Genomic DNA, 115,343 nt, shown 5'->3' on the forward strand with positions numbered 1-115,343 from the left:
GAACACCCTCCCGGATGTTCTCAACCTGCCGCCGGACATCGCCTTCCCGCTCGTCACGGCGGGCAAATTACTCGACCTCGAGAAGGCCGACCCGAGCCTGGCGGACAAGTACAACGAAGGCGGCTGGGAGGCATACAGCAAGTTCAGCGGTGTCGAGGGAACCTACGGTCTGCCATGGTACCTCGGCAGTGACGAGTCCTGGTGGAACATGCAGCAGCTTGAGCCCTACGGCGTCGCTGAGGAGAGACTGCCCACCACCACTGACGGGTGGCTGGATCTGGCCAAGCAGGTCGCCGCCGACTCCGCCGGGAAGGTCAAGATCGTCTCGTCGATGCCGGGTGTGGACACCTTCGTGTCCGCCGGCATCAAGATCCTGGATGATGACGGCACGTTCGTCTTTAATACGCCCGAGGCCGTCGAGATCGTGCAGAAGTATGCCGACGCGTACAAGGCGGGCGCCATGCCAGCCGAGTCGCTGACCGGCAGCTACGGCGGCAACGCTGAAATGTACCTGCAGGGCAAGGTTGCCTACGCCACTGGCGGATCCGGTTTCGCCGGCGACTTGCGCACCAAGGCTCCGACGCTGCTCGAGCATACCGTCGCCACGCCACGCCCCGGCACCCCGCCGCTGTTCGTGCAGGGCCTCAACGTCTCCGCCGATTCGAAGAACAAGGCCGCCGCTCTCGCCTTCGCCGAGTTCGCCACCAACCAGGAGAATCAGGTCGCATTCACCAAGCTCGCCGTAGGTTTCGCGCCCGGTACCGCCGAGGGCACCGATGAGGTTATGGACGCCGTCTCCAGCGACCTCGACCCCGCTCAGGCGAAGGCCATGCAGGTCATGTTCGGCGCACTGAAGGACGCCAAGGCCGCGCCGATCCAGTGGACTGGCGCGATGACCGACTACCTGAACCAGCAGATGGCACTCGCCATCCGCGGTGACGCCACCGCCGAAGAGACGCTCGACAAGATCGTCCGGTACGCGAACGACAACCGTATCGACAAGTGACGGTCCACGCCGTCTGAACAAACACCAGCACCCGGAGAAAGCAGGACTTAATGAAATCGCACCGGTGGTACACGCCCTGGCTACTCTTGGCGCCCCCCGTGATCTGGGTGCTGGTGTTCTCCCTCTGGCCGTTCATAAACACCGTGGTGCTCAGCTTCACGGATGCACGGCCCCTGCGGCCGGTCAGCCCGGTCGGCTTCGCGCAATACGAGCGACTCCTGACGGACGAGCAGTTCCGCTACGCGCTCATCACCTGCCTGATCTATGTGGTGGTATGCGTGCCGCTGCTGACCATCGTGCCGTTGCTGCTCGCCCTGCTCGTCGAGAAGAACATCCCTGGCATCGCGCTGTTCCGTACCACCTACTACTTCCCTGTGATCGCCTCGGTCGTGGTCGTCGCCCTCATCTGGGGTTGGCTGTTCGACAGTCGCGGCATCATCAACCAGGCGCTCGAGTGGATGGGCGTGGTCGATCAGCCGGTCGCCTTCCTCGTCGACCGCTGGTGGCTCTTGGCCACAGCCATCCTGCTGACCGTATGGAAGGGCATCGGCTACTACATGGTCGTCTACCTCGCGGCGCTCGGAAACGTGGGCAAGGAACTCCACGAGGCCGCGATGCTCGACGGAGCGGGCGCGGTGCGCCGCTTCATGAGCGTCACCATCCCGAGCGTGCGCGGCGCGATGCTGCTGATTTCGGTGCTCGTCGCTGTGTCGGCGATGCGCGTGTTCACCGAGCTCGACATCCTCTCCAACGGCACCGGCGGCCCCGGCGGCTACGACATGTCGATCGTCATGCTCATCCGCCAGGTCGGCTCCGGCCTCAACGGAAACCTCGGCTACGCGGCCGCGATCAGCGTCGCACTGTTCCTGCTGACGCTCGTCCCGCTCGTCGCCATCGCACTACTGAACCGCGAGAAGAAGGCCAAGGTGCCGGCATGAGCCTCAAGACCGAACGTCCCGTCGAAGAGCATCGGGAGCAGCAGGAGCAGCAGGAGATCCGCAAGGACCACAGCTACCGCCGCAAGGGCTCCGGAGACTTCAGCAAACCCAGCCTAGCGGGGCTCATCGGCCGCTACGTTCTGCTCACCGTCGTGCTGCTGCTCGTCATCGGCCCGTTCGTGTGGCAGCTTTCGACCTCGTTCAAGGGACCGGCTGACGACCTCTACTCGTTCCCGCCGAACCTGATCCCCACGGATCCCACCATCGAGAATTACATCAAAGTCACCGACCTTATCCCGGTGTACACGTACGCGTGGCACTCGCTGCTCGTGGCGGTCGGGGCCGTGGTCAGCAATGTCGCCCTGTCCCTGTTCGGAGGTTATGCGCTGGCCTGCATGAAGTTCAAGGGCAAGTTCATCGCCCTCGGCATCCTCGTGTCGACCATGCTGCTGCCCGGCGAAGTGACGATCACCGCTAACCTGCTGACGATCAACTCCCTAGGTCTGGCAAACACCCTGTGGGGCGTATTCCTACCCGGCGCCATCGCCGCGATGAACGTGCTGCTCATCGCCACCGCCTGCCGCATGATCCCCACCGACGTGCTCGACGCGGCGACAGTTGACGGTGCCACCACCTGGCAGCGCATCCGGCACATCGTCTGGCCGAACGTGCGCGGCATGGCGAGCGTGGTCGCGATCTTCACATTCATCGGCCAGTGGGATGACTACCTGTGGCCATTGATGGTGCTCACCGATCCGAACAACTACACGCTGACGGTGGGCATGGCCTACCTGAACGGCAACTTCTCACCCGACCCGCGCATGATCGCGGCGGGTACCATGGTCGCACTCGTGCCGATTATCGTGCTGTTCTCGGTGATGCAGCGCTTCTTCTTCAGCGGAGTGCAAGAGGGAGCGGTCAAGGGATGATCCAGGCTGAGCTACGACAAGGGATGATCCAGGCTGAGCTGCGATGGGCCGCAGGACCAGTGGACCCGCCCTCTTCCCGCCCGCATGCCGGCATCCTTGGCGGACAGGTGCACGCGTTCCGCTTCGACCCCGCGGGCGGGGAGCAGCGAATGCCGCTGCCCGATCTCTCCGGTCTGCCGGTCGCGGCCGACACCGTCGTGCACTGGGCCTTTTACGCCGATGGCCCGGACGCCGTGCACGCGCCGCACGCCTCGCTCGCCGTCACCATCGACGTGGCGTTCGACGACGGAACACGACTGAGCGAGGACTCCCGGGTGCGCGACCGCTACGAAGTGCCAATGACGGCATCCGCACAGTTCGAAGCCGCCTGGTCGATGCCCGAGCAGTGGAACGCCGACAGCGTGTCACTCGAGCCGTGGGCCGGGCGGACCGCGAGCTTCGAGGTAGTGCTGGGCGCTCCCAGTCTCGCCGACGCCTGCCCCGCCGGCGGCCTCGTCGAGGGATTCATCGAGGTAATCGTCGGCAGCCGTACGGACGCCGACGGCTCCACCTCTGCCGAGCCGACGCCCGCCGAACGGGTCGACACGCGTCGTGGCAGCCACTCCGGTGACCGCTTCTCACGCGGCAACACCATTCCCATCACGGCCGTGCCGCACGGCTTCTGTTTCCTGACCCCGGCAACGGATGCCGTCAACACCCGCTGGCCGTACCGCTGGTCGGTGCACGATAACGAGCAGGGCCGCCCGCTCGCGGCGCTGCAGTTCTCACATCAGCCGAGCCCCTGGATCGGCGACCGCGGGGTGCTGCAGGTGCGACCCTTCCTGGGTGCGCCCGGAGGTACCGTGCCGCACATCGTGCCCAAAACCGAGTACGCGCGTCCCCACCTGTACGCGGCGCGGCTGCACGGCGGCGCCAGCGTCCAGATGACAGCGACCTCGCACGGCGGCGTTTTCCGGATCGCGGCGGATACGGCATCCGACGTCGTGGGCTTCGCGATCGGCGCGCCCGACGGCGGAGGACGGGTGACCTTCCACGGGGACGGCACCTTCGACGGCTGGACGCCCGAGGGCACCGAGGACTGGGGCAACCCGCCTCGCGCCTACTTCGCCGGCGTCGTCCTGGGTGCGGGCGACGTGGTCGACGGCGACGTGAGCGCCTCGGGTTCTCTCGAGGTGCGCATCGCGCAGTCCTTCCTCTCCGTCGAGCAGGCCCGCCGTTCGCTGGCGCAGGAACTGCCCGCGTCCCGCAGCTTCGATGACCTGCGCGACACGCTGCACGCGAAATGGAACGACCTGCTCGGCGCCGTGGAGCTGCCGCAAACCGACCCCGCCGAGCGGCCCTGGCGCGGCCTCGCCGACAACGAGGCGCGGGCGCAGATCGCCAGCGCCCTGTACCGACTGCACCTGTACCCCAACACCACGGCCGAGAACACCGGCACAGTCGAGGCACCGCAGCTGCGCTTCGCCGACCCGATGGTGCCCTCCGATCCCCACGGTGACGACACCACGGGCGCCCCCGTGGTCGACGGTGACCTGTACGTCAACAACGGATACTGGGACACCTACCGCACCGCTTGGCCGGCGCTGGCCCTGTTCGACGCCGAGGGCACCGGACGGATGCTTGACGGCCTCCTGCAGCAGGCCCGCCGCGGTGGATGGATGGCGCGGTGGAGTGCCCCCGGCTATGTCGACTCCATGGTGGGGACCTCGAGCGACCAGATCTTCGCCGACGCGGAGCGCTGGGGCATCCTCTTCGACGAGCAGGCGGCCTTCGAGACCGCCTGGCGCAACGCCTGCGACCCGAGCGCCGACCCGCGCCAGGGACGCAAGGGCGTCGCCCGCGGCCGCTTCACCGGATACATCTCCTCCGACGTCCCCGAAGGCATGAGTTGGAGCATTGAGAACGGTATCGCTGATGCCGGCATCGCCCGCTTCGCTTCCCGGCTTGCCGCGCGGGGAGGAGACGGCACCGCCCGCTGGGCGGCCTACGCGCGGTACTTCGGCAACCGGGCACTCTCCTACCGAACGCTGTTCGATCCCGAGCACGGGTTCTTCCGCGGAAAGGATGCCGCCGGACGGTTCTGGGAGACCTTCGACCCCCGCGACTGGGGCGGCGATAACGTCGAGACCAACGGCTGGGGCATGTCGGTCAGTCCGGTGCACGACGGCGCCGGACTCGCCGAGCTCTATGGAGGTCGCGACGGGCTGCGTGCTCACCTCGACCGGCTCTTCGCAGAGCCGGAGACCGGGGATGTCGCCTTCGCCGGGGGCTACGGCGTGGTCATCCACGAGCAGCGCGAGGCGCGCGCACAGCGCAGCGGCATGTGCGCCCTCTCGAACCAGCCTGCGCACCACATCCCGTGGATGCACGTGCACGGTGACCGTCCCTGGCAGGCAGGTGCCCTGGTGCACGGCCTCGCGAACCGACTGTTCGCCGGCGGCATGATTGGGCAAGGGTTCCCGGGCGACGAGGACAACGGCGAGATGAGCATGTGGTGGCTGTGGGCCGCGCTCGGGCTCTACCCGCTCGAGCTCGGCTCCGGTGAGCTGCGTATCGGATCGCCGCTGTTCGACGACATCCGCGTGAGACGCGCGAACGGCGGAGGCGTGCGCGTGCATGCCGACCGCTCGCATCCTGATGCCCGCTACCTCGTCTCGGCGACGCTCGACGGCGTCCCCCTCGAGCGTGCGGTGCTTTCGGTCGATGCGCTCAACGGCGACGCCGAGCTGAAGCTCGTCTTCACCTCCGACTCCGGCGAGGCCGCCGCCAGTCCACTCTGGGCCGTCCAGGAGGAAGCCGCACGGTGGCATCCGGACCTCACCTGCGACAGCGGCCGACCCCTCGATCCCGCGCATGCCTCACTGTTCGATGACGGGGTTTCGCCCGATACGGCGCTGACGACGGCATCCGCGGGCTGGGTTTTCGACCAGCCCCGCACGGTGACCGATGTGACGCTCACCGCCGCCGCGGATGCGCCTGCCGAGGCGTACGTGTGGCAAGCCAGCGACGACGGGGAAAACTGGCGCGACATCGCCACCACTCACCGCGAACCGCTGATCGCCGGCCGCACCACGCCGTTCGCCTTCGCAGAGCCGGTGACGGCGCGCATGCTGCGTGTACGCGCGCTGAACGATCCGGTCGCCCTGCGGCAGCTCGAGCTCTTCGACCTCGAAGACCCGACCCACTGATTCTCACGCTCTCCCCCCGGATGCGATGAAGCACGAAAGGAAGAAACGACATGAACAAGTTCATCTCACGACGTCGACGGAGGGCGGGGCTCGCCGCTGCCGCGATGCTCGGTCTCGCGCTGACCGGAATGGCGGTGCCGTCCGCGGCATCCGCATCCGTTGAGGACGCGTCGGCGGATAAGGACCCGAAGCGGGCCGTCTACGTCGAGGTCAACAACAACGACATGGCGAACGTCGCCGACTACACGCTCGAGGGAACGAACCGTCCCGCGTTCGACATGGCCATGATCTTCGCGGCAAACATCCACTACGACGTCGACCGCGGCGCGGCCTACCTGCACCTCAATGACCGCGTCACCGAGACGTTGCAGGACGCGGACACCCAGATCCGCCCGCTGCAGGAGCGCGGCACCAAGGTGCTGCTGTCGGTCCTCGGCAACCACCAGGGCGCCGGCATGGCGAACTTCCCGTCCCGTGAGGCGGCCGCCGCCTTCGCCGAGGAACTCGCCGACACCGTTGATGAGTACGACCTCGACGGCATCGACTTCGATGACGAATGGTCGAGGTACGGCGAGAACGGCACCGGACAGCCCAACAACAGCTCGTTCGTCTACCTGGTCGACGAGCTGCGCGACCGACTCGACCCGGACAAGCTGATCACGTTCTACAACATCGGCCCCGCCGCAGAGGCCACCGAATACGACGGCATCCGCGCCGGCGAACTCATCGACTACGCCTGGAATCCTTGGTACGGCTCGTGGCAGCCGCCGCAGATCCCCGGCATGGATGCCTCTCAGCTCGCGCCCGGCGCGATCGACCTCACGCAGACGTCGCAGGAGAAAGCCGCCGCGTTCGCGCAGCGCACCGCAGACGAGGGGTACGGCGCGATCGTCACGTACAACCTCACCGCCGGCGACCACTCCGAATACATCTCGTCGATCACCAAGCCGCTCACCGGGCTGGCGACGGCCTACCGTGCGGCGCCCGTTCCGGACTACGACGTCGCCGCGACCTGCGCAGGCGATGCCGTGAAGCTCAAGGTGACGGTCGTGAACAACGACGCCGAGAACGTCAACATCGACGTCATCACGTCGGTGGCTACGCGCACGTTCTCGGACGTCGGCGCCGGCGAGTCCCGCACGGTCGTGCAGCACGCCACGCGCGGCACCGTCGCTGACGGCGAGGTCACGGTGCGGGTGACCGGCGCGGTCGGCACGGCCGACTACAGCGCGTCGTACGCGGTGCCCGGCTGCCGCTGATCGGCCACAGGACGCCTCGTCGGGCGCGGCACCCGTTCCGGGGGGAGCTGCCGCGCCCGGCGAGGCCTATCGTCCGGGGGCGCGATGCCGAGATCCGCGCGGACGGCGTTGATCTGGTGTGCATTCTTGGCTTTACTTTCGGTCCGAACGTCACAAATGTGATGGAATCCGCTGGTGTGACCGTCGAGGCGCCCAAGCACGGCGAGGTGCACAAAGGCGCCCACGTCCTGGCTGGCCTCGATGAGGTCGACGGCGGTGACCAGGGGAAGGCCGGTGGCCTCTGCCAGGTGCTGGCAGGCCGCCTCGGCGTAACCGGCGGGGGCGTTCAGGCCGGTGGCGCCGAGGTCGATTTCGTGGATGACCAGTTCCGCCTAGGCCAGGCGCAGCCGGTCCTCGCCGATGGTGATGGCGTAGGTGCCGAACTCCTGGCCCAGCGTCATGGGGACGGCGTCCTGCAGCTGGGGCGGCCCCTCTTCACTACCGTGCGGAGTTCCAGTGCTTTGGCGGTGAACGCCTCTTCGAGTTCGGTCAGTGCGTCCAGCAGTTCCCGGCCGGCGAAGATGGTGCCCAGTTTCACGGCGGTGGGGTAGACGTCGTTGGTGGACTGGCTGAGGTTCACATGGTCGTTGGGGTGCAGACGGCTGTAGTCGCCCTTGGGGTGGCCGAGGATTTCCAGCGCGTGGTTGGCGATGACCTCGACGCGCCGGCGCCGCCCTCAATGACGTCTACGACGAACTGGTCGGCCAGTCGGCCGTCCAGAATGTCCGGGTACGCCTGCCCAGCTCCCGGTCGCTGCGGGCCGCGCCAAGCTTGACTGCTGCCGAGCTCCGGACCAGATGCATGTTGGACGACAGCTGCTGGCCGGCAATGGGGAAGTTCTCTACGGCCCGCAGGGTGTGCACGCCCGAGTAGGCGTCCCCCCGGGACGTCGCGATCACCCAGCAGATCGTGCTCGAAGCGAAAGATCGTCATTGAATTCCTGTGCTTCCCTGTAGTACTCGAGGGAGCTCAACTGAGCAGCAGCCTGTGGGTCAAGAATGATAATTGCGTGCCGGTGCATTTGGAGGACGGAAGCCGGACAATTCGCGCTGACTGGTCCTTCGACCATCAACCTCACCGCTTCGGCTTTGTTCTCTCCCATCGCGACGAGTACGGCTAGTTTGGCGTCGCGTATTGTCCCTAATCCTTCTGTGAGGCAGAGCCGGGGAACCTGGCCATCCGCGAAGAAGCGGGCGTTGTCCTCCCGTGTGGTGCGCGTCAGCGTTTTTACCCTGGTGCGGGAATCCAGCGAGGACGTCGGTTCATTGAACCCAATATGGCCATTGGCCCCGATTCCCAGAACTTGTACGTCTACTCCCCCAGCTGCGGAGATCGCTGAGTCATAGCGGTTTGCTTCGGCAACCAGATCAGGAGCGTCTCCATTTGGGGTGATCAACCGTTCGAGGGGAAGGTCCACATGGTCGACGAATTCGCGGCGGATCGTTGAGTAGTATGACTGCTCATGGCTGGGCGGCAGCCCTGCATACTCGTCCAAGGTGAAGGCAGTAGCCTGCGCGAAGCTGAGCTGTTCCTCCTGATGACGACGAATGAGCTCTTTGTAGGTTGTCCTTGGCGATCCCCCCGTTGCAAGCCCCAGCACTGCTGGTCCTTGCCGTAGCCTGGCTTCGATAACATCGGCTGCGCGCCTTCCTACATGGTCTGGTGAATCACACAAAAGTATCTGCACGGATCAGTTCCTTTCATGTATTTCCACGGGTCGCAGCTTCAAGAATCTCAACTATGTCCCGGCCGAACCGAACATCACATGCATGCGCACGTTGTCCGCTTTCGACCAGGTCGCACAACTCAGTGAGAGCGATTCCAAGGGATTCCTGCGGGCCAGTTACAACGGGGGGCATATGGAAGACCCCGTTTTCTCCCCAAAAGGACAATTCTTCCCGGCATGCCGCAGACGGGGCACACAAAGTAAAGCTAGTAGAACTTGTTCGTTGGTCATCATGTTCGAGAAGCAAATGCATCAAGTCGCTTCTTCCCTGAAGTGAACAACCATTTCTGGCCTTACCCAGAATGGGAATCAAGATAGATAACGCATGCGGGCCGAGATCCCACAGCCCGCCATTCTCCCGGCGCCATGCCGAGCCCGACCACGGGCTCTGGGCTCCGGAAATTGCCTGTGTAAACCATTGGCCGGACGCGCCTGTCCAGTTTCCACCGGACATCTCCGTAATCCAGCGCTCTGTTTCAGGGCGGAAGCGAGCTGGCAGAAATACAAGTGCGGCTACACCGCTTTGTTCAACCGCGATTCTGAGACTTTCAGCATCAGCGGTGCTTAGTGCCAAAGGCTTTTCCAGCAGCAGATGCTTACCGGCATGTGCTGCATGCACCGCAAGTGGAGCCTGGACCGCAGGAGGCACGGCGAACTGCACAATGTCGACGGACTGAACCAACTGCTCAAACGATTGGAAGGCTTGAACACCGAATTTGTGAGCCAGTTCCGCGGTTGCGGCCGGGCTTCGCCCCCACAGTCCTTCGAAGACCAGGCCCTCCTTCTCAGCTATGACTGGAGCGTGGTTAATTGCTGCCCAGTGGCCCGTACCGACTAAACCGACTCTCATGTTCCACCATCCTTTCCAAACGATGTATGCTCGACAACTCGATTTTTCGGACGTGAGGCATTGCGCGCTTATGTGCCGGCGTTGGGCACGATACGTGCGCTGAGGTCGGGGTCCTTCGCGAAGTCGTCGAACGGGAACATGGGTCGCCGAATCCTGCTGTAGCTCAACCTTCGGAGGTCTTGATCAACTCCGCCGGGAGTGAGTGCCAACCGCCATTCTGCTGCCATGTCGAACAGCTCCGGTTCGAGGTAGCCGATCTTGACCACGACCACGTGCGCGAGGCGAGGCGAAAGTCCGAGGTTCAAAAAATCCTGCTCATAGTGGAAAGGCTTACGGTTCTCCGTAACGATCACGGCTACCCGCCCCACTTGAATGACTGCTTCGATTCCACCGATCGAGTCCAGATGTAGTTCATGGACTGTCCCGTCAAGCAGCACGGGGCCCTGGTGATTTTTGTCTACCTTGGCACCGACGGGAAACCGGAATCGGCCGCCTACGCCTAGGCGTTGGGCTTCCTGGGCTGCTGAAGGATCTGGAATGGATGCGTAGATGATGTTGGAAACACCGATCTTGGATTGGTTCTCGAGGAGGTGAGCTAATGTGTGAGTTACGTCACCGGATCCACCAGCCGTGGGGTTGTCACCGCTGTCACTTATGAAGAAGGGACGACTTGTGGTCGGGTCCGCCGCCAGGGCAAGAGCATCTTCGAGTGAACATGCCGGGGCGACGAAATCGAACCTGTCTCGCACCTCCCACAGTTCTTTGGCCAAAGATTCGGCCCCGCGTGTCACCGCCTCCGAGTCATCGCCCACTACAACCACAGCCGCCTGGGCCCGGCGCTCGTCGGCCCACGCGTACCCGATCCACAGCCCAGCGTCCAGGATGCCGTCTGATGCCTCCACAGCTGCGACTTTGGCATAGAGAGACTTAGCTGGTTCCACCCTTGTGCTGGTTTGTTCGCCCGGAAGCAGTACCGGGACGGGAACCCATGCCTTTAGGGGCCTGCCTTTACCCGAGGACAAGCGGTCCAACAGATTTGTTATTGCCCTCTGTTTTGTTTCCATCTCGTCTTCATGGGGGGCCATACGGAAACATGTGAGGAGATCTACTGCCTGCACCAGACGGGAGGACACATTCCCGTGGAGGTCCATGGAAGCCGAGATGAGAACGTCAGGGCCCACTACTGCTCTCACAGCTTCCAGTAGATCCGCTTCTGCGTCCTCTCTGCCCGTAACGTGCATGGCGCCGTGAATGTCCATATAAAGGCCATCAAGGTGGCCGATGTCGCTGAGTCGCTCAAGGATTTCCCGTTCCAATTCCTCGTAAGCTTCCGGACTGACAGCAGGGCCGGGTATAGCCCTGCCGGTCAACGCCGGCAGCCATTCCGCCTGATTCCAGAGAGGGGATCCCGCGTTGAAGAAGTCGTACTGTGCGTAAACTTCCTGTCCCCTGCGGGGTCGAAAATCAGGGGTTGTTGTGCTTCCGGGCGAGAACATACTGGACTCGGTTGCCAAGCCGGCGATACCGACACGGGGTTTATGCATTTTGGGTGCTTCTCCTAGTCGCCTCGGACGGGATTGCTGTAGGAACATCTGGCTGCAACGTGCTTGTCAACGCTGCTTCAAGTGCGAGGTGGCCGATACCGAGGACTCCTGAATCCCTAATGAATTCGGTAGCTTCGATGACCAGCTTTCGCGTCGCCAGCGGGTGGCAGCTCTGGTACAGCTGGCTCCTAACGGCCGCCAAAAAGGGCTCGACGGACGACAACATGCCTCCCAGATATATCGCGTCCGGGTTAGTGAAGTTCACGATCGGCGCTAGGACCTGGCCTAAAAGATCTCCTCCGTGCCGCACCGCATTAGTAACCTCCGGGTGGTTATCCTTCGCAAGACGAACGACGTCGGAGCTGCTCCCTACCGGGATACCCATGTCATTGAGGATCCGGACAAGGGCTGCGCCGGAAGCGACCGTCTCCAGGCAGCCTTCCTTTCCGCAGCTACACGGTGAGTTGCCCCCGGCCGCGACTCTGACGTGGGTTATGTCGCCAGCCGCTCCGGTGGCTCCGCGATAGAGGTTCCCGTCCACTATGAATCCGGCACCGATGGCCGATCCGGCTTTTACTGCCAGAAGTGTGCGGTACTCCGGGTGGCCGATCAGCTCGCCGTAGGCCATGGCATTCGCGTCGTTATCAACGATTACAGGCACGCGAAACTTTTCTTCAAAGTAACTGCGCACCGGATAGTGATGCCATCCCGGCATCCTTGAAGGGGAGTCAAGCATCCCCTTGTCGAAATCAACCGGCCCCGGCAGCGCTATACCGATCGCAGTAAGGCCAGCCACACCGTGCCGCTCGATCAGCGCCTCAAAGGCGGCCACGAGGCTCGCCAAACCCAACTCAGGTCCTTCAACTGCAGTGAAGGCTATGTCCTGCACTTCCCGGATTTCACCGGAAGCAGTCATCACTCCCACTCGGGCATGGGAACCGCCGAGGTCCGCCGCCAGGACGTATCCTGCACGCGCCGTCATAGCGAGCCGCTTTTGCGGCCGCCCGCCCGTGGAGGGCACCGATCCCTTTTCAACCAGGAGCTCACGCTCAAGCAGAGAATGAACGACCATGGACACGCTGGAAGCCGGAGCGCCCATCACTTGCGCAAGTTCAGTGCGCGTCTGAGCTCGTCCGGATGCTACAAGCGCCAGAACCTCACGTCTGATTCTGTCTGTGCCCGACATGAAAAAACCTTTCTAACAAGTCTGAAAAAAGTTCGGAATAGCCGGGAGACCCGGGTCTGGCGCCGCAAGAATAGGTTGGTTGATGTGTTCCTACCCCCATGATAGCCCTCTGCCTAGGCCAAAGCACTTCTTTCAGAAGTTTTTCCAAACTGCACTTACTTTTTTCAGAGAGAGGGGTTAGAGTTCATTTACTCCCCCAAGATATGAGGTTTATCACGATGACTGTTGACGCTCCTGTCACACCGAAACCCGCTCTGGCGACGCCCCTCGTGTCCATGAGGAATGTCAACAAGCACTTCGGGCCTCTTCATGTTCTCCAGGACATCAATCTCAGTGTTTCCGCTGGGGAGGTCGTCGCGGTGATCGGTCCATCGGGATCCGGAAAATCCACGTTGTGCCGCACCATCAATCGGCTGGAAACAATCGATTCGGGTTCCATCGAAGTGGATGGACGAGCTCTGCCGACCGAGGGCCGGGCTCTGGCATCATTGCGGGCAGAGGTAGGCATGGTCTTCCAGTCCTTCAACCTGTTTGCTCACAAGTCCATCCTCGACAACATCACAATGGCCCCGGTCCATGTCTCAAAGACGAAGAAGAAGGCGGCAGAATCCGAGGCGCGAGAACTGCTCTCCAAGGTCGGTATCGCTGATAAGGCCGACCGGCATCCCGCCCAGCTTTCCGGGGGACAGCAACAACGGGCCGCAATAGCGAGAGCTCTCGCAATGAAGCCCAAAGTGATGCTCTTTGACGAACCCACTTCGGCTTTGGACCCCGAAATGGTGAACGAAGTTCTGGAAGTCATGGGATCCCTGGCAGAGCAGGGAATGACCATGGTGGTAGTGACCCATGAAATGGGTTTCGCCCGCAAGGTCGCCAACCGGGTGATCTTCATGGACGCCGGCCAGATTGTCGAGGAGGCGCACCCGGAAGCCTTCTTCGCAGCGCCCAAAACAGAACGGGCACGGGCCTTCCTCTCATCCGTTCTCAACCACTGACCTTCCTGCTGTATCCGGGAAGCAGGTCAACACACCAGCACTGCTGCTGGACTCTCCGTCGAAAATCACTGCATAAGGACGCACATGTTTAATTCACTTTCCAAACCACCGCTAGCCGCACTCGGAGCACTCGTGGGCGTCGCTGCACTTGCACTGACAGGATGCAGCGGTGCCGGTGCCGGAGCAGTACCTGGCGCCGCCACCACCAACAGCGCCTCAGACACAAGCAGCATCGTTGAGCACGCGCCGGTCGCCGCCGACGACCTCATCGTGCCCGATTCGACGATGAAGAAAATTAAGAACCGCGGAGTTCTGCGGGTCGGAGCGGCCCTCGATGCGCCCCTGCTGTCCCAGCAGGATCCAACCAACCCTGACAACATTTCCGGCTTCGACATCACGATGGCCAAAATGCTCGCCAAGTACATCCTGGGCGAACCGAAGATCGAAGTTATTCCGCCTGCTTCAGAAACACGAGAAGCTCTCCTGGCCAACGGCACCGTCGACGTAGTTTTCAACACGTACACCATCAACGAAAAGCGGGCAACGCAAATCTCATTCGCCGGCCCCTACTTCAGTTCCGGCCTCGCAGTTGCCGTAAAAGCCGACAGGACGGACATTAAGAGCATTGATGATCTGGGGGGCAAGACGGTCATCGTCGGTGCAAACACTCCGGCGGTACAGGCAGTACCCGGGAAGCAGCCGACCGCAAAGCTCGTGGACTTCGCCACCGATCCCCAGGCTGTACAGGCACTCCTGCAAGGCCGCGGCGACGCCTACGTGCAGGACTACACGCTCCTCGCCAGCAACGCTGCCAAGGAAAAGGGAATGAAGATCGTAGGTGAGCCCTTTACTGTCGAGTCTTATGGCATTGGGCTCAAACTAAATGACCAGCAGTTCAAGACCTTCATTAACAACTGGCTCACGACCATCCAGGAAAACGGCCAGTGGGGCGAGGTTTGGGAGAAGACCCTCGGCACGGTGACCGAATCCAACACTCCAACCCCGCCGAAAATCGGTTCGGTTCCAGGGTCCTAACCATTCGCAGCAGCGCCAGGAGTCGAATACATGGACATCATCAGCACTAACGCCGGTCCCATTCTTGAAGCAATAGGAACCACTCTATTGATGGTCGTACTGGCCGGAATAGGTTCTGTATTTCTCGGGATACTAATCACCATCGCACGGATCAGCCCGATACCAGTGCTGCGGGGTGCAGCGTTCCTTTACGTCCAGTTCTTCATCAACGTTCCACTCCTGGCGTTGCTGCTACTAGCCGTTTTTGCGCTCCCTAATGCAGGGATCATCATGCCGCTGCTGCCCACCGCCATCATCGTACTCATCGTCTACGAAGCGGCCTATGTTGCTGAAGCGGTACGAAGTGGAGTCAACACTGTTCCGAAGGGTCAAATTGAAGCAACCAGAGCCCTAGGCATGAACCTGTGGCAATCACTGCGGTTGGTAGTCGTGCCGCAGTCCCTCCGGTCCGTCGTGCAGCCAGTCGGCAACGTCATGATCGCCCTAGCCATGAATACGGCGCTGGCCGCAGTAGTAGGCGTTGTCGAACTCTCGTCTCGAGCCAACAAAATCAATCTCACTTACGCCCAACCGATTGAAATTTTCACTGGCGCCGGACTCGTCTACATGGCCATAGCCGTGATCATTGGACTCGCTGCCGGACAAATTGAACGCAAGGTGGCGATTCTTCGATGAAAAGCAATAACGCAAGTACGGTCAGCTACCTCTATGAGGAACCCGGGCCCCGGGGGCGCCTCAAGATTCTCCTTGGCTCAGCGGCCAGCATTCTCCTGATCTTGGCCGGTCTTACTGCCGTCGTTCTGCAGTTTGGTACCACGGGCCAGCTCGCCCCGGAAAAGTGGCTTCCTTTCCTGGACGCGTCTGTGTGGGCATATCTTCTCGTCGGGTTACTTGGAACTCTCCAAGCTGCCGCAATTGTGGCGGTCCTAGGCGGAAGCCTGGGCGTTCTGCTCGCGTTGGGGCGCACGAGCAAGACCAAGCCAATCAGGTGGGCAGCTGCGACCTATATTGAAATCGCACGTACCCTCCCGGTCCTACTCCTGATCTACCTGATGCTCTTTGGACTGCCCCAGATAGGCATCAACTTCCCCACCCTGTGGAAGCTGGTCATACCACTGACAATTGCCAACGCTGCTGTATTCGCCGAGATCGTTCGCGCGGGAATTCTCAGCCTGCCGAAGGGGCAAAGCGAAGCAGCGTTGAGCTTGGGAATGGCACCCCATCAAATCAGTCGCCTCGTGGTCCTTCCCCAGGCATTGCGGAACGTAACTCCCTCACTTGTGAGTCAGCTCGTGAGTCTCCTGAAAGACACGTCCCTTGGTTACATCGTCGCGTTCACGGAATTGCTCTACCGCGCTCAGGTCTTGTCTTCGTTCAACCAGCTCCTCATCCAAACTTTCCTTGTCGTAACCCTCATTTTCTTGGTCGTCAACGGATCTCTCTCGGCTGTTGCCTCTCGGCTCGGTCGGCGCACTGAAGCGCCGAAGATCGAGTTGCCGCTACCAGTTCCCGCCGCAGCATCAACTCCCAAGTAGAAGGACCCCGTGGTACGTAAATCAAGCAGCATGGTTTTGCCCTCAGGTTGCCCCGGCCGGCCGATAGCCCGAGGCGAACTCAGGGCCATGGGTTTCCAGGCATGAGTCTCCTTGAGGTCTGCGTCGATGACATTGCAGGGGCTATCGCTTCTGATAATGCCGGCGCCGGACGAATAGAGCTGTGCGGGGGGCTGGACGCAGGCGGTACCACCCCAAGCTTAGGGACCGTCAAGGTAGTCCTGGAAGCTATGTCCCATGCCTCAGTGCAGGTTCTCGTACGCCAACGTTCAGGGGACTTTGTTTACTCAGCGGTCGAAGTTGACGCGATGATCGCGGACATTATGGCCATACGAACGGCTGCATCTTCAGCGCGAACCACGGTGGGTTTCGTGCTGGGGGCGCTTACCGCCGAGGGCACTGTTGACGTGCCGACGGCCAGAGCCCTACTCGAAGCGTGTGAAGGCCACCCGGTCACTTTCCACAAGGCATTCGACCTGACTGTTGACATCTTCGACGCACTCGATGAACTCATTCAGCTTGATGTAACAACCGTCCTCACCTCCGGCGGCGCTCCAACCGTTCTTCAGGGCGCTGAGGTCATAAGTGAGCTCAGACGACGTGCTGCAGGTCGCATCCAGCTCTTGGCGGGCGGTGGAGTGCGACCCCATAACGTACAGCAGGTTCTGGAACTAACAGGAGTCGATCAAGTCCATTTCAGACCAGCCGAGTCCATCAAGTCCAAGGGCCATGTAGGCCCAATGACACCGCTGTACGACAGCGGCACACGCGACGTAACTTCCGCGGGAATGATCCTCCAAATGTTAGAAGCCCTGGGAAGGGGCACCCAAACTTCATGAATGATTCGATCGCAGTAGTCGCTGTAGACGTCGGTGGCACCGACATCAAGGGGGGAATCGTCACCCTCTCGGGAAGGATGCTAAACATCACCAGCATCCCGACACCCAAATCAGACAACGTGTCGGCCATCGTCAGTTTCATTCAGGGAATGCAAACTGAAGCTACAGTTCGTGGCATTCAACTCGTCGCGGCCGGGGTAGTAACACCGGGCCTCGTAGATGACGCCACGGGCATAGTTGCGTTTGCCTCAAACTTGGGATGGCGCAACCTGTCCCTGGCAGGAATCGTTGAGCGGGAAACAGGAATGCCTGCGTTCGTCAGCCACGACGTACGTTCAGCTGGGCGAGCAGAGCAGGCACTCGGGGGCGCAAAAGATGCTGGTGATCTGTTCTTCCTGACAATAGGCACCGGGATCGCCGCCGCTATTCTGACAGACAATCATCCTGTCCGCGGTGCCATAAGCGCAGCCGGCGAACTCGGCCACATTCCCATCGTTCCGGGTGGGGAACTGTGCACTTGCGGGCAGCGCGGGTGCCTTGAGGTCTATGTCTCAGGAGCCGGTATCGCACGCCGATACGCAGCCCGGGGAGGTCAAGAGCTCACTACCCAACAAATTGTGGAAAACCTCGGCGAGGACTCATTGGCAGACGAAGTATGGGATGAGGGCATGCAGGCCCTCGCCCAGGGTCTCACAATAGTGACATTGCTCCTTGATCCAGCCCAGATTGTGATCGGAGGAGGTTTTTCTCGTGCAGGAAAAGCGATGCTCGAACCACTGGAGTCGTACCTTAAGTCGTCGTTGACCTGGAGAAGTGCACCCCCCATCTCAATCTCACAAATTGGAACAAACGCCGGAACTCTGGGAGCGGCCATTCTTGCCTTAACACGCTCAGGATATCCAGATGCAGCACGGGGCTGGACAATAGAGCGGTGAGTTGCCCGGGATCTATACCTGATCAATCCCCCGGCGGCGTAGCCTCGGCTGTTGATGGTCCCCACAATAGGGACTCTTCCTCGATGCCTTCCGCTCCTTGTGCAGAGCTACTGTAAAAAGCGCCTCACGCCCCATATCACAACGAAATCAGCAGTTTCCATACTTTCGAGGGATCAGAAATGCAAGAAAACCAGCATCGCCTAATTGTGTCCGTCGAAACGCGAAATGAACTGGATGCAGCCCTTAACAGCGCGGAGAACCTCCTTCGACCCGTAGCAACCGAACAGAGAGTGGGCATTTCGATTACACGCCTCGCCCCAAACCGCTACGAAGCGTCCCTAGATCACTATGTCCCCGCGGGCACCACGGTGGAGAACAGGGCAAAGTAGCCCCCCGCAGGGATTAGCGAGTGACGTGTTGTCCCCGAGCCTGCGGGTGGTCCTGTACGTGATACTTGCCAATGTAGAGTCCTTCTTCTGCACCCTTCCCGGCAAGCCGTTTCACAGCGCGCTACCCGGCGAAAAGTTGTTATCCCAGTTAGCCGAGTGGAGCGGCCTCGACGGTAGTTCCATCGAGGTCTGGCACTCCGGACAGCTCATCGCTATCGGTGGACGCGGCAATGCCGGACTCATCTGCGTTAGGGCTGGCACCGGACAGAGTTAGGCAACGTTGACATTGACCACGACAGCGTCAACGAAAAGCACCGGATAGATCGGATCCAACTGTGGGGGCGACCATTCTGCCAGTTCCCCGGCGACCTTCTCCGTGATGCGGCTGATGGCGTCTTTGGAGACCTTGGCCCCATAAACCTCCTCGAAGTGCGCGGCGATTTCCCCGGTGGTCAGCCCCCAGGCCGACGGCGAGAGGACGACCTGGTCGATCCCGTCCGGCCGCCGTTTCCGCTTGGGCACGATCACCGGCTCGAACGAGCCGTCCCGATCTCGGTCAGCACGGTCTTCGACCTGGTGCCATTGCGCATGTTGGATGCGGTCGGCGTCTGGCCATGCTCGTGCCCGCGGTGCTCGGTCAGTTCCGCTTCCAGCGCGGTCTCCAGCAGTTCCTCGTGAGCTGGTTCAGCAGCCCGCCCGGGCCCACCAGGCTCTCGCCCTGCTCCTTGGCCTGGGCGAGCAACCGCTCCGCAAGATCCTTCTGATCGATGATCTCTCCCGTCACAGGATCGATCATCCCCCCTGTCATCTCGGTCGTGGGCCCTGACACGGCCGACTCCTTTCGGATCAGGCCGGACCCTCACACACCGTTTTTCTTACAGTCCCAGACCAGACCATTGATCAAGTTCCTGAGTCATTCCGAATGGAACGGTTTCGGACACGGCCACCGTGTAGTGATCGTGCCGATGCCTTGTGACAAGGATTCCGTGCGTCTTTGTGCGCCAAGCGAGTTGCTGTAGTTGCCGGACGACTTCTTCAAGCTGCTCTTCAAGGCGGTGCCGGTTGGTGGCTCGGATTTCCCATTCAGTGAAAGCCGACATTATGACCTTTCATTTGGCTCCTTCGAGTCTTGGCTTTCGCGCCAGTTAGCCTGCCGCACACAATTGGTACGTCAGGCACGCATAACACCGGATTCTTGCAATTTGGAGGGGCGCTAGGAGGACTGCGTCGCTGATGGCCCCCGTGCCGGGCACAGCAGCCACTACCTGTGACCGGCACGGTCACCCGGTCGCTCATAACTGCAGAGCGGTCGGGAGCCTGGAAAGTGTTGGTGCATGCGCGAACGGAGAAACCATTCTGGCTATTGGCGCCAGACGTGCACTCAGCGTTTTAGCCCTGTTGGAGTACACCCACGGTCAGAAGCGCGTTCGCGAACCGCCGTGAATCGCCCGTCACGACGCACAAGGCAAGATTCTGTGACCTGGCGAGGTCATAGAATTCGAACCGGTCAACGAGCTCCGTTTCAGTGCCTTCGGGCACAAGGTCATCAATTTCGGTGTGAACGAGGCATGGAGTTGCGTCCGCGGAGGGCCTGATCCGCGTTAGTTTTTCGACACGGACGGTGCTTAGGACGACGGCCAGGACTTGGGGCACTGTCGGAAAGTCGGCCTGCAGGTTCAGGTATACGGTTTGTGCGTTTGGGCCGACTGCGGTCGCCGCTGAGTAGTGTCCGTCGGTGATGAGGACTGTGGCACCGTGGCCGGCGGCAGCCAACGCGGAGATTATGAGTGGATGTGTCAGTTGTCCGGTGATCATGCGAAGTACTGTCCGCCGTTGATATCGACAACGGTGCCCGTAACGAATCGCGCGTGCTCGGAAGCAAGCCACAACGCCGCACCTGCGACGTCTTCGGGAACTCCAGCCCTTCCGAGCGGGATTGTCTCGACCGTGGCGGCTTTGGACTCCGCGGTGGTGAAGGTGTCATGGAAGGGTGTCGCTTCGATGAAGCCAGGGGCCAGGGCATTGACGGTGATACCGGATGATGCCAGCTCCTTCGACAGCCCGCGGGTGAAGCCAAAGATAGCGGCCTTGGATGTGGCGTAGGCTGTCGCCCCGGCGTGTCCGCCGTTACGCCCCGCCAACGAGGCGACATTGATAACCCGCCCGCCGCCATTGATCAGTGGCAGGGCGAAATGCGTCATTAGGAAGGTGCTGTCCAGGTTGACGGCCAGAACCTGCTTCCAGAGTTTGAAATCCATATCGCCAATGGCAGAACGCTGGATGAGCCCGCCGACGTTGTTTACAAGAATGTCCAGCCGTCCAAAGTCGCGGCCGAGAGCCTCGACTGTCCTCTGGACTTCCGTTTCGATGGTCGCGTCCAGCTGCAGGGACGTCAGGGGGTGTCCCGAGTGACGTTCCACGTCATCGGCGAAATCCTGATCGGGCTTGTGGCTGTTGTAGGTGATGGCGATTCTGGCTCCGGCTTGTGCGAGGGCCAGGGCGATGCCTTGACCGATGCCGGTGCCTCCGCCTGTAACCAGAGCGGTCTTTCCACGCAGTGACTGTTCAAACACGATGACTTGTTCCTTTCATGCCAGCCGGTTCTCCGGCTGCGACTAATTGGTTTTGGCGAGTTCGGCTGCCGCGACGGCGCTGGGAGCGGCTGTGCCTTCGGGCCGGTTTCGGGCGTAGAGGAACGTGGCGATGGCCGTGATCACCAGGCAGCCGGCCAGAAAGAGCAGGCCGGCAAGGTTGCTGTGTGTGGTGTCATTGAGCAGCCCGACGGCGTAGGGGGCTACGAATCCTCCGACGTTTCCGATGGAGTTGACCAGCGCCAGGCCCGCTGCGGCGGCCGCGCCGCCCAAGGCGGCCGATGGCATGGAGAGTAGGGGTGCGGTCGCCGAGAACACGCCCATGGCCGCGACCGTGAGGAATACCAATGCTGCGACAGGGTTGACCGGCAGGAGGAACGCGGCCCCTGTCAGCCCGAATGCTGCGATGAGCATGCTGATGCTGGCGTGGGCTGCACGTTTGCCGGTCCGGTCCGACCGGCGGCTCCAGTAGAAGACGAAGAACGCTGCGGCCGCGTAGGGAATGACGACGATGAAGCCGACTTGGGCCGGATCCAGCTTGCCCAGTCCGGCGACAACGGTGGGTAGCCACAATCCAAAGCCGTAGATGCCGCAAACCATGCCGAAGTTCAGGAATGCGTACACGAGGGCGCGCCGGTCTTTAAGCCCGTCCAGGAAGCTGTGCGATCCGCTGCGCTGTTTCTCCGCCAGCTCACGGGCCATGGTCGTGCTCAGCCAGTTGCGTTCGTCCGCTTTGAGCCAGTGGGCCTCTTCCGGGCGGTCGGTCAGCAATCGCGGGGCCATGAATCCCAGGATGATGGCGGGGATGCCTTCGATGATGTACAGCCACTGCCATCCATGGAGGCCCATCAGCCCGTCCAGGTTCAGCAGCAATCCCGAGAGGGGTGCGCCGATGGCGTTGGACACGGGCTGCGCGAGGATGAATAGCCCGAGGACGGTTACCCGCTGTGCCGCGGGGAACCACAGGGTGAGGTAGAAGACGACGGCGGGAAAGAAGCCGGCTTCGGCGGCACCAAGCAGGAAACGGATCACGTAAAACGTCGTCTCACCGTTGACCAGTGCCATCGCTGTCGCGCAGATGCCCCAGCTGACTAGAATTCGGGCGATCCACTTCCTCGCCCCGAACCTGTACATGCCACCATTACTCGGGACTTCGAACAGGGCATACCCAATAAAGAAGATACCGGCGCCAAGGCCGTAGGCAGTGGCGGTCAGGCCGATGTCTTCGCTCATCGTCAGCTTCGCAAAACCGACATTGTTTCGGTCCAGAAATGCGATGAAGTACAGAAAGCAGATCACTGGGATGATCCGGCGGCGCACCTTGGCCAGGGTCCTGTCGCCAAGCTCCCCGAAAGTGGGTTGGGCAGGGCGCTGCCGGGCTGAAACTAGCGTTTTCATCAAGGCTCCTTTGGCTTAATTCATTGTTGTCGCCGCGCCCGTCCGTGGCGACACATCAAATTTCAATACGACAAGCGTGCAACATACGCACAGCATGTGCAAGTTATGGGTCGTCATGCCTTCCGAGCCCGCCGGTCCGTAAGGCCTTTTTTTGATTTTTCATTGACTTTTCGTCCGGTAGCCCCCTATGTTTTTTGCACAAGCAGTGCATATGTTGCACGGCGCTCTGGAGCAACGAAGAGATCAAGGAAGATCGCGTGATACGCAGACGTAGTTTTTTGGTGCTTGCCACAGGCTCGCTGGCAGCGGCAGGGTTGGCCGGGTGCGCCTCGCAGGCTCCTTCAGGTGAACGCGAGGCCACCTTGAAGGTTTGGAACCCTCAGGACAATTGGCGTAAGACGACGAAGTTCTATGACGCCAGAGTCCAGGCGTTCAAAGAGAAGTATCCCAAGGTCAGAGTCGAATATGTCGACATTCCATACGGGCAGTACGAGGCACGGTACACGGCAGGGTTCAGTAGCTCCTCGGATGCGCCGGACATTTTTATGGGCCAGGTCTCCTATTACGGAGGCGGGCTCAGAGTTGCTGCCGTGGCCCCGGACGACATTCAGAAATCGTGGGAGGAGAAGCTCAACGGCGTCACCCGGGACAATTTTAAAGTCGAGGGTAAATGGGCTGGGTATCCCGTCAGCACCGACCTGGGCATGCAGCTGTACTACAACGTCGACCACTACGCCGCGGCGGGCCTCAACCCCGATTCACCGCCTAAGTCCTTCGAGGAGCTTCGGCAGTACGCAGCCAAGCTCGTCAAGAAGGACGGCGAGAAGATCATCCGGAACGGACTCTCCCTGCGATACTCCGGAAACCCCACAGGTATAGCCGACAAGGCCTTGCCATACATCCATGCCTTCGGCGGCCGGCTCTACGCCGAAGACCACAGCACGGCAGACAGTTACCTGAACGGAGAAGGGACCGTGGCCGGCATCCAGTTCATGCAGGACCTGGTGAAGAAGGACCGCGTCTCCAGCCTGGAACTCGGAAGCCCTGATGACACCTTCGCCCAAGGCTCGTCTTCCATGACACTTCGTGAAGGCTGGTACGAGGGATGGCTGAAACAAAACGCCCCGGGCGTGAAGTTCGCCGTGGTGCCCTACCCCGAGGGGCCCGCGGGATACCCCAAGGTCTCGCTCCTGTTCAACTGGGCATGGATGGTCAATGACCGCTCAAACAACAAGGACCTCGCGTGGGAATGGATGAGAACAGTTTCGAACCCCTCGACCGACCTTGAGCTGGCGAAGCTCGAAGGCTACCTGCCCGTATGGACCGAAAACTTCTCCGACCCGAACGTCACCGCACGCACGGACTACCAGGCAGTAAAAAAGCAAATGGCGGAAGGCCCAGGGCCTGTATACAACGCACCGTACACGAACCAGATTGCGATCACCGTCGGCAGCGCCATCGAGGCATGCCTTCAGGGCGCCGACGTCCAAAAGACCCTGGATGGGGTCATTTCCCAAGTGGACGAACTCCTGGAACGCGGGCGGTAGCCGGTGAGCGCTCCTGCCCTCAGGCCAAAGGGCCTGAACAGCTCGCTGCACACCCGGCGCGCCTACACCTTCCTCGCCCCGGCACTGTTCTTCGTCCTGGTGCTGTTCATCATCCCCCTCGGCTACAACATTTTCATCAGCTTCTTTGACTGGTCCGCGGTGGGTCGCAAAGAGTTCAACGGACTCGAGAACTACATCAAAGTCCTCAGCAGCGAACGGTTCCTCAATGCTGCCGGAAATACCATGTACTTCACCGTGCTGGCGGTTCCGATCGGCGTGGTCCTCTCCCTCATGGTTGCGCTGGGCTTCAACACCCTGCTCATCACGAAAGTGACCGGATTCATCCGGGCCCTGTACTTCGCCCCCGTCGTGGCATCGCTGACTGCTGTCGCCTTCGTCTGGCTTTGGATCTTCAACCCCGCATACGGTCTGGCCAACGACGTCCTCGGAATGTTCGGCCTCGGACCCCAGCCCTGGCTGACCGACGAATCCCAGGCAATACCCTCCCTCGCCATCATGTACGTGTGGGCCCGGCTGGGATTCAACGTGATCATCCTGCTCGCAGGGCTGCAGGCGATCGACCGCTCCTACTACGAAGCTGCCCGGATCGACGGGGCAGGCCCGTTGCGGATGTTCTGGTCCATCACCTTGCCGCTGTTGAACCGCCAGCTCGTGCTCGTCATCAGCGTGGAAGTCATGAACGCGATCAAGCTTTTCGAGCTGCCATTCGTGGCCACAAAGGGAGGCCCGGTAGGTTCCACCCGCTCCATCGTGATGGAAATTTACGAACTCGCGTTCCGCGCCGACAGGTGGGGAGAAGCAGCCGTCTACGTGATCTTCCTGTTCGTTTTCCTGCTCGTCGTGACTGGCCTTATCCGGAAACTCTTCACAAGGGATATATCGGAATGACTACAACCACAATCCGCCCGGAGAAGATCAGAGCCCAGCAGTCCGTCCGCCGCGGTCCGCGCTTCCACTGGGGCGCGCTACTGATCAAGACAGCACTCATTCTGGGCGGCTGCGCCCTGCTGGTGCCGCTGGCCTGGGTCGCACTGTCCTCACTGAAGCGGCCGGACGAGATCCTGCAGCTTCCCGTGAGGTGGCTTCCTGAGAACTTCTTCAATTTCAACAACTACGTGCAACTGTTCGCTCAATACGACTTCGGCCGCTACATGGCCAACTCGTTCCTGGTCACGGGAATCGGAATCTTCACCAGTCTCGCCATAGCCCTCCTTGCCGCCTATGCCTTCGCCTACTACCAGTTCCGTTTCAAAGAGCCAATCTTCCTGCTGGTTCTGGCGCTGTTCATGGTCCCCCAAGAGGCACTGGTGATCCCCATGTTCCTCATGGTCTCCGGAGCCGGCCTGAACAACACTTACATCGGCATGGCGTTCCCTGACCTTTTCACGGTCCTCGGGGTCTACCTGCTGCGGCAGTTCATGGAGGGAATCCCCTACAGCTATGTGGAGGCCGCCCGCATGGATGGCGCGCGTGAGTTTAAGATCCTCACCCGTGTGATCACTCCCATGGTGGCACCAGCGATCGTCGTTTTCGTCATTATCAAGTTCATGTTTACCTGGAACACATTCCTGTGGCCCATGCTGATCGCCCAGGATCAAAACATGTACACCGTCACGGTCGGGCTGGTGAACTTCGCCGGTTCCGAGTTCAACCAGTGGAACCTCATCAACGCAGCGACCATGATCAGCATGATTCCCACCATCGTGCTCTTCATCACCCTGCAGCGCTATCTGGTTCGCGGAGTCGCCATGAGTGGCATGAAATAGAAAAAGGCAGGGTGCCGGCGGCCAGTGCCGCCGGCACCCTGACAAAGCCATCCGACACCACGGCCGCTCACCGAACAGATGTCTAAACTGAGAAGGCCGGATCAGCTGCTGAGCGGCATTCCCGAAACGACCATCAAAACCACAGGATCGAGCAGAACCATGTCGCAGACGGTAGCCCGGGCAATCCAGATTCTCGAATATTGCAGTGAACACCCGCGGACCCTAAAAGACATCGCCGCCGACCTCGGCGTCCACCGCACCACAGCGTCCAGAATCCTTCAGACCATGATCGAAGCGGGCTTTGTGCGGACCGATGAGCGAGGCTATTTCGGCGTTGGCTTCAGGCTCGCCGGCCTGGCACAGTCCGCTCTGGAACAGTTCGATCTCCGTTCGGTCGTTCACCCCCACATCGTCCGGCTCAGCGAACACCTCGGCCACACCGTTCAGTTCGCGGTCCCGGAAGCCAACCGCATTGTTTACGTCGACAAGGTCGAACCCGAACAAGCCATCAGCCTGAACACCAGAATCGGCGGATTCGTGGTCATCCACACCGCCGGAGTCAGCAAAGCCATACTCGCGTTCATCGATGACCAACGCCGCGAATCCATTCTGGACAGCGCCACCTTCGAACAACGGACGCCAAATTCCATCACCTCCAGGACAGAATTCGTGAAGCGTCTCGAAACTGTCCGCGCACGAGGGTGGGCCGAGGACAATGGCGAGTTCGACATCATCTCGAACTGCATCGCCGCACCCGTATGGGACCACGCAGACCGCGTGGCAGGTGCGATATCAATTACAACCTTCCGAGAGAAGACCGGCCTGGAAGAACTCCGAAGAAGCGTTCCGGACCTTCTTGCGACAACCATGTCCATCTCCCTCGAACTCGGCTGGAAGCCCAAAGGCGAGACCGCACCATCATGGGCAAAGGCAACGGGATGACCGAATGGACGTCACCGATGGCAGCCAATCTCCGCGTCGTAACCATGGGAGTCTCCGGGAGCGGCAAGAGCCTCATAGGCCACATGCTCGCGGAAATGCTGGGCGCTGACTTCTTGGACGGCGATGACCTTCACCCGGCAGCTAACATCGAAAAAATGGCAGTGGGCCAAGCCCTCACCGACGCCGACCGCGGACCATGGCTCCGCGAAATCGGCTCCCGTATGGCCTCTGCACCAGGACCTGTCGTCATCGCGTGCAGCGCATTAAAACGGTCATACCGCAACATCATCAGGCAGGAAGCATCGGATACCGTCTTCATACATCTCACCGGAAGCCGCGACGTATTACACGCCAGAATGTCCCGCCGGGCAGAACACTTCATGCCCGTGACGCTGCTTCAATCCCAGCTCGACACCATTGAACAGCTCGATGCTGATGAGAACGGCACCGACCTTGACACCTCAGGACCACCCGACGCCATCGCAGCGGCCGCCGCTCACTGGCTGGCTGACGGAAAGAAAGGAATTCTCGCTATGGAGTTGCGCGAACAGCGACCTTGACCGATGTCAGATCACCAATTGCGGCACACCTGACGTTGGATGCACATAAGGATCAGCCCTTGATGTTCCGTGCACTGACATTCGGTTCAGAAGACTTCGGAAAATATCACCGCCGCAGTCCTGACGTCTAGGTGAGTACTCCCAACCTGACGTCAGGCTGGCGCGACAACGGCGTCAGAATGGGCCCGATTCTGCTCTTCTGACAATGGCCAGAGTAGGTCTCGGATTCAACTCTGACACTACCGACGCATCCCCTCAGCTGGCTGCCGAACATATCGTCGGTTATCGGCCTTTCATCCAAACGCTCATTAGACGAGATAATCGTGCATCTGATTGCAGGTCGGGGCCCGCTTCCGATAGTCCCGATAGTGACTCACAACTCCCTCCATGGACGTCAGTAGAGTCCATGGACTCTGCATCGCCGGTGAGGTCATCCTCTTGTCGCTCGACGGCCCCGAACCGCTGTTTGGGCAGCTTGTTTCGTTATGCCGAGGATGCGCCCGATTTCACTCCAGGCGGCTCCGGCGGCGCGGGCCGATCGGGCTTCCGCCGCGATACGCAGGTCAACGGCGGTTGGAGTCACATGCTTTTGGCCTCTCAGGGCAACGTGTTGTCCCAATGGTCGCGCCAGTTTCCGAACAGTCCATAGTTCAGGTTGTCGGAAGGGTTATGCCAGCGCCGATCGCTGGTCGGGAGGTCAGGGAGTCGATCCTCCTCGTGGGCAGCAGCGGAGGTTCCGGAGCGCTGGTTTATCCATGTTTGTGAAGTCTTCTTTTGCGGTGCAGTCAGCTGTATTCGTTGTTGCTTTTGCGGGGCAGGCACAGGAGTCTGCTGCTTTGGAAGCACCTTTCTCTGCCGCTTGACGTCCTGAAGGAGCCTGCCGACATTTTTGAAACCCGGTGTGCCTTTGTGGATCTGGGAAAGGTCCAGCAGTTCGGTCTCCATCCGGTACATCCTGAGCATTGTCTCTGCTCCGGGGTAACTCATGCCTTGTGCCATGATTAGCGCGTGGCCGGCTTCGCCCAGGAGCAGTAGCCTGGCCATTTCTCGGTCGGCGGGGGCACCTGCTTTGCCATAGATGTCGGCCAGGGCGCCCCAGGTGTGGAGCAGTGCGTCGAGAAGATATTCGTCCTTCAGCGTTTGGCGGACCTTTGAGTTGCTGAGCTCCAGAATGTCCATGACCAGCGCGTTGGGCATCGTGGCGGCGTGCTCGTGGCTAAGCCGCAGGAAAGCATCGACTCTTGCGGCTGTAATGCCATAGGCCCTCAGCCAAGTGAGTATTGCCTGAGATTGCCCGGTGCCCGATCGGCGCTCCTCGATGTAAGTCGCCGCGGTCCAGTTGATGAAGCGTGCATATGGGTGTGACTTCATGGGTTACCTCCTGCGTCTGAATGCGTCTGCGATGCCCGAATGATGGGAAAAGCGCAAAAGAAAAGGACCGTCCGGGAGACGGTCCTTCGATTGGTGCTTATTTGAGGCTGGCCGGGTGTAGTAGCTGCTCCTTTCGGTACTTAAATGAGAAGAACCCCTGCGGTTGCAGAGGTTCGAAGGTTGTTCAGGCAGGATGCCGGTGCCGTTACTAACGAATTGGCTACAATGACGCGCCCTGTGCCCAGTTGCCTATAAGAATCATGTTGCGGGTCGTGTCAATAGGTCTTTGGTTACGCGCAACTGCGCACGTTGATATCTATTTCCCACGATAGCAGCCGCTCCAAATTTGACTGTGCACGCAGAACGCCAGCAGTGTTTTACCCGCTTCCGCAAAGCACAACCCCTGCAGCAAGCGGAGTTCTTTGTTGGGCTGTAACCGATATTCCCGAAACTTCCGTGTCACTTGCAAGTCAAGGGTGCCGAAGACCATTGCGAAGGAGATTCAGGGTCATGGGCCAGCCTGCAACTCCGGTCTTGATTGCTGCAGAACCAGATTCTGCGCTGCGAGAAAGCTCTGCTTCCTTGATCATTTACCATACTGGACAGTGTCAAATTTCTTGCGTACGCGCTTCGGCGCCCGGCTGAGTCCGGTTTGTGTCTCAGGATACTAGGCGAAAAAATGCGTTGCGCACGGACGTTTCTGCACGGATTCCACGTCGGCGTGCCCGGCAATCTTTCCTGTGTTGGCTGGTGACATGACCCTGATCATAGGGGCGAAACCCCAGGCACCGGCTTCTGACAACACCCTCTAGTCCCCCACTCCCCCAGCCTTACAGAAGGTCCCCTATCGGCATCCTGCCTTGGTCGTGGTAGTTGCGTGAGTGAACCTTGCATCTTATGGCTCGGCAGCGTTCCAAAGCGGCTAGGGAGAAGCCCCGGGAACCGAGCTCGCCCAGTTCAGCCCGTCACCCCGCCAGTCCGACGGTACCGCCCTGAGATTAGGATGAGGAGTAGCAGAACAGTCCGCCGCATCTTCCGTATCTTCGCCCGGATTGCGACATATGATGGCCAAAAGAGTGGCCGAACAGTCACGCCGCACGAAAGGATACAGATGGCAGGCAGGCCGAGGCAGGAAAACGGACAGGCCCAAGGAGCTGCGGCGTCGCTGTTGAATGGTCTCGCTGTGCTGGAAGCCTTTTCCGTTCAAAAACCGGTTCTTGGTGTGACAGAGGTTGCTCAGCGCGTTGGCCTGCACAAGAGCACCGTCTCACGCATTCTTGCCGGTTTAACGGAAGCTGGTTACGTCCAGCGGGATGAGGAGACGGGACGGTATCGACTCGGGCTGGGCCTCCTTGCGTTGTCCGGCCCTCTGCTGGCAGATCTGGATGTCCGCCGCGCTGCGGTTCCGTACTTGGAGCAGCTAACTGAAAGCACTCAAGAGACCAGCGCAATCTCGGTCTGGAACGGTCACGAGGCCATCGTCGTGGAGCAGGTTCCCAGCCCGTACCAGGTCAAACACACTGCCACCATCGGAACCCGGTACAACAAATTCGAGAGCTCTTCGGTGCGGGTTTTCCTGGCGGAGCTGGCGCCGGCCCTCGCGAGCGAACTGATCGATTCCGGGCGGATTCTACGCACAGCGGGGGATGGATTGCCCTTGGACCACACCCGCCACCTGCAGGAAGTCGCGCGTCAGGCATACGCCGTTAACGACGGTTCGACTAACGAGGAGGAGTTTGGGGTCTCCGCCCCAGTTCGGGATTATCGAGGCAAGGTGGTTGGTTGCATCACTGCATCCGCTCCCCGTTCCCGCGTGCACAAAGACGCCGCCAAGGACACTCTGGTTCAAGCCGTGCTGCATGCTGCATCGGAAGTATCATCCCGCTTGGGCTGGTCGGCTTCCCTTCCGGCCTGATTCAGGAACGCTTATTAGGCGAACGTCAGCATCGCGTTACCGACGGCATTACTGATCGGAAGGCCCTGACGGCCCGCTGTCGCACTTGGATGAAGTTTTTCCGTGAAGGAGCACCTGCCGGCCAGCGAGGGGTGGCCTTCCTGAAGTTCCGTCTGTCCTGCTCTCACAGACCATCGAGGAAAACGGCTCGCAGACCCATCGGATCCTGCCCGGGCGCATCCTTCGGACCTCCCTCACACGGGATGCTGGATGCAAACGCCGGGTCTGTTTCACCAGAGGAGAGCCGTCATGGCCGTCAGGGCGCTGGAGGTTTCTCCCCCGGAAAGCTGCCCAGCCGAGTCGACACGCGCTCAGCGGCCTGTAGCACGGCTTCGCGGAGGATCGACTGACTCTGCTGGTACTGCACTCGGGACCGGGGCGCGCTGGCTGTGATGCAGCCGACCACTGCACCCCGGTAGTCCCGCACAGGAGCCGACACGCCGTATTCCTCGTAAGTGGTTTCGCCGTCGTTGACGGCGAAGCCGTGGTCCCGTACGCCGGCGAGCTGTTCATGGGCCGGGTCAGCGAGACCCCGATAACCCTCTCGCAGGACCGTGCTGCCGGCCAGCAGACGGTCGGTCTCCTCGGTCGGCAGTTCGGCGAGGAACACACGGACGGAGGAGCTGGCGAACTTGTTGTAGCGCGTCCCGATCGCCGCGCTGTGCTTGACCTGGTGCGGGCTGGCCGTCTGTTCCACAACAATCGCGTTGGTGCCGTTCCAGACGGCGATAGCGGCCGTCTCACCGGTGGCCTCTGTGAGTTCTTCGAGGTGCGGCAGGGCGGCACGGCGGACGCCGAGCTCGGCCAGCAGTGGTCCGGCTAGGCCGATCATCCCGAGCCCGAGGCGGTATCGTCCGGTTTCGTCGTCGCGCTGCACGTATCCGGCTTCGTCCAAGCCGGTAAGCATCCGGGAGACCGTGCTCTTGTGCAGGCCTACTAGCTCGGAGATCTCTGTGACGCCCAGGAGGGAACGCTTGGCGACGGAGAAGGCTTCGAGAACTGTAAGACCGTTGAGCAGCGATGCTGCCGCCCCTTGCGGTTTATCAGTGGTTGTTTGTGGGTCCAGCATGGGTTCTCCCTCTCCAGGCGCTAAGCGCAGTCACTGTAGCAGCCATCGTACGGTGTGCCCATCCAACCTCTCGTCGGAGGACAGGTCACCTCTGCCCCGGCACGGCGCAGCGCGGCCCAGGAAATCCCGGACCGCGCTGTGGTGTGGTGACTTGATCAGGCCACGACGGCCCTGGCGACCGGGATCGCCGAGGTCGGGACGGTGTCTGCAAAGTCGGGCAGGTTGTTGAATTACACGATGACGTTCTCCAGCGGCTCGACGTCACCGAACTTGGAGTCCATGTCGAACAGGTTCCACGCCACGACTCCTGGCACGCGGTCGCCCACGGCTTCCTTGACGATGATCGGGCGAAAGCCCTCGGCAATCGCGTCCTCCACCGTGTGAAACGCACTCATCACCGTAGCCCAGCCCGACCCGACGACAGCCGGCACCCGCTGATGGGTGTCGTCGGGTCGGCCCGGGGATGCCGGGCCGCGGGGCTCCGAGAGTGCGGTGCGGCTCAGGCCGGATCCGCGGGGGCCGCCACCTCGGGCTGGGGATCCGAGAGGGTCTTCGGGACGGTGTCCTTGAACTGCGGGAGGCGGTTCAGGTAGTCCACCACCGAATCCGTGGACTCCACGTCACCGAACTTGTTGTCGATGTCGTAGAGGTTCCACTGCACGACGCCCGGGACGCGGTCGCCGATGGTCTCCCGGGGGATGATCGGGCGGAAGCCCTTCGCGATCGCGTCCTCGACGGTGTGGCGCACGCAACCGGCCGCGGTCGCTCCGGTCACGATCAGGGTGTCGATGCGGTTGGAGGTCAGGAAGAGCTCGAGGTTCGTCCCCGGGAACGCCGAGGCGCGATTCTTCTCGATCACGACCTCGCCCTCAGCGGGCGCGATGCGGTCGTCGATCTGCGCCCAGTAGGAATCCGCCGGAAGGGTCTCCGTGGGGATCTTCGAGTACCACAGACCCATGTCGTTCGTCCCGGAGGTGGCGTCGCGGTTGCGGTACACGTTCGTGGTGTAGAAGACCGGGACGCCCTTGGCGCGAGCGGCCTCGTTGATCCGCTGGACGTTCGGGATGATCTCCTCCATGCCCGGGCAGCTGAACGGGTGGCCCGGACGGGTCCAAGCGTTCGCGAGGTCGATGTGGATGACGGCGGGGCGGTTGCCGTAGCCGATCCGACGCTTGAAGCCTCGCTCGTTATAGATGTCCGTGCCTGCTTCGAACGCCTCTTCCAGCACTGCTGCAAGACGGGCTTCGATGTCGTTGAACGTCTCTGTTGTCATGGCTGTCTCCACTCTCTCGATCTGTTGTGTTTCTGGAAGCAACAAGGTTGCCGCAATGGAGCACTTTGTTGCTGTGCCATCACACTAGTTGCTGGTTGTGCAACATACAACCCCTATTTTGAGATTGCCGGAATTCGCTTCCAGGCCCCGCGTCGGCCAAGGGATCCAAGGCCGAAGCCTTCTGAAAAGCGTTGAGCTCGGAGCAGGCGATTTATGAAAGCGAGTGCGCGTCAACCTTTTGACCACTCGCAGCATCGTAGGCAAAGGGGGCGCCAAAAAAAGAGCCGCCAGCCATTGCATGTTGTTCATAAAGGAACTAAATTGCTTTCTAAGCAACGACGTGAGCTACGGCACATCGGATTGCGGGACCGGATCCCCCGGCCCAGCGGACTAGCTCCAATCCCGGGTGAGAGCGGGCCAGGCAAAGAGGCCCCCCGTCTTTCACTTCAACCCAGTCCTGAACCAAACTTTCGAAAGGACCCCCTTATGAAGCGCATCGGAGTAGACGTCGGCGGTACATTCACCGACTTGTATTTCTCGGACGACGACCAGCGCATCGCCGTTGTGGAGAAGGTTCCCTCCACCCCGCACGATCCATCTGAGGCCGTGATCAACGGCATCATAAAGCTCTGCGCGAAGGCCGGGGTGTCGCTTTCGGAGATCGACCAGCTGGTGCACGGAACCACTGTCGCCACGAACACCGCACTGACGCACACGGGTGCGGAGGTCGGGATGATCACCACCGAGGGCTTCAGGGATATCCTGCACATCGCCCGTCACAAAAAGCCGTACAACTTCTCCCTCCAGCAGGATCTGCCCTGGCAGACCAAGCCCCTGATCAAGCGCCGCCACAGGCTCACCGTCAAGGAGCGCATCACCGCACCGAACGGCGAGGTCCTGGTTCCCCTGGACGAGGACGAGGTCCGTGAGCGCGTGCACGAGCTGAAGGCGGCCGGAGTCGAAGCCATCGCCGTCTGCCTGCTGCACTCGTATCTGAATCCCGCCCACGAGCAGCGGATCGGGGAAATCGTCGCGGAGGAGTTCCCTGAGGCCTACCTGTCCCTTTCCAGCGAGATCGTGCCCCTTTACCGGGAGTATGAGCGGTTTTCCACCACGGCGCTGAATGCCTATGTCGGGCCCCGGGTCTCCCGTTACCTCTACCGCCTGCAGGAGCAGGCAGAAGGGTTGGGTTACAAGCGGGAGATCCTGCTGATGCAGTCCTCCGGCGGTATGGTCCCAATCAAGGAGGCCGCCAAGCGGCCCGTCACACTGATGATGTCCGGGCCGGTCGGCGGCCTGATCGGCGGCATGTGGGCCGGTCGTCAGTCCGGCTTCGAGAACGTGGTCACCCTGGACATTGGGGGGACCTCAGCGGACATCGGTGTGGCCTACCAGGGTGAACTGCGCATGCGCCACCTGCTGGACACCAAGATCGGCGACCACCAGGCAATGGTCCCGATGGTGGACATCGACACCATCGGCGCAGGCGGCGGCTCCATCGCCTACGTCGACGCCGGCGGGGTCTTCCGCGTCGGTCCGCAGTCTGCCGGCGCCGTCCCGGGCCCGGTCTGCTACGGCCGCGGCGGGACGGAGCCGACATCAACTGACGCCCAGATGCTGCTGGGGCGCATGCGTCCTGACCGCGTCCTGGCAGGCTCAGGCATGGATCTAGATCTCGATGGCGCCCGAAAGGCCATGGAAGGTCTGGCGGAAAAACTCAACATGTCCGTGGACCAGGCCGCCCTCGGCGCGCTGCAGATCCAGAAGTTCGGCATGACCCAGGCGATCGAGCAGAACTCCGTACGCCGCGGCTACGATCCACGTGACTTCACCCTCGTCGCCGCCGGCGGCGCCGGCGCACTGTTCGCCTGCGAAATCGCCGCGGAGCTGGAGGTCCCGAAGGTGCTGATCCCGGCCCACCCGGGCATCATGGCCGCGACCGGCCTGCTGGCTACCGACGAGAAGTATGAGTTCGTCGCCACCAGACGGTTCACGTTCGCCAGCGCGGACCCCGCCGCCATCCAGGGCTCCTATGAACAGCTGGAGCGCGAGGCCAACGACCAACTCGATGCCGAGGACGTGCCAGCCGGACGCCGCAAGCTAGAATGGCTCGCCGACGCGCGCTACGAGGGCCAAGGGTACGAGATACGCTTCACCGCACCCGAAGGGCCGGTCAACCAGGCCTGGCTGGAAAAGGCCGAGGCAGCCTTCCACGACGCCCACTTCGAGGAATACGGCCACCGCTTCAAGAACGGCACCGTGGAAGTCATCAACATCCGTGTCGAGGCCAGCGCCCTGATGGATGACCTGCCCACGCCGGAAGCGATCAAGTCCGGTTCCCTCCATGACGCCCTGGTGGAAACCCGCCCGGTGACCTTCGAACAGGATGGCAAGCCGGTCACCCTGGACACCAGCTTCTATGACCGCGACAGGATGGGCGTGGGAATCACCTTCACCGGCCCCGCCATCATCGAGCAATATGACTCCACCACAGTTATTCCTCCGGGATTCTCCGGAGCGGTGGACGCAGCCGGCAACCTCGTCATCGACTGCCCGGCCGCCACCCAGAGCGCGGAGAAACTGGCCACCCCGATCCTGATGCGCGTGATCGGCGGCGCCCTGAACTCCGCGGCCAAGGAAATGGCCTCGGTGCTGTTCCGCATGGCCTACTCCTCGATCATCCGTGAGTCCGAGGACCTCGGTGCAGGGCTTTTCGACAAGGACGGCAACGTGCTGGCCGAGTCCGACTCCACGCCAATGTTCATGGGCTCCATGCCCAAGATCGTCAAGGGCGTGATCTCGGTCCTCGGCGACGACATCCACGACGGTGACATCATCCTGCACAACGATCCGTACCTCGGCGCTACGCACTCCCCCGACGTGGCGATCATCGAACCGATCTTCCACGACGGGGAACTCGTCGGCTTCGCCGGCGCCTCGGGCCAGCTGATCGACAACGGCGGTGCCTACTCCGGACTGATGGTGGACATCCAGGACATCCAGTCCGAAGGCACCATCTTCCGGGCAGTGAAGATTTCCGAGAAGGGCGTCCGCCAGGAATCGCTGATCCGGCACATCCTCAACAACACCCGGACACCCACCTCCAACGAGGGCGACTTCCAGGCGATGATCGCCGCCTGCGAGCTGGCCAAGTCCCGCTACATCGCCCTCATCGAGCGGTACGGATTCGGCGCGGTCCGCGAGGCCGGCCAGAGCTGGATCGACTACTCGGAGCGGATGCTGCGCCAGGAGATCGCCAAGATCCCCGACGGCGTCTACGAGACCGAGGTCGGCTACCTGGACGACGACGGCCGCAACTACGGCAAGAAGCTGCCGATCGTCGTGAAGGTGATCATCGAGGGTGACGAGATTACGTACGACCTCACCGGATCCTCCGAACAGGTGCCCACCGCTTATAACTGCGCTTTCGAGGGCACAACGGTCTCGGCATTCACGTTCATCACCCGGATGATATTCCTGGACGAGGTCGCCTTCCCGGTGTTCGTGCCCCAAAACGAGGGCATGCTCAAGCCGCTGAAGGTCATCGCCCCGGAGGGCACCATCTTCAACCCGACGTACCCGGCCGCGACCTTCTCGCGGTTCTCCCAGGTACAGCGGGCCGTCGACCTGGCCCTGCGGGCCCTCGCCCCCGTCATCCCCGAACGCGTCACCGCCGGCAACTCCGCCCACATCCACTTCATCTCCTACTCAGGATGGGACGAGAAACAGGGCGAGTACTGGGTCTACCTCGAGGTCAACGAGGGCTCCTACGGCGCCCGCGCCACCAGCGACGGGCCGGACTCCGTGGACAACCTCATCGCCAACACCCGCAACAACCCGATCGAGGAGCTTGAGTGGCGGTTCCCGATGCGCACCGACCGCTACGAACTGCGCTCCGAGCCGGCAGCCGCCGGTGAATTCCGCGGCGGCATCGGCATCGTCCGGGAGAACACCTTCCTGACCGACACCGCGATCACCTGCGAGGGTGAACGCCACGAGTCGGACGTGCCATGGGGAGCCTTCGGCGGCCATGACGGCCTCAACGGCTCGCTCGTGAAGAACGTCGGCCGGGCGGGCGAGGAGTCCTGGCCGTCCAAGGTCACCGGACGTCAACTGCTGGCCGGTGACTCCCTGCAGATCACCGTGCCCAGCGGTGGTGGCTTCGGTGACCCGCACAAGCGGGACCCCCTCAAGGTCCTCGAGGACGTGCTGGACGGCTTCACGACCGCCGAGGCGGCCGCCCGTGACTACGGTGTGGTCCTCAAGGAGGTCAACGGCCAACTCACGGTCGATCTGAGGTCAACCGCCGAACGCCGCGAGGTTTTGGTCGCCGAGCTCAGTTCCGCAACCTAAGCCAGTAAACGCAGTAAATGGGGGCGGCCTGGAGCCAGTTATTGACACTGGCCTCCAGGCCGCCCCCTTCGTTCCCTACTGATCACATCCCACCATCCCCGTGAATTAGGAACCGTTATGACCACTGCCCCAACCTTTCAATTTGTCGAGTCTGATGTCACACCCAAGGACGTCCGGCTTGCCACCTGGATTTGCTTCTTCGCCTGGACCTTCGCTGTCTATGACTTCGTCCTGTTCGGCAACCTCCTGCCGATGCTGGCCTCAGACCTGGGCTGGAGCGCGGCCCAGTCCACAGGAATCAATACCTGGGTGACCGCAGGAACTGCACTCGTGGCCTTCGGGATCGGCCCGATCGTCGACCGGATCGGCCGGCGCAAGGGCATCCTGATCGCCGTCATCGGTGCAGCCGTCGCCTCACTGCTGACCGCCACTGTCGGCTGGGTTGTGGGCCTCGCTGCCGGCCTTGGACTCGTCTTCCTGGTCCTCGTGCGTTCACTGGCCGGCCTCGGCTACGCCGAGCAGGCCATCAACGCGGCTTACCTCAACGAGATGTTTGCCCACAACAGCGATCCCGCCAAAGCCCGCCGCCGCGGTCTCATCTACTCACTCGTCCAGTCCGGCTGGCCGGTCGGCTCCGTCCTGGCGGCCGGGTCCGTCTACCTGCTGTTCCCCATCGGCGGGTGGGCGCTCTGCTTCGCCGTGGCCGCACTCCCCGCCGTCTTCATCGTCCTGGCCGGACGCTGGCTCAAAGAGAGCCCCCAGTTCGCGCACCGTCACCAAATCGACAAGATGATCAAGGACGGCCAGATCGACGAGGCACAACAGCTCGGGGAGAAATACGGAATTGACGTCTCGGAGAAGGCCAGCCCACTCGTCTCGGTCTTCCGCGGAGAATCGCTGCGGTCCACCCTGACGATCGGCGGGGCCTTCCTCCTGAACTGGCTGGGCGTCCTTGCATTCGCGATCCTCGGCACGTCGCTGCTCACAGCACCGGACGGCAAAAACATCGAGTTCGACAACGCCCTGCTGGTCCTCATCATCTCCAACGCCACCGCCTTCGCCGGCTACCTGTTCCACGGCTGGCTCGGCGACCGGATCGGACGTCGCAACGCGATCGGGATCGGCTGGATCCTGTGCGCCGCTTCCTTCTTCACCATGCTCCAGGCACCGAACGGGAACTTCCCGCTCATCATCGGGCTGTACAGCGCCGGGCTTTTCTTCCTCATCGGCCCCTTCTCCGCCCTGCTGTTCTTCACCGGCGAAAGCTTCCCCGTCCACACCCGGGCAACGGGCAGCTCCATCATCAACGCCTCCGGTCAGGTCGGAGCGATCATCGGCGGTCTGCTGATCACCGCCGCCCTCGCCGCCGGCGCCGGCTGGATCAACGCCACCCTTTGGTGGGGCGTCCTCCCCATCCTGGCCTCCGGCCTGCTCATCTTTGCCGCCCGGAACGTCGACCCCAGCAAGGTCCGCACGGACTGACAGGAACGAACCCGCACCACCAGCACCATGCGCACGACGGGAACTCCCTGAACACCAGAGAGTTCCCGCCGTGCGGATGACTTTAATAAGCAGGTTCCCTTATCGATGGACCGCGACGGCGAGGTCCTCACCGCCCTCAAGGCAACGGCGCCGACACTGCCTGTCATCCACGGCCCGTGCCCGCGGTGCAGCGCCATGCCCTTGGGCCCTTGGACGGAGGCGGTGGAACCGGAAATGTCGATGGTAATCCGGCCGCCGGCCGTGGGGGCATTGGTGATGTGCAGGTCGCCGTAGGCCTCCGGCATTACCGGGTCCAGCCATAGACCATCACGGGATACATGCGCGCCATAGCGCATCAGGCTTGTCACCAGCAGGATCGGCGCCGTCGCGGCCCAGGCCTGCGGCGAACACGCCGTCGGGCACGGCACGGGCTGGCCGAACCGTTCCCGGTCAAAGCCTCAGAAGAGTTCAGGCAACCGGCCGTCCGAGTACTGGGCGGCCTCCAGCAGGGCCGTGGCGATCCGCTGCGCTTCTTCCACAAAACCGTACCGCACCAGGCCGGCCGCAATAATGGCGTTGTCGTGCGGCCAGACCGAGCCGCTATGGTAGCTCGCGGGGTTGTAAGCCCCCATGTCGGTAGCAAGGGTGCGAACGCCCCAGCCGGAGAACATCTGCGCGGACATCAGCTTCTCGGCTACCAGCGGCGCCCTGTCCTCATCCACGGACCGAACAAAAGGCAGTGGCCCATATTAGAGGCGCACGCGTCCACCGGGCGCTTGTCCTTATCCAACGCGATCGCGTAGTACCCGCGATCGGGCAGCGAAAAACTGTTCGTTGAACCGTTTTTCAACTCTGCCGCCCGGTCGGTGAGCTCGTCACCCACTGCCATGTCGCCGGTTTCGTAGGCCATCCACGCGCGCGCCATGTACGCTGCGTAGACGTAGGCTTGGACCTCGCATAGGGCGATCGGCGATTCCGCCAGGGTGCCGTCCGCGAAGTCGATCCCTTCCCAGGAATCCTTCCACCGCTGGTCGATCAGCCCCCGATCATTCAGGCGGCCATATTCGACGAAGCCATCGCCGTCGCGGTCCCCGTAGTCCCGTACCCAGTCCAGGCCCGGTCCGCGTTGGGCAGCAGGGCAGCAATGGTCCCTTTGGCGAACCCCCAGCGGCTGACGGCCCCGAGCACACTCACAAACAGCGGGGTCGCATCGACGCTGCCATAATATTCCGGCTTACCACCCAAGGACAGACCGCTGGAGAGGCCGAGCCGGACCTCGTGCAGGATCTTCCCCGGTTCCTCCTCACTCATCGGGTCCACCACCCGGCTCTGGCGGTCGGCCAGCGTCTGCGGCGTCCCCAGGGCCAGGGACGGGTCCACGGGCAGAGCCATCTCCGAGGCCCAGAGTGAGTCGCGGCCGAACAGGGTCATGAACCAGGGCGCTCCGGCAGCGCCCACCACCCGGTCCGGATGGTCGGGGTCTTCGATCCTGAACGCGCCCGGATCGTCGTAGCTGCGCGGCAGGGTCCGTTCGATGGAACCGTTGCCCATCTGCAGCACCGGAAACCTCGCCACCCACTCCATCCGGCGCCGGTCCCGCGGAGACACAGCTCCCAGTGCCGGATGAACAAACGTTGCAGCCTGGCCGGTTCCGTCCACGGCAGGCACCACGCTCAGCACGGTGCTCCAGTGGCCGTGCGGCGGGACAACTGTGCGAGATGTCAAGGCGTCCACACCAACATGATCGGCGCCGTCCGCGTTGATGACGATCCCCTTGAGGGCATCCTGCCAAGTGCCCCTGATCGTCAGCGAACCTGCGTCCGGCTGCCGGGTTCATCCCAGTGCCGGAGGATGCGCGCCTCCTTGACCTCGAACAGATCGGCAAAATCCGCTTCGACGCTGAGCGAGACCACGCATTCGACAGGATCCAGCGAGTAGTTTCGTACCGTAATCTCCTCTGTGATGCCGACACCCACCTCGCGCAGCCGCTCCACAAGCAGCTGGCTGTCCGCACACCCGTCAGAACGCGCAACACGGCCGGTAAACAACGCCCGGTAGGGTTCCTTCGTTTCCGCCGCCAACGGCTCCAGCAGCTGGCCGTTGACGGTGAGGTTCCAGCGGGACAGGATGCGAGTGTCCTGAAAGAAGACCCCGTGCGGGAGTTCGGGTTGGACGTCCCCATTCGGCAGCGAGATGCAGAAGGATGAATCTTCCACCAACGTGATTGTCCCAGTGCCCAGCAGCCCGGCCGCCGTATCGGCATTCCATCCAGCCATTTCCGGCTCCTCGAACGGATTGGCACCATACGGACAGCGTGCCGGTCCTTGGTCAGGCTGCGACCACCGCAGTCGTTCTATTCGAACGCCACGCCCCGTCGGTTCACGGTTGCCAGAGCAGGGCCTCCAAGGGTCACGAAAAGAGACGAATATGGCGGCAATGAGCAGGCCAGGTTACTCAAACCGTCCCTTTCATCCACCGGCGGATCTGTACCATCACGATCGGCTGCGGCATGGCCAGCCGCTGTCCGGACCTGCACAGGCCCGGACAGCGGCAGACCATTTTTTGCCACGGGACCTCAGGCCCCGGGCAACGATCTTGAGGCCACGGCGTGCGCACGCTCTGCGGGCACGGGGTCGTCGTGGTAACGGCGCAGAGGCCGTCCTGCGGTCTCAGGCATGAGGAAGGTGGCGACGAGGAATGATGCCACGGCGATTGTTGCGACGTAGATCGCCGGGGAGAGCGAGTATCCGGTTCCCGCGACAAGCCACGTTGCCAGGAAGGGTGCGGTACCGCCGAATACCGCGTAGGTGATGTTGTAACAGGTGCCCGATGCCGCGAAGCGCACGTCGGTCGAGAACATTTCCGACATCAGGACCGAGGTCACCACATTAGCGGTCACGGCACCGAGTCCAATGAGCAGTTGGCTGACAACGGCGGTTGCGAACGTTCCCTGCTCAGCGATCATGTACGCCGGAATGGTGAGGATGGCCAGGAGACCGGCGGCGGTCTGCATGGTGCGGCGGCGCCCGATGCGATCCGAGACACGGCCCATCACGGGGGCCAACGCCGTCGCCATGGTCAGCGAGATCAAGCTCGAGAACAGGGCAAGGTGCGGGGGCAGGCCGACCACCTTGATCAGGAAGGTCGACATGTACGTGGAGTAAATGTAAAAGGAGAGTGCTGTGAGCATCACGAACCCGCCGAGGCGCAGCATCGCGGGCCACTGGGTGCGGAAGACGACTCCCAAAGTCGGGGCGGGCCGGGCAGCGGAATCATCGATCATCGCCTGGAACTCGGGAGACTCGTGGAGTTTGGCGCGAATGTAGAAGGCAATCAGGCCCATCGGTACTGACAGCAGGAAGAGGATGCGCCAGCCCCAATCGCCCATAGCCTCGGGGGGCAGGATGAAGCTGAGCAGCGCTCCGAGTCCAGCGGCGAGGGCGAATGAGGAGAACGTCGCCGCAGACATGGCTGACGAGTAACGTGCCCTGTGCCTGTCGGGGCTGTGCTCGACGACGTAGATGGTGGCGCCGGCGTATTCGCCGCCGGCGGAAAAGCCTTGTAAACACCGGGCAAGCACCAGCAAGACGGCGGCCCAGATGCCGATCGTCTCGTGGCTTGGGATGAGCCCGATTGCGGCCGTGGATCCGGACATCAGCAGGACGGTCAGCACCAGGATCTTTTTACGTCCAAGGCGGTCGCCCAGGCGTCCGAAAAAGATGCCGCCCAAGGGCCGGAGCGCGAACGCGACAGCGAACACGGCGAACGTCTCGAGCAGACCCGTGACCGGATCCGTGGATGAAAAGAAGGTGGCGGCAATGTGGGTTGCCATGTAGCCGTAGATGGCGAAGTCGAACCATTCCACCACGGTGCCGGCAAAAGAGGCCCGCACCACCTTACGCAGGCGCTCCGGACTCACCTTCTCCAGCGAATTGTCTGCAAGATCGCGTTCCATGTTGTCTCCGTTCAGGGGATGGCGCCAGACCGCGAGGTGCTTCACTTTCAGCCTAGCCACTGGGGCAATGCGTCGCACATATGATCCAGACCACCGTTGGTCATACAACAACCTATTTCCTTTGGTAGCAACAAGTCAAGGATTAAGCCATGACTCTTCCTGTCACACTCCGAAAGCCCTCTTGGCAGCAAACTCGCCATCGACAACGTCGAGAAAATCGCGGCAACCGACGGCGTCGACGCCCTGTTCATCGGCGTCGCCGACCTCAGCATGGACATGGGAACCACACCCACCGACCCCGAAGTCATCCGACTCTACCTCCACGCTTTGGACGCCGCCCACCAAGCCGGAAAACCATGCGGCTTCGCATCCGGAACCGCTGCCGGCGCCCGCGCCGCACTGGACCAGGGATTCGACTTCGTCATGGCCAGCAGCGACACCGCCATGCTCGTAAAACAAGCCTTAGATATTGCCAGAACAATCAAGAACAACAGGCCCAGTCAGGCTCCGCGGCGCCGGTGACTTTCCGTGGCGTATCCGGTGCGCTGCATGTTTCATGCCGGCGAGGCTGCTTCCTGGGCATGGCCGGACCAAATTTGTTCCGCAGCGAGAAGACCGGTAAGGGCCGGGCTGTCCGCGGCCCCACGCCAAGCCATCCGCAGATAGATCGGCAGGGTCGCGTCGAGCACGCGCAGGAAAGTGCACATGCGGTTCGGTTACTTTCTTGGCCACGGAAGAAACCGTCAGGAGGCACCCTACTTCGGCTCCGACCAAGGCCCATGGCGGTACACGAATCGGGCGCTCTTCGCGCGATCTCAAGGGACAGTGCTCGCCGCCGCCGTAATCGAGGCCCTCGCCAGTTTGGTCGCCGACTTGCACTACAACGCCGTCGACCCACGAACACGCGTCCGAAGCTAACAACGGCCCTCCCCAAACAACAGCGCAATACCCAAATGGCTACGCCATTACGCATACGGTGATGCGCAGCGGAACTAGATTCCTTTCGAGTCCCCGGGGACTCGTCGTCATGAGGCTGAGGACTCTATTTCGGTGTCAGCTCCAGGGAGGAAGCCTGTTGCATGAAGCACATGGTCTAGCCAAGATACGCGGTTACCAAACCGTTTGACCTTCTCTGGCGCTGTCCAACGGTATGAGTCATGCTCCCAGTCGATTTCCAGTCGTCGTCTTGAGGTGAGCGCTGTGAACGTGTGAACCAACCATGGGTCCGCGTTGTCATCATTGATGACCAATTTAGGCCCCGCCCGGAGGTCGAGGAGGTGTGCCGCGTGCAGGCCCGTTTCTTCCAGGAGTTCCTCAAGTGCCTGTTGCTTCGGGGATGCCCCGGGTTCAAGGTAACCGGTGATGCAATGCCACAGGCCTCTGTCGTGGTCGCGGCTCCCGCTTCGCTTAAGCAGCGCTATCTTCCCTCGCCATTCGATGACCACCGCGACAACTGCATGGCCAGCGGCGATGGGTGTCGTCTCTGCGCACGCCGCAACGTGAGGCGGTAGGTTTTGAAACCTCATAGTCTTCCTTCATCCAAGACAAATAGCCGGAAGGCACGCCCGGCCTTGGTGTTCTGGTCGGGGCCCGATCATCAGCGAACAGTTGTCTCCGTTGACGTCGTTTAGCCAGCTCTGCGCGAGAAGACCGACGATACGGCACACGGCCTCGCCGCAGCACTTTGAGCGCACGGTGAACGCCGTCCAAAGTGCGATCTGGCCGAATTTGGTTCCGCCCAAGCAGCACCCCCTAGTCAGAATGCGTAAAAACAGGATAATGTATTTCTTACCAAATGATGCAGATTCTTCCTGTCCGGCAAAGCCGCCGACCGGGAAGGGACTGCGTCACCTCCCCGGCGCGCCGCCGCCGCGAAAGGAACCACAATCATGAATTACGCAAGCTTTGTATCCGCAGACGGCTCCCCCACCTGGGGCATCATCGCCGACGAACGGGCTTACGACCTGGGCCCCAGTGGGACCAACCTTGCCCGCACGCTCCGCGCCGCCGTCGAGCAGGGCATCTTCGGCACTGTGGGCGAAGAGTTCCGCAGTGCCCCGTCCCGCGCGGAAGCGGACATTGAGTTCCTCCCCGCCGTCACCGATCCTGGCAAGATCATCTGCATCGGCGTGAACTACCGAAGCCACCAGGAGGAATCTGGCAAGACGGAGCAGAAGGCCCCCACCGTCTTCACCCGCTTCGCTGACTCCCAGATGGGCCATCTGCAGCCGGCCCAGATGCCTGCCACCACCACCAAGTTCGACTACGAAGGCGAAATGGCCCTGGTTATCGGCAAGGAAGCATTCCACGTGGCCGAAGAGGAGGCCTTTGACTATGTGGCCGGCTATGCCGCTTACAACGACCTCAGTGTCCGCGACTGGCAGCTCGCGGCCACCCAGTGGATCCCGGGCAAGAACTTCCCCGGCACCGGCGGCTTCGGCCCCTACCTCGTCCCGGCCGCGGACCTGGGGGACGTCAACGCGCTCACCCTGGAAACCCGGGTCAACGGCGACATCCGCCAGAAGGCCTCCGTCTCCGACCTCTACTTCACCATCCCGCAGCTGATCGCCTACGTCACCGGCTTCACCAAGCTCTCCCCCGGCGACGTGATCGTCACCGGCACCCCCGGCGGCGTGGGCCTGTTCATGGAACCCTCCGGCCTGCTCTCGGACGGGGACGTGGTCGAGGTGGAAATCACCGGCCTGGGCACCCTGAAAAACACCGTGGAGCTCGTCTCCTGATCCACCATGACTCCGACGCCACCGACTGCACTCTGATAGGAACGGAACTCTGATCCGCATGGACAAAACCATCGAAACCGACGTACTGGTCATCGGGGCCGGCCCCATCGGCCTGGCCGCGGCGAACCTGCTGGCGGACCAAGGCGTCAACGTGATGCTCGTTGAACGCCATGCCAGTACCAGCGACGAACCGCGGGCCATCAGCGTCACCGACGAAACGCTGCGGGTCATGCAGCAGATCGGCATCCTGGACCGGCTGGCCCCGGAGATGCTCATGGACACCGGCGCCCGCTACTTCGGCCGCAAAGAACAGCTGCTGGCGGAGGTCTACCCGGCCAGCCCGCGGCTGGGCCAGCCCGGCAAGTCGCAGTTCGACCAGCCCGTGATGGAATCACTGCTGCTCGAAGCCGCCCGGGCCCGTCCGCTGATCGACGTCCGCTTCAACACCGAAGCGTTCCGCATCACGGACGGACCCGCGCATGTGGACACGGTGCTGCTCGACGACGACGGCAAGCACACCGTCCGCTCCAAATGGGTGCTCGCGTGCGACGGCGGCCGGAGCCCGGTCCGCTCTCAGCTCGGAATCCCGATGGAAGGCTCCACCCAGGTCCAGAAATGGATCGTGGTGGACATCATCAACACCCCGGGTGACCCAGAGCGGTTCTCCGAGTTCCACTGCAACGGGACGCGTCCTGTCGTCGTGGTCCCCGGCGTCAACGGCCGTCGGCGCTACGAGTTCATGCTCCTACCCGGAGAGGAAGCGGCGATGATGACCTCTCCGGAGGCCATCATCAGGCTCATCGCGCCGTTCCAGGCGATTGCCCCGGCGGACATCCGCCGTGCTGCCGTCTACGTCGCCCACCAGCGAGTGGCCCTGAACTACCGGGTGGGGCATGTGCTCCTGGCCGGGGACGCAGCCCACATGATGCCCCCGTTCGCGGGCCAGGCCCTGAACGCCGGCATCCGCGACGTCGCCAACCTCGCCTGGAAGGTCGCCGCGAACGTCCGCGGCACTGGCACCGAGGCGCTGGTGAACACCTACCAGGCGGAGCGGCGCCCGCACGCGGTGGACATGGTTCGCCTGTCCCACCGGATCGGCACTGTGGTGATGAACGTCAACCCGGTGCTCACCGCCATCCGCGACGCCGCCATCACCGCCTCGGGCATCGTTCCCACCGCCAAGGCATGGCTGGCCGGCATGAAGTTCCTCAAGCAGCCGCACTTCACCGATGGCTGCGTGGCGGACCCGGGGAATACAGTACCGAAGCGGGCAGCCGCCCTGGTAGGGCGCTCCCTGTCCCAGCCGCAGGTCACGCTGCCCACCGGCGATTCCGTCCCGCTGGACGCAGTCCTCGGTACGGGCTGGACCCTGCTGTACTTCCCGCACGACCGCCGCGCACCCCTTGAGGTCCGTCGCGTGGACACCGGGCGTTTGAGCGCTGAAGAGAAAGACGACGGCGGTATGCACCTTACGCGGACCGGCGTCACGGCGGTCATCGACACCAGCGGGGCCTTCGCGGCTGTCGCGGGCAGCGGCACGACCCTGGTGGTGCGGCCCGACCGCTACGTTGCAGCAGCCACCACTCCGGACACCGAGCAGGCGGCGTTTGAAGCGCTTGCCGCCTACGTGCCGGAGCTGGCCAGCCTGCGGAACGCCGAAGCGGGGTTGCCGGCGGCACGCTGACAAAGGACCGAAGCGAAAAAGCGGGGAGGCCACTCGGCTTCCCCGCTTTTTGCTGCCCTTCCCTTTACATGTCGCCTTTGATTCACAGTTGACCTGGTTGAGACCGCGAATGACGCCGCTCAATACGACCCAGTTGGGAAGACCACGAACGACGGCGGGGCCGCACCCTCCGGGATGGGAATCCCTGGGTGCGGCCCCGCCGTCGTACTTTTGGAGTTGCTGCTTACACTTCGCCGCCGTGGCGCTCAATCACGTCGCTGGCCAGCTGCTTGCCGAAAGCGGTGTGCAGGCGGAGGGCCTCCGCGGCCCGCGCGTAGTCGTGGTCCTTCAGCGCCGCCGTGAGTTCCACGATGTGGCTGTGGTCCATCTTCCGGGCCCATTCTTCGCTGTTGAGCGCCTCGCGCCACACCGTGCCGATTCCAAGGCGGCGGAAGGCGTCGGTGAGCTGGGCGGAGCCCGCCACGCTGACCAGACGGTTGTGGTACTTCGCGTTGGTCTTGAGGAATTTGTCCAGCGCTTCCTGGCCGCCCTGGCGCAGCAGCGCCAGCTCGTCCGTGAGGCGGCTTAGCTCCGCGACGTCCGCGTCCGTGAACTTCTCGAAGTGGCTGGCGAGCACGCCGAGCTCGATGGTGAGGCGGCCGTCGTACACGCTGTCCGTGAGCTGGCGGGTGATGGGCGCTGGCAGGAATTCGCCGCGGTCCCCCCGGGTCACCAGCGATTCAGCGGTCAACTTGACCAGGGCGTTGTGGACGTTGTGCGGATCGGACTTGGCCTGGGCCGCGATCTCCACCGGATCCAGCGCCTGGTGCAGCGGCGTGCGGCGGCCCAGGACCCAGTCGCGCACGGCGTCGTAGGCTGCGAGCTCCTTGACCCGTTCCAGCCGGCCGAAGGCGCCGCGGAAGTATGCCAGCGGCTCCCCTGCGGTGGCTTTGGCGTCCGTCACCTCGCCCAGGAACACGGTGTGGGTGCCACCGGTGGGGGTTTCCGCAACCCGGCAGACGATGGTGGCAAGGGCGCCATCCAGCATAGGCACACCCTCCGCGGACATGGTGACCGCAACGCCGTCGAACTTGTCTCCGCCCTTGCGTCCGAACTTCATGGCAAGGTCGCTCTGGTTCTCGGCCAGGATGTTGATGCCAAAGACTCCGGCCTTCAGCACGGCGTCGTGCGTGGAGCTGGAGCGGTTGAGGCAGGCGAGCATCATGGGAGGTTCCATGGACAGTGAGGACACGGCCGACGCCGTCGTGCCGTACAGCTCGCCGTCCACAACCGTGGTGATCACCGTGACGCCGCTGGCGAAGTGGCCCACGACGTGACGGAAAGCAGCGGGATCGACGGTGATCTCCGCGGTGGGTACAACCTGTTCTGTGTTCATTTCATTCTCCTGAGATTTAGTGCTGAAGGTCGGGTATGAAGAGTTTGATGAGGGGGGCCAGGCTGTCCAGCTCCTCAAGGCGCTGGATGAGCCGCACCGCTTCCTCGGCATTCCAACGTGAGGTCCTGCCGCCGAACTCAGCGTTTGCGTAATACTTGTCCAGGATCTCCGCCTCACTCATGGGGCTGGCGTGGATGTCCCCCTTGGGCACGTCCGTCCGGGTCCTGAGCACTGAACCGTCCCGGAGCCGCAGTTCCACCTCGGCAGTGAGCGATTCCGCGGGCGGCAGCGAATCAACCAGCCGGATCTTATCCAGCAGCCGCTGCAGGCGCGGATCCTGCATGTGCTCCAGCGTGAGGTGTTCCGGCCGGACCGTTCTGTACATCAGGGCGGTCGCGGCCGTGAATCGGATGCTGAAGGCGCCGGAAACCTCCGGGCACTCCCCGATCACGAACGGCTGGCCCACGAAACCCTTGAGCGTCCGCGGTGTCACGTGGATGAGGATCTCCTGGATCTCGTCCTCGTTCAGCCGGTTTTCGGTGGCCAGCCGCACGCAGGCGTCCAGTGAGGGGTGGCTGGCCCGGCACGAGGCCCATGGTTTGATCACGCAGTCCGCGTAGAAGGCCTGTCCGAGCCGGCGGGTCACCTTCTCCGGTGCCGGCGAGGAGCAGTACATGTCCAGGAACCCGTGCCGGCCCGCGATCGCGTCCTCCGGGCCGGTGAACCCGGCCTGCGCGAGCTCCGCGGAGACGATGGAGTTGCGGGCGGAGAAGGCGATGGGCAGCTTGAAGGCGAGGGTTTGATCGAAGATGTTGGCCACGGTGCCGGACAGCTGGTTCACCGCAATTCCCAGCGCATTGCGGACCTGGACCGCGTCCAGCCCCATGAGTTTGGCGGCGACGGCGGTGCCGCCGAGGCCGTTGACGGTGCCTGTGTTGTCCTGGCCGCCGTAGACATCAAAGCCCGACGCCGCGGCGAGGCGCGAGGTGAGGTCATCCCCCACGATCAGTGCTGTGAGCAGGTCCCGGCCCGAGGAGCGCTGTTGTTCCGCGACGGCCAGGGCCACCGGAACCGTTGTCCCGCTGATGTGGGCGGCGGATTGCGTGTGGTCCTCATATTCCGCGCCGATCGGCTCGAAGTCGTAGGACCTCATCATCACAGCGTTGACCATGGCCGCGTTGTGCGCCGGCAGGCGGACGCCGTGCACCAGCACGCTCGATTCCGGCGCACCGCCCCAGCGGCGGGCAAGGTCCATAACAGCGTCGTTGCCCTGGGCGCGATGGCCCGCGGCGATGTTGCCCAGGGAGTCGATGATGCGGACCTTGGCCCGCGCCACCGTGCCCGGGTCGAAGGCCTCGAAGCCGGTGTCGGTGACATGCCGTGCCACGGTTTCCGTCATGTTTTCCACGCCGTTTTCGATGCCGGCGGCCCCGGCTGTCTGCACCGTCATGGCGGAACCTAGCCCCGTGCTCCGACGGCGACCCGGTCATTCGCGGGCGCGGCAGTTTCGGTCTCCGACATGGCGCCGTGCGGTGCCGCGGACGGCCCGTCGATTTCCTCGTACATCGCCTTGTAGGCGCCGGTCTCCCCGGCTGCCTGGGCTTTGCGGTGGTCCAGGGCGCGGGCACGGCCGATGCTGCCGAGGTAGAAGCGCTCGTAGAGTTCGATCCGGCTGCCCAGGGCCGAGCCTGCGAAGTCCCAGGCAGTGCGCATGATGCGGGCGCGTTCCTGGGCGCTGATGCCGTTGGCGCCCGGGAGGTACTTCTTCAGCAGGGGGCCCAGGCGCGGATCGTTGAAGGCGCCGCCGGTGGGGGTTGCCAGCAGGTTGTGCGAGCCCATGGACTTGATGATTTCGTTGATCCGGATCATCCAGCCGGGCATGATGGCCCGCAGGGCGCTGATGTCGTCGTGGCAGAAGAACGCGCCGTCGCCCCAGTCTGAGGCCCGCATTTCCGCGGAGTGGATGGCCGCGCGGGTGAGGCGCAGGTAGGTGTAAATTTCGCCGAGCATCGCCCCGACGTCGGGCTTGCTCTCCGTACCGGTCACCTTGGCGATCTGCGTGCAGAGGTCGTATGCGAACTCCAGCTTCACGGCAGCGCGAATGGCCGTCTGCTGCTGGGTGTTGCCGGACGCGGTGCCGGCGTTGATGGCGTTGTAGACGTCCAGGTTGCCATCGATGAATACGCGGTCCCAGGGAACCAGCACGTCGTCGAAGATGATGACGGCGTCCTGCTCGTCAAAGCGCGACGAAAACGGTTTGTCCGCAATATCGGCGTCCACGCCGTAGTGGTCGCGGCAGACGGCCACGACGCCCGGAGTCGCTACCGGGATGGCGAACGAAAGGGCGTATTCCTCGAAGCCCTTCTGGATGGGCACTGCGGGGTAGACGTAGAGTTCGTCCGCGATGGGTCCCAGGGTGGCAAGCATTTTGGCGCCCTTGACGATGAGTCCCTGTTCGGTCCTCTCCACCACGCGGAGGGTGAGTTCCTCGTTCATGCCCTGCAGCTCACCGACGCTCCTGTCGATGGCCGCGTGCACGATGGTGTGGGTCAGCGCGAGGTCCTTTTCGATCACTTCGCGGTGGTAGGCCGCCAGCCGCTGGTGGTACACCGGGTCCCCGGAGCGGTCGAAGATGTCCCGGCGGGAGACATGACCCGCCAGGACCACGTTGACGTAGTCCGGCGTGCGGCCCAGCATGCCGTTGGAGTAGCGGGCCAGCCGGTCGAAGGCGCGGTGCCGGAGGGCAATGTCCTCGGCGTTCTTCGGCAGCGAGAGGCTCACGTTCATGGACTCGCCCGTTTCCGGGTGGGTGGTCAGGCAGTCGGCCGCGTACTTGTGCTGGTAATCGAAGTAGCCGGCCATGCCTTCGACGGAACCCTTGAAGGCTGGGTGTTCGAGGACGGATATGCGCTCCGACCCCAGCCAAACTTCGCGGCCGTCATCCAGGCCCCGCTTGTACTCTGCTCCGGTGCGTGCAGTCACTTTGAACTCCTTTTTGGCTGGTACCAGGGCTGGCACCCGTGGAACCTTCACAACATTGTGAGATGAAAATGCATTCTTTGAATGATTTTATATAAAAAGTGAACACTTGGCAATGGCCGTCCTGCCAGCGCCCCCTTCTGTCAGAAGGACGTGATGACGCTGCGCGCGATCGCCCCGGACTCCTGGAGCCGGTAGGCGTCGTTGATCCGCTCGAGCGGGATTTCCTGCGCCACCAGGTCATCGAGGTTCAGGCGGCCCTGCAGGTAGAGCTCGGCGTACATAGGAATATCCCGGCGGATGTTGCTCGACCCCATGTACACGCCCTGGATGCGGCGCTGAGCGGCGATAAGGGAGCGCAGCACCTCCACCTCCAGGGGCGCGCCCTGGGGTATGCCGATGAAGTATGCGCCGCCGCCCACGCGCGTCATCTCGATGGCCTGGGCCTGAGTCATCCCGAGGCCGATAGCCTCGAAGGAGTGGTGAACTCCGCGCCTGCTGATCTCCCGCACCTTGGCCACGGCGCCCTCCTCGCTGGAGTTCACTACGTGGGTGGCACCGAAACGGGCGGCCAGCTCGAGCTTGGCCGGATGCACGTCCACACCAATGATGGTGGTGGCCCCGGCAATCCGGGCCCCGGACAGGATGTTAAGGCCGATGCCGCCCAGGCCGATCACGGCAACCGTGTCGCCGGGCTGGACCTTGGCCGTATTGAGCGCGGCCCCCACGCCGGTGATGGCCGCGCAGCTGAGCACTGCCGCCTGCGGGAAGGGCAGCTCCCTGGGTATCCGCACCAGCGAGTTGGCATGGCAAATGGTGTACTCGGCAAAGGCGGCGACGCCAAACGCGTGCACATCCCCGCTGCTTCGGCGCAGCTTGGACCCTGCAGCGCGCGGTCGGGATACGTCGCCGGGATTGATGCACCGGTAGCTGTAGCCGGCAAGGCATTCCTCGCAGTGCCCGCAGAACTTCACTTCGGAGCCAACCACATGGTCCCCGACGGCAAGGTCCCGGACATCCGGACCGATGGCGGCCACAACGCCGGCCATTTCATGTCCGGCAACCATGGGAAGCGGGCGCCCGCGGTCGATCGAGGCGACCAAAAGATCCGAGTGGCACAGGCCCGCGGCCTTGACCTCCACCAGGACCTCGCGGCCCACCGGGTCACCGATGCTGATCTCTTCCACGTCAAAACGACCGTTGATTTCGTTGATGACTGCGGCTTTCATCCCGGACTCCCTTGGCTGACAGTGAGCGGAATGCCCACCGACGCATAATCGATTATTTTTGGATTTTGCACTTTAGTACACACTATATTGGATTTGTGGGCCGCGTCACGTCCATGCCGGCAAGTCCGGCTCACTCTTTGAGGGGAAACCAACAGGAATGAAAGCAGCAGTACTCGACGGCGTGGGTCAGCCGTTCCAGGTCCAGGACATAGACATCGCTAACCCGATCGGCCGGGAGGTGCTCATCGATGTCCGCGCCAGTGGCTTGTGCCACAGTGACATGCACGTGGCCGAAACCAACGTTGGCTTCCCCATGCCTGCCCTGCTGGGCCACGAGATCGCCGGGGTGGTGGCCGAAGTTGGCCCGGACGTCACGGAGTTCCGCGTCGGCGATCACGCGGTGTCATCGCCCATCCACAGCTGCGGCCACTGCCGGGGCTGCCTGACGGGCCGGCCCTACCAGTGCCGCCATCCGCAGGAAACCCAGCGGACCCCGGGCCAGGGCCCGCGGCTGAGCCGGAACGGCGAGGCACTGACGCAGTTCATCGGCGTCGGAGGATTCGCCGAGCAGGTGATCGTACACGAGAACACGGTTGTCTCCGTCAGCAAGGACATCCCGTTCGACCGTGCTGCGCTCCTGGGATGCGGTGTGGTGACGGGAGCCGGGGCGGCCATCAACTCTGCCCGCATCCGCCCCGGAGATACTGTTGCCGTCATCGGCTGCGGCGGGGTGGGCCTCAACGTCATCCAGGGCGCCGCCCTGGCCGGGGCACGCAGGATCATCGCCATCGATCTGCAGCCGGCCAAGCTTGAACTCGCCAAGGCGTTCGGCGCCACGGACACCGTCAATGCCGGGAACGGGGATTCCGTGCAGACAGTCAAGGACCTCACCGGCGGTGGCGTCACCTGCGCCTTCGAAGTAATCGGCCTGAAACAGACGGCGCTGGACGCCGTCGCGATGCTGGACATCGGCGGCACGGCGTTCCTCATCGGTGTCCAGAAACCCGAAACCCGCCTGGAACTGACCCCGTTCGGCGACCTGATGGGCAAGCAGAAGGGCATACGGGGCGTGGCCATGGGCTCCACCAACCTGAAAATCGACATCCCGATGTACGCGGAACTGTACCTGCAGGGCCGCTTCAAGCTGGACGAACTGGTCTCCAAGAGGATCTCGCTGGACCAGATCAATGAAGGCTATGACCTGCTGCGCGGCGGATCGGTGGCCCGCTCGGTGATCACCAGCTTCTGAGATCCGCCAACACCCGTTTAACGCCAGTGGAGCCGCCCTTTCGGACGGCTCCACTGGCGTTTTCGGTTAAGTCGTTCTCCCGCTTGCGGCGGACCTAGCGCCGGGGACGCAGTTCAGGCTCGACGACGGCGGTGCCGCTCCCGGTTTCGCCCACCGAATACAGTGCCGGTCTCGTCGGATCGAAGCCCGGCACGGACTGGCCTTCGGGCGTCCGCGCCACGCCGTCGGCAACGAATCCGAGCAGGAGCGGCCGCAACCGGTCCGACACGTCGTCGAAGACCTCGGTGGGGAACCCGTCGAGCATCGGGGCATCCTGCCAGTCCGGCCGGTTCCCGAACAGGAAAGGCAGTTCGAAACAATGCGGGCTGCCGGCACCGTCCAGCCTGCTGCGCACGGAGAACCGGAGCAACGTGGTTGGAATTCCGGCCCGGTCCGCCCGGCCTGCCAGTTCCGTGGCGGACAGCCGGAACTGATGCAGGCTCATGGCCTCCACCAGCTTCGCGTGGTCCGTCGCTCCGGGATGCCGTTCCTCGATGAAGGTCGTCGCCTCGGCGGCGGCTTCGAAATGCGCGCCGACAAAACCGGCAAGCTGTTGCGGTCCAACGGCCTGGACGGGAAGGGCGTTAAGGAACGCGGCGGCTTCATCGTCGGTGCTGCTCAGCAGCAGCGCGTCCACATGCATGGCGGCCGCCGCGCTCTCGAAGTCCATGGCCCAGGAAGGAACCAGTTCCCCGTCCGCTGCCGGCATCAGGCCCAGTCCCCTGCCCGCGTAGGCCTTGGACACCGCTGCCTGCGCGGCGAGGATCTCCTCCGCATTCCGGCCATTGCCCACGCCGACGTCGGCGCCGGCGCCGGCGCCGAGTGCGGCGGCGAACAGCCCGGACCGTGCGGCGAACTCCGCCTCGTTCAAGGGAGGCTGCCAGGGCAGGCTGAACAGGGCGGTCCGGTTGAACAGGCCGCGGGCCTGCTCGGCAAAGCTGAGGACGTACGCGTACCACGCACCTGCCGAATGGCCCGCCAGGGCGGTGGCCCCGGGGTCGCCGCCGAACGCGGCGATGTTCCGGTGAATCCAGGACAACGCCTGCAGGATGTCGCCGGCGGCAAGGTTGCGCGGACCCGGCTGCGCTGAGGTGCCGCGGTCGCCGGCCCCGCCAACGCCGTCGAGCAGTCCGAACGCGCCCAGCCGGTAGTTCACGGTGACCACCACGGCACCGCCCTCCCGGGCGAGCCGGGAGCCGTCGTACCAGCGCACATTCCCGGCGCCGCTGATGAAGGCTCCCCCGGGCAGGAAGACCAGCACCGGCAGTTCCTTTGCGCCTTCGGGCGCCCAGATGTCCAGCAGGAAGGAATCCTCGTCCTGCGGCATCCGGGACAGTGCCGGGCCGAGCAGCCAGTCCAGGGAGCCGGGAGCCTGCGGGAACACCGTCGCGGGAGCCTGCGGTCGCTGAGGTGACGGGTCGCCCAGCGCGGAGAAGCGGTCGAGCGGATCCAGCCGCTCACCGTACCGGACGCCGCGGACGCTGACCACGCCGTCGAGCATTTCCGCCTTGTACAGGGCCTCCCCGGCAGGGATGCCCGCCAGCGGTTGTGTTGCGGCGGCGCTCATACCAGCTGGTTGTAGTCGTCGAGGTTCACGGTGCGTGTGATCTTCCAGAAGTCCAGGACCGGATGGGGCCAGATCTGGGAAACCCGGCCGAACTTGTTTTTGTACCAGGTGTGCACGCTGGGATGGCCCCACGCCTTGGTGGCGTTGGCTGCGTCCAGGCTGGCGACGAATTCGTCGAGGACTTCCTGCTTCAGGTCCAAGGCCTTGAGGTCGTTTTCGATGATGAGGCGCAGCGACTCGAGGATGTATTCCACGCCGTATTCGATCATCGAATAGAGGCTGCCGTTGACCACGTGGCCGGTGTTGGGGCCGGTGATGATGAACAGGTTGGGGAAGTTCGGAACGGTCAGGCCGGCGAAAGCCTTGGCGTCGCCGCCCCAGTACTCGTGCAGGTCCGTGCCGTGCAGGCCCGTGATCTTCAACGGCTCCAGGAACTCCGAGGCCTGGAAACCGGTGGCGTAGACGATGATGTCCACCTCGTGGAGCACGCCGTCCTTTGTGACGATGCCCTCGGGGGTCATGCGCTCAATGCCCTCGGTGACCAGCGCGGACTGGGGCTTCTTCAGAGACTCAGCCCAGACGCCGTTGTCCCGGAGCATGCGCTTGCCGCCCACGATGTAATCCGGGGTGACCTTGGCGAGCAGGTCCGGACGGTCCTGGTACTGCTTGGCAAGGATGTCGGTAAGGCCTTGGCGCCACTGCGCGTTGACGGCGGACACGCTGCCGGGCTTGTCCCAGCCGGGTTCCGCCACGGTGGTGTGCTGCCGGCCCTCGACGCCGAGCCAGTGCTGCCAGAACCGCAGCCACTGCCCGTAGTGCGGGAGTTTGCGGACCAACCACTGGACAGAGTCCGGCATGTCCGCGTAGTAGCCCTGGGTGGGCAGCATCCAGGGTGAGCTGCGCTGGAAGACGGTCAGAGAGGAGACCTGGTCAACGATGGCGGGGACGATCTGGTAGGCGCTGGCGCCGGTACCGATGACCGCCACCCGCTTGCCGGTGACATCGACGCTGTTGTCCCACTCAGCGGAGTGCATCTGGATGCCGGCAAAGTCCATGCGTCCCGGAACGTCCGGGTACTTGGGCCGGTCCAACTGGCCGACGGCTGAGAGCACGGCATTGAACTGGCGGCTGACCGGCCGGCCGGAGGCATCGATGATGTCCACGTTCCACAGGCCCGTGGCCTGGTCATAGGTGGCGGACGTAACCTCGGTGTTGAATTCGATCTCGCCGAGGATGCCGCCGCGCTCGGCCACCTGCCGGGTGTACTCGAAAATCTCCGACCCCTGCGAGAACTGCTGGGGCCAGTCGTCACGCTGGGCAAAGGAGAAACTGTAGGCGTAGTTGGGGGTGTCTAGGCGTACCCCGGGGTAGGTGTTCTTCCACCACGTGCCGCCGACTGTGTGGCCCTTCTCGAACACGGTGTAGGGAATGCCTGCCTGCTTCAGCCGGTAGGCGGCCGCCATCCCGGAAACCCCGGATCCGATGACGGCCACTCTGAAGTCACGGCCCAGGGCGATGTCCTCGAAGTCCCACGTCGGCTTGCCGCTCTTGCCATCAACCAAGGCCATGTCATGCATCAGCATGGGGTGGTACTCGGGGTTCGCTGCGTTGGTGATCCAGGTCAGGATGTCCTCGGCCTGGGCCTCGGTCAGGGGTCCGACGCTGGTCAGCTGCTCATCCCGCACCCGCTTGAGGGCCGGGAAAGCCAGTCCGCGCGCCTGAGCCTGCTGTTCGGCGCTCATGCCGCCGTGCGGCATGCCCACGATTTCCGCGGGCGGCTGTGGGGGCCGTAGGTCCTCGCGCAGGAGGGAGAAGTCTTTCGTTACTGCAGCCAGCGCCACCATCAGCGCCGGAAGGTCCGAGGTGTCCACGATCTTCTGCAGGAATTCGTCGTTTTCCTCGATGGGTTCGTACCGCTCCCGCCAGTAGAGGTCGTCGACGACGTGCCCCTCGCGGGTCTGGACTGCTTCGGTGGTGGAGTTGGTCACGGCGGTTCTCCTTGGTAATGACGGGATCTGGTGTGAGTCAGGTCTCTCCGTACGGCTTACCCAATTCTAGATTGGAATTTGCATAAGTCAATCAAGAAAACATTATCTGCTTCGCGGTACAATAATGCACATGTCGAAAAGTATCGAGTCTGAGACCCTCAGCACACAGATCCGGGACTCACTCCGGGATGACATCCTGGCCGGCCGCTGGGCGGCCGGGGACAAGCTGCAGCTGGTGGCGCTCACCAAGCACTACAAGACCAGCAGCACGGTGATCCGTGAGGCGCTGACGCGGTTGGTCGGAGACCGTCTGGTGGTGCTCAAGCCGAACCGCGGCTTCTTCGTGCCAACGCTGTCGTTGGCCGAGATCAAGGACATCACGGAGCTGCGCTGCGTCTCCGAGGAATTTGGTGTGGGACTGGCGATCCAGCGCGGGGACCTCGCTTGGGAATCAGAGCTCATCGCGGCCCACCACACGCTGGAGCGCACCCCCTACCGCAATGAGAGCGAGAATGGGGAGCTGACGGAGGCGTGGGACCGCGCGCATCAGGCGTTCCATGCCAAACTGCTCGAAGCCTGTGGCGTCCCGGTGCTGATCGACCTCTCATCCACGCTGTCCGACCTGGCACAGCTGTACGGCCGGTGGGCCGGCCGCGCCACCCGGTTCATGGACCGCGACATCGCCCAGGAGCACCGCGACATCCTGGCCGCCGCGTTGGACCGGAACGCCGACGTCGCATCCCGGCTCCTCCGGACCCACTATGAGACCACGCTCAAGGCCATCCTGAAATCCGGCGTCGAGAAGGAAGAAGCCGAGCGCGGGCTCGAGAAGGCCAAAGCCTAGGCGCCCCGGCGCCGCATACACAGCACATCCAAAACGCGAAAAGCCCTCCGGGATCCCACAAGGGAGACCGGAGGGCTTTTTCAGCTGTGACGCGCCCGGACTAGTGGTCCCGCAGGCGGTGCAGGATGCGTGCCCGCGCCTCCACAAAGCGGGGATCCGCCTTCGTTTCCACCTGGTCGCGGTGGTCACCGAAGCCGGTCTCGATCACGTCCACCACTGTGGCGGGCTTCTCCGCCAGGACAATCACCTTGTCAGCCAGGTACAGTGCCTCATCAATGTCGTGAGTGACCAGGATGATGGTGACACCAAGGGTCGACTGGAGATCGATCACAAGGTCCTCCAGGTCGAACCTGGTCTGCGCATCCACCGAAGCGAACGGCTCGTCCATCAACAGGACCTTGGCATTGTAGGCCAGCGCACGCGCGATGGCCACGCGCTGCTGCATGCCGCCGGACATTTCCCACGGGTACTTGTGGCCTTGACCCGCCAGGCCCACCGCCGCGAGGTTTTTCTCCGCGGTTTCATTCCGCTCCTTTTTCCCCACGCCGCGGCCCTGCAACGGGAAGGCCACATTTTCCAGAGTGCTCATCCAGGGCATGAGCGAACGGCTGTAGTCCTGGAAAACCACGGCCAGGTCCCGGTGGGGGCCGCTAATGACTTCCCCGCCGACGCTCACGGTGCCCTTCCGGGGCTGGATGAGGCCCGAGAGGCACCGCAGCAGCGTGGTTTTGCCGACGCCGGACGGACCGACGATGGAGACGAATTCGCCGTCGTCTACCTCGAGATTCAGATCGTTCAGGATCTTGTTCTCCGAGTCACCGACGCCGTAGCTCATGGTCAGCCCGTGGACCTGGAGCAGCGGCTTCGTTGCCACCTGCACTTCCTCGGGCGCTGCTTGAATGGCCATGGGAGCTCCTTCATTTTTCTGTTGGATCGGGGTGGTCATTTTGCGCCTGACTTGAAGTACCAGCTCAGGATCCTGCGTTCAAGGACGACAAACAGGAGGGAGAGGATGTAGCCGATGACGCCGACGAGCAGGGCACCTGCCCACGTCTCCGGCACCATGAAGGTGGCCGAGGAATTGAGGATGTAGAAACCCAGGCCCTTGTTGGCGGCGAAAAGTTCGCTCACCACCATCACCGTGATTCCAATCGGAAGCGCCACCCGCACACCGGCCACGATCTGCGGTAGCGCAGCCGGCAGGACCACCTTGCGGAAATGAAGCCCACGGGGAATCCGGTAGACCTTCGAGAACTTGCGGATGGTCGGTTCCACGCCCAGGACGCCGTCGATGGTGTTCAGCAGTACCGGCCACATGCAGGCAAAAGCGATGGTGTAGATCTTCGGCCCCTGTCCGATTCCGAATGCGCCGATGATCAGCGGAACCAGGGCCGCCTGGGGCACGGACCGGAAGAAGTGGATGACCGGATCCACAATTTCACGCAACCGCTTCGTCTCACCGAGGATCAGTCCACCGATGATGCCGACGGCCACGGCGATCAGGAGGCCGGCAGCCAGGTTTCCCAGGCTGTAGGCCGCTCCCGAGGCGATCACACCGTTGGAGAGGTCCCGGCCCAGGCTGACCAGGATCGACTCGAGCGAAGGGATGAACACGTTGGTGCTGTTCGCCGTGGCGATCCACCATACGGCGAACACCACCACGATCAGCCAGGTCCGCTGCAGTACGTTGAGCGCAACCCGGACGGGGCGGCTGCGCACGCGCTGCGCCTGCGGCGGCCTTGCCCGGGACGCGGTTTCCAGCTTTGGTGCCGTACGAAGGGCTGTCTCAGTCATTGGTCTGCCTGTTCCATGTGAGGATCCGGCCCTCGGTGTAGTTGAGCAGGCTGGCGATACCCCAGCCCACGAGCCCGGCGAAGAAGAGGTATGCGAACGCCGAATCCCACCGCTGCGCCTGCTGTGCCAGGGTGATCTGCCGGCCGATTCCCGGCGTCTGGCTGAGCACTTCGACGCCCACGGCGACGAGGATGGCGATGGAGGCCGAAATCCGGATTCCGGTGGCGATAAAGGGGGTGGCGCTGGGGAGCAGGACCCGGCGGAACCGCAGGAGCGCGGGAATCTGGAAGATCCGCACCGTATCCACCACCGCTGATTCCATCCGCCGGGCGCCGTAGATTGTCTGCACCAGCACCGGCCAGAGGCAGGACAGGGCAACGACGACGGTTTCCATCTGGGCGGTGGCACCCAGAAGCATGATGACAACAGGCATCAGCGCCAGCACCGGAAAGGAACGCCCGAAATCGATCAGGATCGACGTCGAGCGGTCTAGCGCGCGGATGGATCCGATCAGCAGCCCAAGGACCGTTCCGGCAGCTACCGCGATCAGCCAGCCGCTGACGGCAGCCGTCATGGTCTGCGCCAGCGCTGCCCAGAATGTTGCTGAGGTCAGCGCCGCGCCGATGGAGGATGCCAGGGCGGCCACCCCGGGTGTCATGGAAGGCAGCGCGCCGCTCCAGATGACCACCTGCCAGATGGCCAGGAGTGCAGCCACCGCCAACAGCCGCTGGGTGGTCAAACCCCAGTCCAGCGACTTTGTGCTTGTCTTCATATCGATCTCTCCGTTGTATTCCTGATGCCTGGAGCCCTACTTGGTGAAGCGCGGGGCGTCAGCCCAGAGCATGGCTTCAGCGGTGAGCGGCTTGCTGACGAACCCGAGGTCCTTCATCGCATCGATGCCGGCCTGGCCGGTGGTCAGGTTGATGGACGTGTTCACCGGAACGTACGACTTGGGATTGACCTTGGATGCGTCCACTTCCTTGACCCGGGCAGTGATGTCAACGACTGCTTGGACGTTGGCCGGGTCCGTATAGAACGTGGCGGCCTTGGTCATGGCGTCATTGAACTTCTTGGCCGTTCCGGGGTTGCTCCTGAGCCAGGCGTCGGTGGCAGCCCAGACGGTCACGGGCATGTTGCCCTGGAATTCACGGACCGGGCTGGCGATGCTCTTGAAGCCGGCGTCCACAAGCTGGTGATAATAGGTGTCCGCGGCGAACGCCGCATCCACCGTTCCCTGCTCCAGGGCGGCCTGCATGCCCGCGTACGGAACGGCAATCTCAGTGATCGACTTGGGATCGATTCCCGCCGCAGCCGCAGCCTGCAGCATCGGGATGTCACCGCCGGTGTTCACGCCGACGACGGCTACATTCTTGCCCTTCAGGTCAGCGACACTGCTGATGCCGCTGTTCTTCGGGATCAGGATGCCAGAGTTGTCAGCATCCGGGTCGACGACACCGTTTCCGGAGATCACCTTCACCGGCATGCCCTTCGCCGTGGCGGTGGTCATCACACCCCAGGACGCCGTGGTGATGTCCGCCTGGCCGCTCACGGTCTGGGCCAGGTTGGCCGACGGATCGGCGCCCGGGACGATTTCCACCGTCAGGCCCGCCTCGTCGAAGAAGCCCTTCTCCTTGGCGATATACGCCGTTTCGAAGTGGATGGGCGCGACGACAACTTTGATCGCCGACTTGCCTTGCGAGCCGCTGCCGGCGTCTCCGGCGGCGGCGGGCGTACCTGAAGTCCCGCAGGCGGCCAGGGACAGCAGGGTAAGTCCGGCCACAGCCGGTGTCAGAACCTTGGCCAACAGTGCGTGGCGTTTGTGCTTTTCCATCCAGAAGCTCCTCATTGAGTACAGATATGAATAAATGCATAATTCCTAGAACAATGTATCTTGGACTCTGTGATGTGGCAACCATCACAGATTGCATAAACAAGCAGCTCGACACGCAGCCTCCCGGAAGGAAGCCAATGACGCCTCTTACCCAGACCCTCCCCACCACTGCCCGGCCGGACCTGCTGGACCGTCCCCTGCGCCTGCTGATCGACGGAACATGGGTGGAAGGCGGAGCGGAACCGCTTCCCGTCACCAACCCCTCCACCGGCGAGCATCTGGTGGACTCCGCGTCTGCAAGCGCCGATGATGTGGACCGTGCGGTCCAGGCCGCCCGCCGGGCCTTCGACTCGGGTCCGTGGCCGGCAATGTCGCCGGCCCAGCGGAGCCGTCTGATCTGGAAGCTCGGAGACGCCATCGACGCCGCCGCGGACGAACTGTCTCTGCTCGAGACGCTCAATACGGGCAAGCCCCTGGGCATTGCAAGGGCGTTCGAAATCACCGGGGCGGCGGAATCCTTCCGCTACAACGCCGGATGGGCCACGAAGCTCAACGGCGAAACCCGGAACGTCTCCCTGCCCGGTGAATGGCACGCCTACACGCTCCGGGAGGCCGTCGGCGTTGTGGGGCTGATCGTTCCCTGGAACAGCCCGCTGGCCATCACCGCTGCCAAACTCGCTCCCGCCCTGGCGGCAGGCTGCACCGTGGTGCTCAAGCCCGCGGAACTGACGCCCCTGACAGCGGTCCGGCTGGGTGAGCTGGCCATCGAGGTGGGGTTCCCGCCGGGCGTGCTGAATATTGTCCAGGGCCTCGGTGCCGTCGCGGGGCAGCGGATCGCGGACCACCCGCTGGTGGATAAGATCTCCTTCACCGGCTCGACGGCCGTGGGCAAGCACCTGCTGGCCTCCTGCGCCGGCAACCTCAAGCGCGTCTCGCTGGAACTCGGCGGCAAGTCTCCGGTAGTCATCTACCCGGATGCCGACCTCGAGCGGGCGATGGACGGGGCGGCAATGAGCATCTTCGGAAACACCGGACAGGTGTGTGCTGCGGGTTCCCGCCTCTACGTCCACGAGGCTGTGGCGGATGAAGTCATCGCTGGGATCTCACAGCGGGCCACGGCGTTGCGCGTTGGCCCCGGGACCGATCCGCAGGCCCAGATCGGTCCGGTGATTTCCGCCCAGCAGCGCGACAGGATCCTCGGCTACATCCAGAGCGGCCGTGAGGAGGGCGCCGAGGTGGTCACCGGCGGCGCCGCGCTCCCCTGGGACGGCTTCTTCATCCAGCCGACCATCCTGCGCAACACCACCCATGAGATGAAGGTTGTCCGCGAGGAAATCTTCGGGCCGGTTCTCTCTGCGGCAACCTTCCGCGACCCGGACAGCGTTGCGGACATCGTGGCGCGTGCCAATGACACGGTCTACGGGCTCTCCTCCACCATCTGGACCAAGGACATCTCCAGGGCCCATCAGTTCGCGCGCCGGATCAAGGCCGGCAACGTGCGGGTCAACGCCGCGGGCGGCATGGATGCCAATATGCCGTTCGGCGGGTTCAAGCAGTCGGGCTGGGGCAAGGAGAACGGCCGCGAGGGCGTGGAAGCCTTCACCGAGGTCAAGTCCGTCGCGATCAATATCAGCGGCGTGTAGCTGATAAGCGCAAAAGGGCAGGCCAAAGGGGCCGGATGCTGATCAGCCAGCATCCGGCCCCTTCCGCCGTTAAGGACAGTGGCCCTACCGCGGGAGCACCGATTCCGCGATGCCGTCGGGCGACTCGGCGCCGACCTCGCGGTACCGTCGGGGCCAGACGCCCTGCTTTCCCGGCGAGAGGATGCCGTTGGGATCCAGGGCGTCCTTCAGCGTCTCCTGGAGCCGGCGAATGGCGTTGTTGTTGTAGTCGAAACCGTCGGCGATGACGTCCATGTAGTCCACATGGCTGCGGTAGGGCGCGTAGCCATGGCTGCGTGCGGCCGCCAGCAGTGCCGCGTAGAGTGCCCGCGCGCGCCCCAGCTGCTCCTGGTTGTCGTTTTCGAAGAAGATCATGGTCACGTGCACCATGTGGCGCGGATACAGATGGTAGCCGATGTACAGGTCGAAGCCGAACCGGCGGTACAGTTCCTTGGCTTCCCGGTAAAACGCCCATACTTCCTCCCCGCGGGCAGGAATGATGGGAGCCGCGTCAATGTGGCCACCGTTCTCCGCCGCCCACTCCACCGTCGACAGCGGCTTGAGCGTGGGCACGCCGGCCATCTGGGTGCGGTCCATGTCCGCAATGTCCGCATAGGCCACCTGCATGCCATCGGAACCTTCATATTGGCGGGCCTTGACGGTGAAGCCCTCGATCCCGGCGAAGCGTTCCCGGATGATTTCCAGCCTGCGTTCGGCAAGGCCCTTGTCGCCGTAGATCGCGAACTTGGCGTTCCACTGGCCGATGCCCATCTCCTGGCGCATTTCTTCCAGGCGCTCGTCCGGGATGGACCCCTCCCCCTCATACCAGCGCGACCGCGGCCCGTTCATGGTCGCCGCCCGCACCACGTTGCCGCAGAGGGCATTGTTCTGGATGACGTCCTCGCGGCGGAGCTGTGTCAGGATGTCCACCAGCTTGGGCATGTCCTCCTCGCGCTCCACCACAACATCGCCGTTGATGTATACGTCCGGCCAGGGCATCAGCCAGAGCCCGATCTTGGTGACGATGCCCAAATTGGACTGGGTGAAGATGCCGTCCAGCGTGGGGCCGAATCCGCCCTTGAAGATGGGCCCGAGTTCCGTTCCCTCCATGGCCCACATACCGGTCCGCACCAGTTCGCCGTCCGGAAGGATAACCTCCATGCCGCAGATGGACTGCACATGGTCACCCATGGGCGTCATCCCGTAGCCACGGTCCAGCGCATTGCCAAGGATGGAGCCCCACCCCAGGGCAGGAACGGACATCCACAGCTTCAAGCCCTGCTCCTGGATGTGTTCGAAAAGGTCAAAGAAGCTGACACCTGGCTCGATGACGGCGTAGTTGAGCTGGTCGTTCACTTCGATGATCCTATTGAGGCGGCTCAGGTCCAGGGCCACCATGTCCCGAGTGCGCGGTTCCGGCCCCCCGTAACCCAGGTTCTTGCCCTTGGAGAAGGACCACAGCGGAACGCCGGTGTCATTGGCCAGCCGGACGACAGCCTGGACCTCCTCCACGCTCCCGGGGCGCACTCCCGGCCATTTCGCCCGGCCGGGGTTCAGCGGGTACGGATCGATGTAGCCCTCCTTGGGCGTGGCGCGGACAACATTGTCGGCACCCACCACGGCTTCTGCCTGGTCAAGGAATCTTGCTTGCGCGTCCATTTACGTCACGTCACTTTCGGGAGGGGGTGCCGCCGCCGCGGCCTTGACTCGGGCGCCGTCGCCGTCGCCGTTTCTTTCATCATGACAAGTCAGGGTCATCAAGTAAATGACCTATTTCTGCTCTTGGTTATCAGTAGAATTGACAATATGAATATCAGCCTGAATCCTTCGATCACCCTGCGGCAGGTCCTCCACTTTGTGGTCGCGGCTGAAACCGGAACCATGAGCGAGGCGGCACGCCGGCTGCACATGGCTCCGTCGGCTATTTCCATGTCCATCGCGGAACTCGAGCGGATCGTGGGAGCGCAACTGTGCATCAAGCGCAAGTCCAAGGGGCTCACGCTGACATCCACCGGAATCCTGGTCTTCCGTCAGGCGCGCCAACTGCTTGATCTTGCTGATGAGATCGCATCGCTGTCCAAAAGGGACAGAACGGTCATCCGGGGACCGTTGACCGTAGGGTGCTTCATGCCGCTGGGACCCACCATCATTCCGCCGATGCTGGCCGACTTCGCAGAGCAATGCCCGCAGGTGGAAGTGGACTTCATCGAGGGCTACCACGAGGACCTTCAGGACCGTCTGCTCAACGGATCCATTGACGCCGCTTTCGTCTACGACATGGATATCTCCCCTGCGCTCAAGACGGCCCCGCTGCTGTCCGTGGAGCCTTACATCCTTCTCCCGAAGGACCATCCCCTGCGCGAAGCGGAGGTGGTCTCGCTCAAGGACGTGGCGGCCAGCCCGCTCATCTTTTTCGACGCTCCGCCCATTTCCACCCGCATCCTGGACATGTACCGCGACGCCGGGCTCGCCCCGGACATCCGGCACCGCTCACGCAGCTACGCCACAGTCCGGTCCCTGGTGGCGAGCGGCCGCGGCGTCGCCGTGCTCTTCCAGCAGCCGATGCTGGACGCGCCTTACGAGGAGCTGAAGGTTGTCCTCAAACCGGTGGCGGAGCCCCGCGTCCACACCCGTCCCCCGGCCACCGTGTCGCTGGCCTGGACGCGGAGCATGCGGTTGAATGCCCGCGCTCAGGCCTGGGTGGATGTCGCCGTCGAACGCTTTGGCTCCCCCGGCTTCGAAGTCATGCGGCTCTAGGCTGACGGGCGCGAGAGTCCAAGGTTGTCGCGCAGCGTGGTGCCCTCATACTCGGACCGGAAGTAGCCGCGGTCCTGGAGCTCCGGCACCAGCTTGTCGCAGATGAGCTTGAAACCGCCCGGGTTGAAGGGAGCGTTGAGGTTGAAGCCGTCGCAGGCCTTGGACTCGAACCAGTCCACCATGCGGTCTGCCACCTGCGAGGGTGTGCCGGCCATCCACTGGTGTCCGGTGGAACGGGCCAGGTCCACGATCAGCTCGCGCAGAGTCATGCCCATGTCCACGCTCTTCTTGCGGTAGATCTGGTAGCGGCTGCCCATCCGGGGGTCGTCGGAGAACCACTCCGCCGGGATCGTTTCATCGAACTCCAGCTCGGAAAGGTCCATCTTGAGGTCTGCACCCACCTGCTTGCGGCCGTTGCCGAGGTGCACGTAGCCGGCCAGCTCATTGGCGAGGTCCTGCGCTTCTTTCTCGGTGTCCCCAAGGATCGGCAGGATGCCCGGGATGACTTTGACGTCGTCGGGGTTCCTTCCCTTCTCGGCCACCATGTTCTTGAACTTGGTGTAGAACTCGATGGACGGTTCCTTGAACGGCTGGGCTGTGTAGATCCCGTCGGCCACGGAGGAGCCCAGGTCCATGCCGGGGCCCGAGGATCCGGCCTGGACCAGCACGGGCCGGCCCTGCGGCGACCGCGGCATGTTGATGGGGCCCTCAACTTCAATGAACTCGCCCTTGTGCCGGATGGCCTTGAGCTTGCTCCGGTCCACGTACTCGCCGGAGACCCTGTCCACGATGACGGCGTCATCGGACCAGCTGTCCCAGAGTCGCTGCACAACGTCAACGAACTCGGTGGCCCGCCGGTACCGCACGGCGGGGTCGGGAACGTCCTCCACGCCGTAGTTGCTGAAACCGTCCGACGACGTGACGATGTTCCAGCCGGCCCTGCCGTTGGACATGTGGTCCAGGCCGCACAGCTGCCGGGCAAGGTTGTACGGCTCGGAGAAGGAGGTGGACATTGTCCCGATCAGGCCGATGTTCTTCGTCCTGGCGGCCAGGGCTGCAAGCACTGTCATGGGTTCGTAGAACCCGTTCATCTTGATGTCGCCCCGCATGACCGTGTTGGCGTGGACGATGTCGCCGAAAAATACGGCGTCAAGCTTGGCGGCCTCGGCCATGGCCGTCAGGTCTGCCACGAAGTCCAGGTTTCCCAGTTCTTCGGCCCGGCTTCCTTCCATCCGCCAGCTGTCCTTGTGATAGCCCGCGGGCAGCATGAAGGTGGTGAGCACCATGTGTTTCTTAGGCTTCATCGCCTGGTTCCTTTCGTGATGTGCGCGCCAATCCCGGCGCCTCGCTGCCTCCAGCATGGCAGTCAGCGCGTGCAGCGTAAATGGAGAAGTTTCAGCACAATAAGTTCAATAAATTTGACAAAGCAAATGAAAACGAACCCCGGCCAGGATGTACTCCAGCCGGGGGTCGCCGCGGGATGGTTAGACGGCGTCGAGCTTGACGCGTGAGCCTTCCGCCGTGAGGCGTACTGCGGCGAGACCCGCCGCCAGAATGACGATCCAGAACACGGCCACCATCCATACGCCGCCGCCGGCAGCCAGAACCAGGCCCGTGGCGATCATGGGGGTAAATCCGGCCCCGATCATCGAAGCTCCCTGGTAGGACAGGGATGCTCCCGTGTAGCGGACACCGGTGGGGAACTGTTCGGAGATGTAGGCGCCGATGGGTCCGGCGAGTGCCCCTTGGACGAGCCCGTTGCCGACCACCACTGCCACCGCGAAGCCCCACAGGGTCCCGTTGGTCAGCAGCAGGATCAGGGGAAAGGCAAGGACGATGGCCGCCACGCCCGCGCCGGTGAGGACAGCGCGCCGGCCAATCCGGTCACTGAGGCGTGCTGAATAGAAGCAGACCGCCACCGTTACCACGGCGGCAACGCCCTTCCAGTTCAGGACGCCGGAGCGGTCCACGCCGCTACCCACAGCCATGGAGACGCCCCACACGGTCAGCAGTCCCTGGCAGGCATAGAATCCCAGCGTCGCCACGAGGGTGACCACGACGAGGCGCGGATGATGGCGGAGCACCTCGAACAGAGGCGGGTGCTTGATTTTGGCGGCTTCGGCGTCGAGCTTCTGGAAGACGGGCGTCTCAGCCACCCGAAGGCGGATGATCATGCCAATCAGGATCAGCAGGGCACTGAGCAGGAACGGTATCCGCCAGCCCCAGACCAGGAACTGGTCCCCGGTCAGGGCGGAAACGGCGGACACTGCAAGGGTTGCCAGCAGTCCGCCGGCCGGCCCGCCCGCGTTGGCAAACGCCGCGGCGAGGCCTCGCTTTTTCGCAGGGGCGTGCTCGAGGGCCATCAAGGTGGCGCCGCCCCACTCCCCGCCGACGGAAATGCCCTGAATGACGCGCAGGAGGACCAGCACAATCGGCGCGGCAACACCGATCTGCGCCGTGGTGGGCAGGAGCCCGATCAGGACGGTGGCGCCGCCCATCATGAGCATCGACAGCACCAGCATTTGCTTCCGGCCCAGGCGGTCGCCGAAATGACCGAAGATGATGCCGCCCAGCGGCCGGGCGACGTAGCCCGCCGCGAGCGTAGCGAAGGAGGCAAAAAGGGAGAGACCGGGGCCGAGGTTGGCAAAGAAGACGCGATCAAACACCAGGGATGCAGCCGTGGCGTACAGAATGAAGTCGTAGTACTCAATGATGCTGCCGATGAGGCTGGAGCCCAGGATGCGGCGCATGTCCTTGGTGTTAAGCGAGTCAGCCACGGGTGGCTTCCTGCTCGACGGCAGCTCCACCGGCTTCTGGCTTCTCCCCGGGGCGGTTTTCGGGTTCAACATGATCTCTTTTCGAAGGCTATGAGAGTTTGGTGACCGACGGCATTGTTGGTCATGTCCCGAAGCAACCGCTTCATTCGCTCTTTCAAGCATGACGCAGATCAAACCGCGGCGAAAGTATTTAATCTGCGAAGGCGAGGGCCCGGGATGTCTGCAGTGGTGGCCTGCGGAGCGCCTACCGGTGGAGGCTGCTGAGGGACCGGCGGTCCACGGGGGCGAGCCCGAACTTGCGGAAATCCATAGGACGGTATTGGCCCCACATGTTGTACCAGTTCTCGTCTTCGCCCCACATGACCGGGGGGCGGGAGTCGTCGTAGATCTGTTCCAGATCCGTGTAAAGCTCGACGACGGCCCCCGAATTTTCCACGTAGTACGCGGCGATGTTATGGCCGGCTCCGTGACGGACTGGGCCCCAGATCAGGTCCCTGCCCAGTTTGTTCAGCCTGTCGCCAAGCTTGCCGAGATCAGCGATGCTTTGCGTCTGCCAGGCGTGGTGGTGCAGGGTTCCTTCACCGCGGACCAGGGCGATGCCGTGGTGATCCGGATTGCAGCGCATGAAATAGGCGAAGTCATCGCCAATGACGTCCGAGAGGCGGAAATCCAGGACCCGGCGCAGGAAGCGCATCATGCCGCCCACGTCACGTGGGTGGAAGTTGAAGTGGCCGTAGCGGTCCGGACCGAAGGACTGCTGCAGGGCAATGTTCTCCTGCATGCCGGCGTAGATTTCGAACACGAAGCCCTCAGGCCCGATGAAGGAGAAACCGTCCTCGACGCCGAGGCCGCGGGGCCTATTGCTGAGGATGGTGAAATTCTCGTCCTCCACGCGCCGCCGAATCTCACGCAGGGCATCGCCGTTGGCCGCAACAAGGCCAAAGCCATCAACGCCGTTGACATCGGACTCGACATAGACCAGTTCATGGTGGACATTGCCGGCGGCGAGGTACACAGCATCGGAGGTCCGCTCAGTTTCGCGCAACCCAAGGATCTGGGTCGCGTCAAATACCGAGCTGGCGAGGTCCGTCGTCTGAATGCTTACGTGGCCCATGGCGCTTATCAATCCCCAAGACATCCTTGTCTCCTACTCGTTTGCACGGCTCTTGCGGATACTGTGATACCCGCTACATCTAAGAAAACACTATCCTACTTAGAATCGATAATCTAGGAAAAAAACAAAAAGCTCGGCCGGTCGTCAATCCCGACGAATTCGCCTGCGCGCCCTGCCTGTCCCAACCACTCAGAGGAGGCGAGCGATCAGGTCTTCCGGCGGACGTATCGATCATCAAGCAGCGGTGCTTGAAGACCAAGCAACGAGCGAAGCCCCCCCCAGAAGCTTTTAGACGTCAGGAATACGAATTATGAAAGCTGTTCGATTTAGAAGACCCGGCGGTCCGGAAACCCTCGTTGTCGAAGAACTCCCGGACCCGAGACCACAGACCGGAGAGGTTCTCATCCGCGTAGCTGGAGCGGGTCTAAACCGGGCCGACGCACTGCAACGGCTGGGACGATACAACCTTCCCCCAGGCGCCTCGGAAATTTTCGGAATGGAAATCTCCGGAACCATCGTCGAAGCGGGTCCAAATATTGACGGTTTTGTCCAAGGCGACCAAGTCATGGCGCTTCTCGCCTCCGGCGGATACGCAGAATACGTCGCCGTCAACGCCGGCCATGTCCTCGCGATCCCGGAGGGAATCGAGCTGATCGAAGCCGCGGGGATACCAGAGGTGGCAGCCACACTGGTTTCGAACATTTGCCATACAGGCCGTTACACGTCTGGCGAAACCGTTCTGATCCACGGAGCCACAGGGGGGATCGGAGTCTTCGGTATCCAGCTCATCAAAGCCCTAGGAGGGCGGGTAGCAGTCACAGCATCCAGCGACGCGAAGCTCGAGGTGGCCCGTCGACTCGGCGCGGACGTCCTGATCAACTACAAGGAGGAGGACTTCGCCAAACGGATGCTTGCCGAAGGCGGCGCAGACATCGTCCTCGATACCGTCGGAGGACCATATCTGGCCAGAAATGTTGAGGCCCTGGCACCATTCGGACGGATCGTGACCATCGGCATGCAAGGCGGGCCCGAAGGCACCCTGAACTTCGCTGCCCTCATGAAAAAGAAGGCGTCCGTGTCAGGGACCCTACTGCGAGACCGCTCCCCCGAACAGAAGGCAGCCATCATGGTAGAAGTAAAACGTCTTGTCCTCCCGCTCCTGACAGCCGGGGCCATCAAGCCGGTAACGGATAGGGCGTACCCACTTTCTGAAGTAGCCGCGGCGCATACCCGCTTCGAAACCAAGACCCATATTGGCAAGATCCTGCTGGACTGCCGTCAAACTGATTAGACGCGCAGCAGTGAGGGAAGACGCATTTACGCGGTATTCGCAGACGCAATCCGGTGTTTCTCTCTGCCGCGGCGTCTGGCCGGTGGCTGGGACCGAGGTGCAAGTTCCGGATTGATATCCGGCCCCAGGAACGCTGCAAGGACTAACCCTGGCCACGCGCCAGCGAGAGCGCTTATTCCAGCCGACAACAGTGAGGGCGCTAGGGAGGGACATCGAGTTTCCGTGCTCTCTGGTCAAGGGGAGGACAAGCGTAGCGTCGATGAAGAATTGGCAGCGGCGTCAGCGCACCGATGTGCAGGGTCACGTGACACAGGCATCGGTTTGTTGAAAGGGGAGAGATGGCTGGGTGGAATGCTGATACGGCGGCCGGATTCCTCCCGTGTTTTGCGTCTAGCTCCCGGTGCGATGTCGCATTTGGCCGCTGGCCGGCGCTTCTCCATTCCGTATCCGGCTGGAGTACACCTCAACCAGGCGCCAGGCAGGTGGCCTGAGGTCGTCCGACTAGGGTTGGGGTCTTCCTTTCTGACCAGTGGCAGACAAACAAACTCTCACGCCTAACGCAACAAATTCCAGATGAGCCCCACAAGGTTCCAAGACGTCATGCCGCCCCGCTCCCCCGCCTCCATGAACCACCAGAAGCAACTTCGCTGTTTGTCATTCTGATCCCCATCATCGCTGGGCGGGTCCTTCGCGCAACCAGGGCGCTGTGCGCCGGGCTCGATTTAAAGTGTCGTTCGGCGCTCCTCTGTCGCTTATTTCCTCTCGAAACTTTGGAGCGCTCCCGGTTCCCCAAGTTGCCCTCCGGACCCTAAACCCAGCGGTGACTCCATGTATCAGGACGACGCACAAATCTGACAGACACATCCGGTGCCCGCCAGTCGCTGAAGGAGAAGGAACATGGAACCGCTCACCATCAAAACCCCAGCCGACGTCCTCAGTTTCGTCGGGCACACCCTCGGGTTCTGGCCCCAGGAAAGTCTCGTCTGCATCACCCTGGACGCCAACCGCGTCGGCGCAACACTCAGAGTCGACCTCCCCAACCGCGAAGGCGGACTCAGATACGCCCGCACAGTGGCTGACTACCTCGCCCACGACACCAGCGCCGCCAGCGTCCTCTTCGCCGTGTACACCTCCGAGCCCCAGAAATCCGGGCAACCCAAACCGCACGCAGCAACCATCGCAGCACTGACTTGCGCACTGGCCGAACGCGGCATGACCATCCGCGACGGACTCCTCGTCGGAGACACCACCGTATCCCCCTACGATGGCGACCCCCAGGACGGACTATCACTGCCGCTGAACGCGACCCAGTCCAGCCAAATCAACGCCGAATTCGTCTACCGCGGCAGCACCATCGCACCGACAAACCACATCACCCTGCCAGCATCCACAAAAGAAGGCCGCACAGCAGACGCCGTCGACGACCGCGTGAAAGCCATCCACACGATGAACGCGGGCGAAGCCCTCGAGCAAGCCAGAACACTCTGGGACGGCATGCTGGACGCGATCTCCTACCCCAACGACGATCAGACCATCAAACTGATTGCCAACTTCCAGGCACCCGCCATCCGCGACCAACTCATGGCCGACATCCCGGGAATCGACGAACCGATGGACCGGGTACTCCTGGCCCAAACCCACGGCGGGCCACAATGGTCCCGGGTCGAATGGGCACAGCAACTGCTCCTCCACGCGTACACCCACAGCAGCACCAGACACTCCGCGCCCATCCTCACCGCCATCGCCTTCGTCAATTGGTGGGAAGGCCGAGGCAGCAAAGCCCACCAGTTCCTGCAACTCGCCCTCGAAGCCGACCCCGCCTACCAACTGGCCAGGCTCAGCGACCTCATGATCGGCTCCGGAATGGTCGCCGGCTGGAACATGGACAAAGACCGGGCCTTCCGGCCCCGGGGCCTCGAAGCCTCGTAGCCCCGCAGTCATAGGGACACGGACGACGACGGGACGCTCCGGAGCCAGCCCTCCACCGCCGCGTCCCAGCCGTCCGGGTCGGAATTCCATTCCTGCGTATGCTCCGCGGAGGGGAACGTGAGTAGCGTTGCCAACTCGGGGCGCCGGCTGACGAATTCGCGGGAAATGGCAAACGGCGTCGAGCGGTCCCCTTCATTGTGGATGACAAGAATGGGGACACTGAGTTCGTCCGCTCGGGCCAAGAAGTCCAGGGCAAGAAAGTCCAAGGGAGCGTCCAAGCCCGTGACCCAGCGCGCTCCGGCTGAACCCAGCATCTGCAGTCCGAGCCGGGCAACCCAGCTGGGAAGCCCACTGGACCGGGCGTTGGCCACCAGGGTGCTGCCCCAGTCGATAACGGGAGCATTGAGCACGAGCCGGGAAATGACGTGCCTAGCCCCGGAAGATGCTGCCAGCTGAAGGGCGATGGAGGCACCGAGGGACCAGCCGAAAAGAACTATCTGGCGCGCACCCTGGCCCACGGCATACGACACCGCTGCTTCAACGTCGTGCCATTCGGTCTGCCCCAGGTGATACCGGCCGTCCGCGGAAGCAGGCGCATCCCGGTCGTTCCGGAGCGAAACAACCAAGGACGTGTATCCCAGTCGGTCCGCAACAGGCACGCCGCGGAGTGCGCCTGCTTTCGAACCGCCCAAGCCATGAATATGGATGGCCCAAGTGGAAGAGTCCCCGGACGGCTGCGCCGGTGGGAACTGCCAGGCGGGCGCCATGCCGTTCTCGACTGGCACCTGAACGTCAGAGTATGGCAGCCCCAGCGGTTCCGGCGTCGCATAGACGTACCCGCTCCAAATGCCGGCCTTGGCAGTCATGAGATCGCCGGAGTCAACTCGTTCAACGCGGCGGGTTACCGTCCCGGCCGCATCGTCACAGGAGACGATCTCTCCGATACAGGCATGCCCTGTGCCGTTGGCAAACCAGATGCTGTAGCGGCCTGGTGCCGTGGTCCGCGCCGATGCCGGCAACTCCACCATCAACATTTCGTCGGCGCCGTGGAGCACACGACGGATTTCCAGATCTTCTTTCCGCAACGTCTTTGGCACCACAACTTCCCGAGCAAAATAGGCCGCCGCGAGGATGGCGGCAGCGCCGGTAATGCCACAGCCTATGGCCAGGGCTATGGCGGCCCTACGCATCGGCGTCGTCCTCGGGAGCTTTCAAGCGTTCGTCTATGGCCTTGCGTAGGCGCAGTAGGGTCTCCGGAGAAATCCCTTGCAGTTGTCTTGCAGCGAAGTTCCTCACGCGGTTTTCCCGCAGGGTGCGGAGTAGTTCGAGCTGTGCCTCCACCAAGTCGGGTACCTCGCCGTCGTCGTCCAAGAGGTATCCGGGGTCAACGCCGAAGAATTCGGCGAGGTTCCTCAAAAGCTGCGGGTCGGTGGCCAGAGAACTGTCGCCGGCACGCATGTAGGCCCAGCGGGAGCGGGACAACGGCGTTCCGCGGTCGGACATGTGCTTGCTTATCTGCGGATATGTCAGGGGCGCTGAACCCTGGGCCTCAAAAAGATCCAGGAGGAGATTCAGCTTCCGCGCGAGTTTCGCCTGCGGCTGTTCGGGGATCCCAGCGTCGCTGTCGGTCACGGAGTAGCGTCCCCTTTCCGTGAAAGCCTCAGTGGCCGAACCCTGGATGCTGCCAACCGGGCACCCAGATGCTGTTCCGCTTCTCGGAGAACATCCAAATCATTCTGACTCAGAAATCGGGCTAGGTGCGGGTCCACGAACAGTGCGTCCTGGATCTCCACCAACATCCGATGCAGCCGGCGCTTGGGGGCGTCGTGGCGGTCGATCGCAGTTTGAGCCAAGTCCAGTCGGATCTCCGATCGCTCTGACGTGATTCTGTCCCACGGTCCAGACAGTCGTTCGACGAGGACAGCCGCAGCACGGGCATCCGATCTCCGCTCCAGCCGACGTGCCACAGGAGGCAAGGCCAAGCCCACGCAGAGGAAAACCATGGCGCCCACCAACGCGGCGTCATAGACGTAGGAGAGACGCGTCATGGCATCAAGCTGCCCCATGAGATGAAGAACGTCCATTCCCAGCACGGCCAGGACCAGCACCACAGCCAGAGCGCAGCCCACGCCGATGAATACAAAAGCGACGCGGAAGTATGACCTCGCCATCTCGCCGCGGAACCTGAAACAGGTTAAGCCGGTGATGGCCACCACCGCCCCGATGTAGAGGAACTGGACACTTGAGTAGACGGCCGCCGGCCACTGGCTTCCAAAGTCCCTCATGAAGGAGGTGGAACTCCGCGGAGCATCAACCAGGCTGAAGCTGACAATCAGGGCCACAACCACAATTGCGAGCACCAAAAGCCCTGCTCTGTTGTGGATTCGCACCGTTTCGCTGACATCGGCGGCCCGCAGGATCGCCCGGGAGAGGAAGTAGATACCCATAACCATGAAGATATTGGCAACGAGATCCAGCAGATTGCGGCTCCCGAGTACTTGGTCCCCCGCATTGTAGATTCGGTCAACGTTGAGCGTGAGTGCAGTGGCGATGGTTACGGCCGCCACCAGGATGCTCTTGTCTTTGCGCCGCTTCAAATCCGGCAGGAGGCACAGCGCCAGACACCAGATTACGGCTGCGGAAATTTCCTGGATCATCCGAAGATCCGTTCAAACGACCGCGGTTCGAGGCTGCTGTCCCGGATTGCAGCGGCAAGAAGATCCGCCAAGGTTTCGGCAGCCGCCTCGATATGGTCCAGGAAGTCACTTCGCCCCAGGATCCGCGACACCTTCTCGCCGGAGAGGTTCGGAAACAGCGTCTCCGCGTAGTTCGAGGACACCACCAGCTCGTCATGGCGTAGCACCATATGGCCCAGTTCGTGAAGGATGAACTGCTGGCGATGTAGTGCCGACGGCGTCGGCGCGTGCAGGATTATCTCCGTGCTGTCCGTGGACAGCCACAAACCGCAGACCGATCCTCCGTTTAGGGACTCGGAAACGTCGACCTCAATCCGCCGGTGCCGAAGGATCTCAACATTCGATATCAGCCGTTCCAACGAAAGATGGCTCGGCAGATTGAGTGCGAGGAAACCTTCTGCCGCGCACCGCGCCGGCGAATAGTTGGCGGAAACTGTGCCGTCCATCGGAACCCCATCCCGCGGCCGCTGACTTGTGCCCGTACGGTCGCCATCTGATTTGTCGGTCCGCTCGCCTGGGACCATCAAGAGTCACGTCAGTTCCATTGAACGCTCCTGCTCTGGACATGTCCAGAGCAGGCCAAACTTCTGACAATTCCGGCACATAGTCCAGCCGTCAATGGACATGATCCGCCGACGTCTGACAAACTCTGGTCACCTTCAGAAGTCGGCTGCACCGTCAGAAGCCATCACGTCGGTGACCTCGTGGTTCAAGCGCTCATGCCGTTTAGTTTGATGGACGCCGACTGGTTACACCGCGCTTGACCGCCAGGCGATCATGATCCCAAAGGTCATTATCGAGGCCGCAAACATGACTGTCGCCTCGCGGAACTACAAAAGCACAGGGCCACGGCAACTCGTCGGTATCGGCGTCATCGCCAGTCCGCAGGATCGCGCTCGGTACGAGGGCAGCCGCTAAACCAGAGGCAGGAAGGGCCGGCATGACCCGGTCCTTCCTGCCTCTTTGCCTCTGCCAAACGAGGGCTTTGATCGTCCTAATCACTGACTTTTCAGTCAGATCGATGGGGATGGTTGGCACCTTCCCCGATTGGAGTCAGTCATGTCATCTGCCGCGCACATTTATTTGCTGTCTGGCGACCAGAAGATGATCTTGCGGCGGGCAATGCGGACTATCAGGTTGAGCACGATGCCGAGCGCCGAGAGGATGATGAGGAGAGCAAAGACCGCAGCCGTTTCGAGCCGTGCCTGTGCTTGGAGGATCATCACGCCGAGACCGTGTTGGGCGCCGACAAACTCGGCAACGATCGCTCCGATCATCGAGTTGGCGACTGCCAGTTCCAGCCCGCTGAAGATGCTCGGCAGGGCAGCCGGTATGAGGAGTTTCATGCGGATCTGGGAGCGGGAAGCGCCGTTGGCTTCAAAGAGTCCGATCTGGTCCCTATCTACTCCACGGATGCCGTGGATGGTGTTGACGAGCACCGGGAAGAACGCCAGAAGGACCACGACAACAACTTTGGACGGCATCCCGAACCCGAACCAGATGACAAAGAGCGGCGCAAGCGCCACCTTTGGTATCGACTCGATGGCCACGATATATGGAAAGACAACGGCGTAGGCGGAGGGGAACTGTGCCAGGACGATTGCCCCGAAGAGTCCGATAACTATGCCAATGACGAGTCCGGTGAGCACTTCGCTAAGCGTTGTGCCGGCGTTGCTCATGTAGAGCGGAAATGACACGGGATCGGTAAGAGCCTTGATGACGTCGGTGAGCGGTGGAATCACGAAGCTCGGCGTCTTCAGCAATCCAGGGAGGAACTGCCAGGCTGCGAGAAAGACGAGCAGGAGCAAGCTGGCTCCGACGTTTCTGATGACACGCTGATCGGGTCCGCTTGATTTGGCTACCGAAGTGGATGGCCTCGCCGCTTGGGCAGGTTTGATTGCTTGACTCATACCGTCACCTCAAAGTATTTGCGTATCCCTGAACTAATACGGGCAAATTCGCTGGAACCGAGCAAATCCAGAGTTCGCTCTTTGCCGAAGGGGATGTCGATGATGTCGATGATTCTGCCTGGACGGGGGCCCATGACGATGACCCGTTCGGAGAGGAAAACCGCTTCCGGGATGCTGTGGGTGATCAGCACGACGGTTTTGGCTGTATCGCGCCAGATACGGTTTACTTCCACATTCAACGCGTCCCTCGTCATAGCATCGAGTGCCCCGAAGGGTTCATCCATGAGGAGGACGTCCGGGTTGTGAACCAGAGCCCGGCAGATGGCGGCGCGCTGCTGCATTCCCCCGGAGAGCTCGTCGGGGTGTTTCTGGCTGAAATCCTCAAGCCCCACTTTTGCGAGGAGCGCAGTTACAGCCTCCCGATCCGTCGGAGTGACCTTCCGGTGAAGTTCGATCGGAAGGAGGACGTTGTCTTCGATGTTCCTCCAGGGAAGCAGGGTCGGTTTCTGGAAGACGACGCCGACGTCTCCGCGGGGTTTCGTGATGGGCGCACCCGCGATCGACGCTTCCCCCGACGTGTGGTCCTCCAGGCCGGCGAGGATCTTCAGGAGTGTGGTCTTACCGCATCCGCTCGGGCCTAGGAGTGAGACGAACTCGCCTTTGCCGATGGTGAGGTTGACGTCCGAGAGTGCATGGACGTCCCCCGTTTTCGTGGGAAATACTTTGTTCAGTCCGGAAATGTCGATCAGTGTCTGGCTCATAGCGTGATCCCGTAGACGTCGCAAAGGTTCTGATGCATCACTCGCTCAGCAAGCCACCCTGCCTGGCGAACGCTCCATAAGCCGGTGCTGGTTCCGCTGTTCAGGGCAGCATCAAGGGCGACGCGTGCACGCCGGGTTGCCGCGACATGCAGTTCCGGAGACCCTGTATCGGTCCCGAACATGACCTTGTTGGCCGGGAGGACCTCCAGCCATTCCTGCAGCATCCTGTGCAGGGAGTGCTGCTGGAGGTACGGCATCCAGGAGAAGTCCACGAAGACATTTCCCCGTGCCTGCGACAGCGCTGCCAGAATTGATGAGTACGGGTAGCCGCCGTGGATCAGGATCACGCGCAGCTGGTTCAGCCGGGGAGTGTCCAGGAAACGCTCAAGGTTGAGCGGGTTGGCGTTGGCTAGTTTCAGTCCGGGTTCTGAATGACCCATGCCGGTATGGATCTGCAGGGGCATGCCGAGGGAAGATGCATGGGCGGCGACTTCATAGGCCATGAAGTCGGCCAAGATCTTGTGCGACGCCGCATCAGGCCGCTCTGCGGATGAGGCCATTGCTGCGTATGCCAGGCGGGCCTCGTTCAGGGAGACGGGCTCGAAGCTCAGCGTGCGGACATATGCTGATGCGATTTTGACGCCCACAAACCCCTCCTGCCGGCGCCGGGACAACGAGTCAAGGACGAACGTGAGGTAGTCATCAAAATTGGTTGGAAGCTCGCTCAGCCCTCCGAGCCTCAGTTGATCATCAAGCACCGCGGAAAAGATCCGTTGGAATCTTGGAGTGTCTGCCCCGCGTTCCGTGTAGGCCGGATGGCCGAACGGGAAGAAGTACGGATCGATCCGCGCGATTCCCTTGTATCGGCTGTGGGGCCACACCGTGTGGTCGATGGAAGGGATGTCCGTTAGCACCGCGACGGTGTCGGACGCGTGCAGGGCCTGGTCATACAGGCCCAGAAAGTCATCCCGACGTCGGTTTCTGCTGATCGTTGCCATTTCATCTCGGGTCCTGCTGCCGTAGAGGGACTCACAGCCCTCGGCTAGCGATGACGCATGAACAGTTGTTGACTGGAAACGGATGCTCTCCTGGACGAGTTCTTCGATCCGGAACTTCTCGGCGATGCGCGTCGCGGTTTCGTGGTCACGAGCAACCGTAGCCGCCATGTAGGCGATGTACTCCTCATGAGGCATGTTGGCTTCCACGTGGCCCATCGCGTACTCGCGTTCGTAACCGTCGAAACCGTGGATATCCTCGCCGGGGCGGACGTACGCTGCATGTGAATGGTGATCAAATGCCGGCACCCCAGCGGTGTAAGTGAGCTCGGTCATGATGGTTTACTCGCCTTTCCAGTTGTTTGCGTCCGCGACAACTTTTTCGGAATCAAAGTCGTTGTACTTCTCCACCAATGCGTTGGTGTAGAGGTCGGAGGGATCCAGCGGGGCGGAAATGATGTCCGCCGAAAGTGCAAAGTCAGTCCAGGCGGCCACGGCCGCGGGCTCGTATTTGCCCCAGGACTTCTGCGCACTCGGGTCATCTGCCGTCAAGAGCTTCACACGCCTCTCGACGCTTACCAGGTCCGACTTGAGCTGGTCATCGACACTCTTGCCGGCCGTCACCGTCTGGGGGTAGGCCTTGTAGAGGATCCTCAGGGCCGCCTCCGGGTTGGTCGAGGTAAACAGCGTGGCCTTCGCCATGGCCCGGCCGAAGCCAGCCGCTGCCTTTTCGTGGTCTTTCACGAAGCCGGGTGTGGAGAAAAAGGTCGTGGAAAAGAGGGTTTCGACATCCGGGATGGTGAAGTACCTTAACTTGTTCCCGTTGGCTTCGAATGCGGCGTACTCCGTGTCCCACAATGAGAGTGCATCCACGTTTCCGGACTTCAGTGCCTGCAGAGCGGCCGCGCCCGTTCCGACTGCGAGGTTCTTGAAGTCGGCATCAGGCTTGAGTCCTGCGCTGTTGAGGATGCCGTTGGACAGCAGAAGATTGCTGATTCCGAGATTCGCTTGGCCGATGACCGCACCCTTGAAATCGCCCAGGGATTTCTTGTCACTTTCGTCAAGGACTGCGATGGAGCCGGTCTGCTTCCTGATGTAGTTGTACATCAACACGACGTCGCCGGCAGGGCCGCCCTTGGTTTTGGCCTGCATCAGTGGTTCAGGTGGAGTGCTTCCTATTTCGAGTGAACCTGAAGACACTCCCTGGATAATGGATGCCGAATCACTGGTGTTGATGATTTCAACCTCGAGCCCTTCTTCTTTGAAGTAACCCAGGTGTTCGGCAACTGCCAGCGGTGAGTTGTTGGCTCCCATGATTGTCGGCAATCCGAAACGAATCTTCTCGGTGCCTTCGCTGGAGCTGGTACCGCAACCGGCCAGGGCGCCGGCCATAAGTGCTATTGCGGCGGCACTGGCAGCCAGCCGCTTTGATATGGGAAAGGCGGGAATCTTCTGCACAACTTCTCCTTGCTTAGAGTTAAGTGTTGTAGCTTTCAGCCGCGGGTTGGCCGGAAGGGGGCGTGACCACCCAGAGGGCCTCACCGACCGTGTCGCCGGTATTGGTAAGCATGTGGGGCGTGGACGTGCGGTAATCGACGCTGTCTCCCTGTTCCAGATCGAACTCATCATCCTGGAGTCTGAACCGGAATGAGCCACGCAGGATGACGACAATTTCATGGGAGTCACCGTGGGTATAGTTCGGATCTCCCACGGTTTCCCCTGGCTCGTACTCCGAGACCAGAACTTCCACATCCCGGATGGGCGGCTGCGTGATCCCGAAGTGCCTCACAGCGGTGCTCGAGGCGAGTTTGGGCCGGTCCGCCTTCTTCAGGACCCGTCCGTGCACGGGCTTGGCCTCAAACAGCTCCATCCACTGAATCCCGAAAGTATCGGCCAAAGCCCTCACCGTCTGCAGACTCGCGTTCGCTTGGCCGTTTTCAATCTGGCTGATGAATCCGGCACTGACGCCTGCCAACCGCGCCAGCTCCCTCATGGAGAGCCCCCGCATCTTACGGAACTCCCGTACTCGGCGGCCCAGCAGTAAAGCGTCAGTAGTTTCCATCCGATGATCCAATCTGTTGCAGTAAACATAGCGTTTACTGCGGACGAACACAATGTTTATTTTGGAAAGCTGACTGGCGCTGCAACGCAAGCTGTCCTCTCAGCGATGGCCTAACGCAGTCGGCGGAGGCCGGAAATGTTCATTCCAGCGGTTCCCAGGTGGAAACAGGATCCGCGGGATGTCGCGTAACCTGGCTCTCCCGTAAGTTATCCAAACTCTCGCCACGATCACCGGTCACAACTACACCATTCGGTACGGTTCCAGGCATGGACATTGGCTACGCGCGAGAGTTTCGACGGCGAAACAAATATCTGGCCCGGCAGCTGGACGCCGCCCGGGGCGGCCTCGGGCATCAACAACGAACACATCTTCGTGGACAAGGATGCGGGCCACCACCGCCCGCGCTGGACCCTAGGAACACTGACCCACGCGCGGGACGCTGATGTCCTGATCGTGCGCGCCCTGGTCCGGCTTGGCCGCACAGTCCGGGACACCCTAAATATGGTCCACGAACTCAAAGAGCGCGGCGTGGGTCCATACTGGCCCTGTTCGGGCAGATGGAACCAACCGGACTCCTCGAAATGCAATATCAATTCGAGCAGCCATTCATCGCAGCAAAAACCCGGACAGGCTAGGCATCACAGCAACCCCATCAATGAGGCCATCGCCGAAACACCCCGGGCGTACAGCCTTGGCAGGTCGGCGCCGGCGCTACCACGCCCAACATTCCGGACTTGGTGTCAGGCCCGAAAATCGTCGTCACTTGGCTCGGATCAGACCCATCGCGGCCACGCGTGCATAGCGCTCCCTTGAGAACTCTCTTGCGTCCGTCGGCGACGGCCGTTCGTCTCCCCGCTGCTAACCCCTCCCTCCACCCTCACCCCCTCACCCCCTCACACCTCTGGCATCCAAGGCATTCGCCGTGAGCGCGGACTCACGGCAAGTCATGTCGTAACCAGAGCCATCAAAGATGAACCAACGTGAGCGGAAAGATGTGCGGGGAATGTGGCGAGAGCTTCGCGCCGTCGCGCTCGTCTCAGCGCTTCTGTTCCACGCGCTGTGCCAACAGACAACGCGATCGACGACGGCGGCGCGCAGCTACCGCAATGGGCCCGGTTCCCGCTGCGGCAGTTCGTCGCCGGGGTTTCGATTTGGAGTCTGGCCCAATGGAGACCCACCGTACGGCACGGGTACGGCTAGCTGCTGATCTGGCCAGCAGCCGACAAGGCCAAGATTCCCTCCGCCAACAAATCCGAGCTCAAGCTCTGGACATCGAGCGACTTGAAGCCGAGACCGCCGAACAGCGCGAAGTCATTCGGAACCTCCGTGCCGACCTGGCACGACTCCAAAATATCCAGCAAACCGATGCCCACGACCTGGTCCACCTCGCCGGCAGGCTACTGGCCTTGACTCAAGCCACCGACGTCGAGCTCCACGACAGCACCAAGACACTCTTCCGCCGTCGAGGCTGGACGGCCACCAAACGGAACCCAGAAACCCAAAGCCAATGACCATGTCCATCGCCCGGCTCTCCGCTCAGTCGGGCCTGAAGTATCTCTTCAAGACCACCATGATGGACGATCTGACAATCACCCCCGCCGACGCGACCACGTACTACATGAAAGCCGGAACACCGCAGGGCCGCTGGCTCGGGTCCGGCGTGCTCGGCATCAACCGGACCGCCGGAGACGTCGTCACGGAATCGGACGCCAAGGCAATCTTCGATCACGCTACCCACCCGGACACCGGCGAAACTCTGGGCCGCCCCCACGGCCAACCCACCATCGTGCAAAACAGCCAGGGCCGCACAGAGACGCGGCACGCCGTCGTCGGCTTTGACCTGACTTTCAGCGTCCCCAAATCCGTCTCCGTCCTCTGGGCGCTGAGCCCCCGCGGGCTCCAGAACGAAATGCTCCAAACGCACCACGACGCCGTCAGCGCCACCCTGCAATGGCTGGAAACCTACGTCATCCACACGAGGGCCGGCCGGAACGGTGTCGCCCACCTCGGCACCCGTGGAGCTCTCGCTGCTGCCTTCGATCACTGGGAGTCGCGGGCCGGGGATCCGCAGCTCCATACGCACATGGTCATCGCCAACCGCATCCAGCGCGTCACGGACGGCGCATGGGTCACGCTCGATTCGCGGACACTGTACAAGGCGGCGGTGGCCGCCAGCGAGCACTACAACGGGCTCCTCTTCGACGCCCTCCACCGGAACCTCGGCACCGATACGGATGTCCGAGTGCCGGCCGCGAACACGCACAACCCCAGCCAGCAACTGACCGGCGTCGACGATGCGCTGATCCGCGAATTCTCCAACCGTTCGCGTCTCATCGATCTCGAAACCAACCGACTGGTGGCCGAATGGACCGCGAGTCACGGCACTCCCCCAACCGCCACAACCACCATCAAGCTCCGCCAGCAGGCAACACTTTCCACCCGGACCGTCAAGTCCGAACTAGTCGCGCCGCTCCACCAGCTTGCAAAGCAATGGCGGGCACGCGCTGTGGCGAAAGGCTTCGAGCCCCGAGACGTCCTCGCCAACGCAATCCGGCGGTCCCGGACAGCGCCTTTCCGCACCGGTGATTTCACCCCAGAGTGGGTGGCCGCCGTGGGGTCACTGACCCGCGAGCGCGTCGCCACGAAGCGCGCCACCTGGAACCGGTGGAACCTGCTGGCCGAAGCCGAACGTGTCTGCGCCGAAATCCGCTGCCACACACCGGCGGACCGCCACACCATGATCGGCGCCGTCGCCACTGCTGCCGAAGACCAGTCTGTCCCACTCAATGAGTACCGATACACCCTCCCCGCCAACGCCCAGGCCGATCTCCGCTTCGCAGACCACAGCATCTTCGACTTCCACGGCTCCCGTCTCTACACTGACGCGTCCACTCTCGCCAACGAGGATGTCGTCCTGGGAGCAAGGAACGACGACGGCGGCCCGGCAATGAGCGCCGCCGTCGCCATGGAGTCACTGGCGAGCTACAAACACGGTGGTCGGCTCGATCTGCACAGCGACCAACGCGCGGCTGCTGCAAAGCTGCTGCTCAGCGGTAACCGGCTCGACGCCGTCGTCGGTCCTGCCGGAACCGGCAAGACGACAACCCTCGGCGCGGTCAAGGCCGCCTGGGAAGCTGCGTTCGGCGCCGGTACCGTAGTCGGATTGGCGCCGGCGGCGGCGAGCGCCCAGGTCCTTGGTCGGGAGCTTGCCCTAGCCACGGAGAATGTAGCCAAGTGGCTCTACGAATCTGTCGGTCAGGGCGCCGGCAACCGGGCTGCACAGTTCTTCGACACCGAGCAACGGCTAACCAACCAGGGGGCCGCCTTGGGACCCTACGCCACTCGCCTCGCCCAGAAAGCCACACGGCTTGCCGCGGAACAGGACCGGTGGCGTTTTCACTCCAACCAGCTGGTCATCGTCGACGAGGCTTCCATGGTGTCCACCCTGCAGCTGTCCGCACTGGTACAGCAGGCCCGGGATGCCGGAGCCAAGGTGCTCCTGGTGGGAGACCCGGGGCAATTGGACGCCATCGACGCCGGCGGTGTCCTCGGCTGGCTGGACCGGCAAGGCAAGACGGTGCGGCTGAACACGATTTGGCGGTTCAAGGAGGCTTGGGAGCAAGACGCCTCGCTGAAGCTTCGTGCCGGGGACTTCGGTGCCATTGCTGACTACGACAGCCACGGGCGCATTGAACACGGGGTCCACCTCGACATGGTCGACCAGGCGTACCTCAGATGGCAGGCCGACATACACGCCGGCAAGTCGTCCATTCTCATCGCAGCGGACAATGACACGGTTGGCATGCTCAACCAGCGCGCCCAGGCCGACCGCGTGGTCCAAGGCGCCGTGGATCCGGAAGACTCGGTACCGCTCAGCGACGGACTTCATGCCGGCACTGGCGACACTGTCATTGCCCGCCAGAATGACCGCGCTGTAACCGACAGCGGCGGTGACTTCATCCGGAACGGAACCATGCTCGACGTCGTCCGCACAGGCAGGCGCGACGGCTCGCTGACCGCGGTTCGCCGCGACACCGGCGCAACGATTAGCTTGAGCCGTGACTACGTTGAGGCTTCCGTTGAGCTGGGTTATGCGACGACGGCCCACCGCTCGCAGGGCGTCACCGTGGACAGCGGCCATACGGTGGTGACACAAGGCCGGCTTACCCGTGAGCTGTTGTACGTGAGCATGACGCGGGGACGCGCTGGAAACCACGCGTATGTCAGCGAGAACGATCCCTTGGATGACGAGCCCATGGATCCCGTTTTGCAACCCTCGTGGCGCCAGATCCTGGGCGAGGTCCTTGCCGCCGAAGGTGCCGAACGGACGGCTCACGAAGTCCGTGATGCCGAGCAGTCGAAAGCGGACAGCCTGGAGCGTCTCAGTGCTGAGTACGAGTACCTCGCACAGCTGGCAACGGTTGAGGATCTGACGGACTTCCTTGAGGCGGACTCACCGGGCAGGGCCTCGGAGCTTCAGACATCGCCCTCGTGGGGTGCGGCTGTAGCTGCATGGCGCAGATCAGTTGGCATCAGCCGACCGAGCGCCCAACGGGTTGTCGCTGCCGCGCTGGATACGAGCGCATCCGCTCACGACACAACTGCCGTCGTCCACACCCGGCTCCGGCAGTTCCTGTCCACTATGCCCGCGGCTGGCATTGATCCCTTGACCGAGGAACTCGGCACCGCTCGTCCCGACCTTGCCAACATGATCACCCAGGTGCGGGAGCGGATCCAGCACAGGATGGACCACGTCACCATGGCCGCGATGGTGGGCGACGCCGAATGGAAACGGAACCTCCTTGAGGCCTTGGGACCGTTCGTCACTCAAGAGGAGACAACAAGTGTGCTTCGCCGAATTGGCATCTACAGGGACCGGTGGGGCATCGACGATTCGCCCCTGGTTCTGGGGCCAGTTCCTGCAGATTACGAGTGGGAGCAAAGGGCGCAGCGTGTAAATATCGATCGACTCATTGAGCAAGCAGGTGTCTCCGCCCCCAGCCCTGTGGACTCTCCCACATGGACTGATGACCCGGTGCTCTGGGAAAACCGCCTTATCAATGTCGGCTGGCAACTCTAAACTGGTCGGGAAGGTAATCCATGGATGCGAACCCAGTCCTGAAGCCGAAACTTGCAACGCCTGCTTTGATCCTGAGCAGCGTGGCAATCGTTGCGTGCGTCGTCTATCTCGCCGGGACCGTGGCCGCCAACGGGCCGGCCAACTTGTTCTTGCTACTGACCGGGGCCATGGCACTCCTCGCGGCCGCAGCCGCCGGGGCGGTCTGGTCGGCCCGAGCACGTAGGCGGCGTTCATGGATGGCTGACGCTAAGGAAAAGTGGCATCACTTTGATGACATGAAGCGAAGCAGTGGCACCACGGCGGAGGTTACAGTTCTGAGCGTTGACGCACTTGAACCCACGGGCTCTTGGATCACCATCAAGTGGAACCGCTTCGACTACGTTCAGCGCGCATGGATCGAAGCTCTGCCGGAGCCGATCTGGCCTGGATCGGTACTGCTTATCTCACCGGATCCGGCACAAGTCCGGCCAGGCGCACCATGGCCGGCAACCTATTACATACGGGCTTCAAATTCCCTGGCCTGGGCACCGGGCAGCAAGGCTTGATCAAGGCCGGAGCCCAAACTTCGGGACGAGGAACGACTTGAACCGTCAGGATTCTCCTCGTGCTCAGGGCTACGGGCTAAGGCCCCCAGCTAGCCAAATGCACTCGATTCGTGGGTCAGGTATGTATTGAGCCGGCGGCAGTGCGAGAGTGCAGACTTTAGCGTCGCCATCGTCGGTGATTCATCCATGCCGTGTACTGGATCGTTAGGCTATACCCGCCTTAGTGATCGTCTCACTCGTAATGAAAAGGTCATCAGTTCGATTCTGATAGGAGGCTCGGGATAGACCCCCTAGAAACCAAGGTTTTTGGGGGGTCTTTTCGCTGGCTATTGACAAATCCACCTTCCTGAGAGTTCCCCGCATTTCCTGTCGTTTCCCTGCGTGTTCGTCACTTTTTCGTCACCGGCCCGACCAGCAAGATTGGGCCATGGATCGCATCGAGGATGTCTTTGAAGCCGCTGCCAGCCGAAGCCTACGAGGCACTGGCAGATGCCCTGGCCAAAATTTACTGGCATAAGTTGGCCCTGCAACGCTATGTTCAGCTTTGTCTTCGTGATGCTCCAGACCTTCTGAGTGGGCTCCCCTTCGACGACACAAAGCGCGCCGTTGCTCATGAACTCGTCGACCGCCTTGCTGCCAAAGAGCTCAAGTACCGAGACTTCACGCTCTCCCTCATGTTGGAGATCGGCGCCATCCACGATTTCCCGAATGTCCGCGCTGCCAAGGACCGCCCAGAACTTCTCGTGGCAGCAAAGGATGCAGTCGCAAGGCTCGCCAGGATCGTCACCCCGCTTGCAGCCGACAACATTGAGGCCCGCAGGATGCAGGCCGAGGCGGAGGACTATCGAGCCAGGGCACTACTTCGTCAGCGCGCCGCCCAGGACTTAGCCGCTCTGAAACAGGAGTTCCTGGACCTTCATGCTGAGTCGAATCATCAAAGACGGGGCATTCAATTTGAGAAACTTCTCACTCGCCTATTCGACTCCTACGATCTTGAGCCTCGGATGGGTTACATCGTGGACTCCGACCAGATCGATGGAGCCATTAGCTTCGATAGCGACGACTACATAGTTGAGGCGAAGTGGACGGCGACACCCGTCGAGAGGTCGACCGCTGACGTGTTTGCGGCGAAAGTCATGCGTGCTGGCAAAAATGGGTTGGGCCTGTTCGTGAGTACAAGCGGCTTTTCTGCTGGATTCAAGGAGACGTACTCGCGATCTACGCCGTTCGTTACCATCGACGGAGTTGACCTATTCACCGTTCTTGATGGCAGGTTTAGGTTGGATGATCTGCTTCGCGCCAAGAAGCGGCATGCTAACGAAACAGGCAACTGCTTCCTACCGGTTGGCGAGCTGACATAGAACTAGGTGCCATGCCCAAGCTATAGCCCGCGACAGGGGTCTGTGGCGGCACTAAAAGCGCGAAACTTATTCACGTGCCTACCTTGCGCCCATCCTGATTCCTACGCGGCCTTGGAGGCGGCCTGTGAAGCCTTGCACGCCGCCTCCAAGCACGCCCTGGCCCCCATGATGCTGTCACGCGCTTTCCCCCCCGATACTGTTTACCTATGAAGACACCTTGGGGGACAGCTGTTGGATGGACCGGTACGCGCGACGAAATCGCAGCAATGTACGGGGGAACCATCTACGGAGGGATGGAGACACCCACAACATCACCGAATGTATTGATTTTCTCGGATCCTAAGGTTGGCCGTGAAAATGGCTATGAATTCGATGGTTGGTCAACGGATGGCGAAATTTTCTCGTACACGGGGATGGGCCGGATCGGCCCCCAAAAGATGCAAAAAGGGAATCTCCAGACTCGGGATCACAAATCGCTAGCAAAAGCGCTTCGGCTCTTTGGCGTCGTGGGTAGAACGCCGGGCAGTGGCGGATTGACACGCATTTACCTTGGCCAATTTGAGATTGACGACAACCATCCCTACTCGATTGAGGACGCTCCGGGTACTGATGGCGTTATGCGGACAGTGTTCGTATTTCATCTCAGGCCCGTCGGACAGGTATTGAAGCGTCCCGAGGACGTGAGTACCAAGAGCCTCACACCTACAGCTGCCGGGTCGGCCACGGAGGTGCCAATGGAAAACCACGCCACCGAGTCCTTTGAACAGCCGGCCTCCGCGGCAACAATTGCTCAGAAACGTGAGCTGTCCCTTGTGAACTCCTTTCGAGGCCTGCTGGAGTCGAGGGGAAGTGAAGTAAACCGTCACAAGGTCTATCCCAAAGGCAGCAGCACCCCACTCTTCACTGACGTTCATGACAAGACAAACGGCGTGCTTTACGAGGCGAAGGCTGATGCGACGCGGAATAGTGTTAGGGCCGGCCTGGGTCAGTTGCTCGACTACCGCCGTTACGTTACCAACAAGCGCTGCCGCTTATTGCTGCCTGCAAGGCCTCAAGAGGACCTACTTAACCTGCTCGTTGAATACGACGTGGATGCAGTTTGGAGGGAAGGGGAAGGACAGTCCTTCTTTATCTTCACCGGCAAAGACACGCACGCCTTCTGAAACAAGGGCCAGGATTCTCTCCAGCTGCCGAGACGGCTGCACTGCAAAATACCTTTGCCGAAAGATCAGGAACAAATGAGGACGATCAACTACCCTAGCTACCGCAGTCACGAGAAACAACGCATTCAAACAAACGACACCATGATGGGCCTGCTTGTCGGGTCCAAGTTAGCTGCGGCCACGCTAGAGCTAACAGCTGGGTCCACCGTGACGCTTTCCAAAATGTTTCCCACAGTTGAACACATCCGTCGATTTGACCATGTGGCTGATACGGCTCGCGACGTTCTCTCTGACGCCGAGCCCCTGCTCGGAATAATGGCGGTGCCGTTCGTATTGGGACTTCACGAGGACCTTATTGTCGGGATGCTCAAGATGGTAAACGCGGAGGCCAACATGAGGGTCCCCGGTCTTGACGGCGCTAAGGCCAGCAATATGCATTCAAAGTTCGAGTCATCCACGGGCGCCAAGTTCCCTCCGGAGCTAACAGAGCTGTTCCACCTTGTTCGGGTCATGCGCAACACGCACATCCACAATGGTGGACGTGCAGACAATGTTCTCCGAAACCGCGCCTCTACAATCTCTGCGCAGGCAAAGACTACGTGGACACAAATAACTGGCCACGCGGCCCCCATCTTTTCGAGCGGCGACGACGTGCGGCTCGGTCTGCCTGAGCTCATTGGTTCCCTCGCCGTGACCAAGCGCCTTGCGGATGAGGCGAATATCGTCCTGCAAACAGCGCTCGCCCGCCAAACGTGGCTCAAAATTTTGAAGGAAGACTGGCTTACATCTGTAGCGTTCAAGGGCAACCCGCAGCAACGTCTAAAGAGCCTCGGTGGCTTCGCCCGAATGTACTACGCGCCCCTCAACTTCACTAAGACAGAAATTGAAACCATCGCTTAAACAAATAATGGCCCGAAGAACGGGCCACTATTTGTTAATGCACATAATTTAATTTAAAGCGAGGGCTTTGCCACTGACCTAAGCCACCAAGGACTCTGGCCATTTAAGCTACGAGACGAACTCGCCTGGACTCGAACCGGATCTCCCCGTTCTGTGAAACGATTGGTCGCGAACCAGCGGCACCAGAAGTGCTCGTTCCTAAACAGACTTGACAAACCCTATCACACAATCCGCTCCGCGCCGGAACCGTGTCGTCGCTACCGACTGAGATACCGGTACAGCGTGGCAACTGATACTCCAACTGCATCCGCGACCTCCTTAGGACTCATGACTCCAGCGGCGTGCAATTCCTTCGCCCGTGCCACCTTGGGGCTGTCGAGCAGCAGGGGCCGGCCGCCAACGCGGCCGCGGGCACGTGCCGATGCAAGGCCGATGTTTGTTCTCTCGCGGAGCAAATCTCGTTCATACTCCGCCAGCGGTCCGAAGATTCCCAGCATCAGCTTCGCCTGGGCCTTGTTCCCGTCTGTGCTGAGCATCGGGTTGTCGAGCACACGTACACCAATCCCCTGTTCCCCAAGCTCCTGGAACAGTTGCACCAGGTTCCCCAGTGACCGCCCCAGGCGGTCCAGCTTGGCGACCACCAGCGTGTCACCGTCCCGCAACGACGCCAGGCACTTTCAAATCCGGGACGGCGGGCCCTGGCTCCACTTACCCCGTGATCCGTAAACAGATGCCTCGCGTCATCCTTCACTCCAGCGGCCGTCAGCGCGTCACGCTGGCCGTCCGTGTTCTGATCTGCCGTGCTGACTCGCATGTACCCAACTAGGGCCATCCCCTCGCCCTACTCTCATTTACTCAATGAATTTCGGTGTTATGAGAATTAGTTTATGCGAAGGGTTATGAGGACACAACTTCCCTTAATTTCCGGGGACCAGTGTCATTTTCCGAAGTCGTCTGCACGGAATGTTCGGAGTCCTCTGCACAACTCCGGCGCTGCCCGTGGTCAACCGAGCAACCAATCCGTCCCTTGGAATGAGCCACCAAGAACGTCACGGCCAGTAATGGCGAATGGGAGCGGATGGGGACGTCGCTTTGATACTCATTGTCGGCTGCACCCAGACGGCTGCACCCTTCGATGCCGTTTCGAAAAACCAATTTTGAGATAAGGAGGGGGCTGCGGTGACAAAGGCTCGCGGGATGAGTAGAAACCCAGACTCAGGGGTAGACAGGTGCCGGGGTCCGTGCTCTACTGGCGTTCGGAGGGCGTGGTGGCGGGGGCCGTTTTCCTATCCAGATATGCGAGTCCAAGATATGGCGGTGGCACTGATGATGGAAAATGAGCCGCGCGGCACGGGTAACACGGCCCAGACCCGGTTGGATGAACCAGGATTGGCATCGCACCTTGCTCGGCTCTCCCGAGACCAAGAGAGAAGATCGGCGGAGGTGATCATCCCACGAGTACTTCAGGTTGAGGCTAATGCCGACGTCGGCGGCACTCCACCGGCTGGAACAGTCATGTTGGTATTCGAGCGTCGAGGTGAAGGATTCTTGAATGCTTTGGAGAAGTGCCTAGCTGCACAAGACTCCAACGGCCTTAAGGAAATCTATGAGCAGAGACGAAAGGAAGTTGCAGAGCGCGCTCCGATGTCCACGGAGCAGGCCATCGATTTACTAATCGATCTTCCTGCATACTTTGACTTTGAGTATGGAACTAAGCTGCTAGCTGTAGGTGCTGGGCTGCCTACGAACGTAGGATTCGGTACACTCCTTTTCCCCACAAATGGCGGAGACCTAACGGATGCCGAGTTTAGAGTGCGCCAATACACTCAGATGCAAGTTGATACGCGATCAGATATGGACTACCTGATCGTTAAGCGTGCCGCCCACCTTTCTGAATTGGAGCGGAGCGTACTAGCTGCAGTCCCGCCTGACAAAACGTATCGAAATATTACTGCCGGCGGTCCAGTCCACTTACTCCCTGCAATCCTCCTTGAGGTTGCAATTATGACAGTTCTAGGCACTCTTTGCCTTCAACTCGAGCAGGAGATGGTTAGCGCCAAACTGAATAAGGAGCAAGTAGATCGACTCGGCGCAGATGCTTCAGCACGAGAACTTCTGGCAATGCGCCGGGAAATCTACGAAAGAATGTGACGCCAGAGAACGAGCTGTGAGACTCGCCATGCTGGTTCTGGTCACTGCATTCGTACTTGCGCTCTGGTTTGTCACGACATTGATCGCCGCGCTTCCACTTAAGAAGCCTTTGCGGCCGGCATCAGCATTGCTAGCGCCAATAATTCCTTCATGGAGCTTCTTCGCTCCGGAACCAGGTGTTATTGATTTTCATATACTTGTGCGAGATGTTTCCCCTAATGGCCACGTCACGCCGTGGCACGAAGTATGCTCGCATAAAAATCGGGTGTGGTATGACTTCGTATGGAATCCCGGACAGCGACAAAGAAAAGCGCTATTTGATGTTTCTCAGGAATTGACCGCTATTGCATCTTCGTCCGCTTTTCGTGAGTCGCCAAACACAATTGAACTGACGGTGCCGTACCTGACGATTCTGAACTATGTGTCTGAGTTGGGGCGGACTCCATTCGCTAGCAGGAGACAATTTGTCATAGTATCCACGTCACGGAGAAACCCGGATCCAGCCGTGCTATTTGTGTCGGGACTGCATTCAATAGATGGCGTCTCACTCGTTTTGTGGGATCAGTGAATGTGGCAACTCCAGAGCGCAATTAGTCCGTGCTTTCAGGTCCTTCTAATTGTGACTATAGTCGCGTCTCTTGGTGCGATCATAATAGCGGGGGAGGACTTAAAATATTCTCAGCCTTTTAGGAATTCCGGTCTTTTGAGTTGGGAGACCTCCAGAAATAGAAAATACTGGATGGTTCGGGGAGCGTCAGGATTCCTGATCAACATCATCATGGCCTTCGGCCATTTCCGGAAGTTGGTCTATTTGCGCCTGGTAGCCGGCGCTGTCACCCTCGTCGGTGCTGCCAGCGGGCATCTATTTACACTTCCTATTTTTGTTCTTTTTGTGACCCTTCTGGTCCTGAGCGTAAGAAGCCCCTACGGTTTGGACGGGTCACATCAAATGTACCTGGTGATCTTTGGGGCTCTAACCTTTGCCAGCTTTGATCCCCAGTCGATAGTCGCCGTCATTGCGCTAGGTTTCATTGCTGCACAATCTCTTTTAGCGTATGCGGTTTCAGGGTTCTACAAGTTAGTATCAAAAACGTGGCGCTCTGGCGATGCGCTCATTGGGATCATGAGCACGCAGTCGTATGGCAGCGATAGAATTTATCGTTTGCTGCAGCGTCACCCCATGATTGCACGCTTGTCGTGCTGGGGAGTAATTGCACTTGAGTGCAGCTTTCCGTTATTAGCACTGGCCGGCCCACCTTATGTCTATCTGGTGCTGAGTGGTGCCCTCATCTTTCATATAGGAACGGCTGCCGTCATGAGATTGAACGGCTTTCTCTTTGCTTTCGCGGCTGCCCTCCCCGCAGTTTTGTTCTCGAGTTCGCTCCTAAATCACATCGCTGCGGCGTTGTTCGTGGCGACCGCCTAACCGGTGGCCGCGTGCGAGAGTGAATTCAGGTCGGAACCAAAACCCTTGAGAGTAGAGAGCTACCTGTCTTGGCCTCCTGGGCGCCCACTGTCAGCGGTCGCCCAAGGATCGGTGTCTTGGGGGGATTTGGGCCCTTGGCAGGGTTACGTTTGAGCGTCCACAGGGTCCTATTCACCAACAGAGTCAGCGCGATAGTAGCGGCGTGAAGGGTTCGATCTCGTGGCCATCCGCGGCGTAGACACTTCAATGGTGCGGATTTGTGCGTTGGCAGGGTTAGGTTTGAGCGTCCACAGGGTCCTATTCACCAGTCTCGCGCCTACGGAAGAGCTCATCGGGTATACGAACCGGCTCCTCAGGAGGAAGCTGCTCGCGTTTTCTTGGCGACGTCCATTCAAGGACTTGGTCGACCCAGTCCGCAGCCGGTGCCAACCACGGAGGAACCCAGCCAGACGGTGTGCCACAACCCCCTGCGTACTTCGTGACGCTGCGTAGCGGGAGTCCCAATTCTGTTCGATGGGCATTCTCCGCAACGGTGGCGAGATACTCGCTAGTCTGAATCCCGTGGATGTGGTGCGACACGTGGGCAAGCTCGTGCCCGAGTATTATCCAGGAGTAATTCGCGATCGTTTGCCAGCGGTTGGCATATACGTAGTAACCCTTCCCGAAGCAGTTTCCCGCATCGATCCATGCCACCCACAGGGGAGGATTTGCAGGAGACGAGCCGGTAGCGCCTCCTCCTCTGTCATGGATCGCAACCCCCAATCCCGGTACAACAAATGTCGACGGGACCGGGATGATCACAACATCTTCAGAGACGTTTATCATTTCCTGAATCCGAGCCACGCCAGCGGGTGCTGACCCACTTATGGAAGTCACCTTCCAGACTGGCTCGTTGTGCAAAGTGGTGAACTCGGCGGAAGGTGACCCGCCTGCAAGGAATGCCAAGTCGAAGTTCACCGCACCTTGGAAATAGAGAGTCACGTTTCTCGGCCTCCTAGTACCAACTGTCAGTCGGTCGTCCAAGGATAGCTCTGAGCTCCGTGGGCAGCCAGAGCTGCCCGTTGGCACAGCATGCATCCCCCATCGGTCCCGGGAGTGAATGGGCCCGCAGGGCCGGTCGGAGATCCCCATTATCTGTGTTCCAGTTCCTAGGAAGTGGAACGCCCGAGGTTGGGGTCTTCGAAGAGTTGCGACACGCCACGACATTTCGTTCCAAAACTATCTTCTTTTTGACGTCCCCTGCGGCGCGTGCAGGATAAGTATCGGTACAGTGGTGCCATGGAAATTGGGTACGCCCGCGTCTCGACCGCGAAACAGGACCTCGACCGGCAGATAGAAGCACTACGCGGCGAGGGCATCCCTCCCCGGCACATCTACGTGGACAAGAAGTCCGGATCCACCACAAACCGGCCCGGACTTCATGAAGCACTCGACCAGGCCCGCGAGGGGGACGTGATCGTGGTGCATACCCTGGATCGGCTGGGCCGCACCGTCCGGGACACTCTGAACCTCATCCACGACCTGGCAGGCCGCGGCGTCGGAGTCCGGAACCTGGCTGACCCGATCCGGGTTGACTCCGCCAATCCGGAGGATCCCATGTCGCAGTTGGCGGTCGTGATGCTCGCACTCTTCGGCCAGATGGAACGAACCTACGCGATCGAACGCGCAGCCCACGCGCGTGCTGTTGCTTCTGCTAAGGGAAAAAGGATCGGCCGGCCCAGCGTGGTCGATCCAGCGAAGCTCGCCTACGCCGCACACCTTCGTGACCAGGAGGATCAGTCCATCTCCGAGATCGTCAAAGCCACGGGTATCACCCGCTCCAGCCTCTACCGTTATCTGCCACCTCGTCCACTAGAGACGTTGACCGCCGAGAACCAGCAGAACGCCTAAAGAGCCCAGCGTTCGTGGCGGTTCGTGCAGGCGACTTCAGACAGAGTGATGTTTGGTGCACGCGACTTCGAACAAAAACGACGGCTGGTGCAGACGACTTCGAGCACCTCCGTGTCAGGAGTCGCCTGCACAAGTCCCGTACTTCCGCGGGATCCAGTGCAGACGCCTTCTGAAACTGACAACCAGCCACCCCGCGGCCGACTGGCATTCTCACGCTCAAGTAACGATCGTTTTTGAGAATCGGAATCGGTAGGGTGAGCCATGAGCACATCGAGGGAAACCGCACACCAAAATTGAAACGGCTTCTGTGGACCGGTTTCTCGCTCTTCTGGGTCGCGATGATCGGATCATCACTCACAAGGAATTGGATCGGCTTCTGGCCCTCCATGGTCATCTTTGGCTTGCTCATAGTCGCTGTAATGACGCCCCTAGCTGTCGCTGCAAGGCGTGAACGCAACGAGATGGAGTTGCGCGCACCTCCAGACCCCCCGGATGCAAATGCCTAACCATCGTTTTGAGAAGATAAAATTGCCCAGAGCTGGAGTCGGCGGGCGGGAAGGGCGCGCAGCCCGACATGTGCCGGTGCTTCCACAATCCAGAACTCGGCACTGCTTGGAAGCCGTGCACCCTTGATGACTATGATCATTCGAATGAGCGATGAAGCAGAGCCTGAAACCGAAAATGCTAACGAAGTTGTGGAAAAGTCGGCCCGTGAGCACGAACTACTGACCTTTCTACGCCAGGACCTGGTTGAGATCGCGTCAGAGTATGAACGGATCTTCGCGAGGGCGACGGAGGATCCCGGCACCGCAGGCGATGAGGGTGAAGAAAATTGGGCGGGGCTTCTTCGCGCATGGTTGCCTGAATCGTACAAAATCGTGACCAAGGGGCGGGTGCTTGGAATTGACGGCCGAGCAAGCCCTCAAATCGATCTGTTGGTGCTGCGGCCTGGTTACCCGTCTCGTCTTTTGAACAAGAAGGTTTACCTTGTCCACGGAGTAGCCGCAGCCTTCGAATGCAAGACGACGTTGAAGAGCCACCACCTTCGCGAAGCTGCCGCTACCGCGGTGGTTCTGCGAAGCCTTTCGGGTGAGCGGACGTCCTCCCCCTACCGGGAACTGACGGGTACTCCCACGTACGGGATTCTTGCCCATAGCCATTCCTGGAAGGGAAAGGCCTCCACCCCAATAGGAAACGTTGATGGCGTTCTTCGCGAACTGCACAAAGCAGCTGAGCACCCCCGTAACTTGGTGGACCTTGTCTGTGTGGCCGATCTTGCTTGTTGGACGCTGACGAAAATTCCGTATCTGGGGCGCGCTCTGTTCGGTAATGAGTGGCCAACCTACCGTGACATCTACGGGTTTGGTGAGGAGGGTGGCGCCAGCACCAGCTACTCACGACCTGGGCCTGAATCCGACATGTCAAAATCTAACCCCGTCGCGGCTGCAATCGCGACGATCCTGCAACAGTTGGCTTGGGAGGATCCCTCGACTCGCCCGCTGGCAGATTACTTTCGACTGGCCGGTCTAGGGGGTTCATCAGAAGGCGAGATGCGCCACTGGCCCTTGCATGCAATTTACAGCGCGGATGTGGCCGCGAGCCTGGAGCGAGGTGGCACATGGCGGGACGCCTCCGGGTGGAACGAATGGGGCCAGCACCTTCCCTGAATCACTTTGGTGGTGCTGCAGGAACCGCCCCTTCGGGTGACTGAATGTCTCGCCTGCACAGGTCAGGTGGGGGGTAACCCCTTAAGGCATGTCCGCCGTCTCCCGGTCGTGATAGCGGCTCCCTGCTTGAACGGGTTGGGAAGTCGCCGGGGTCATCATGGCGGCCTAACTTCCAATATCGGCATTACATTGAGGCCAATGGTTGCAACAGGATTCGACCTAAGGGGGCGCGAAAATGACGGAGTCCGATGGGCATCAGCCACCGAAATTTTTTGAACTGACAGCAGATCATCTGGCGGTCTTACCTCCTTCGGCTGGCGGCCCCCGGCGAAAGACTCCACGGAAAAAATACCCGTACAAGCCATGGGAGGACCCGCCCGAACTCCTGATACCGAACGCTCAAATGACCGACGAGCTCTGGGCGGCATGGGATTGGCCGCCAGACCATGACAGGCTGCCTTCAAACCGACGTAAAGTCGCGCTGACGCTGTGGCGACGGGATGGAAATATCTGCCAAGTCTGCGGGCTAACCGTAGACATCCATCTTCGCAATGGCCATCCTGCCATGGCCAGTCAGGATCACGTCTCGCCACTTCGACGCTATGCTCCAAAATATAATGCGTCTCACTTAGAAGTGTGGGGCAACGTCGTGCTTGCCCATCTTTTCTGCAACATGGCCCACGCAGATTTCCCAGCCGAGTATGTCGCCATCGAGGATTACCGCCGGATGCTGACGACCGCGGTCAGCCAATTCGAATTACGCGGACATGCCTCACCCCCGGAGACGTTCATGACAGGCCGGACCTCGCGCTACGAGACTGCGGCCTGGAAACGGGAGCAAATAACGGGACGCCCCTCCGGAACCTTCGGACAAGAATGGGACACCGGCGCCGGCAACTGACAGGCGCAGTCGTTCGGATGGCCAGCTCGGAGCGCCCTGCATTTGTTCGCGTGGGGAAGAGCGGGCATCCAGTTCCGCAGCGAACCACTGCAAGGCTTGGATTTTGGTGTCTATCGTTCGCATGAGAATATCGCCTCGAGTATCGGCCGCCAATCCCCCAAGAAATGCAACCGGCACTACTACTGGACAACCCGCTGCTAGTTTGAGACCAGCATGCGATGAAATAGGGAGAATTCGTGCCGAACGAGCTGGTGAAGGGGACACGCCGTAGCGGCGACTTCTATGACACATATGAGGACACGCCCGGCGTCAAGGTGACCCTCGAACGATCCGATTCAGGCATCGGCGTTACAGTGGCGTGGTCAAACCCGGAAGTGCCGTACGCGGCTTGGTTCATGAGCAACGGCAGCCTCTCGTCGGGCGCGGAACGCAAGGTACAGGCGAAGCCTGTACCGAAACGCGTGCTGTTTCACGATTCCCACGGGACCGTGCTTTTGATCCGGTGTCGGGCGCGTGGATTTCATGCGAATGTCGGGGGACCCGGAAGCGGAACACTATGGGCTCGAGCGGCAATTATGGGTGTCGAAGAAGACAAGGAGTTCGACCGACCCCACGGGCTGCAGACCGAGATATCCGGACTTCGTGAGTGGCTGGGAGTCACTTCTTGGGAAGAGCGACGCGAATGGGAAGACGGAAGTCACGGAGTCATTCTGAGTTCTCTCGAAACTAGGACGTTGAAGGCGGGCGAGCACTCGGGGATGACCCTCGACTTTAGATCAGGTTGGGGAGTGGTTCCCGAGACGAGCCAAGATCGCCGGGTGCTTCTTGACCATCTGAGGTGCACCACGCGCAGCGTAGAGCCGCTGGACTGGGATGTTCACATGCAACTCCACCGGGCGATTCGTGACCTGCTCGTCGTATCGAGGTGGCGCGACGAATCCTGTGTCGCGGTACGTGCGCTCCGCGAAGACGACCCCATGACCACTCTGGACGGCAAGTCCCACGGAGAACAGTGGCGCGAGGTCGTCGTTTCGGATGACGAGCGCAAGCCTGCACCGCAGAACTATCACCCGCATCTGTTGCAGTATCAGGACATCGGTCTCGAAGGCATCGGCCGCTGGGTTACTCTGCGGAACAAGTTCGCCCGAGCTCTCGACCCAGTGATCACGAGCATTGATCTCCAAAACACCACCCCTCAGACGCGCCTAGCCCACACCGGGCCGGGCGTCGAGGCATTGGGGTACCTACTGATGATTCGCGACGGTATAGAAGCCAAGAAGGCTTCCTTCGCCACGTTACAATCACGCTTTGAACGGATACTCGCTGACTTGGGCGATTGTCTCCCGTTCGATGGCCCCACGTGGGCAAATCAGACCGTGGCCACATACAACGCTTTGAAACACGCAAACCGGACCCTGCCCGATGAAGCCGATGTGATGAACTCGTGGGCTGAAAGCGTCATGGTCGTACGAGCTTGGGTCGCACTGGAGCTTGGTATCGCGATGGACGTGGTGAAGTCGCGACTCGCGGATGATAGACAGCCCCGCAATTTCGTTAGGGTCGATTAGCTCCGAGACGATACGCATACATCGGGCCGATGCTGATCCGTCCACAGCACCAGGCACAGCCCGTGGCCTCTGAAGGGGATTGCCCTAGGGTGGCCATTACCCGATAGAGGATCCCCTATCGGGGCCATGGAACTAACGATTGCGGAACTCTGTGTCTCGCAAACGTGGGTCTCAAGAGGCTCCGCCCTGTAACCTGACAGCCGTCCCCTGCTTCACAGGTGACTCCAATGGCGATGGGGAAGCGACCGCAGTGACCTACAGCGAGCAAGAGCGAATGGATCGACGGCGACGGCCGGATTACGTCGATGTGCCCGACGACATTGTGGGGGTCGATGTAAGGGTGGAATTCAACTCGCTCGCGCGGCCCGACGGGGACGCGATGTCGGTCCATGTCCAAGAGTTTCTGCAGCGCGCTGGGATAACGTGCCAGAAGGCGATCCCAGTGGGCATTGGAGCGGCCGCAGGCGGCCCTGGGGTGGGAACGGTGGCGGCCGTCTTCCAATTCATGAAGCCGATCGGCATCACCATCCAGTTGGCAAAGTTCCTGATGGCTTGGCATGGGAGGGTGGCGGCACTCAAACGCCGCAGTCTCATGCCACGAGTAGCCGTCACCCTACTGGCAGACCACATCGAACCACACCGCCAATGGGACGACATGGCTCGCGTCCTTGTGGTCATCCTCCCCGAACTCCAGAAAGAGCTGGAGTCGGAGTTTCCCACTGTCAATTTCCGTTTCGTGTTCTGCGCCAGAGGGCAGAAGATCGCGAGCTTCACGCTACGCGCGGGCGACGGCCTGCCCGTGACTGACCGCCATGTCCTCCAGATGCTCAAACATCTGGACAGAGATGTCCCGTCCCTCACCCTGTTTCATCGCGAGGGCTGGTTTGCTTTTCCCAGGGTGACGCCGGTCAGCTTCACGGTTCGACCTCTTAGTATTTCGTCCACCGCTTAGGGGTGGGGGTGGGACCACTTGCGCGCGCAGCAACGCCCCCGGTCGTGATTGCCGTTTCCTGATTGAACCGGTTGTAAAACTTTCATTGCCGAGTGCCCGCGGCCTAAATGACAACGGCGCGGGTTTGGGAGTCTAGGTAGGCCGCTCCGCACCGTTGTCCCCATTTCCCGCTGGGGGATCCAACGCTAAGCCTCTAAGGCCTTGCGATTGTGAGCACATTCAGAATTAGGATGATCCCGCTTGTGCCGATCTCGGCTCCATACAATTGAGCCATGTCATCAGAGAAGACGCCCAATCACCGATTCCTGACCATAGAACAGGTGGCAGAGGAACTCAATGTGGGGTTGCCCCAAGTAAGATCGCTTCTAAAATCTGGTGAGCTAAGGGGATTTCAATTAGGGGGACGTCACCTGTGGCGTATCGGCGTCAGAGATTTTGAGAAATACATCATTGACGCGTACGAGCAGACAGCCATGCGGATAGCGTCGGGAGAGGTCGACGCCAAAAGCTCTGCAGCAGGTGAAGCGGGGCATGAGCTCTGACGAATGGACGCTGATGTATCGCAGCGGCTTGACTGCCACAGTCATAGCGAAGCTGTGTGATGTACCGGTCGATCGTGTGGTGCGAGTCCTAGCCTGGAGCAAGCGTCGCGACCCTACACTCGCAGCCCAACACACGGACCACGTACCTTTCCAGCCTCCGGTCATTCCCGTCAAATGGTGCGAGCGACATCAAGAGCTCATGGAGTTCATATCCTCAAACGGCAGGATGCCTTACATACAGGTGTCCGATCATGTGGAGGCTTCCCTAGGAAGGTGGCTGGCCCGACAGCGATACGCCCTACTCAAAGGAAAATTGGATCATGAACGGAAGGCTCGACTCGACGACGCCGGCGATTGGAGCAGGTCAGCCCGAGTTCAGCGCGACATGGCCAACTGGCATGGGCGCCTAAACGCTCTCGCGGCGTTCATGACCACGTCGGACCGATGGCCCTCGTATCGGAACTTCACCGACTCAACAGAACGTCAGTTGGGCGTTTGGCTTCACGCTCAGCGACAAAACGCCCTCAACGGACGAATGACCGACGAAATGGTTGCCGCCATCAATACAGCCGTCCCTGGTTGGAATACCTGGAGGCCCAAGGGTAGTGGTAAGCCGCGAACGGCAGACGCGTCCCTTTAGGTTTTGGCCCCCATTGCTCGCCGTCCACCCCGGTACGGATTCCGCTCCGGCGGTGCTGCTGAATCTGCAAGGAGCTCAGCCACGGAAACACCAAGCACGTCAGCCACGTCCCACAGGCGCTCGTAGGCGACACTCTTCTTCCCCCACTCAATGCCGATGATCATGTTTCGGCTAAGCCCGGATTCCAGAGCAAGTGCTTCTTGACTGAGATTTTGCGCGAGCCTCAACTCGCGGATCCGAGCACCCGTCGTGCTCCTCCTTTCCTGCCTCGTCTGTCTCAGGAAAGAGGCAAGGGAAATTATTGACTCGGAAGCACCGGGACGTGGGACCCCGACTTTATAGGTTCGAGGGACTGCAGATGTTCTACTACTGACCTGAGCTCCATCGCTGGCGGAAAGATGACAAGAGCTCCATCGGGGGCGGGTCGCTAGGGCTCCGCTAGCACGCGGCGCCCCGGAGAAGGAGCACATCCGGTTACACGCTTCTGATGTCTTTGCCCATCGTCGGTGGAGTTAACGTGCACGCACCCTCGGCGACGACGAAAGTCGTGCTTCTAGCGTGTACTTCCTCAAACGAGCGGCCAAGGCACTCCGGCGCTCGTTACGCGGAGAAGCGAGTTGGTTTGCTCACCAACCCGCTTAGGCAACGCCTCACGCCCGCCACGCGGACGGCCCCTCTGCCTCAGAAACTCATCTCACTCCCCGCGGCTACCCCGAAAGGGGGCACCACCACTGGGCTCTTCGAACTGACGTTGTATGCCGGCGTAGCCGCGTCTGCTGCGACGGGCGCTTCAAGGTGCGTATGTACTTCAGCATCCGGAGCTGCAACTGGCGCATGCGACATGCGCTGGTACACCGCGGTGCCGAAGCGGAGATCCGGTCCAATGGTGTCGGCGACAATGCGTCGGGCTTCGCGGCGTTCGCCATCCTTCTCGTACGAGCGGAATTCCAGCTCGCCCGCCACAGTAACCGGGTCGCCCTTTCGCAGTGAACTCGCCGAGTTCTCGGCCAGCGCACGGAATGCAGAGACATTGTGGAAGACGGGCTCTCCGTCCTGCCAAGTGCCGTCCGCGCCCTGGATGCGCTGGTTGACGGCGACGCGAAGCTTAGCGTGAGCCACTCCGCTTTCGCCGACGCTCAGTTCGGGATCGGCAACCAGGTTGCCGGCGATGTTGATCGGGATCTTAGTGCCCATGGTTCTTGTCCTTTCCAAAGCCGGCGGGACTTTCCCGCCGGACAAATTAGTGCCAGTTGGCCTCACGGTCCGGCCATCACAGGTCCGTCAACGGACCGCAAAAGTTGTCCAACGCCTGCGTAGGACGCCGCCGGGCTCAACCGTGGGTCCGCGTCGGCGCTGGTGATCTTGCCGCCGAATCCCGGCGGATGCGTGATTTCGAGAATTCCCTTACTGGCAGCAGTGACCCTTCCTAATACTGACTTCGCAATATCTGCACGGGACGCCGGAAGCCTACTGCCGGCGTCGTGGGCCATCGCGTCTTTCTCCGCGTCAACGACGGCGTCAGCCCATCCGGCGAGATACGTTGCGGACTGAGGTCCGCGGTCGATCCCATGGGCCTTAAGCACCGTGTAAGCCACGGATTCGGCCTCCACCTCAGCCAGCCCCCGATGGTCTGCGCTGCTCCCATACAGCCGGCCGACCCCATCGTCGGGACCATGAAGCAGCACATGTCCGAGTTCGTGTGCAAGGACAGCTGCACGCTCTTCTGGGCTGAGCCAGGCGCCGACCTGTACCTGGCGGTGGGTGAAATCTGTAAAGCCGCTCGTAAGGCCATACTGGGCGTCTGTCACATCGACACTGAAGCCATGGCTGCCCGCCACCGTGGCAAGAGATCCGCACAGCTCAGCCACGTCCACTACAGACTCGGCGTCACCGCGGGGAACGAGCAGCGGTGTGCCCTGCGTTTGTGAGACGTCGAAGACTGCCTGGCCTCGCCAGCCTTTGATGACCGTCTTCTTTCCATCGTCGACGGCGCCATGGGGCACACGCTCACCCGCAGGGATCCGTTGCCGGGTACCGTCAGGAAGAGTGACCTGCTGGAGTCGGGCTGTGCGGGGAGCTATCACCCAGAGTGCATGCTCACCTCTCAGCACCGTACGGCCGTGGCGGGCCCATTCCTTGTACCCGGCCACCAGGGTGGGGTCGTCGGTACCGCGCTGGGCCATCTGCATCTTGAGTAGGGCAACGTTGCCGCCCGAGTAACGCCACAACGTTGCCGAGGCATCCAACAGCACCTGCCACTGCGACGGAGATTCAACAGCCTTTTCCAGGATTTTGTGGAGGCCATCCGTCAAGGCGGAGATGCGCTCTTCCGGCGTCATGCGGGAGTTGCCAGATTCACTCCGGTCCGGCGCAGCACCTGCCGCCACAGCGCTCGATACGTCTTCAGATTCAGGGGCCACGACACCCGCCTCCATGCTTCTTGGAGTCCGGCGGGACCACCCCGCGGATAATTGTTCATGTCCCCACAGCGGCGAACAGCATGACTTCAGAATTCGTCCCCGATCTGGTGGGAAGCCGCCTGCCATTCAGCGAAGTCCGGTGCGTCGACCCGGAAGGTGCTAGCGGCGGACTCCTTGTGCTCCTGCAGCACGACACAACCGGCAGCCCGGGCCGTCATTGGCATGGCCCGCGAACTCAAGAACATTGGGAAAACGCCACGCTCAAGACGACTGTCCTGGCTCTAGTCATCCTGCCCGCGCGACCTCGGGACCTCCCGCACGCCGAGGGACTTCGCCAGTAGCGCGGTTGGATCCCTCTACAGAGCTGCCCTATCCCCGAGCCCAGGAACCATATCCTAGGCCGCGAGGCGGTCTTTTTGCGTTTCCCAGATAAGGTGCAGAAACGACTTTGTTCGATATTGGGGGAACCTTGAAAAAGCAGGCCATGAGCGGCGCGGCTCTATTACTCATCACGCTTGTGTCCGGCTGTAGCGGAGCAGAGACAGTTGCGACCTCAGCAACGCCCTCGGCCTCACCGAAGCCGACGGTTACAAAAACAGTGACAGTGAAGGCAACTCCGACACCCTCACCAATTGCGACGACCGGCTCGTACGAGGCAGACCTCGCCGCCCTCGGCGTCGTTCCCGACAGTGTCAAGAGCTTCGGCGAGTACATGGAAAAAGAAATCTGTGACCAGACCGGCACCGGTCTCGGCGTATCAGTACGCTCTATCGGCGGCAACGAGACAGGCGGCGGCATTGAGGGCGTCCGCCTAACAGTCGCGTACTTCTGTCCTGAGAAGACGCAAGAGGTCGAATCCTACTTGGACTACTTCAAGAAATGAGCTGGGCAACACCACCAGGCACGGCTGAGCGTCGGGGAGAAAAGTAATGCCCCCAAGACAGAAATGGTGGCACACGATGCAGGAGGCGCGGCGGCAAGCGTGCGTTGCCGTCGATTTCTACAATCGGCCGGGGGATCGCCGAAGCTTCGCTGACTTCGTCGTTCACATGCACCTCGCGTGGCAGAACCTCCTGCACGCCGATCTCGTCAGACGCGGCGAAAACATTTTCTACCGTGAAAAGAACGGCCGGTACAAGCGAGACAAGAACAAACAGAAACAATCCTGGGACCTTCAGCACTGCCTGAAAAGGGCCTTTGGCGACAACGACCCGGCTCGTGTAAACGTCGAGTTCTTTATCGGCATCCGCAATTCGATCGAGCACAGGTACGAGGACGCCATTCTGCTGACGACGGCGGCCTACGCTCACGCCTACGTAATCAACTTCGAACGAGAACTCACTGCCCGGTTCGGTCGGGATGAAACACTCGCAGATGAACTCCGCTTTCCCGTCTTTGTTCAGTCTTTGACGCCCGAAGGGATGGACGAGCAACGCAGCCTCCGGCGTGATCTGCCGACGGAAGCCCGGACCTATATCACTGAGTTTGAGGCGTCACTTCCGGATTCGCTCAGGAGCGACACTCGCTACGAATATCGGATACAACTAAGTCCGATGAAGGGGCCAAAATCTGAGGCGGACCTTGCCATTCAGTTCGTGAACTCCAACACCCTGAGCCCAGAGGAACTGGAGAGCTTACTCGCCACGCAAAAGGGCACAGTCATAATCGTGGAAAAGCTTAAACTCGGCGGCTTCGACAACGAAATGCTGCCAAAAAAGGCCGCACAGGCTGTGCAGGAGCAAACCGGGTTCGCCTTTGAAGTGCATCACTTCACAAAGATGCGGCAGCGCGACGGCGTAGGCCCAAAACCGCGCCAGAAGGGCAACGCGAGCGATGGAATGTTCTGTGTCTTCAGCACTCCACACGCCAACCACGTTTACACGCTTGAATACGTCGCCAAACTCATCGAGGAACTGCGGGACCCCGGCCGCTACAGGACCGCCCTCGGCCAAGAGCCTGTGGCATATACGGCGGCTCCTAGTAGGCGGTAGCAAAGCGTTCGCGTCCGAGCCGCCTGTCATCTATTCCACATCCGCAGGCTGACACCTCCTCAGCCCTAGACGCGCGCTGCCGATGGACCGGTTCCGCTATTTGCGGTGATCCCGTCGAGATCTACACCACGAACGGAAAGCCGGTCTTTCAGGACAACCGCTACAAAGCTTTGACGCACAGCTTTCGGAGCCGATTCATCTCCACACAGTGTCCCCATGGGCGTCGTCTACCGTCTCATATGTCTTTGAATCCGACCCCACTACTCTTCAAACGCCGATTCAGCCCTGCTACACGTAAAGCGCCTAACTTCAGAAATCATCCCCGATCTGGTGGGAAGCCATCTGCCACTCAACGAACTCGGAAGCGTCGGGCCTCAGGACCCGCAGCACCGGTTCCTTGTGCGCCTGCAGGCCGACACATCCGGCCGTCCGGGTATGGATCCGCAGACGCTCGACGGCGTGCGGCAGCCGTTCGTGAAACGCCAGGGGCCCGAACCCGGGATCGTCACTGGCGTAGGAGGCCAGCTCCGCCCGCTGCAGAGCATAGAGCTCGGCGACGATCTCGGAGTGCCGCCACCAGCAATCCGGAACCACCGACGTCGTTAGCTGGTACGTGGCGACAAGCCAGCGGACCCAGACCGCTAAAGAACACCACACGCTTCCGGCCTGCTCGGCTGTCATTTCCCGCCAACGGTATGTCACGCCGGATGCCCGCCCCGGTGGCCGGAATGCGGAGCGGAAGAGCTCCGCCGTCAGCTCATCGTCGTCCGCTCCTGCCGATGGGATCTCAAAGCGTTCGACGTCGTCATGGCTGGCCATCGGCCGGCTCTTCAGGTGCTGCCTGCCTCAGACGGTGCCCATCAGCCAAGGTCCGTTCAAGCTCCAGCTTTGACCGACCGAGCTCGGCAGCGTCTTTTCGCTTGTGCCATTCGCGCAGGTCCAAGAGGATTGGCCGGGTTCGACGTCCCAGCATCAGGGCCGTGCCTGCAGGCAACCGCCTGATCTCATGAAGCGGCAGGACCGGGCTCTCCCTGATCTGTTCGCCGTCCTGTCGGCCCTGCGCAGACCAGGAACGTGTATTCAGGGTCAGGCTCCGCTCCCCCAGCAGCCCGGCGAGTGACCGCAGGTCACGTTCGTCGGAGCCCCCGCCAAAGATCACCTTGATGATGGCCGAGTCCCAGATGGTGGCCGCCTCATCGATGGACCAGCCAGTACGGGCCTGGGACAGGGATTGGAGCACCACCAGCGTTGAGATTCCGATGCCGCCGCCGTCAGACAGAGCGATCGGCAGGCCCGGCCATGGGGCCAGATTGGCAATCTCGTCCAGAACTAAGGACAGCGGCGGATCCAGCCTTCCCCCCGGAGCGACGAACGCCATCTCGCGCGCGGCATTGTCGATGTCGTCAATCAGGGCCGAAAGATAGGGCCCTGCCGCAGCAGCTCCCGCACGGGTGCCGATCAGATACAGGGTCCCGCAGTCGCGGATGAACGTCTTCGGGTCAAATTCCTCAGACTCGTCCCGGGGATCCAAAGCGGCGAGCACTTTCGGTGACGACAGCGGTGCGACAGCAGCCGACACACCAATCCAGGAGTTGGACGTGTTCCGCGGGTCATCCTCGAGGATGCCCATCAGATCGGCCTGCCATCCCAGCGCCGCCGCCGGTTGGCTCAGGACCTCCAACGCCTCACGTGCCAAGACCGGGCTCGAGGACCAGCGCCGAAACGCGCGGACGCCCTCGCCGGACAGGGCCGCAGCGTGAAGGAGGCATTGCAGGATGATCAGCGAGCGCTTTTGCCATGCAGCGTTCTCTCCCTTCATCTCCGTGTCCGCAGTGATAACGAGAGCGCGGCGCGTAGCGATATCCGGGTCCTCGCAGCCGCGGACGGGAGACCAGCGAAGCGTCGAAGGTAGTCCGGACATGCCTTGCGGATCGAACACCGTGACCGGTCTGCCGCGTGTAGCACGGGCCTTCATCGTGACCACCAGGTTGTCGGCGCGGGTAGACGTCGTGACCACAGCGCCCGGCGCATCGAGGATGGCATTGATGACCACGTAGAGGCCCTTACCTGATCGCGGAGCACCCTGGATGACCATCGATTCCTCCGTGGAGACATGAATCGTGACACCTCGGGAACGGCCCAATGTCCATGCCACGTCCTGGATCCGTGGTTTTGCCAGACCCGGTCGGGTGAACTTGCCGCGCTTTAGGACGGTCTTCGCTCCGAAATCTTGGAGGATCTCGGTGCGGCGCGCGATGCCCTCGCGGCTCAGGATGTCCTGGCGCAGCCACGCGCCGGATTGCTTCCACCGCCTCCAAGCAAAGACAGACCCAACGGCGAGCGCAGCCGCCAGAAGGAGGACCGGGCCAACGAGCCACCAGATACTCCCGGTCCCGACGTCGCATCCCTCCGGTACGGGTACCACCCAGTCGATCCGGCCGGTGAAAAGTCCGACGGCGGCGGCCGGGTTGAACGGCGACGGCAGACTGCCGCCGCAGCGCCAAGCCATCACGACGTTAGCTGCCCCCTGGATCAGGAAACACAGACAGACATAACCGGCCACGGCTATAAGCCCGGCCGTGACCAACGGACTGTCGGTGCCTCTCCGCGAACTCATCTTTGGCATTCAGATCATCCGGTCGTCGGTGCCGAAAACTTCAAGCTCATCGGTCGTGACCCGGTTCGCCACGATAAAGGAACGGTTCCCGACCTTCCAGAGGCCAACACCTTTAGGGAGGTTCTCTACGTGCTCGCACTCGGCCTCCGACAACCCCAGGGCTTCTTTCGTCAGTCGCATGGCGTCGTGCTTCTGTCGATAGATAATTCTGGTGTCCGCCTCGGTCAGCAGGCCGAGTGCCTTCTGCCGATGCCCGCTGGAGCTGTCTCCAATTTCGTTGAGGTCGGCCACCTTATGCATGATGAGCAGGTTCGCAATGCCGTAGGTGCGGGCTAACCGCCACTGCTCGCTCATCTTGGCGAGCATGTACGGGTCGGCCAGCATGCGCCAGCCTTCGTCGTAAACCACCAGCCGTTTGCCGCCGTCGGGATTGGTGACGGCTGCCTCCAGCCAAGTAGCACCGCACGCGGCGGCCAGTGACAATGCTTGCTCCGAGGCGCCGATGAGCGCAGAAGTGTCCATCACCATCATGGGCACATCGGCGTCGAAAGCGACCGTAGACGGGGCGTCAAACATGCCTTCCAGGTCACCGGAGACTGTCCGCCTCAAGGAGTGGCTGACGGCCAGTCCCCCGTCCTTGCCCACCAGCCCGATCGTTTCCTTCGACGGGTTCAACAGATGGTCCAGAACCATCGGAAGCGTCGGATTCGAGTTCTCGGCTACCGTCTCCATGAGAGCCATGTCCAGGGCAGTGTGCTCCACAGGACGGAGGGGCATGCCCTGCCGCATGAGAGAAACCAGTGCCACCAACAGGTAGCGACGGCGCTGGCGCACCACGGCCTGCCACTGCGCCTCACTCAAGGCGCTGGACCGCGGCCCCGCGTCGAGGGGATTGACCCGTGCGGTGCGACCCGGGCCAACGGAAATGACCTTGCCGCCAACCGCATTGGCGACGGCAACCCACTCACCTTTGGGATCGGAGGCGACGGCGGCTTTCCGCCCCAGCGTTATGGACCTTGCCACCAGGGACTTTCCGCACATGGACTTTCCGGTCCCAACGGTGCCGATAACAACGATCGAGGGTCCGCTGATGACGCCCTTGTCATAGAGAATCCACGGATCGTAAGAGAACGCACCCGAGCCGAAAACGTCTGTTCCGATATACGTGCCTTCGTGACCGAGCCCCGATTCTGTGATGAACGGATACGCCGCGGCGAAGGTCAGGGTGGACGCGCGGTGTGGTGCCGGGCGCAGGCGGTGCGGGCCACGCAGCGAGACAGGTTCCCTGCTCCCCCAGTCTCCGCCGTGCTCGGCGGTGTCCAACCGAGTGCCGACCATCTCACCAGCCCGGTTTAGAGCTGTCGCCCACGGGCGGCTACCAGCGGCAGCCGCCCGCCGCCGTCGTTCCTTCCGCTCCTTGCGGTTCACGCCGGACGGCACGTATTCCACCGACTGGTTTGTACGTGTCATCTCAGACCCCTCCCGAACGGGAGTGCACCGGCGACGAATGCAGCCCATTGCTGCCCGGCCAGTAGACGCAATTCGACGAAGGCTCCCGCGGCCGCCGACTCCAGTTCCTGCCGGTGACGGGCCAGGTCCTCCAGGGTCCCTGCAGTAACGGTCACATAGGCAGCGGGCCTTACGTCTCCGTGTCCGGCGACGATCTCCTCCTCGCGCTGGGCGACCTCTTCTTCCTCAGCTTGTTGCTCGCGGGTCAGCGGCCTGTCGAAGCGGGTGTTGATGCGGCGTCTTGTTTCATGGGCTTCCTGGGCGGAACGGATGTCCCGCAGCGCCTCAGTTGTGGGGACGGCCCGAATCACCTCCGTCACAGTGTGCCGGAAGTCGCCCACATAGATCAGAGGATGGATGAAACCCGGAAACACCTTCTGCCGTGGCCACTCAGCGATCCAGAACGTTTGATGAAAACCGGAATCAGTGCGGACGTATGTCCAGTGCTCTTCTACGGCCATCGGCCCCGCAGGCACGTTAGGCGGCATGGAGTCTCGGGGGTATGGTTCCTTCTTGGCCGGCTTCCTTGCCGTGCTTGCGACGGCGGCAGGATCGAAGGCGCCCCGAACGACGTCGAGGATTCCGTTCTCCGGCAGCCACTCCTCCACCCTGACGCTGTGCGTCGCCAGCGCTGTCGTCATGGCCTCGGCCTCCAGACGAAGCACCCGTTCGACACCGACCAGTCCCCCGCCTGACTCTCTGATCCGGCGTCGGGCCTTGCCTGTATCCACCACCAGAGCGATCAGAAGATCGTGGCTCATCGTGGACCCGGCCGCCGAAATCAGGTCCTCGTACGCGCGCTGACCCCAAGTGAGTTCGCTGGCGTCGCCCGCCGGCCGCGGTGACGCCATTTCGTAGAAGTCCCGCAGGGCGGTGGACGGATACGGAACCGTAAAGTCCTGCACGGCGATTCTCGCTAGGCTTGACCGCTGGGCCATGCCCGCCTGTACGCGGGACCAGGCCTGAACGGCCCATGCCTTGTCGTCGCTGTCTAACAGCGCAAATGACCTGGTGCTGCAGCGAAGTACCGCAATGGCCTCCCGGCCGCGGGCGTCCACGATGAAACACTCCCCTCGCGAGGTCCGACGCAATTCGAGGTTCCCGAGTCCGCCAGGAAGCGCCAGCCGTCCGGCCAGGACTGCTCGTTCGGGTCTGATTAGGAACTTTGTTTGGCCGGCCATCGATCGGTAGAAGAACAGGAGGGCATGGCTGGCCCATACCGGGTACGGAATCCGTGAATACTGCAACAAGCCGAGGAGCATCAGCACCAGCCACAACGGTCCCGACGCGAACAAGCCGATCGGTCCTTGAGATGCCGATGCCAGGCTTGCCACGACGACGCCGGACGCGAGCAACAGCAGCTGGTACCACTTCAGTCCCATGAACAGGCCGCGGCGCTCGTAACGGGGGAATTTGACTGCCTCGAGAGTGCGTGAAGTTTCAGACATGGACATCACCGTCGGTTGGGGGCTGGATTACTCTTGGCCGGTGGATGGGAGGCTGAGCCGTCGGGGCGATCGGTGGCGCGTCGCTCGGTGGCTTCGACGAGGACGGCCTTGGTGGCTCGCTGGGGCCCTGGCCGCCACTTCTGCTCCCCGGTGCCGATGCGCCCGGTGCCGGGCGCGGCTGTGCGCTGCTTCCCGGTGGCGAGGCTGGGCTGGCGGCCGGGGTGCCGGCGTCGAGCATCAACGCACCAGCGTTGCCAGCTGGCGCCGATGACGACGTCGTACCCGTTGGCCTTCCCGGAAGAGTGGCTCCGGCCGGCAGCGTGCGGGTGGGAAATTGGTGACGACTCGACTGGATTGGGCGGGTCATCGACGAACGGCCAGCCATCCCGGCCAGGGTGAAACGGCCACCGGTCTGCCGGCTGATCTGCCGGGCGGTGAAACTGGAGGTTCGAGTGAGGACCTGCCCGCCACCGGCAGTTTGCGCGGCCGCGGCCAGCTCGCCTCCGGCGAAACTCACTAGCCGCATTGCCATCAGAGGCGCACCGCAGGCCAGAGCCATGCCCACAACACCAGCGGCCAGCCCGGCGAATGACTTCGACTCGGCAAAGAGCTTGATGGCCACAGCCAGCACCGTTGCGGCAAGCGGTTTGGCGAGCAGCAAGGCAACGACGATCTCGCACCACCGACGGGCCCAAGTTTTCGTCTTCTCCCACGGCATCAGCATTAGAGCGACCGGAGCAACAGCGGCGAGCACGATGAGCGCAAAGGATCGGAAGATCATCGAACACATCAGGATGAAGGCCAGGATCCAGACGACAACGACAGCCATCACGGTGACGACGACGGCCCCGGCCGCACCGCCGCTGGTTCCTGGGGCCAACGACACGACGTTCCATTCCCGGCCGGAGTCCGCCGGGGCCCGTTCGAAGCCAAAGAGCCGCATGAACACCAGATAGGGATCCGTCCCCATGGAGTCGAGCAATGCCGTAGCTGCGGAATCTCCCACCTTTGCGAGCTGCCGGACAAGGTAAACTGCACCCGCCACCAGGGGAATGGCCGCAGCACCGCCAACCATTGCCCGCACCAGGCGGCGGGGTTGTTGGCTGATCAGACCGGACAGCAACTGGAGGATCATAGCCACGACGAGTGGCGTCATCATGATGACAACCCACCAACTCGTTAGTCCTTCGACCGCCGTCCATTGAGAATCATCGACGTCAGAGACACTGAACGCGCCCGTGATGAAGGACCAGATCCAGGATGCGGAGCCCTGGAGAATGTTCGCGAAGAATGACGTGATGGAGCCTTGGACGCCGTCGTTCGCTTGCGAGACGAGACCGCAACCGGGCGGCCACCATCCGTCCAGATCGCACTGAACAGGCATGACGGGCTGGACCTAGAATCCGAGATTGAAAGCCGACTGGGACCAGAGGATGTAGCCATTGATCCCACCGAGTATCGCGGCCACCGGTCCTGTCCAAAGCAGGATCATGCCGCCGCCCGAAGCGAGCCGCGATGACTGGCTGAGCTTGCCTGCGAGGAGCATGGCGGCTCCGACGATCGCCACTATCGCGATCACAATGAAGGCCCCGACTAGGATGCCTCCGCCGATCTGCTTGAGTGATTCCAGAAACGGGAAGTTCGTGTTTGGGGTGATGCCAGGGTCCACAGCTGCCAGAAACATCGCGCGCTCCATCTGTCGTCTTCCAAGGAATGAGGGGTTGGGCTCACGACTTCATGGAGGTGGCGGGGTGGGACGACATGACCTTCTGTCTGACCTTATGGATACACCTGCGCAACGTGCACACGGATTCGCTGCGTGAGCTAGCTACAACACGCCGAACACGCAGTCGCGGCCGAGCGGGGAATGGCCTACTCGCAGCTTTCGAGCGGTTTCCGGAGGGCGTTCGGGGCTTGTAAGTCCGTGACGATGAAGCCGCAGCTGCCATCATCCCCTGGCGTTATCTTCATCGACGATGTCGCTGACGCGGGCTTTGAGGAACCGCGCGGCGTACCTGGCTTTACCCACAGCTGGCTATGGAGCAGGTATCTAAGGCTTTGGACCAATGGGATGCCGCTTTGAGGCGGCGAGAGGCTCTGGGGCCAGGGAACTATTCGAACATATGTTCTATGATTTAGAGGTGATTAAGCGTGGTACTCCCGACGACTCCGAGCGCATGTTTGCCCGGATGCAGGCCGAAGAGAGCCGACCGATTGACGACCCAGCTCCAATCCGCGACTTCCCAAAGTATGGCCGGCCCCTGGTCTATGTGAGCGGAATCTACGGCAAGGCCGTTGGGTGGACGCACACCTACGGCCTGATTGAATGGCTCGACTCTTCTGGCAAGTACCACATGGGCTGGGCGCACTCATCGAGCATCAAGCGAGTGAAACCGGAAGAGTGGAAGGGCGAGAGCGAGCTGTAGCGAATTTGCTTTATTAGAGGCGAAATCAGCGGAAAAGCCTAAGTGCCATTGATAGCGCAAAGGTTCAATGCTGGTAGCGTACTTAGCCCAAGGGCGGCGTTCCTTGTTGCTCCGGAACAGAGCGAGATCCTCCAACACCAAGCCCGTCATTTTGTCATCCGTGACGGAAGGATTACGCCC

The 115,343-nt window shown here is 61.8% G+C and carries 93 protein-coding genes and 4 pseudogenes (1 of these 97 only partly in view); 45 read left to right on the forward strand and 52 right to left on the reverse strand.

What is annotated here, in order from left to right:
- The 5 genes from J2805_RS16555 to J2805_RS16575 form a co-directional block, all read left to right on the forward strand.
- Positions 1-1,006 carry the 3' portion of an extracellular solute-binding protein gene (locus tag J2805_RS16555; protein ID WP_309978134.1) on the forward strand. It extends 290 nt beyond the left edge of the window, so the window shows 1,006 of its 1,296 coding nt (coding positions 291-1,296); the start codon falls outside the window, past its left edge; the stop codon is at positions 1,004-1,006.
- Between the two features lie 98 nt (positions 1,007-1,104).
- The gene (locus tag J2805_RS16560) at positions 1,105-1,944 is read left to right on the forward strand and encodes a carbohydrate ABC transporter permease (protein WP_309978136.1); all 840 of its coding nucleotides are present in this window, start codon (positions 1,105-1,107) and stop codon (positions 1,942-1,944) included.
- Entirely contained in the window at positions 1,941-2,873 is a 933-nt protein-coding gene (locus J2805_RS16565; protein WP_309978138.1) for a carbohydrate ABC transporter permease, read from the forward strand. Before J2805_RS16560 ends, J2805_RS16565 begins: the two co-directional genes overlap by 4 nt.
- 59 nt (positions 2,874-2,932) lie before the next feature.
- A complete protein-coding gene (locus J2805_RS16570) occupies positions 2,933-6,061 on the forward strand; it encodes a GH92 family glycosyl hydrolase (RefSeq protein ID WP_309978140.1) in 3,129 nt (1,042 codons plus the stop codon).
- Positions 6,062-6,111: 50 nt separating this feature from the next.
- Positions 6,112-7,320, forward strand: a complete 1,209-nt coding sequence (locus J2805_RS16575; RefSeq protein ID WP_309978141.1) for an endo-beta-N-acetylglucosaminidase H — start codon at positions 6,112-6,114, stop codon at positions 7,318-7,320.
- Positions 7,321-7,520: 200 nt separating this feature from the next.
- On the opposite strand, the pseudogene J2805_RS16580 reads toward J2805_RS16575, so the two are convergent.
- The 5 genes and pseudogenes from J2805_RS16580 to J2805_RS16600 all read right to left on the reverse strand — a co-directional run.
- Positions 7,521-8,292, reverse strand: a pseudogene (locus J2805_RS16580) (lyase family protein); the annotation flags it as partial.
- Positions 8,255-9,046 carry a glucosamine-6-phosphate deaminase gene (gene nagB, locus J2805_RS16585; RefSeq protein ID WP_309978143.1) on the reverse strand — a complete coding sequence of 264 codons (792 nt, stop codon included), beginning with the start codon at positions 9,044-9,046 and terminating at the stop codon, positions 8,255-8,257. The gene nagB and the pseudogene J2805_RS16580, both read right to left, overlap by 38 nt.
- A 13-nt stretch (positions 9,047-9,059) precedes the next feature.
- A complete protein-coding gene (locus J2805_RS16590; protein ID WP_309978145.1) occupies positions 9,060-9,935 on the reverse strand; it encodes a Gfo/Idh/MocA family protein in 876 nt (291 codons plus the stop codon).
- Between the two features lie 68 nt (positions 9,936-10,003).
- On the reverse strand, positions 10,004-11,479 hold the full coding sequence (locus tag J2805_RS16595) for a M81 family metallopeptidase (RefSeq protein ID WP_309978146.1): 1,476 nt from the start codon (positions 11,477-11,479) through the stop codon (positions 10,004-10,006).
- A complete protein-coding gene (locus J2805_RS16600) occupies positions 11,472-12,551 on the reverse strand; it encodes an ROK family protein (RefSeq protein WP_309978466.1) in 1,080 nt (359 codons plus the stop codon). Before J2805_RS16600 ends, J2805_RS16595 begins: the two co-directional genes overlap by 8 nt.
- Positions 12,552-12,883: 332 nt before the next feature.
- Here J2805_RS16600 and J2805_RS16605 point away from each other — a divergent pair, with 332 nt between their 5' ends.
- The 6 genes from J2805_RS16605 (at position 12,884) to J2805_RS16630 (ending at position 18,022) form a co-directional block, all read left to right on the forward strand.
- The gene (locus tag J2805_RS16605; RefSeq protein WP_309978148.1) at positions 12,884-13,660 is read left to right on the forward strand and encodes an amino acid ABC transporter ATP-binding protein; all 777 of its coding nucleotides are present in this window, start codon (positions 12,884-12,886) and stop codon (positions 13,658-13,660) included.
- An 84-nt stretch (positions 13,661-13,744) separates the two neighbouring features.
- On the forward strand, positions 13,745-14,695 hold the full coding sequence (locus tag J2805_RS16610; RefSeq protein WP_309978150.1) for a glutamate ABC transporter substrate-binding protein: 951 nt from the start codon (positions 13,745-13,747) through the stop codon (positions 14,693-14,695).
- Positions 14,696-14,725: 30 nt separating this feature from the next.
- Positions 14,726-15,370 carry an amino acid ABC transporter permease gene (locus J2805_RS16615; protein WP_309978152.1) on the forward strand — a complete coding sequence of 215 codons (645 nt, stop codon included), beginning with the start codon at positions 14,726-14,728 and terminating at the stop codon, positions 15,368-15,370.
- Entirely contained in the window at positions 15,367-16,230 is an 864-nt protein-coding gene (locus tag J2805_RS16620) for an amino acid ABC transporter permease (protein ID WP_309978154.1), read from the forward strand. Before J2805_RS16615 ends, J2805_RS16620 begins: the two co-directional genes overlap by 4 nt.
- A 101-nt stretch (positions 16,231-16,331) precedes the next feature.
- A complete protein-coding gene (locus tag J2805_RS16625) occupies positions 16,332-17,087 on the forward strand; it encodes a copper homeostasis protein CutC (RefSeq protein ID WP_309978156.1) in 756 nt (251 codons plus the stop codon).
- Positions 17,084-18,022: an ROK family protein gene (locus J2805_RS16630; RefSeq protein ID WP_309978158.1), complete on the forward strand. Its 939-nt coding sequence runs from the start codon at positions 17,084-17,086 to the stop codon at positions 18,020-18,022. The genes J2805_RS16625 and J2805_RS16630 overlap by 4 nt, the downstream gene beginning before the upstream one ends.
- Before the next feature lie 671 nt (positions 18,023-18,693).
- Here J2805_RS16630 and J2805_RS24060 read toward each other — a convergent pair.
- The 4 genes and pseudogenes from J2805_RS24060 to J2805_RS16655 all read right to left on the reverse strand — a co-directional run.
- Positions 18,694-19,207 (reverse strand): annotated as a pseudogene (locus J2805_RS24060) (transposase); the annotation flags it as partial.
- 593 nt (positions 19,208-19,800) lie between these two features.
- Positions 19,801-20,226 carry an RbsD/FucU domain-containing protein gene (locus J2805_RS16645; RefSeq protein WP_309978163.1) on the reverse strand — a complete coding sequence of 142 codons (426 nt, stop codon included), beginning with the start codon at positions 20,224-20,226 and terminating at the stop codon, positions 19,801-19,803.
- Positions 20,223-20,984, reverse strand: a complete 762-nt coding sequence (locus J2805_RS16650; protein ID WP_309978165.1) for an SDR family NAD(P)-dependent oxidoreductase — start codon at positions 20,982-20,984, stop codon at positions 20,223-20,225. The genes J2805_RS16645 and J2805_RS16650 overlap by 4 nt, the downstream gene beginning before the upstream one ends.
- Positions 20,985-21,026: 42 nt before the next feature.
- Positions 21,027-22,400, reverse strand: coding sequence for an MFS transporter (locus J2805_RS16655; RefSeq protein ID WP_309978167.1), 1,374 nt, complete (start codon positions 22,398-22,400; stop codon positions 21,027-21,029).
- Between the two features lie 257 nt (positions 22,401-22,657).
- Between J2805_RS16655 and J2805_RS16660 the strand changes: the two genes are divergently transcribed.
- The 5 genes from J2805_RS16660 to J2805_RS16680 all read left to right on the forward strand — a co-directional run bounded on the left by J2805_RS16660 (position 22,658) and on the right by J2805_RS16680 (position 27,236).
- Positions 22,658-23,947, forward strand: a complete 1,290-nt coding sequence (locus J2805_RS16660; protein WP_309978169.1) for an extracellular solute-binding protein — start codon at positions 22,658-22,660, stop codon at positions 23,945-23,947.
- Positions 23,948-23,950: 3 nt separating this feature from the next.
- On the forward strand, positions 23,951-24,856 hold the full coding sequence (locus tag J2805_RS16665) for a carbohydrate ABC transporter permease (RefSeq protein WP_309978171.1): 906 nt from the start codon (positions 23,951-23,953) through the stop codon (positions 24,854-24,856).
- Positions 24,853-25,734 (forward strand): carbohydrate ABC transporter permease, encoded by an 882-nt coding sequence (locus J2805_RS16670; protein ID WP_309978173.1) that lies wholly within the window; start codon positions 24,853-24,855, stop codon positions 25,732-25,734. The genes J2805_RS16665 and J2805_RS16670 overlap by 4 nt, the downstream gene beginning before the upstream one ends.
- Positions 25,735-25,893: 159 nt before the next feature.
- Positions 25,894-26,676 carry an IclR family transcriptional regulator gene (locus J2805_RS16675; protein WP_309978175.1) on the forward strand — a complete coding sequence of 261 codons (783 nt, stop codon included), beginning with the start codon at positions 25,894-25,896 and terminating at the stop codon, positions 26,674-26,676.
- Positions 26,673-27,236: a gluconokinase gene (locus J2805_RS16680; protein WP_309978177.1), complete on the forward strand. Its 564-nt coding sequence runs from the start codon at positions 26,673-26,675 to the stop codon at positions 27,234-27,236. The genes J2805_RS16675 and J2805_RS16680 overlap by 4 nt, the downstream gene beginning before the upstream one ends.
- Before the next feature lie 597 nt (positions 27,237-27,833).
- On the opposite strand, the gene J2805_RS16685 is transcribed toward J2805_RS16680, so the two are convergent.
- Complete coding sequence (locus tag J2805_RS16685; protein ID WP_309978179.1) at positions 27,834-28,607, reverse strand: hypothetical protein; 774 nt, start codon at positions 28,605-28,607, stop codon at positions 27,834-27,836.
- 1,111 nt (positions 28,608-29,718) lie between these two features.
- On the opposite strand from J2805_RS16685, the gene J2805_RS16690 reads away from it, so the two are divergent.
- Complete coding sequence (locus tag J2805_RS16690; protein ID WP_309978467.1) at positions 29,719-30,522, forward strand: IclR family transcriptional regulator; 804 nt, start codon at positions 29,719-29,721, stop codon at positions 30,520-30,522.
- Positions 30,523-30,817: 295 nt separating this feature from the next.
- Here the strand turns inward: J2805_RS16690 and J2805_RS16695 are convergent, their stop codons facing one another.
- From J2805_RS16695 to J2805_RS16705, 3 genes are all read right to left on the reverse strand, one after another.
- Positions 30,818-31,630 carry an IclR family transcriptional regulator gene (locus J2805_RS16695; protein WP_309978181.1) on the reverse strand — a complete coding sequence of 271 codons (813 nt, stop codon included), beginning with the start codon at positions 31,628-31,630 and terminating at the stop codon, positions 30,818-30,820.
- A gap of 230 nt (positions 31,631-31,860) precedes the next feature.
- Positions 31,861-32,025: a cysteine hydrolase family protein gene (locus tag J2805_RS16700; protein ID WP_309978183.1), complete on the reverse strand. Its 165-nt coding sequence runs from the start codon at positions 32,023-32,025 to the stop codon at positions 31,861-31,863.
- A gap of 104 nt (positions 32,026-32,129) precedes the next feature.
- The gene (locus J2805_RS16705) at positions 32,130-32,903 is read right to left on the reverse strand and encodes an N-carbamoylsarcosine amidohydrolase (protein ID WP_309978184.1); all 774 of its coding nucleotides are present in this window, start codon (positions 32,901-32,903) and stop codon (positions 32,130-32,132) included.
- A 486-nt stretch (positions 32,904-33,389) separates the two neighbouring features.
- Between J2805_RS16705 and J2805_RS16710 the strand changes: the two genes are divergently transcribed.
- Positions 33,390-37,256 carry a hydantoinase B/oxoprolinase family protein gene (locus J2805_RS16710; RefSeq protein WP_309978186.1) on the forward strand — a complete coding sequence of 1,289 codons (3,867 nt, stop codon included), beginning with the start codon at positions 33,390-33,392 and terminating at the stop codon, positions 37,254-37,256.
- Positions 37,257-37,373: 117 nt separating this feature from the next.
- Positions 37,374-38,738 carry an MFS transporter gene (locus J2805_RS16715; protein ID WP_309978188.1) on the forward strand — a complete coding sequence of 455 codons (1,365 nt, stop codon included), beginning with the start codon at positions 37,374-37,376 and terminating at the stop codon, positions 38,736-38,738.
- A gap of 134 nt (positions 38,739-38,872) precedes the next feature.
- On the opposite strand, the pseudogene J2805_RS16720 reads toward J2805_RS16715, so the two are convergent.
- Both J2805_RS16720 and J2805_RS16725 read right to left on the reverse strand, forming a co-directional pair.
- Positions 38,873-41,014: pseudogene (locus tag J2805_RS16720) on the reverse strand (amylo-alpha-1,6-glucosidase); the annotation flags it as partial.
- A 299-nt stretch (positions 41,015-41,313) separates the two neighbouring features.
- Positions 41,314-42,693 carry an MFS transporter gene (locus J2805_RS16725; protein ID WP_309978189.1) on the reverse strand — a complete coding sequence of 460 codons (1,380 nt, stop codon included), beginning with the start codon at positions 42,691-42,693 and terminating at the stop codon, positions 41,314-41,316.
- Between the two features lie 198 nt (positions 42,694-42,891).
- Here J2805_RS16725 and J2805_RS16730 point away from each other — a divergent pair, with 198 nt between their 5' ends.
- Positions 42,892-43,215, forward strand: coding sequence for an aldolase/citrate lyase family protein (locus J2805_RS16730; protein ID WP_309978470.1), 324 nt, complete (start codon positions 42,892-42,894; stop codon positions 43,213-43,215).
- Positions 43,216-43,718: 503 nt separating this feature from the next.
- Here the strand turns inward: J2805_RS16730 and J2805_RS23930 are convergent.
- Positions 43,719-44,219: an NUDIX domain-containing protein gene (locus J2805_RS23930; protein WP_396134391.1), complete on the reverse strand. Its 501-nt coding sequence runs from the start codon at positions 44,217-44,219 to the stop codon at positions 43,719-43,721.
- Positions 44,220-44,582: 363 nt separating this feature from the next.
- Here J2805_RS23930 and J2805_RS16735 point away from each other — a divergent pair, with 363 nt between their 5' ends.
- Both J2805_RS16735 and J2805_RS16740 read left to right on the forward strand, forming a co-directional pair.
- The gene (locus tag J2805_RS16735; RefSeq protein ID WP_309978190.1) at positions 44,583-45,434 is read left to right on the forward strand and encodes a fumarylacetoacetate hydrolase family protein; all 852 of its coding nucleotides are present in this window, start codon (positions 44,583-44,585) and stop codon (positions 45,432-45,434) included.
- A 58-nt stretch (positions 45,435-45,492) separates the two neighbouring features.
- Complete coding sequence (locus J2805_RS16740; RefSeq protein ID WP_309978192.1) at positions 45,493-47,118, forward strand: FAD-dependent monooxygenase; 1,626 nt, start codon at positions 45,493-45,495, stop codon at positions 47,116-47,118.
- 223 nt (positions 47,119-47,341) lie between these two features.
- On the opposite strand, the gene J2805_RS16745 is transcribed toward J2805_RS16740, so the two are convergent.
- The 4 genes from J2805_RS16745 to J2805_RS16760 all read right to left on the reverse strand — a co-directional run bounded on the left by J2805_RS16745 (position 47,342) and on the right by J2805_RS16760 (position 52,701).
- Entirely contained in the window at positions 47,342-48,493 is a 1,152-nt protein-coding gene (locus J2805_RS16745; protein WP_309978194.1) for a flavin reductase, read from the reverse strand.
- Between the two features lie 16 nt (positions 48,494-48,509).
- Positions 48,510-49,943, reverse strand: a complete 1,434-nt coding sequence (locus J2805_RS16750) for an MmgE/PrpD family protein (RefSeq protein ID WP_309978196.1) — start codon at positions 49,941-49,943, stop codon at positions 48,510-48,512.
- 8 nt (positions 49,944-49,951) lie between these two features.
- Complete coding sequence (locus J2805_RS16755; RefSeq protein ID WP_309978199.1) at positions 49,952-51,475, reverse strand: 4-hydroxyphenylacetate 3-hydroxylase N-terminal domain-containing protein; 1,524 nt, start codon at positions 51,473-51,475, stop codon at positions 49,952-49,954.
- Between the two features lie 140 nt (positions 51,476-51,615).
- Positions 51,616-52,701, reverse strand: coding sequence for a Zn-dependent alcohol dehydrogenase (locus tag J2805_RS16760; protein ID WP_309978201.1), 1,086 nt, complete (start codon positions 52,699-52,701; stop codon positions 51,616-51,618).
- Positions 52,702-52,858: 157 nt separating this feature from the next.
- Between J2805_RS16760 and J2805_RS16765 the strand changes: the two genes are divergently transcribed.
- Positions 52,859-53,950 carry a Zn-dependent alcohol dehydrogenase gene (locus tag J2805_RS16765; protein ID WP_309978202.1) on the forward strand — a complete coding sequence of 364 codons (1,092 nt, stop codon included), beginning with the start codon at positions 52,859-52,861 and terminating at the stop codon, positions 53,948-53,950.
- Between the two features lie 94 nt (positions 53,951-54,044).
- Here the strand turns inward: J2805_RS16765 and J2805_RS16770 are convergent, their stop codons facing one another.
- A complete protein-coding gene (locus J2805_RS16770; RefSeq protein ID WP_309978204.1) occupies positions 54,045-55,556 on the reverse strand; it encodes a carboxylesterase family protein in 1,512 nt (503 codons plus the stop codon).
- A complete protein-coding gene (locus J2805_RS16775; RefSeq protein WP_309978207.1) occupies positions 55,553-57,544 on the reverse strand; it encodes a flavin-containing monooxygenase in 1,992 nt (663 codons plus the stop codon). The genes J2805_RS16770 and J2805_RS16775 overlap by 4 nt, the downstream gene beginning before the upstream one ends.
- A gap of 130 nt (positions 57,545-57,674) precedes the next feature.
- On the opposite strand from J2805_RS16775, the gene J2805_RS16780 reads away from it, so the two are divergent.
- Positions 57,675-58,388, forward strand: a complete 714-nt coding sequence (locus tag J2805_RS16780) for a GntR family transcriptional regulator (RefSeq protein WP_309978209.1) — start codon at positions 57,675-57,677, stop codon at positions 58,386-58,388.
- Positions 58,389-58,488: 100 nt separating this feature from the next.
- On the opposite strand, the gene J2805_RS16785 is transcribed toward J2805_RS16780, so the two are convergent.
- From J2805_RS16785 to J2805_RS16800, 4 genes are read right to left on the reverse strand one after another with little or no spacing between them, the layout of a single operon-like run.
- Positions 58,489-59,295 carry an ABC transporter ATP-binding protein gene (locus J2805_RS16785; RefSeq protein WP_309978212.1) on the reverse strand — a complete coding sequence of 269 codons (807 nt, stop codon included), beginning with the start codon at positions 59,293-59,295 and terminating at the stop codon, positions 58,489-58,491.
- Positions 59,296-59,330: 35 nt separating this feature from the next.
- Positions 59,331-60,182: an ABC transporter permease gene (locus tag J2805_RS16790; protein WP_309978214.1), complete on the reverse strand. Its 852-nt coding sequence runs from the start codon at positions 60,180-60,182 to the stop codon at positions 59,331-59,333.
- Positions 60,175-60,954 (reverse strand): ABC transporter permease, encoded by a 780-nt coding sequence (locus J2805_RS16795; RefSeq protein ID WP_309978216.1) that lies wholly within the window; start codon positions 60,952-60,954, stop codon positions 60,175-60,177. The genes J2805_RS16790 and J2805_RS16795 overlap by 8 nt, the downstream gene beginning before the upstream one ends.
- Before the next feature lie 36 nt (positions 60,955-60,990).
- The gene (locus J2805_RS16800; RefSeq protein WP_309978218.1) at positions 60,991-62,013 is read right to left on the reverse strand and encodes an ABC transporter substrate-binding protein; all 1,023 of its coding nucleotides are present in this window, start codon (positions 62,011-62,013) and stop codon (positions 60,991-60,993) included.
- 137 nt (positions 62,014-62,150) lie between these two features.
- On the opposite strand from J2805_RS16800, the gene J2805_RS16805 reads away from it, so the two are divergent.
- On the forward strand, positions 62,151-63,656 hold the full coding sequence (locus J2805_RS16805; RefSeq protein ID WP_309978219.1) for an aldehyde dehydrogenase family protein: 1,506 nt from the start codon (positions 62,151-62,153) through the stop codon (positions 63,654-63,656).
- Between the two features lie 84 nt (positions 63,657-63,740).
- Here J2805_RS16805 and J2805_RS16810 read toward each other — a convergent pair whose 3' ends face one another.
- Complete coding sequence (locus tag J2805_RS16810; RefSeq protein WP_309978220.1) at positions 63,741-65,333, reverse strand: FAD-binding oxidoreductase; 1,593 nt, start codon at positions 65,331-65,333, stop codon at positions 63,741-63,743.
- A 147-nt stretch (positions 65,334-65,480) separates the two neighbouring features.
- Between J2805_RS16810 and J2805_RS16815 the strand changes: the two genes are divergently transcribed.
- The gene (locus J2805_RS16815; RefSeq protein WP_309978222.1) at positions 65,481-66,431 is read left to right on the forward strand and encodes a LysR family transcriptional regulator; all 951 of its coding nucleotides are present in this window, start codon (positions 65,481-65,483) and stop codon (positions 66,429-66,431) included.
- Here the strand turns inward: J2805_RS16815 and J2805_RS16820 are convergent.
- The 3 genes from J2805_RS16820 to J2805_RS16830 form a co-directional block, all read right to left on the reverse strand.
- Complete coding sequence (locus tag J2805_RS16820) at positions 66,428-67,735, reverse strand: NtaA/DmoA family FMN-dependent monooxygenase (RefSeq protein ID WP_309978224.1); 1,308 nt, start codon at positions 67,733-67,735, stop codon at positions 66,428-66,430. The two genes, J2805_RS16815 and J2805_RS16820, sit on opposite strands and share 4 nt — an antisense overlap.
- Positions 67,736-67,915: 180 nt before the next feature.
- Positions 67,916-69,208, reverse strand: a complete 1,293-nt coding sequence (locus J2805_RS16825; protein WP_309978226.1) for an MFS transporter — start codon at positions 69,206-69,208, stop codon at positions 67,916-67,918.
- 244 nt (positions 69,209-69,452) lie between these two features.
- Positions 69,453-70,346, reverse strand: a complete 894-nt coding sequence (locus J2805_RS16830) for a VOC family protein (protein ID WP_309978228.1) — start codon at positions 70,344-70,346, stop codon at positions 69,453-69,455.
- A gap of 286 nt (positions 70,347-70,632) precedes the next feature.
- On the opposite strand from J2805_RS16830, the gene J2805_RS16835 reads away from it, so the two are divergent.
- Together J2805_RS16835 and J2805_RS16840 are read left to right on the forward strand one after the other, a co-directional pair.
- Complete coding sequence (locus tag J2805_RS16835; protein WP_309978230.1) at positions 70,633-71,613, forward strand: NAD(P)H-quinone oxidoreductase; 981 nt, start codon at positions 70,633-70,635, stop codon at positions 71,611-71,613.
- A gap of 897 nt (positions 71,614-72,510) precedes the next feature.
- On the forward strand, positions 72,511-73,542 hold the full coding sequence (locus J2805_RS16840; protein ID WP_309978231.1) for a DUF4192 domain-containing protein: 1,032 nt from the start codon (positions 72,511-72,513) through the stop codon (positions 73,540-73,542).
- Between the two features lie 8 nt (positions 73,543-73,550).
- On the opposite strand, the gene J2805_RS16845 is transcribed toward J2805_RS16840, so the two are convergent.
- The 9 genes from J2805_RS16845 to J2805_RS16885 form a co-directional block, all read right to left on the reverse strand.
- A complete protein-coding gene (locus J2805_RS16845) occupies positions 73,551-74,732 on the reverse strand; it encodes an alpha/beta hydrolase (protein ID WP_309978233.1) in 1,182 nt (393 codons plus the stop codon).
- Positions 74,725-75,174, reverse strand: coding sequence for a hypothetical protein (locus J2805_RS16850; protein ID WP_309978235.1), 450 nt, complete (start codon positions 75,172-75,174; stop codon positions 74,725-74,727). Before J2805_RS16850 ends, J2805_RS16845 begins: the two co-directional genes overlap by 8 nt.
- On the reverse strand, positions 75,171-76,199 hold the full coding sequence (locus J2805_RS16855; RefSeq protein WP_309978238.1) for a hypothetical protein: 1,029 nt from the start codon (positions 76,197-76,199) through the stop codon (positions 75,171-75,173). Before J2805_RS16855 ends, J2805_RS16850 begins: the two co-directional genes overlap by 4 nt.
- Positions 76,196-76,684 carry a hypothetical protein gene (locus J2805_RS16860; protein ID WP_309978239.1) on the reverse strand — a complete coding sequence of 163 codons (489 nt, stop codon included), beginning with the start codon at positions 76,682-76,684 and terminating at the stop codon, positions 76,196-76,198. The genes J2805_RS16855 and J2805_RS16860 overlap by 4 nt, the downstream gene beginning before the upstream one ends.
- Positions 76,685-77,317: 633 nt before the next feature.
- Positions 77,318-78,046: an ABC transporter permease gene (locus J2805_RS16865; RefSeq protein WP_309978242.1), complete on the reverse strand. Its 729-nt coding sequence runs from the start codon at positions 78,044-78,046 to the stop codon at positions 77,318-77,320.
- Positions 78,047-78,144: 98 nt separating this feature from the next.
- On the reverse strand, positions 78,145-78,909 hold the full coding sequence (locus J2805_RS16870; protein ID WP_309978244.1) for an ABC transporter ATP-binding protein: 765 nt from the start codon (positions 78,907-78,909) through the stop codon (positions 78,145-78,147).
- The gene (locus J2805_RS16875) at positions 78,906-80,240 is read right to left on the reverse strand and encodes an amidohydrolase family protein (RefSeq protein ID WP_309978247.1); all 1,335 of its coding nucleotides are present in this window, start codon (positions 80,238-80,240) and stop codon (positions 78,906-78,908) included. Before J2805_RS16875 ends, J2805_RS16870 begins: the two co-directional genes overlap by 4 nt.
- A 6-nt stretch (positions 80,241-80,246) precedes the next feature.
- Positions 80,247-81,362, reverse strand: coding sequence for an ABC transporter substrate-binding protein (locus tag J2805_RS16880; RefSeq protein ID WP_309978248.1), 1,116 nt, complete (start codon positions 81,360-81,362; stop codon positions 80,247-80,249).
- Between the two features lie 19 nt (positions 81,363-81,381).
- Positions 81,382-81,966, reverse strand: a complete 585-nt coding sequence (locus J2805_RS16885) for a helix-turn-helix domain-containing protein (protein ID WP_309978472.1) — start codon at positions 81,964-81,966, stop codon at positions 81,382-81,384.
- Between the two features lie 372 nt (positions 81,967-82,338).
- On the opposite strand from J2805_RS16885, the gene J2805_RS23935 reads away from it, so the two are divergent.
- Positions 82,339-82,779, forward strand: coding sequence for a recombinase family protein (locus J2805_RS23935; RefSeq protein ID WP_396134401.1), 441 nt, complete (start codon positions 82,339-82,341; stop codon positions 82,777-82,779).
- A 383-nt stretch (positions 82,780-83,162) separates the two neighbouring features.
- Here J2805_RS23935 and J2805_RS16890 read toward each other — a convergent pair whose 3' ends face one another.
- The gene (locus J2805_RS16890) at positions 83,163-83,339 is read right to left on the reverse strand and encodes a hypothetical protein (protein WP_309978251.1); all 177 of its coding nucleotides are present in this window, start codon (positions 83,337-83,339) and stop codon (positions 83,163-83,165) included.
- Between the two features lie 134 nt (positions 83,340-83,473).
- Here J2805_RS16890 and mobF point away from each other — a divergent pair, with 134 nt between their 5' ends.
- The 4 genes from mobF (at position 83,474) to J2805_RS16910 (ending at position 91,015) form a co-directional block, all read left to right on the forward strand.
- Positions 83,474-87,046, forward strand: a complete 3,573-nt coding sequence (gene mobF, locus J2805_RS16895; protein WP_309978253.1) for a MobF family relaxase — start codon at positions 83,474-83,476, stop codon at positions 87,044-87,046.
- Between the two features lie 988 nt (positions 87,047-88,034).
- Positions 88,035-88,952, forward strand: coding sequence for a restriction endonuclease (locus J2805_RS16900; protein WP_309978254.1), 918 nt, complete (start codon positions 88,035-88,037; stop codon positions 88,950-88,952).
- A gap of 206 nt (positions 88,953-89,158) precedes the next feature.
- A complete protein-coding gene (locus J2805_RS16905; RefSeq protein ID WP_309978256.1) occupies positions 89,159-90,115 on the forward strand; it encodes a hypothetical protein in 957 nt (318 codons plus the stop codon).
- A gap of 75 nt (positions 90,116-90,190) precedes the next feature.
- The gene (locus J2805_RS16910) at positions 90,191-91,015 is read left to right on the forward strand and encodes a hypothetical protein (RefSeq protein ID WP_309978258.1); all 825 of its coding nucleotides are present in this window, start codon (positions 90,191-90,193) and stop codon (positions 91,013-91,015) included.
- A 257-nt stretch (positions 91,016-91,272) separates the two neighbouring features.
- Here the strand turns inward: J2805_RS16910 and J2805_RS23940 are convergent, their stop codons facing one another.
- Together J2805_RS23940 and J2805_RS23945 are read right to left on the reverse strand one after the other, a co-directional pair.
- Positions 91,273-91,380: a helix-turn-helix domain-containing protein gene (locus tag J2805_RS23940; RefSeq protein WP_396134402.1), complete on the reverse strand. Its 108-nt coding sequence runs from the start codon at positions 91,378-91,380 to the stop codon at positions 91,273-91,275.
- Between the two features lie 96 nt (positions 91,381-91,476).
- Positions 91,477-91,847: pseudogene (locus J2805_RS23945) on the reverse strand (recombinase family protein); the annotation flags it as partial.
- Positions 91,848-92,332: 485 nt separating this feature from the next.
- On the opposite strand from J2805_RS23945, the gene J2805_RS16920 reads away from it, so the two are divergent.
- Together J2805_RS16920 and J2805_RS16925 are read left to right on the forward strand one after the other, a co-directional pair.
- On the forward strand, positions 92,333-93,166 hold the full coding sequence (locus J2805_RS16920) for a hypothetical protein (RefSeq protein WP_309978260.1): 834 nt from the start codon (positions 92,333-92,335) through the stop codon (positions 93,164-93,166).
- A gap of 739 nt (positions 93,167-93,905) precedes the next feature.
- The gene (locus tag J2805_RS16925) at positions 93,906-94,592 is read left to right on the forward strand and encodes a hypothetical protein (RefSeq protein ID WP_309978262.1); all 687 of its coding nucleotides are present in this window, start codon (positions 93,906-93,908) and stop codon (positions 94,590-94,592) included.
- A gap of 297 nt (positions 94,593-94,889) precedes the next feature.
- On the opposite strand, the gene J2805_RS16930 is transcribed toward J2805_RS16925, so the two are convergent.
- A complete protein-coding gene (locus tag J2805_RS16930) occupies positions 94,890-95,573 on the reverse strand; it encodes a hypothetical protein (protein ID WP_309978264.1) in 684 nt (227 codons plus the stop codon).
- A gap of 297 nt (positions 95,574-95,870) precedes the next feature.
- Here J2805_RS16930 and J2805_RS16935 point away from each other — a divergent pair, with 297 nt between their 5' ends.
- From J2805_RS16935 to J2805_RS23950, 7 genes are all read left to right on the forward strand, one after another.
- Positions 95,871-96,482, forward strand: a complete 612-nt coding sequence (locus J2805_RS16935; protein WP_309978265.1) for a recombinase family protein — start codon at positions 95,871-95,873, stop codon at positions 96,480-96,482.
- Positions 96,483-97,132: 650 nt separating this feature from the next.
- Entirely contained in the window at positions 97,133-98,149 is a 1,017-nt protein-coding gene (locus J2805_RS16940; RefSeq protein ID WP_309978267.1) for a DUF6602 domain-containing protein, read from the forward strand.
- A 235-nt stretch (positions 98,150-98,384) separates the two neighbouring features.
- Positions 98,385-99,050 (forward strand): HNH endonuclease, encoded by a 666-nt coding sequence (locus tag J2805_RS16945; RefSeq protein WP_309978269.1) that lies wholly within the window; start codon positions 98,385-98,387, stop codon positions 99,048-99,050.
- A 236-nt stretch (positions 99,051-99,286) separates the two neighbouring features.
- Positions 99,287-100,618 (forward strand): ApeA N-terminal domain 1-containing protein, encoded by a 1,332-nt coding sequence (locus J2805_RS16950; protein ID WP_309978271.1) that lies wholly within the window; start codon positions 99,287-99,289, stop codon positions 100,616-100,618.
- Between the two features lie 250 nt (positions 100,619-100,868).
- A complete protein-coding gene (locus J2805_RS16955) occupies positions 100,869-101,570 on the forward strand; it encodes a hypothetical protein (protein ID WP_309978273.1) in 702 nt (233 codons plus the stop codon).
- Positions 101,571-101,842: 272 nt separating this feature from the next.
- A complete protein-coding gene (locus J2805_RS16960) occupies positions 101,843-102,112 on the forward strand; it encodes a helix-turn-helix domain-containing protein (protein WP_309978276.1) in 270 nt (89 codons plus the stop codon).
- A gap of 13 nt (positions 102,113-102,125) precedes the next feature.
- Positions 102,126-102,752 carry a helicase associated domain-containing protein gene (locus J2805_RS23950; protein ID WP_396134403.1) on the forward strand — a complete coding sequence of 209 codons (627 nt, stop codon included), beginning with the start codon at positions 102,126-102,128 and terminating at the stop codon, positions 102,750-102,752.
- Here J2805_RS23950 and J2805_RS23955 read toward each other — a convergent pair.
- The 3 genes from J2805_RS23955 to J2805_RS16970 form a co-directional block, all read right to left on the reverse strand.
- Positions 102,749-103,222, reverse strand: coding sequence for a helix-turn-helix domain-containing protein (locus J2805_RS23955; RefSeq protein WP_396134395.1), 474 nt, complete (start codon positions 103,220-103,222; stop codon positions 102,749-102,751). The genes J2805_RS23950 and J2805_RS23955 overlap by 4 nt on opposite strands.
- 211 nt (positions 103,223-103,433) lie before the next feature.
- The gene (locus J2805_RS16965) at positions 103,434-103,946 is read right to left on the reverse strand and encodes a single-stranded DNA-binding protein (protein ID WP_309978278.1); all 513 of its coding nucleotides are present in this window, start codon (positions 103,944-103,946) and stop codon (positions 103,434-103,436) included.
- Positions 103,947-104,008: 62 nt separating this feature from the next.
- Positions 104,009-105,172 carry an ArdC-like ssDNA-binding domain-containing protein gene (locus J2805_RS16970; protein ID WP_309978280.1) on the reverse strand — a complete coding sequence of 388 codons (1,164 nt, stop codon included), beginning with the start codon at positions 105,170-105,172 and terminating at the stop codon, positions 104,009-104,011.
- Between the two features lie 469 nt (positions 105,173-105,641).
- Between J2805_RS16970 and J2805_RS16975 the strand changes: the two genes are divergently transcribed.
- Positions 105,642-106,055, forward strand: a complete 414-nt coding sequence (locus J2805_RS16975) for an ABC transporter substrate-binding protein (protein ID WP_309978282.1) — start codon at positions 105,642-105,644, stop codon at positions 106,053-106,055.
- Between the two features lie 46 nt (positions 106,056-106,101).
- A complete protein-coding gene (locus J2805_RS16980) occupies positions 106,102-107,163 on the forward strand; it encodes a DUF3644 domain-containing protein (RefSeq protein ID WP_309978283.1) in 1,062 nt (353 codons plus the stop codon).
- Positions 107,164-107,472: 309 nt separating this feature from the next.
- Here J2805_RS16980 and J2805_RS16985 read toward each other — a convergent pair whose 3' ends face one another.
- From J2805_RS16985 to J2805_RS17010, 6 genes are read right to left on the reverse strand one after another with little or no spacing between them, the layout of a single operon-like run.
- Complete coding sequence (locus tag J2805_RS16985; RefSeq protein WP_309978285.1) at positions 107,473-107,982, reverse strand: hypothetical protein; 510 nt, start codon at positions 107,980-107,982, stop codon at positions 107,473-107,475.
- Entirely contained in the window at positions 107,969-109,780 is a 1,812-nt protein-coding gene (locus J2805_RS16990) for a type IV secretory system conjugative DNA transfer family protein (RefSeq protein ID WP_309978288.1), read from the reverse strand. Before J2805_RS16990 ends, J2805_RS16985 begins: the two co-directional genes overlap by 14 nt.
- Before the next feature lie 9 nt (positions 109,781-109,789).
- Entirely contained in the window at positions 109,790-111,250 is a 1,461-nt protein-coding gene (locus J2805_RS16995) for an ATP-binding protein (RefSeq protein WP_309978290.1), read from the reverse strand.
- Complete coding sequence (locus J2805_RS17000) at positions 111,247-112,737, reverse strand: SCO6880 family protein (RefSeq protein WP_309978291.1); 1,491 nt, start codon at positions 112,735-112,737, stop codon at positions 111,247-111,249. The genes J2805_RS16995 and J2805_RS17000 overlap by 4 nt, the downstream gene beginning before the upstream one ends.
- Positions 112,730-114,121, reverse strand: coding sequence for a type IV secretion system protein (locus tag J2805_RS17005; protein ID WP_309978293.1), 1,392 nt, complete (start codon positions 114,119-114,121; stop codon positions 112,730-112,732). The genes J2805_RS17000 and J2805_RS17005 overlap by 8 nt, the downstream gene beginning before the upstream one ends.
- A 12-nt stretch (positions 114,122-114,133) precedes the next feature.
- Positions 114,134-114,421, reverse strand: coding sequence for a hypothetical protein (locus J2805_RS17010; protein WP_043480665.1), 288 nt, complete (start codon positions 114,419-114,421; stop codon positions 114,134-114,136).
- A 457-nt stretch (positions 114,422-114,878) separates the two neighbouring features.
- Between J2805_RS17010 and J2805_RS17015 the strand changes: the two genes are divergently transcribed.
- Positions 114,879-115,163 carry a hypothetical protein gene (locus tag J2805_RS17015; protein ID WP_309978296.1) on the forward strand — a complete coding sequence of 95 codons (285 nt, stop codon included), beginning with the start codon at positions 114,879-114,881 and terminating at the stop codon, positions 115,161-115,163.
- Positions 115,164-115,343 lie beyond the last annotated feature (180 nt).

The organism is Arthrobacter oryzae (assembly GCF_031454875.1).
In the GTDB taxonomy this organism is placed as follows: Bacteria; Actinomycetota; Actinomycetes; order Actinomycetales; family Micrococcaceae; genus Arthrobacter; species Arthrobacter oryzae_D.

Excerpts from the sequence above, each read along its gene's own strand:
- J2805_RS16565 (WP_309978138.1), top strand. The coding sequence starts at position 1,941 with ATGAGCCTCAAGACCGAACGTCCCGTCGAAGAGCATCGGGAGCAGCAG.
- J2805_RS16575 (WP_309978141.1), top strand. The coding sequence starts at position 6,112 with ATGAACAAGTTCATCTCACGACGTCGACGGAGGGCGGGGCTCGCCGCT.
- J2805_RS16590 (WP_309978145.1), bottom strand. The coding sequence starts at position 9,935 with ATGAGAGTCGGTTTAGTCGGTACGGGCCACTGGGCAGCAATTAACCAC.
- J2805_RS16595 (WP_309978146.1), bottom strand. The coding sequence starts at position 11,479 with ATGCATAAACCCCGTGTCGGTATCGCCGGCTTGGCAACCGAGTCCAGT.
- J2805_RS16600 (WP_309978466.1), bottom strand. The coding sequence starts at position 12,551 with ATGGTCGTTCATTCTCTGCTTGAGCGTGAGCTCCTGGTTGAAAAGGGA.
- J2805_RS16605 (WP_309978148.1), top strand. The coding sequence starts at position 12,884 with ATGACTGTTGACGCTCCTGTCACACCGAAACCCGCTCTGGCGACGCCC.
- J2805_RS16610 (WP_309978150.1), top strand. The coding sequence starts at position 13,745 with ATGTTTAATTCACTTTCCAAACCACCGCTAGCCGCACTCGGAGCACTC.
- J2805_RS16615 (WP_309978152.1), top strand. The coding sequence starts at position 14,726 with ATGGACATCATCAGCACTAACGCCGGTCCCATTCTTGAAGCAATAGGA.
- J2805_RS16620 (WP_309978154.1), top strand. The coding sequence starts at position 15,367 with ATGAAAAGCAATAACGCAAGTACGGTCAGCTACCTCTATGAGGAACCC.
- J2805_RS16625 (WP_309978156.1), top strand. The coding sequence starts at position 16,332 with ATGAGTCTCCTTGAGGTCTGCGTCGATGACATTGCAGGGGCTATCGCT.
- J2805_RS16630 (WP_309978158.1), top strand. The coding sequence starts at position 17,084 with ATGAATGATTCGATCGCAGTAGTCGCTGTAGACGTCGGTGGCACCGAC.
- J2805_RS16645 (WP_309978163.1), bottom strand. The coding sequence starts at position 20,226 with ATGATCACCGGACAACTGACACATCCACTCATAATCTCCGCGTTGGCT.
- J2805_RS16655 (WP_309978167.1), bottom strand. The coding sequence starts at position 22,400 with ATGAAAACGCTAGTTTCAGCCCGGCAGCGCCCTGCCCAACCCACTTTC.
- J2805_RS16670 (WP_309978173.1), top strand. The coding sequence starts at position 24,853 with ATGACTACAACCACAATCCGCCCGGAGAAGATCAGAGCCCAGCAGTCC.
- J2805_RS16675 (WP_309978175.1), top strand. The coding sequence starts at position 25,894 with ATGTCGCAGACGGTAGCCCGGGCAATCCAGATTCTCGAATATTGCAGT.
- J2805_RS16680 (WP_309978177.1), top strand. The coding sequence starts at position 26,673 with ATGACCGAATGGACGTCACCGATGGCAGCCAATCTCCGCGTCGTAACC.
- J2805_RS16685 (WP_309978179.1), bottom strand. The coding sequence starts at position 28,607 with ATGAAGTCACACCCATATGCACGCTTCATCAACTGGACCGCGGCGACT.
- J2805_RS16690 (WP_309978467.1), top strand. The coding sequence starts at position 29,719 with ATGGCAGGCAGGCCGAGGCAGGAAAACGGACAGGCCCAAGGAGCTGCG.
- J2805_RS16695 (WP_309978181.1), bottom strand. The coding sequence starts at position 31,630 with ATGCTGGACCCACAAACAACCACTGATAAACCGCAAGGGGCGGCAGCA.
- J2805_RS16700 (WP_309978183.1), bottom strand. The coding sequence starts at position 32,025 with ATGAGTGCGTTTCACACGGTGGAGGACGCGATTGCCGAGGGCTTTCGC.
- J2805_RS16705 (WP_309978184.1), bottom strand. The coding sequence starts at position 32,903 with ATGACAACAGAGACGTTCAACGACATCGAAGCCCGTCTTGCAGCAGTG.
- J2805_RS16710 (WP_309978186.1), top strand. The coding sequence starts at position 33,390 with ATGAAGCGCATCGGAGTAGACGTCGGCGGTACATTCACCGACTTGTAT.
- J2805_RS16715 (WP_309978188.1), top strand. The coding sequence starts at position 37,374 with ATGACCACTGCCCCAACCTTTCAATTTGTCGAGTCTGATGTCACACCC.
- J2805_RS16725 (WP_309978189.1), bottom strand. The coding sequence starts at position 42,693 with ATGGAACGCGATCTTGCAGACAATTCGCTGGAGAAGGTGAGTCCGGAG.
- J2805_RS23930 (WP_396134391.1), bottom strand. The coding sequence starts at position 44,219 with ATGAGGTTTCAAAACCTACCGCCTCACGTTGCGGCGTGCGCAGAGACG.
- J2805_RS16735 (WP_309978190.1), top strand. The coding sequence starts at position 44,583 with ATGAATTACGCAAGCTTTGTATCCGCAGACGGCTCCCCCACCTGGGGC.
- J2805_RS16740 (WP_309978192.1), top strand. The coding sequence starts at position 45,493 with ATGGACAAAACCATCGAAACCGACGTACTGGTCATCGGGGCCGGCCCC.
- J2805_RS16745 (WP_309978194.1), bottom strand. The coding sequence starts at position 48,493 with ATGAACACAGAACAGGTTGTACCCACCGCGGAGATCACCGTCGATCCC.
- J2805_RS16750 (WP_309978196.1), bottom strand. The coding sequence starts at position 49,943 with ATGACGGTGCAGACAGCCGGGGCCGCCGGCATCGAAAACGGCGTGGAA.
- J2805_RS16760 (WP_309978201.1), bottom strand. The coding sequence starts at position 52,701 with ATGAAAGCCGCAGTCATCAACGAAATCAACGGTCGTTTTGACGTGGAA.
- J2805_RS16765 (WP_309978202.1), top strand. The coding sequence starts at position 52,859 with ATGAAAGCAGCAGTACTCGACGGCGTGGGTCAGCCGTTCCAGGTCCAG.
- J2805_RS16770 (WP_309978204.1), bottom strand. The coding sequence starts at position 55,556 with ATGAGCGCCGCCGCAACACAACCGCTGGCGGGCATCCCTGCCGGGGAG.
- J2805_RS16780 (WP_309978209.1), top strand. The coding sequence starts at position 57,675 with ATGTCGAAAAGTATCGAGTCTGAGACCCTCAGCACACAGATCCGGGAC.
- J2805_RS16785 (WP_309978212.1), bottom strand. The coding sequence starts at position 59,295 with ATGGCCATTCAAGCAGCGCCCGAGGAAGTGCAGGTGGCAACGAAGCCG.
- J2805_RS16790 (WP_309978214.1), bottom strand. The coding sequence starts at position 60,182 with ATGACTGAGACAGCCCTTCGTACGGCACCAAAGCTGGAAACCGCGTCC.
- J2805_RS16795 (WP_309978216.1), bottom strand. The coding sequence starts at position 60,954 with ATGAAGACAAGCACAAAGTCGCTGGACTGGGGTTTGACCACCCAGCGG.
- J2805_RS16800 (WP_309978218.1), bottom strand. The coding sequence starts at position 62,013 with ATGGAAAAGCACAAACGCCACGCACTGTTGGCCAAGGTTCTGACACCG.
- J2805_RS16805 (WP_309978219.1), top strand. The coding sequence starts at position 62,151 with ATGACGCCTCTTACCCAGACCCTCCCCACCACTGCCCGGCCGGACCTG.
- J2805_RS16810 (WP_309978220.1), bottom strand. The coding sequence starts at position 65,333 with ATGGACGCGCAAGCAAGATTCCTTGACCAGGCAGAAGCCGTGGTGGGT.
- J2805_RS16815 (WP_309978222.1), top strand. The coding sequence starts at position 65,481 with ATGAATATCAGCCTGAATCCTTCGATCACCCTGCGGCAGGTCCTCCAC.
- J2805_RS16820 (WP_309978224.1), bottom strand. The coding sequence starts at position 67,735 with ATGAAGCCTAAGAAACACATGGTGCTCACCACCTTCATGCTGCCCGCG.
- J2805_RS16830 (WP_309978228.1), bottom strand. The coding sequence starts at position 70,346 with ATGTCTTGGGGATTGATAAGCGCCATGGGCCACGTAAGCATTCAGACG.
- J2805_RS16835 (WP_309978230.1), top strand. The coding sequence starts at position 70,633 with ATGAAAGCTGTTCGATTTAGAAGACCCGGCGGTCCGGAAACCCTCGTT.
- J2805_RS16840 (WP_309978231.1), top strand. The coding sequence starts at position 72,511 with ATGGAACCGCTCACCATCAAAACCCCAGCCGACGTCCTCAGTTTCGTC.
- J2805_RS16845 (WP_309978233.1), bottom strand. The coding sequence starts at position 74,732 with ATGCGTAGGGCCGCCATAGCCCTGGCCATAGGCTGTGGCATTACCGGC.
- J2805_RS16855 (WP_309978238.1), bottom strand. The coding sequence starts at position 76,199 with ATGATCCAGGAAATTTCCGCAGCCGTAATCTGGTGTCTGGCGCTGTGC.
- J2805_RS16860 (WP_309978239.1), bottom strand. The coding sequence starts at position 76,684 with ATGGACGGCACAGTTTCCGCCAACTATTCGCCGGCGCGGTGCGCGGCA.
- J2805_RS16870 (WP_309978244.1), bottom strand. The coding sequence starts at position 78,909 with ATGAGCCAGACACTGATCGACATTTCCGGACTGAACAAAGTATTTCCC.
- J2805_RS16875 (WP_309978247.1), bottom strand. The coding sequence starts at position 80,240 with ATGACCGAGCTCACTTACACCGCTGGGGTGCCGGCATTTGATCACCAT.
- J2805_RS16885 (WP_309978472.1), bottom strand. The coding sequence starts at position 81,966 with ATGGAAACTACTGACGCTTTACTGCTGGGCCGCCGAGTACGGGAGTTC.
- mobF (WP_309978253.1), top strand. The coding sequence starts at position 83,474 with ATGACCATGTCCATCGCCCGGCTCTCCGCTCAGTCGGGCCTGAAGTAT.
- J2805_RS16900 (WP_309978254.1), top strand. The coding sequence starts at position 88,035 with ATGTCTTTGAAGCCGCTGCCAGCCGAAGCCTACGAGGCACTGGCAGAT.
- J2805_RS16905 (WP_309978256.1), top strand. The coding sequence starts at position 89,159 with ATGAAGACACCTTGGGGGACAGCTGTTGGATGGACCGGTACGCGCGAC.
- J2805_RS16910 (WP_309978258.1), top strand. The coding sequence starts at position 90,191 with ATGAGGACGATCAACTACCCTAGCTACCGCAGTCACGAGAAACAACGC.
- J2805_RS16925 (WP_309978262.1), top strand. The coding sequence starts at position 93,906 with ATGGTTCGGGGAGCGTCAGGATTCCTGATCAACATCATCATGGCCTTC.
- J2805_RS16935 (WP_309978265.1), top strand. The coding sequence starts at position 95,871 with ATGGAAATTGGGTACGCCCGCGTCTCGACCGCGAAACAGGACCTCGAC.
- J2805_RS16940 (WP_309978267.1), top strand. The coding sequence starts at position 97,133 with ATGAGCGATGAAGCAGAGCCTGAAACCGAAAATGCTAACGAAGTTGTG.
- J2805_RS16945 (WP_309978269.1), top strand. The coding sequence starts at position 98,385 with ATGACGGAGTCCGATGGGCATCAGCCACCGAAATTTTTTGAACTGACA.
- J2805_RS16960 (WP_309978276.1), top strand. The coding sequence starts at position 101,843 with ATGTCATCAGAGAAGACGCCCAATCACCGATTCCTGACCATAGAACAG.
- J2805_RS23950 (WP_396134403.1), top strand. The coding sequence starts at position 102,126 with ATGTATCGCAGCGGCTTGACTGCCACAGTCATAGCGAAGCTGTGTGAT.
- J2805_RS23955 (WP_396134395.1), bottom strand. The coding sequence starts at position 103,222 with ATGTGCTCCTTCTCCGGGGCGCCGCGTGCTAGCGGAGCCCTAGCGACC.
- J2805_RS16965 (WP_309978278.1), bottom strand. The coding sequence starts at position 103,946 with ATGGGCACTAAGATCCCGATCAACATCGCCGGCAACCTGGTTGCCGAT.
- J2805_RS16980 (WP_309978283.1), top strand. The coding sequence starts at position 106,102 with ATGCCCCCAAGACAGAAATGGTGGCACACGATGCAGGAGGCGCGGCGG.
- J2805_RS16985 (WP_309978285.1), bottom strand. The coding sequence starts at position 107,982 with ATGGCCAGCCATGACGACGTCGAACGCTTTGAGATCCCATCGGCAGGA.
- J2805_RS16990 (WP_309978288.1), bottom strand. The coding sequence starts at position 109,780 with ATGAGTTCGCGGAGAGGCACCGACAGTCCGTTGGTCACGGCCGGGCTT.
- J2805_RS16995 (WP_309978290.1), bottom strand. The coding sequence starts at position 111,250 with ATGACACGTACAAACCAGTCGGTGGAATACGTGCCGTCCGGCGTGAAC.
- J2805_RS17000 (WP_309978291.1), bottom strand. The coding sequence starts at position 112,737 with ATGTCTGAAACTTCACGCACTCTCGAGGCAGTCAAATTCCCCCGTTAC.
- J2805_RS17005 (WP_309978293.1), bottom strand. The coding sequence starts at position 114,121 with ATGCCTGTTCAGTGCGATCTGGACGGATGGTGGCCGCCCGGTTGCGGT.
- J2805_RS17010 (WP_043480665.1), bottom strand. The coding sequence starts at position 114,421 with ATGTTTCTGGCAGCTGTGGACCCTGGCATCACCCCAAACACGAACTTC.